This is a genomic window from Streptomyces sp. NPDC048671, from assembly GCF_055587045.1.
Genome location: NZ_JBVJHB010000028.1, coordinates 1 through 81,810 on the forward strand (window position 1 = coordinate 1; position 81,810 = coordinate 81,810).

78 protein-coding genes are annotated in these 81,810 nt (G+C 70.9%); 46 read left to right on the top strand and 32 right to left on the bottom strand.

The features are described from left to right. Window positions 1–147: 147 nt before the first annotated feature. Both ACZ6S6_RS36115 and ACZ6S6_RS36120 read right to left on the bottom strand, forming a co-directional pair. Window positions 148–1,935: an ABC transporter substrate-binding protein gene (locus ACZ6S6_RS36115; protein ID WP_362965207.1), complete on the bottom strand. Its 1,788-nt coding sequence runs from the start codon at window positions 1,933–1,935 to the stop codon at window positions 148–150. Window positions 1,936–2,006: 71 nt separating this feature from the next. Next, a complete protein-coding gene (locus ACZ6S6_RS36120; protein ID WP_362965204.1) occupies window positions 2,007–3,035 on the bottom strand; it encodes an ABC transporter permease in 1,029 nt (342 codons plus the stop codon). Window positions 3,036–3,542: 507 nt separating this feature from the next. Here ACZ6S6_RS36120 and ACZ6S6_RS36125 point away from each other — a divergent pair. The 6 genes from ACZ6S6_RS36125 (at window position 3,543) to ACZ6S6_RS36150 (ending at window position 11,036) form a co-directional block, all read left to right on the top strand. Beyond that, window positions 3,543–5,183 carry a peptide ABC transporter substrate-binding protein gene (locus tag ACZ6S6_RS36125; protein ID WP_469709275.1) on the top strand — a complete coding sequence of 547 codons (1,641 nt, stop codon included), beginning with the start codon at window positions 3,543–3,545 and terminating at the stop codon, window positions 5,181–5,183. Between the two features lie 329 nt (window positions 5,184–5,512). After that, window positions 5,513–6,436 (top strand): ABC transporter permease, encoded by a 924-nt coding sequence (locus ACZ6S6_RS36130; RefSeq protein ID WP_362965200.1) that lies wholly within the window; start codon window positions 5,513–5,515, stop codon window positions 6,434–6,436. After that, on the top strand, window positions 6,429–7,409 hold the full coding sequence (locus tag ACZ6S6_RS36135; protein ID WP_362965198.1) for an ABC transporter permease: 981 nt from the start codon (window positions 6,429–6,431) through the stop codon (window positions 7,407–7,409). The genes ACZ6S6_RS36130 and ACZ6S6_RS36135 overlap by 8 nt, the downstream gene beginning before the upstream one ends. Before the next feature lie 13 nt (window positions 7,410–7,422). Further along, window positions 7,423–8,400, top strand: coding sequence for an ABC transporter ATP-binding protein (locus ACZ6S6_RS36140; RefSeq protein ID WP_362965196.1), 978 nt, complete (start codon window positions 7,423–7,425; stop codon window positions 8,398–8,400). Next, window positions 8,390–9,709, top strand: coding sequence for an ABC transporter ATP-binding protein (locus ACZ6S6_RS36145; RefSeq protein WP_469709278.1), 1,320 nt, complete (start codon window positions 8,390–8,392; stop codon window positions 9,707–9,709). Before ACZ6S6_RS36140 ends, ACZ6S6_RS36145 begins: the two co-directional genes overlap by 11 nt. 196 nt (window positions 9,710–9,905) lie before the next feature. Continuing rightward, window positions 9,906–11,036: a hypothetical protein gene (locus tag ACZ6S6_RS36150; RefSeq protein ID WP_469709280.1), complete on the top strand. Its 1,131-nt coding sequence runs from the start codon at window positions 9,906–9,908 to the stop codon at window positions 11,034–11,036. Window positions 11,037–11,039: 3 nt separating this feature from the next. Here ACZ6S6_RS36150 and ACZ6S6_RS36155 read toward each other — a convergent pair whose 3' ends face one another. Further along, window positions 11,040–13,130 (bottom strand): S9 family peptidase, encoded by a 2,091-nt coding sequence (locus ACZ6S6_RS36155; RefSeq protein WP_469709339.1) that lies wholly within the window; start codon window positions 13,128–13,130, stop codon window positions 11,040–11,042. 209 nt (window positions 13,131–13,339) lie between these two features. Here ACZ6S6_RS36155 and ACZ6S6_RS36160 point away from each other — a divergent pair, with 209 nt between their 5' ends. The 8 genes from ACZ6S6_RS36160 to ACZ6S6_RS36195 all read left to right on the top strand — a co-directional run bounded on the left by ACZ6S6_RS36160 (window position 13,340) and on the right by ACZ6S6_RS36195 (window position 21,154). After that, window positions 13,340–13,534 (top strand): hypothetical protein, encoded by a 195-nt coding sequence (locus ACZ6S6_RS36160; protein ID WP_073736631.1) that lies wholly within the window; start codon window positions 13,340–13,342, stop codon window positions 13,532–13,534. An 84-nt stretch (window positions 13,535–13,618) separates the two neighbouring features. Then, window positions 13,619–14,518, top strand: a complete 900-nt coding sequence (mshB, locus tag ACZ6S6_RS36165; RefSeq protein WP_469709282.1) for an N-acetyl-1-D-myo-inositol-2-amino-2-deoxy-alpha-D-glucopyranoside deacetylase — start codon at window positions 13,619–13,621, stop codon at window positions 14,516–14,518. Then, the gene (locus ACZ6S6_RS36170; protein ID WP_362965186.1) at window positions 14,515–14,958 is read left to right on the top strand and encodes a DUF6113 family protein; all 444 of its coding nucleotides are present in this window, start codon (window positions 14,515–14,517) and stop codon (window positions 14,956–14,958) included. The genes mshB and ACZ6S6_RS36170 overlap by 4 nt, the downstream gene beginning before the upstream one ends. A gap of 176 nt (window positions 14,959–15,134) precedes the next feature. Continuing rightward, window positions 15,135–17,420, top strand: coding sequence for a peptidoglycan binding domain-containing protein (locus ACZ6S6_RS36175; RefSeq protein ID WP_469709284.1), 2,286 nt, complete (start codon window positions 15,135–15,137; stop codon window positions 17,418–17,420). Window positions 17,421–17,680: 260 nt separating this feature from the next. Then, entirely contained in the window at window positions 17,681–18,619 is a 939-nt protein-coding gene (locus tag ACZ6S6_RS36180) for an ABC transporter ATP-binding protein (RefSeq protein WP_362965182.1), read from the top strand. Continuing rightward, complete coding sequence (locus ACZ6S6_RS36185) at window positions 18,613–19,368, top strand: ABC transporter permease (protein ID WP_362965180.1); 756 nt, start codon at window positions 18,613–18,615, stop codon at window positions 19,366–19,368. Before ACZ6S6_RS36180 ends, ACZ6S6_RS36185 begins: the two co-directional genes overlap by 7 nt. Before the next feature lie 14 nt (window positions 19,369–19,382). Beyond that, a complete protein-coding gene (locus ACZ6S6_RS36190; RefSeq protein WP_362965213.1) occupies window positions 19,383–20,546 on the top strand; it encodes a sensor histidine kinase in 1,164 nt (387 codons plus the stop codon). After that, window positions 20,543–21,154: a response regulator transcription factor gene (locus ACZ6S6_RS36195; protein ID WP_362965178.1), complete on the top strand. Its 612-nt coding sequence runs from the start codon at window positions 20,543–20,545 to the stop codon at window positions 21,152–21,154. The genes ACZ6S6_RS36190 and ACZ6S6_RS36195 overlap by 4 nt, the downstream gene beginning before the upstream one ends. A 56-nt stretch (window positions 21,155–21,210) precedes the next feature. Here the strand turns inward: ACZ6S6_RS36195 and ACZ6S6_RS36200 are convergent, their stop codons facing one another. Continuing rightward, the gene (locus ACZ6S6_RS36200) at window positions 21,211–21,912 is read right to left on the bottom strand and encodes a response regulator transcription factor (RefSeq protein WP_362965176.1); all 702 of its coding nucleotides are present in this window, start codon (window positions 21,910–21,912) and stop codon (window positions 21,211–21,213) included. Continuing rightward, window positions 21,909–23,126 carry a sensor histidine kinase gene (locus ACZ6S6_RS36205; RefSeq protein ID WP_469709287.1) on the bottom strand — a complete coding sequence of 406 codons (1,218 nt, stop codon included), beginning with the start codon at window positions 23,124–23,126 and terminating at the stop codon, window positions 21,909–21,911. Before ACZ6S6_RS36205 ends, ACZ6S6_RS36200 begins: the two co-directional genes overlap by 4 nt. Window positions 23,127–23,259: 133 nt before the next feature. Between ACZ6S6_RS36205 and ACZ6S6_RS36210 the strand changes: the two genes are divergently transcribed. The 3 genes from ACZ6S6_RS36210 (at window position 23,260) to ACZ6S6_RS36220 (ending at window position 26,609) form a co-directional block, all read left to right on the top strand. Next, complete coding sequence (locus ACZ6S6_RS36210) at window positions 23,260–24,168, top strand: ABC transporter ATP-binding protein (protein WP_469709289.1); 909 nt, start codon at window positions 23,260–23,262, stop codon at window positions 24,166–24,168. After that, window positions 24,165–25,019: an ABC transporter permease gene (locus tag ACZ6S6_RS36215; RefSeq protein ID WP_469709290.1), complete on the top strand. Its 855-nt coding sequence runs from the start codon at window positions 24,165–24,167 to the stop codon at window positions 25,017–25,019. Before ACZ6S6_RS36210 ends, ACZ6S6_RS36215 begins: the two co-directional genes overlap by 4 nt. Window positions 25,020–25,232: 213 nt before the next feature. Continuing rightward, window positions 25,233–26,609: an alpha-amylase gene (locus tag ACZ6S6_RS36220; protein ID WP_469709292.1), complete on the top strand. Its 1,377-nt coding sequence runs from the start codon at window positions 25,233–25,235 to the stop codon at window positions 26,607–26,609. A 112-nt stretch (window positions 26,610–26,721) separates the two neighbouring features. Here ACZ6S6_RS36220 and ACZ6S6_RS36225 read toward each other — a convergent pair whose 3' ends face one another. Both ACZ6S6_RS36225 and ACZ6S6_RS36230 read right to left on the bottom strand, forming a co-directional pair. Further along, window positions 26,722–27,717, bottom strand: coding sequence for a L,D-transpeptidase (locus ACZ6S6_RS36225; RefSeq protein WP_469709341.1), 996 nt, complete (start codon window positions 27,715–27,717; stop codon window positions 26,722–26,724). A 171-nt stretch (window positions 27,718–27,888) separates the two neighbouring features. Beyond that, window positions 27,889–29,688: a coagulation factor 5/8 type domain-containing protein gene (locus ACZ6S6_RS36230; RefSeq protein WP_469709294.1), complete on the bottom strand. Its 1,800-nt coding sequence runs from the start codon at window positions 29,686–29,688 to the stop codon at window positions 27,889–27,891. Window positions 29,689–29,997: 309 nt separating this feature from the next. Here ACZ6S6_RS36230 and ACZ6S6_RS36235 point away from each other — a divergent pair, with 309 nt between their 5' ends. After that, window positions 29,998–30,672, top strand: coding sequence for a class I SAM-dependent DNA methyltransferase (locus tag ACZ6S6_RS36235; RefSeq protein ID WP_469709296.1), 675 nt, complete (start codon window positions 29,998–30,000; stop codon window positions 30,670–30,672). 134 nt (window positions 30,673–30,806) lie between these two features. On the opposite strand, the gene ACZ6S6_RS36240 is transcribed toward ACZ6S6_RS36235, so the two are convergent. Both ACZ6S6_RS36240 and ACZ6S6_RS36245 read right to left on the bottom strand, forming a co-directional pair. Next, the gene (locus ACZ6S6_RS36240; protein ID WP_362965163.1) at window positions 30,807–31,364 is read right to left on the bottom strand and encodes a TetR/AcrR family transcriptional regulator; all 558 of its coding nucleotides are present in this window, start codon (window positions 31,362–31,364) and stop codon (window positions 30,807–30,809) included. A 35-nt stretch (window positions 31,365–31,399) separates the two neighbouring features. Then, window positions 31,400–31,978: a sugar O-acetyltransferase gene (locus tag ACZ6S6_RS36245; protein WP_362965161.1), complete on the bottom strand. Its 579-nt coding sequence runs from the start codon at window positions 31,976–31,978 to the stop codon at window positions 31,400–31,402. 85 nt (window positions 31,979–32,063) lie between these two features. Here ACZ6S6_RS36245 and ACZ6S6_RS36250 point away from each other — a divergent pair, with 85 nt between their 5' ends. Beyond that, entirely contained in the window at window positions 32,064–33,266 is a 1,203-nt protein-coding gene (locus tag ACZ6S6_RS36250; RefSeq protein WP_469709298.1) for an MFS transporter, read from the top strand. Here ACZ6S6_RS36250 and thrS read toward each other — a convergent pair. From thrS to ACZ6S6_RS36265, 3 genes are all read right to left on the bottom strand, one after another. Then, entirely contained in the window at window positions 33,263–34,579 is a 1,317-nt protein-coding gene (thrS, locus tag ACZ6S6_RS36255) for a threonine--tRNA ligase (RefSeq protein WP_469709342.1), read from the bottom strand. The two genes, ACZ6S6_RS36250 and thrS, sit on opposite strands and share 4 nt — an antisense overlap. A gap of 143 nt (window positions 34,580–34,722) precedes the next feature. Continuing rightward, complete coding sequence (locus tag ACZ6S6_RS36260) at window positions 34,723–35,430, bottom strand: class F sortase (RefSeq protein ID WP_469709300.1); 708 nt, start codon at window positions 35,428–35,430, stop codon at window positions 34,723–34,725. A 147-nt stretch (window positions 35,431–35,577) separates the two neighbouring features. Then, window positions 35,578–36,363, bottom strand: coding sequence for a hypothetical protein (locus tag ACZ6S6_RS36265; RefSeq protein ID WP_469709302.1), 786 nt, complete (start codon window positions 36,361–36,363; stop codon window positions 35,578–35,580). Between the two features lie 406 nt (window positions 36,364–36,769). On the opposite strand from ACZ6S6_RS36265, the gene ACZ6S6_RS36270 reads away from it, so the two are divergent. Then, window positions 36,770–38,785 (top strand): GTP-binding protein, encoded by a 2,016-nt coding sequence (locus ACZ6S6_RS36270; protein ID WP_469709304.1) that lies wholly within the window; start codon window positions 36,770–36,772, stop codon window positions 38,783–38,785. A gap of 24 nt (window positions 38,786–38,809) precedes the next feature. Here ACZ6S6_RS36270 and ACZ6S6_RS36275 read toward each other — a convergent pair whose 3' ends face one another. Continuing rightward, window positions 38,810–39,649 (bottom strand): transglutaminase-like and tetratricopeptide repeat-containing protein, encoded by an 840-nt coding sequence (locus ACZ6S6_RS36275; RefSeq protein ID WP_469709305.1) that lies wholly within the window; start codon window positions 39,647–39,649, stop codon window positions 38,810–38,812. 4 nt (window positions 39,650–39,653) lie between these two features. Continuing rightward, window positions 39,654–40,655, bottom strand: a complete 1,002-nt coding sequence (locus ACZ6S6_RS36280) for a GNAT family N-acetyltransferase (RefSeq protein WP_362965148.1) — start codon at window positions 40,653–40,655, stop codon at window positions 39,654–39,656. A gap of 117 nt (window positions 40,656–40,772) precedes the next feature. Between ACZ6S6_RS36280 and fdxA the strand changes: the two genes are divergently transcribed. Both fdxA and dapC read left to right on the top strand, forming a co-directional pair. Then, on the top strand, window positions 40,773–41,093 hold the full coding sequence (gene fdxA / locus ACZ6S6_RS36285) for a ferredoxin (RefSeq protein ID WP_018956287.1): 321 nt from the start codon (window positions 40,773–40,775) through the stop codon (window positions 41,091–41,093). Window positions 41,094–41,235: 142 nt separating this feature from the next. Next, window positions 41,236–42,333, top strand: coding sequence for a succinyldiaminopimelate transaminase (gene dapC / locus ACZ6S6_RS36290; RefSeq protein WP_362965146.1), 1,098 nt, complete (start codon window positions 41,236–41,238; stop codon window positions 42,331–42,333). Between the two features lie 124 nt (window positions 42,334–42,457). Here the strand turns inward: dapC and ACZ6S6_RS36295 are convergent, their stop codons facing one another. Both ACZ6S6_RS36295 and ACZ6S6_RS36300 read right to left on the bottom strand, forming a co-directional pair. Beyond that, window positions 42,458–42,844: an ATP-binding protein gene (locus ACZ6S6_RS36295; protein WP_469709308.1), complete on the bottom strand. Its 387-nt coding sequence runs from the start codon at window positions 42,842–42,844 to the stop codon at window positions 42,458–42,460. A gap of 287 nt (window positions 42,845–43,131) precedes the next feature. After that, entirely contained in the window at window positions 43,132–44,076 is a 945-nt protein-coding gene (locus ACZ6S6_RS36300) for a VldE C-terminal domain-containing protein (RefSeq protein WP_469709310.1), read from the bottom strand. 35 nt (window positions 44,077–44,111) lie between these two features. Between ACZ6S6_RS36300 and dapE the strand changes: the two genes are divergently transcribed. Both dapE and ACZ6S6_RS36310 read left to right on the top strand, forming a co-directional pair. Next, a complete protein-coding gene (gene dapE, locus ACZ6S6_RS36305; RefSeq protein ID WP_469709311.1) occupies window positions 44,112–45,191 on the top strand; it encodes a succinyl-diaminopimelate desuccinylase in 1,080 nt (359 codons plus the stop codon). 96 nt (window positions 45,192–45,287) lie between these two features. After that, window positions 45,288–46,037 carry an LOG family protein gene (locus ACZ6S6_RS36310; RefSeq protein ID WP_362957570.1) on the top strand — a complete coding sequence of 250 codons (750 nt, stop codon included), beginning with the start codon at window positions 45,288–45,290 and terminating at the stop codon, window positions 46,035–46,037. A gap of 115 nt (window positions 46,038–46,152) precedes the next feature. Here ACZ6S6_RS36310 and folP read toward each other — a convergent pair whose 3' ends face one another. Continuing rightward, the gene (gene folP, locus ACZ6S6_RS36315) at window positions 46,153–47,025 is read right to left on the bottom strand and encodes a dihydropteroate synthase (RefSeq protein ID WP_362957567.1); all 873 of its coding nucleotides are present in this window, start codon (window positions 47,023–47,025) and stop codon (window positions 46,153–46,155) included. A gap of 122 nt (window positions 47,026–47,147) precedes the next feature. Here folP and ACZ6S6_RS36320 point away from each other — a divergent pair, with 122 nt between their 5' ends. Next, the gene (locus tag ACZ6S6_RS36320; RefSeq protein ID WP_362957564.1) at window positions 47,148–47,582 is read left to right on the top strand and encodes a hypothetical protein; all 435 of its coding nucleotides are present in this window, start codon (window positions 47,148–47,150) and stop codon (window positions 47,580–47,582) included. Next, a complete protein-coding gene (locus ACZ6S6_RS36325) occupies window positions 47,579–48,166 on the top strand; it encodes a DNA-3-methyladenine glycosylase I (protein ID WP_362957561.1) in 588 nt (195 codons plus the stop codon). The genes ACZ6S6_RS36320 and ACZ6S6_RS36325 overlap by 4 nt, the downstream gene beginning before the upstream one ends. 26 nt (window positions 48,167–48,192) lie before the next feature. Here ACZ6S6_RS36325 and chcB read toward each other — a convergent pair whose 3' ends face one another. Beyond that, window positions 48,193–48,996, bottom strand: coding sequence for a 2-cyclohexenylcarbonyl CoA isomerase (gene chcB / locus ACZ6S6_RS36330; protein WP_469709314.1), 804 nt, complete (start codon window positions 48,994–48,996; stop codon window positions 48,193–48,195). A gap of 314 nt (window positions 48,997–49,310) precedes the next feature. Between chcB and ACZ6S6_RS36335 the strand changes: the two genes are divergently transcribed. Then, complete coding sequence (locus tag ACZ6S6_RS36335; protein WP_003966491.1) at window positions 49,311–49,478, top strand: DUF3117 domain-containing protein; 168 nt, start codon at window positions 49,311–49,313, stop codon at window positions 49,476–49,478. Between the two features lie 141 nt (window positions 49,479–49,619). Here ACZ6S6_RS36335 and ACZ6S6_RS36340 read toward each other — a convergent pair whose 3' ends face one another. Next, complete coding sequence (locus tag ACZ6S6_RS36340; protein ID WP_123523731.1) at window positions 49,620–50,285, bottom strand: O-methyltransferase; 666 nt, start codon at window positions 50,283–50,285, stop codon at window positions 49,620–49,622. Between the two features lie 182 nt (window positions 50,286–50,467). Between ACZ6S6_RS36340 and sigE the strand changes: the two genes are divergently transcribed. From sigE to ACZ6S6_RS36365, 5 genes are all read left to right on the top strand, one after another. Further along, window positions 50,468–51,229, top strand: coding sequence for an RNA polymerase sigma factor SigE (gene sigE, locus ACZ6S6_RS36345; RefSeq protein ID WP_362957555.1), 762 nt, complete (start codon window positions 50,468–50,470; stop codon window positions 51,227–51,229). Next, on the top strand, window positions 51,226–52,209 hold the full coding sequence (locus ACZ6S6_RS36350; protein ID WP_469709316.1) for a zf-HC2 domain-containing protein: 984 nt from the start codon (window positions 51,226–51,228) through the stop codon (window positions 52,207–52,209). Before sigE ends, ACZ6S6_RS36350 begins: the two co-directional genes overlap by 4 nt. A 110-nt stretch (window positions 52,210–52,319) precedes the next feature. After that, window positions 52,320–54,071 (top strand): S1C family serine protease, encoded by a 1,752-nt coding sequence (locus ACZ6S6_RS36355; protein ID WP_469709318.1) that lies wholly within the window; start codon window positions 52,320–52,322, stop codon window positions 54,069–54,071. 99 nt (window positions 54,072–54,170) lie between these two features. Then, complete coding sequence (locus tag ACZ6S6_RS36360) at window positions 54,171–54,647, top strand: sec-independent translocase (protein WP_362957546.1); 477 nt, start codon at window positions 54,171–54,173, stop codon at window positions 54,645–54,647. Window positions 54,648–54,765: 118 nt separating this feature from the next. Beyond that, window positions 54,766–55,425 carry a hypothetical protein gene (locus ACZ6S6_RS36365; protein WP_362957543.1) on the top strand — a complete coding sequence of 220 codons (660 nt, stop codon included), beginning with the start codon at window positions 54,766–54,768 and terminating at the stop codon, window positions 55,423–55,425. A 51-nt stretch (window positions 55,426–55,476) separates the two neighbouring features. On the opposite strand, the gene ACZ6S6_RS36370 is transcribed toward ACZ6S6_RS36365, so the two are convergent. The 3 genes from ACZ6S6_RS36370 to ACZ6S6_RS36380 all read right to left on the bottom strand — a co-directional run bounded on the left by ACZ6S6_RS36370 (window position 55,477) and on the right by ACZ6S6_RS36380 (window position 58,493). After that, entirely contained in the window at window positions 55,477–56,610 is a 1,134-nt protein-coding gene (locus tag ACZ6S6_RS36370) for an Mrp/NBP35 family ATP-binding protein (protein ID WP_362957540.1), read from the bottom strand. A gap of 64 nt (window positions 56,611–56,674) precedes the next feature. Next, the gene (locus ACZ6S6_RS36375) at window positions 56,675–57,229 is read right to left on the bottom strand and encodes a DUF1003 domain-containing protein (RefSeq protein ID WP_362957537.1); all 555 of its coding nucleotides are present in this window, start codon (window positions 57,227–57,229) and stop codon (window positions 56,675–56,677) included. Beyond that, a complete protein-coding gene (locus ACZ6S6_RS36380) occupies window positions 57,219–58,493 on the bottom strand; it encodes a magnesium transporter MgtE N-terminal domain-containing protein (protein ID WP_362957534.1) in 1,275 nt (424 codons plus the stop codon). Before ACZ6S6_RS36380 ends, ACZ6S6_RS36375 begins: the two co-directional genes overlap by 11 nt. Window positions 58,494–58,697: 204 nt before the next feature. On the opposite strand from ACZ6S6_RS36380, the gene ACZ6S6_RS36385 reads away from it, so the two are divergent. After that, complete coding sequence (locus tag ACZ6S6_RS36385; protein WP_469709322.1) at window positions 58,698–59,468, top strand: hypothetical protein; 771 nt, start codon at window positions 58,698–58,700, stop codon at window positions 59,466–59,468. 58 nt (window positions 59,469–59,526) lie between these two features. Here the strand turns inward: ACZ6S6_RS36385 and ACZ6S6_RS36390 are convergent, their stop codons facing one another. Together ACZ6S6_RS36390 and ACZ6S6_RS36395 are read right to left on the bottom strand one after the other, a co-directional pair. Further along, the gene (locus tag ACZ6S6_RS36390) at window positions 59,527–60,045 is read right to left on the bottom strand and encodes a hypothetical protein (protein ID WP_469709323.1); all 519 of its coding nucleotides are present in this window, start codon (window positions 60,043–60,045) and stop codon (window positions 59,527–59,529) included. Window positions 60,046–60,094: 49 nt separating this feature from the next. After that, complete coding sequence (locus ACZ6S6_RS36395; RefSeq protein ID WP_362957526.1) at window positions 60,095–61,216, bottom strand: magnesium and cobalt transport protein CorA; 1,122 nt, start codon at window positions 61,214–61,216, stop codon at window positions 60,095–60,097. A 410-nt stretch (window positions 61,217–61,626) separates the two neighbouring features. Between ACZ6S6_RS36395 and ACZ6S6_RS36400 the strand changes: the two genes are divergently transcribed. Continuing rightward, window positions 61,627–62,211, top strand: a complete 585-nt coding sequence (locus ACZ6S6_RS36400; protein ID WP_362957523.1) for a suppressor of fused domain protein — start codon at window positions 61,627–61,629, stop codon at window positions 62,209–62,211. 22 nt (window positions 62,212–62,233) lie between these two features. Here the strand turns inward: ACZ6S6_RS36400 and ACZ6S6_RS36405 are convergent, their stop codons facing one another. After that, the gene (locus ACZ6S6_RS36405; protein ID WP_362957520.1) at window positions 62,234–63,466 is read right to left on the bottom strand and encodes an MFS transporter; all 1,233 of its coding nucleotides are present in this window, start codon (window positions 63,464–63,466) and stop codon (window positions 62,234–62,236) included. 156 nt (window positions 63,467–63,622) lie between these two features. Between ACZ6S6_RS36405 and ACZ6S6_RS36410 the strand changes: the two genes are divergently transcribed. From ACZ6S6_RS36410 to ACZ6S6_RS36420, 3 genes are all read left to right on the top strand, one after another. After that, window positions 63,623–64,267, top strand: a complete 645-nt coding sequence (locus ACZ6S6_RS36410) for a DUF6758 family protein (RefSeq protein WP_362957518.1) — start codon at window positions 63,623–63,625, stop codon at window positions 64,265–64,267. A 99-nt stretch (window positions 64,268–64,366) separates the two neighbouring features. Next, a complete protein-coding gene (locus ACZ6S6_RS36415) occupies window positions 64,367–65,233 on the top strand; it encodes a PHP domain-containing protein (protein WP_469709326.1) in 867 nt (288 codons plus the stop codon). Between the two features lie 176 nt (window positions 65,234–65,409). After that, on the top strand, window positions 65,410–66,015 hold the full coding sequence (locus ACZ6S6_RS36420; RefSeq protein ID WP_362957512.1) for a MarC family protein: 606 nt from the start codon (window positions 65,410–65,412) through the stop codon (window positions 66,013–66,015). Window positions 66,016–66,090: 75 nt separating this feature from the next. Here ACZ6S6_RS36420 and ACZ6S6_RS36425 read toward each other — a convergent pair whose 3' ends face one another. Beyond that, entirely contained in the window at window positions 66,091–66,243 is a 153-nt protein-coding gene (locus ACZ6S6_RS36425; protein ID WP_199884445.1) for a hypothetical protein, read from the bottom strand. 221 nt (window positions 66,244–66,464) lie between these two features. Here ACZ6S6_RS36425 and ACZ6S6_RS36430 point away from each other — a divergent pair, with 221 nt between their 5' ends. After that, window positions 66,465–67,352: an NYN domain-containing protein gene (locus ACZ6S6_RS36430; RefSeq protein WP_073736584.1), complete on the top strand. Its 888-nt coding sequence runs from the start codon at window positions 66,465–66,467 to the stop codon at window positions 67,350–67,352. Between the two features lie 34 nt (window positions 67,353–67,386). Here ACZ6S6_RS36430 and ACZ6S6_RS36435 read toward each other — a convergent pair whose 3' ends face one another. After that, window positions 67,387–68,232, bottom strand: a complete 846-nt coding sequence (locus ACZ6S6_RS36435) for an alpha/beta fold hydrolase (RefSeq protein WP_362957508.1) — start codon at window positions 68,230–68,232, stop codon at window positions 67,387–67,389. Window positions 68,233–68,377: 145 nt separating this feature from the next. Then, entirely contained in the window at window positions 68,378–70,303 is a 1,926-nt protein-coding gene (locus tag ACZ6S6_RS36440) for a DEAD/DEAH box helicase (RefSeq protein WP_469709329.1), read from the bottom strand. Window positions 70,304–70,754: 451 nt separating this feature from the next. On the opposite strand from ACZ6S6_RS36440, the gene ACZ6S6_RS36445 reads away from it, so the two are divergent. Continuing rightward, on the top strand, window positions 70,755–71,489 hold the full coding sequence (locus ACZ6S6_RS36445) for a ferritin-like fold-containing protein (RefSeq protein WP_362957502.1): 735 nt from the start codon (window positions 70,755–70,757) through the stop codon (window positions 71,487–71,489). Between the two features lie 30 nt (window positions 71,490–71,519). Here the strand turns inward: ACZ6S6_RS36445 and ACZ6S6_RS36450 are convergent, their stop codons facing one another. The 4 genes from ACZ6S6_RS36450 to ACZ6S6_RS36465 all read right to left on the bottom strand — a co-directional run bounded on the left by ACZ6S6_RS36450 (window position 71,520) and on the right by ACZ6S6_RS36465 (window position 73,403). Beyond that, on the bottom strand, window positions 71,520–71,789 hold the full coding sequence (locus ACZ6S6_RS36450; protein WP_362957499.1) for a hypothetical protein: 270 nt from the start codon (window positions 71,787–71,789) through the stop codon (window positions 71,520–71,522). Between the two features lie 227 nt (window positions 71,790–72,016). After that, entirely contained in the window at window positions 72,017–72,244 is a 228-nt protein-coding gene (locus ACZ6S6_RS36455; protein WP_362957497.1) for a DUF3107 domain-containing protein, read from the bottom strand. Window positions 72,245–72,376: 132 nt separating this feature from the next. Then, window positions 72,377–73,018: a TetR/AcrR family transcriptional regulator gene (locus ACZ6S6_RS36460; protein ID WP_123523710.1), complete on the bottom strand. Its 642-nt coding sequence runs from the start codon at window positions 73,016–73,018 to the stop codon at window positions 72,377–72,379. 169 nt (window positions 73,019–73,187) lie between these two features. Beyond that, window positions 73,188–73,403 (bottom strand): hypothetical protein, encoded by a 216-nt coding sequence (locus ACZ6S6_RS36465; RefSeq protein ID WP_362957494.1) that lies wholly within the window; start codon window positions 73,401–73,403, stop codon window positions 73,188–73,190. A gap of 109 nt (window positions 73,404–73,512) precedes the next feature. Here ACZ6S6_RS36465 and ACZ6S6_RS36470 point away from each other — a divergent pair, with 109 nt between their 5' ends. The 7 genes from ACZ6S6_RS36470 (at window position 73,513) to ACZ6S6_RS36500 (ending at window position 81,598) form a co-directional block, all read left to right on the top strand. Beyond that, the gene (locus ACZ6S6_RS36470; protein WP_362957491.1) at window positions 73,513–74,478 is read left to right on the top strand and encodes an alpha/beta fold hydrolase; all 966 of its coding nucleotides are present in this window, start codon (window positions 73,513–73,515) and stop codon (window positions 74,476–74,478) included. A gap of 8 nt (window positions 74,479–74,486) precedes the next feature. Next, window positions 74,487–75,803, top strand: coding sequence for a DUF3152 domain-containing protein (locus ACZ6S6_RS36475; RefSeq protein WP_362957488.1), 1,317 nt, complete (start codon window positions 74,487–74,489; stop codon window positions 75,801–75,803). A 156-nt stretch (window positions 75,804–75,959) separates the two neighbouring features. Continuing rightward, window positions 75,960–76,055: an Ms4533A family Cys-rich leader peptide gene (locus ACZ6S6_RS36480; protein WP_362957486.1), complete on the top strand. Its 96-nt coding sequence runs from the start codon at window positions 75,960–75,962 to the stop codon at window positions 76,053–76,055. Window positions 76,056–76,273: 218 nt separating this feature from the next. Beyond that, entirely contained in the window at window positions 76,274–78,001 is a 1,728-nt protein-coding gene (locus ACZ6S6_RS36485; RefSeq protein ID WP_469709333.1) for an ABC transporter substrate-binding protein, read from the top strand. Between the two features lie 2 nt (window positions 78,002–78,003). Then, window positions 78,004–78,987, top strand: coding sequence for an ABC transporter permease (locus ACZ6S6_RS36490; protein ID WP_362957480.1), 984 nt, complete (start codon window positions 78,004–78,006; stop codon window positions 78,985–78,987). After that, the gene (locus tag ACZ6S6_RS36495) at window positions 78,984–79,973 is read left to right on the top strand and encodes an ABC transporter permease (protein ID WP_469709335.1); all 990 of its coding nucleotides are present in this window, start codon (window positions 78,984–78,986) and stop codon (window positions 79,971–79,973) included. The genes ACZ6S6_RS36490 and ACZ6S6_RS36495 overlap by 4 nt, the downstream gene beginning before the upstream one ends. Further along, window positions 79,970–81,598, top strand: a complete 1,629-nt coding sequence (locus tag ACZ6S6_RS36500) for a dipeptide ABC transporter ATP-binding protein (protein WP_469709337.1) — start codon at window positions 79,970–79,972, stop codon at window positions 81,596–81,598. The genes ACZ6S6_RS36495 and ACZ6S6_RS36500 overlap by 4 nt, the downstream gene beginning before the upstream one ends. Window positions 81,599–81,810: the final 212 nt, after the last annotated feature.

Below are 81,810 nucleotides of genomic sequence, written 5' to 3' on the forward strand. Positions count from 1 at the left end.
CAGACCCTCACCGGGGCCGGCCCGGGGGCCCCCCCCCCCCCCCCCCCCCACCCCCCCCCCCCCCCGCCCCCCCCCCCCCCCCCCCCCCCCCGCGCCGGGGCCCCCCGGGGGGCGCCGCAGGGGCGCCCCGCCTCAGGAGTGTCGGCGTCAGGCCTTCACGAACAGCTTGTAGAAGACGGCCGAGGAGTACTGCGGGTGGAACATGGCCCCGCCGACCTTCTCGCCATACAGGTAGAAGCGGCGCTGGAACGTCTCGGGGATGATCGGCGCCTCCTCCGTCATGATCCGCTTGTCCAGGGCGGCCCAGGCCTTTCCGGCCTCGGCCGGGTCGGCGATGAGGACGTTCTTCTTGATCGCGGCGTCGACCCAGTCGACCTTCAGCTGCGAGATGTTGTTGGCGCCGTTGGCGACCGAGCCGCCGTCGAACAGCGGCTGGATCAGCGTGTAGCCGGTCGGCCAGTCCGGGGCCCAGCCGAACCACATCACGTCGAACCTGTTGTCGATCTGCTGGATCTGGTCGTAGTAGCTGGTGGAGTCCAGCGGCTTGATGACCGGGTTGAAGCCGGCCGCCTTGAGGGCGTTCTCGATGACGACCTTGGTCTTGTCGTAGTTGGCGCTCTGCGGGAACGCGTAGACGATCTTCTGACCGGTCTTGCCGGCCTCCTTCAGCAACTTCTTCGCCATCTCCGGGTCGCCCTGCGGCTTCTTCAGCTTGCCGTAGACGTCGTCCTTGGCGTAGCCCAGGATGTCGGGGCTGAGGATCGACGTCGCGTAGTCACCGGCCGAGGGACCGCCGTAGATCTTGCGGATCTGCTCCAGCGGCCAGGCGTGGATGAGTGCCTGGCGCACCTTCAGGTCGGTGATCCGCTTGGTGTTGATGGCGTAGTAGTAGACGCCGGTCAGCAGACCGTTGAAGGTGCGCTTCTTCAGCTCCGGGTCGGTGAGGACCTTCTGGATGCGCTCGGCGGGGACACCGCTGTACGCCATGACGGCGTACTTGTCGTCGCCGTCGTCGGCGATCAGACGGTCCGCGGCCTGGAGGGACTCCGGGCCGAACTCGTAGACGAAGCTGTCCGGGTAGGCGTTACGGATCGAGTCCGTGGCCGGGTCCCAGTGCGGGTTGCGTACCAGCGTCATCGACTTGTCGACGGAGTGCGCCTTGATGCGGTACGGACCGGACGAGACCGGGTCCTTGTCGTACTTCTCCTTGCTGTCGCCCTTGACCGGGACGGCACCGTAGGAGCTCATCGCCAGGGTGAAGTTGAAGTCCGGGCGGGACTCGGCGAGCTTGAAGGTGATGGTCTTCGCGGCCTTGTCGGTCACCACCGAGGCGAGGTGCTTGCCACCGAAGGGGCCCTTGTACTTCGACCGGAAGTCGGTCACGCCGGTCAGCGCCTGCTGGGCGTAGCCCGCGCCCTCGGTGGTGAAGCTGGCGAAGCCGCGCTCTATGCCGTGGCGCACGTCCTCGACGGTGAGCTCCTTGCCGTCCTCCCACTTGAGGCCGTCCTTCAGGGTGAAGGACCAGGTCTTGCCAGCGTCGCTCATGGTGCCCGCGTCGGTGGCCAGGTCACCGACCAGCTTCATCGAGCCGTCGGCGGCGATCTTGTAGCCGGTCAGGCAGCGGAGGAAGAGGTCACCGACGGCGGAGTTCCAGACGAAGTACATCCGCTGCGGGTCGAGGTGCGAGAAGTCGTCCGGGGCGATGCCGCGGATGGTGCCGCCCTTCTTCGCGCCCGGGACCTCGGCCGCGGGGCCGGTGGAGTCGGCCTTGGTGCCGACGACGACCGAGCCGGTGTACTTGTCGGCGCCACCGTGACCGCTGTCCTTGCCACCCTTGTCGGTGTCGGAGCTGCCGCTGCTGCAGGCGGAGAGGACCATCGAACCGCCGGCTGCGACCGACGTGGCGATGACGAAGTTTCTGCGGGAGAGGGACATGGCTTCCTGCTCTGGTCGAGGGAGAACGATCGATCCGGTGGGCCCCGTCGCCCGGCCGGAGGAAGTGCGGTTCAGCGCTTGGTCTTCGGATCCAGTGCGTCACGCACCGAGTCACCCAGCAGGTTGAAGGCGATCACGAAGATCACCATCGTGACGCCGGGGAAGAGCATGAACGTGATGTCGCTCTGGTAGACGTTCGATCCGCGCTGGATCATCACGCCCCAGTCGGGTGTCGGGTCGGTGAGACCCACGCCGAGGAAGGAGAGGCCGGCCTCCGCCGTGACGAACGCGGGCAGCGCGAGCGTGGCCTGGATAAGGATCGGCGTCCAGAGGTTGGGCAGCAGTTCCTTGAAGATGATTCGGGTCGGCGAGGCGCCGGTCACCCTGGCCGCCTCGACGAACTCGCGCTCGCGCAGGGCGAGGACCTCGCCGCGCAGCAGGCGGGCGATGGATGCCCAGCCGAAGGCGGTCATGATCGTGATGAGGCTGACGACGGTCAGCCAGACCGGGGTGGACTCCTCGGGAGAGACCAGGATCGAGAGCAGCACCGGCCAGAAGGCGATGAAGAAGAGCGTGGACGGGAAGGCCAGCAGGATGTCGATGACCCGGCCGACCAGGTAGTCCGTCTTCCCGCCGAGGTAGCCCGCGGTGATGCCGACGGCGATGCCGATCACGGCCACCAGAAGCGTGGTGGCCGTGGCGATGAGCAGGGAGTTGCGGATGCCGTAGAGCAGGAAGGTGAAGACGTCCCGGCCGAGGCCCGGCTCGATGCCGAACCAGAAGTCGCTGCTCATGCCGCCGTTGGGCAGTACGGGAGAGCCGAAGTCGTCCAGCAGGCTGGTGTCGTTCGATCCGTACGTCGTGTAGGGGTTCTTCCCGTACAGCTTGGCTATCAGGGGCGCGCAGATGGCCACCACAAAGAAGAAAATGACTACGTAAGCTGAAATAACACCGGTACGGTCACGCTTGAACCGTCGCCAGGCCATTTTGCCCGGGGACCGGCCGTCACTGCCCTTGGGCACCGAAGGTCCGGACGGCGCAGGTGTCTTCGCGTCCGCCACCTCAAGAGGGGCTGCTGCGTTCGAGGTTGGAATCGTCATGGTGCTCCTGGCCCGGAGGGTCGAAGGACTCCGCAGGGCACACCTACGGGCTACCCGGACTTTTTCAACGCAATTCATGCAGGGTCAATGAATGTCGGACCGACTTGAGCTGCTCTTTGGAAGCTTGACCTATACATGACCTAATCAAGGTCGTGTCTTTGCTTTCTATTTACTTGTTCCGGAGTCGATTCCATGGCGAATCGTCGGAAGTCCGCCAATGAGTCCGATATCCGGGCGGCCGTGTCTCGGAATTCGTGCATCCGGTCGGAGGGGTGTCAGGTTGATGCCCGTTCGTTGTGTTGCCGTTACCGCTCCGCCGCCCGTCAGGCCGCTTCTCCCCTCTCGGTTGATGTGTCATGCGCCTGACAAAAACGTCCGGTCGGGCGCCCCTCGCCCGCATCCGGGTTGCCCTCGGCGTGCCCGGATGGCGGGGGTAAATGTGCGTAAGGTCCGGTATGCCGTGATATTTGACATCAAGTAAGACGGAGCACTATGAGGAGGCACTCCATGCGCGGAGCCACACAGGTCAAGTGGGCCGCATGCGCGATCGCCGTCGCTCTGGCGGCGACCGCCTGCGGTGGAGGGGGCGACAGTGGCGGTGGCGGTGGCGGCGGCGGTGCCAATGGGGTGGTGAGTTCTTCGTGGGGTGACCCGCAGAACCCGCTGGAGCCGGCGAACACCAACGAGGTGCAGGGCGGCAAGGTCCTCGACATGGTCTTCCGGGGGCTCAAGCGCTACAACCCCAAGACCGGCGCGGCCGAGGACATGCTGGCGGAGAAGATCGACACCTCCGACTCCAAGACCTTCGCCGTCACCGTGAAGGACGGATGGACGTTCTCCAACGGTGAGAAGGTCACCGCCAAGTCCTTCGTGGACGCGTGGAACTACGGCGCGAGCCTCAAGAACAACCAGAAGAACGCCTACTTCTTCGGCCAGATCGACGGCTATGACAAGGTGCACCCGGATTCCGGTGCCCAGGCCGCCGGCGCGATGTCGGGGCTGAAGGTCACCGGCGCGCGGACGTTCACCGTCAAGCTCAGCCAGAAGTTCTCCCTGTGGCCCGACACGCTGGGCTACGCGGCGTTCGCCCCGCTGCCCCAGGCCTTCTTCAGCGACCACGCCGCCTGGCTGAAGAAGCCGGTCGGCAACGGCCCCTACACCATCAAGTCGTACACCAGGGGTTCACAGATGTCCCTGCGCAAGTGGGACAAGTACCCCGGTGACGACAAGGCGCAGAACGGTGGCATCGACCTCAAGGTCTACACCGACAACAACACCGCCTACACCGACCTGGTGGCCGGCAACCTCGACCTGGTGGACGACGTCCCCGCCTCGCAGCTGAAGAACGTCAAGGCGGACCTGGGGGACCGCTACATCAACACCCCGGCCGGCATCATCCAGACCCTGGCCTTCCCGTTCTACGACAAGGCGTGGGACAAGGCGGACAGCGACAAGGTCCGCAAGGGGCTGTCCATGGCCATCAACCGCAAGCAGATCACCGAGACGATCTTCAACAAGACGCGGACCCCCGCCACGGACTGGACCTCGCCGGTGCTGGGTGCGGCGGGCGGCTACCAGGCGGGCTTCTGCGGCAGCCTGTGCGAGTACAACCCCGCGGAGGCCAAGAAGCTGGTCTCGCAGGGCGGCGGCATCCCCGGCGGGCAGGTCAAGATCGGCTACAACGCCGACACGGGCAGCCACAAGGACTGGGTGGACGCGGTCTGCAACAGCATCAACAACGCGCTCGGCAACGACAAGGCCTGCGTGGGCAGTCCGACAGGAACGTTCGCCGACTTCCGGAACAAGATCACCCAGAAGAAGATGCCGGGCCCGTTCCGTGCCGGCTGGCAGATGGACTACCCGCTCATCCAGAACTTCCTGCAGCCGCTCTACTACACCAACGCCTCGTCCAACGACGGGAAGTGGACGGACAAGAAGTTCGACAGCCTGGTCAACCAGGCCAACGCCGAGTCGGACAAGGCCAAGGCGGTCAAGACCTTCAAGGAGGCCGAAGCCGTGGTCCGGGACAACATGGCGGCCATCCCCCTCTGGTACCAGAACGGCAGCGCCGGCTACTCCACGAAGGTCTCGAACGTCGCGCTGAACCCCTTCAGCGTGCCGGTCTACAGCGAGATCAAGGTCAAGTGACCCCGTAGCGAACGCCGCGGCCCGGCTCCCCGTGAGGGCGCCGGGCCGCGGCGTTCGCGTCCGGTTCCGCCGCTCGTCACACGTTTGGCCCCTTCCGGCGCACCGGTGTTCCCGTGAGGGTGCCCAGAAGATGCTATTACGTACGAAATGGGATGTTATTTGGTTCACGTCGGGACAGTGAGCGACCCGGCAACCGAGTCAACGGCCGCTCGGGGAGGCCGGTGGCAACAGGGAGGTGACTGCGCGATGCAGCCGTTCATGAGGTCCCGATCCGCCCCGGAGCGAGCACCGGCCGGAGTCCGCTGCCCGATCGATGTGCGGAGGGTGACATGGGGCGTTATGTGATCCGTCGTCTGCTCCAGATGATTCCGGTCTTCATCGGAGCCACGCTGCTGCTCTTCCTGATGGTGAACGTGATGGGGGACCCGATCGCGGGCCTCTGCGGCGACCGGCAGTGCGACCCGACGACGGCCGCCCAGCTGAAGAGGGAGTTCGGCCTCGACAAGCCCGTCTGGCAGCAATACCTGACCTACATGGGCAATGTGTTCACCGGCGACTTCGGTACCGCCTTCAACGGGCAGAAGGTCACCGAGCTGATGGCGACCGCCTATCCGGTCACCCTGCGGCTGACCGTCGTCGCGATCATCTTCGAGATCATCGTGGGCGTGACGCTCGGCGTCATCAGCGGACTCAGGAGGGGCCGGGTCGTCGACAACTCGGTCCTGGTGGCGACGCTCGTCGTGATCGCGATCCCCACCTTCGTCACGGGCTACGTACTCCAGTACCTGCTCGGCGTGAAGTGGTCCGTCATCTCCCCGACGGTGTCCTCGGACGCGCCGTTCGACGAACTCATCCTGCCCGGACTGGTGCTCGCCTCGGTCTCGCTGGCCTACGTCACCCGCCTCACCAGGACGTCGATCGCCGAGAACTCCCGCGCCGACTACGTGCGCACGGCCGTGGCGAAGGGGCTGCCCAGACGTCGCGTCATCGTGCGCCACCTGCTGCGCAATTCGCTGATCCCCGTCGTCACCTTCATCGGTACGGACATCGGCGCGCTGATGGGCGGTGCGATCGTCACCGAGCGGATCTTCAACATCCACGGCGTCGGATACCAGATCTACCAGGGCATCCTGCGGCAGAACACCCAGACCGTGGTCGGCTTCGCCACCATCCTGGTGCTGGTCTTCCTCATCGCCAACCTGGTCGTCGACCTCCTGTACTCCGTACTCGACCCGAGGATCCGTTATGCCTGAACCTCAGCCCGAGCACCAGGACGCCATCGCCGGGACCGGTGCCGGCGGAGCGGCGGACCTCGCCATGAGCGAGGGCACCACACTGGAGGGGACACCGGGCGGCCCGGACGGCGGCGGGCCCAGGGAACGGGCGGGAAGCCTGTGGGCCGACGCCTGGCGCGACCTGAGGCGCAACCCCGTCTTCATCGTCTCGTCCCTGATCATCGTCTTCCTGGTCCTCATCGCGATCTGGCCCTCGCTCATCGCGTCCGGCAACCCGCTCAAGTGCGATCTGGCCAAGGCACAGCAGGGCTCCCAGCCGGGCCACCCGATGGGATTCAACGCGCAGGGCTGCGACGTCTACACCCGGGTCGTCTACGGCGCCAGGGCGTCCGTCACCGTCGGCGTCTGCGCCACCCTGGGTGTCGCGCTGCTCGGCGGCCTGCTCGGCGGGCTCGCGGGCTTCTTCGGCGGCGGCTGGGACGCCGTCCTCTCCCGCGTCACCGACATCTTCTTCGCCATTCCCGTGGTGCTGGGCGGTCTGGTCCTACTGTCGGTGGTCACCAGCAACACCGTCTGGCCGGTCATCGGATTCATGGTGCTGCTCGGCTGGCCGCAGATCTCCAGGATCGCCCGCGGCGCGGTGATCACGGCGAAGCAGCACGACTACGTCCAGGCGGCACGCGCCCTCGGCGCGTCCAACTCCCGGATGCTGCTGAGGCATGTCGCACCCAACGCCGTGGCACCCGTCATCGTGGTCGCCACCATCGCGCTGGGTACGTACATCGCGCTGGAGGCGACGCTCTCCTACCTCGGTGTCGGACTGAAGCCCCCCACGGTCAGCTGGGGCATCGACATCTCGTCGGCCTCGCAGAACATCCGCAACGCCCCGCACATGCTCCTCTGGCCGGCCGGCGCGCTGGCGGTCACCGTGCTCGCGTTCATCATGCTCGGCGACGCGGTGCGCGACGCCCTCGACCCCAAGCTGCGCTGAGGAGTCCGCTGCCATGTTGCTCGAAGTGCGCGATCTGCACGTGGAGTTCCACACCCGGGACGGGGTCGCCAAAGCCGTCAACGGGGTCAACTACTCGGTGTCCGAGGGCGAGACGCTCGCCGTGCTCGGCGAGTCCGGCTCCGGCAAGTCGGTCACCGCACAGGCGATCATGGGCATCCTCGACATGCCGCCGGGAAAGATCAGCGGCGGCGAGATCCTCTTCAAGGACCGCGACCTGCTGAAGCTCAAGAGGGAGGAGCGCCGCAAGATCCGCGGCCAGGAGATGGCGATGATCTTCCAGGACGCGCTCTCCTCCCTCAACCCCGTGCTGACGGTGGGCGAGCAGCTCGGCGAGATGTTCGTGGTGCACCGGGGGGCGTCTCGCAAGGACGCGAAGGCCAAGGCCGTCGAGCTGATGGACCGGGTGCGCATCCCGGCCGCCAAGGAACGGGTCGGCAACTACCCGCACCAGTTCTCCGGCGGCATGCGCCAGCGCATCATGATCGCCATGGCGCTGGCCCTGGAGCCCTCGCTGATCATCGCGGACGAGCCCACCACCGCCCTCGACGTCACCGTCCAGGCCCAGGTGATGGACCTGCTCGCGGAGCTCCAGCGCGAACTGAACATGGGCCTGATCCTGATCACCCACGACCTCGGCGTCGTCGCCGACGTCGCGGACAAGATCGCCGTGATGTACGCGGGCCGGATCGTCGAGACCTCGCCGGTCCACGACATCTACCAGGCGCCCGCGCATCCGTACACGCAGGGCCTGCTCCGCTCGATCCCGCGCCTGGACCAGAAGGGCCGGGAGCTGTACGCGATCAAGGGGCTGCCGCCCAACCTGCTGCACATCCCGCCCGGCTGCGCCTTCAACCCGCGCTGCCCGATGGCCCAGGACATCTGCCGCGTCGACGTACCGCCGCTGTTCGACGTGGCCGAGAACCGTCAGAGCGCCTGCTACTTCTGGAAGGAGACGCTCGATGCACGCTGATCACTCGGGGCGCAGGGAAGCGCGCCAGGAGGGCGAGGTGGCACGCGCCCTGCTGGCCAAGTCACGGGAGACGAGCGCCCAGGCGGGCAGGGAACCGATCCTGGAGGTGCGCGACCTCGTCAAGCACTACCCGCTGACCCGGGGCATCGTGTTCAAGAAGCAGATCGGGGCCGTCAAGGCGGTCGACGGGGTCTCCTTCGACCTGTCGGCGGGCGAGACCCTCGGCATCGTGGGCGAGTCCGGCTGCGGGAAGTCGACCGTCGCCCGGCTGCTCGTGCACCTGGAGGAGCCGACGGCCGGAATGATCCGGTACAAGGGCGAGGACATCACCAAGCTGTCGGGCCGCGCCCTGAAGGCGGTGCGCCGCAACATCCAGATGGTGTTCCAGGACCCGTACACCTCCCTGAACCCGCGGATGACGGTGGGCGACATCATCGGGGAGCCGTACGAGATCCACCCCGAGGTGGCCCCGAAGGGCGACCGCCGGCGCAAGGTGCAGGACCTGCTCGATGTCGTCGGCCTCAACCCGGAGTACATCAACCGGTACCCGCACCAGTTCTCCGGCGGGCAGCGCCAGCGCATCGGCATCGCCCGCGGCCTCGCGCTCAACCCCGAGATCATCGTCGCCGACGAACCGGTCTCGGCCCTCGACGTCTCCGTCCAGGCGCAGGTCGTCAACCTGCTGGACCGGCTCCAGTCGGAGTTCAACCTGAGCTACGTCTTCATCGCGCACGACCTGTCGATCGTCCGGCACATCTCCGACCGGGTCGGCGTCATGTACCTGGGCCGGTTCGCGGAGATCGGCACCGACGAGGAGATCTACGAGCACCCCACGCACCCGTACACCCAGGCGCTGCTCTCCGCCGTGCCGGTGCCGGACCCGATGGCGCGCGAGTACCGCGAGCGGATCATCCTGCACGGCGACGTGCCCTCGCCCGCCAACCCGCCCTCCGGCTGCCGCTTCCGCACCCGCTGCTGGAAGGCACAGGAGCGGTGCGAGCTGGAGGTGCCGCTGCTGGCCGTCCCGGCGGTCTTCCGGCTGACGGACACCCCGGCCCGGCACGATTCGGCCTGCCACTTCGCGGAGGAGAAGCACCTGCTGCCGCCGGAGGGGGCGGGGACGGGGGAGGGCGGGCCCGGCCCGGACGTGGAGAAGGTGGACAAGGAGGCCCGCAGGCCGCCGTCGCAGCAGCAACAGCAGCCGGGCCAGGGTCAGCCGGGCCAGGGTCAGCCGGGCCAGGGGCACGGGACGCCGCCGGAGGGCGGCGACGAGGGGCCGCCGCCCGCCGGGAGCAGCCGGGCCGACTGACCCGGCGAACCGTTAACGCACGGGCAACCCGGCCGTCTCACGTCCGATATACGGACCCGTCAGCATGGACGACGTACGGCCGTGCGGGTGCCGTGGACCGGCCGGGGGGCGTCAAGTCCCCCGGCCGGTCGCCCGACAGGACCGCGCGGTCGCGGCCCCCTTGTCGGGAGCCCGGGGGCGGTGGAGTATCGCTCGGGTGATACTCACGCGGGGAGCAAGAGTCACCGGCGCCGTCCTCTGCGGTCTGCTCGCGGTGATCGTCGCGAGCTGGCTCGTACGGGACATCAGGGCCGCGGAGTTCGACCAGCTGTGGCGGTACTGGGCCGGGTTCCACGACGCCCGCCCGCACACGCTGCCCGCGACCACGGCCACGGATGCCGCCCTGCTCGTGGTGTACGCGGTCGCCGCGGTCGCCGCGCTCCGCTCCTCGGTCGCCGCCGCGGTGCTCGTCGCCACCGGAGTGGTCACCCTTGCCGTACGGCTGCCCGGACTCTGGAACATCGGCAGCCGCGCGATGGAGCCGTCCTTCTCGGACGAGTTGCGCACCCGGGCGCTGATCTGCGCCTTCGCGGGCCTCGCGGCGGGCATCGCGCTGCTCATCACCGCCGGGGCCGGGCGCCGTCCGCCGGCCGACTCCTACGAGCGGCTGCCCACCCGGCCCGGACCGGGCGCCTCGGTCACCGCGTTCCTGCTGCTGTGCGCGGCCGGGGCGGTGCTGATCGCCTGGGAGGTCCACCAGGTCGTGAAGTACCCGGAGGCCTTCCCCGACTGGTACGTGGGCGGCGACCGGATCGTCCACGGGGTGATCGGTCCGCCGCCGGGCTGGGGAACCGTGCTGACGGCCCTGCTCTGCCTGTTCGCGGGGGCGAGCGCACTCTTCCACGCCGTGCACTCAAGGCCGTTCGGTCTGGTGGCCGCCGCGCTGCTGCTGCCCGGCGGGGCGCTGGGCGTCGTCCGGATCGTGCGCTACGACCTGCTCGACCACTTCGGTTCGCTGCCGACCGAGACCCAGCTCATGCTGCTCAGCCGGCTCTTCGAGGCGTTCGTCGCCGTGGTGGTGCTGATCGCGCTGGCCCCCAGGGGCTTCGCCGACGTCCCCGGCCCGTACGGACCGGGGTACGGCTCCGGCTACGGCGGGCCGGGATACGGGCAGCCGGAGTACGGCACCCCGGGATACGGAACACCCGGGTACGGCCCCGAGGCGCACCCCGGACAGGACGCCGGCCCGTACCCGGGGCAGCAGCCGCCCGCCCCGGGATACGGATACCCGCAGGGCGGCGGCTTCGGACCGCCCCCGCCGCCCTCCCGGCCGCCGCCGGGCTGGTAGGTCCTACGCGGCAGGGCCCGCCAGGGACCGCTTCAGGAAGTCCACCTGGAGCAGCAGCAGGTTCTCCGCCACCTTCTCCTGCGGGGTCATGTGGGTCACCCCGCTCAGCGGCAGCACCTCGTGCGGCCGCCCCGCGGCGAGCAGCGCCGAGGACAGCCGCAGCGTGTGCGCGACCACCACGTTGTCGTCCGCGAGACCGTGCACGATCAGCATCGGCCGCTCCTGCTCGGCGGCGTGCGACAGTCCCTCGTCGGTGACCAGCGAGTTGTACGCGTACACCTCGGGCTGGGTCGCCGGGTCGCCCAGGTAGCGCTCCGTGTAATGGGTGTCGTAGAGCCGCTGATCGGTCACCGGGGCGCCCACGACCGCCGCGTGGAACACGTCGGGCCGCCGCAGCACGGCCATGCCCGCCAGATAGCCGCCGTACGACCAGCCGCGGATGGCCACCCGCTCCAGGTCCAGCGGGAACCGCTCGGCGAGCGCGTGCAGCGCCTCGACCTGGTCGTCGAGGGTGAGGGTCATGTTGTGCTTGACCGCCTTCTCCCAGCCGGGTGAACGGCCCGGGGTGCCCCGGCCGTCCGCGACGACCACGGCGAAACCCTGGTCCGCGAACCACTGCGAGGTGAGATGTGTGTTGTGGGTGGCGACCACCCGGCGGCCGTGCGGCCCGCCGTACGGATCCATCAGAACCGGAAGCGGACCATCCGATTCCTTGTATCCGGTGGGGAGCAGCACGGCGCACGGAATCCGCCGTGCGCCCCCTTCGGTGAACTGAGCCCGGACGGACAGCACCGGCTGCTCCGCGTGGTTCGCGACGGTGGCGATCCGCTTCCCGTCCCGGAGCACCTGAGCGGTCGCTCCCGGCCGGTCCGGGAAGGTGGAGAGCAGTACCGTCACCCCGCCCGCCCGGACCGCGGAATGCACGCCCGCGCCCTCCGAGACCCGCTCCACGCCCAGCTCGTTGACCCGGTAGACATGGCTCTCGCCGATCTCCGGCGCGGCCGCCCGCTCGCCCGCCGTCGCCGTCACCAGGATGTCCGATTCGCCGATGTCCAGGACCGACCGGATCTGCAACTGCGCCCCGGTCAGCGGCCGGTCGCCGGCCGCGAGGACCCGCGCCCCGCCCTCGTCCGCGATCCGTACGAGCCGCCCGTCCGGCGCCCACGCCGGCACCCCCGGGAACAGGTCCAGCCAGACCGGGTCCTCGTCGACGTGCACCGTCCGGGTCGTGCCGGTCTCCGGGTCCACCGCGAGATGGAGCTGGCTCCGCTGGTCACGGGCCTGCACGAGCAGCAGCGGTGCCCCGTCCGACGACCAGTGCACCCCCGCCAGATACGGGAACCGGGCCCGGTCCCACACCACTTCGGTGCGCTTTCCGGCCAGGTCCACCACGTAGAGCTGGACCACGGCGTTGGGCGTCCCGGCCGCCGGGTACGCGATCTCGGCGGGCTTGCGCTCCGGGTGCGCCGGGTCGGCGATCCACCACCGCTGCACCGGGCTGTCGTCGACCCGGGCGACGAGCAGCCGGTCCGACTCGGGCGACCACCAGAAGCCCCGCGAGCGCTGCATCTCCTCGGCCGCGATGAACTCCGCGAGGCCGTAGGACACCTGTGCGTCCTCGGGCTCCGCGAGCGCCCTGTCGTCCTCGCCGCCGGCGCCCACGACGCGCAGCGCCCCCTTGGACACGTATGCGATGTGTCGTCCGTTCGGGGAGGGGCGCGGATCGATCACCGGACCGGGCACGGGCAGCGCGCGCGCCCCTCCCGCCCGCAGGTCCGCGACGTACACCTTCCCGGAGAGCGCGAACGCGGCCAACTCGGCCGCCGCGTCCACCGCGTAGCCCACGACCCCGGAGGACCCCTCGCGGCTCCGCTCGCGCCGGGCCCGCTCCTGCACCGACAGCCGCTCCGCCGAGCCGCCCAGCAGCACCGCCGGATCGGCCACCACCCGCTCCCGCGGTGCGCCGTCGCCGTCCAGGTCCAGCACCCAGAGCCGGCCCGACCGGTCGGTGCCCGAGCCCGAGCGCAGGAAGATCACCCGCTCACCATCGGGTGACACGGTGAACGCGCGGGGTGCGCCCAGGGTGAAGCGCATCGTCCGGGCCAACTGGAGCGGAAAGGTGATCTCTGACGAAGTCATGTGCCGAACCTATCGGCCGCCCTCCGCCCGTGCGCCCCTCGTGCTGCTGTGCCCCGATCAATGCCTTGCCACAGATAGTTATGATCCGTAGCGCTCGGTGGGTATGAACCTGCTGGCTCCATGCGTGCTGCCCGTCCCGACCCCACTGATGGAGGTGAACCGCCGTGGCACTCTCGATTTCGGCGGTGGTGCTGCTGGCGATCGTCGTCTTCCTGCTGGTCCGGAAGTCCGGACTGAAGGGCGGACATGCGGTGGTCTGCATGCTGCTCGGTTTCTATCTCGCCAGCTCGTCCATCGCGCCCACGATCTCCGAGGTGACGACGAACGTGGCGGGCATGATCGGAGGGCTCAAATTCTGACAGCGACAACCGTCCGCGGTTCGTCGGCGCCCGGCGCGTGGGCGCCGTCGGCCATCGGGGCCGTCGGCTCGTAGGGTGGTCCCCATGACGGACCTTCCCGCCCGGCGTCTGCTCCTGGTGCACGCGCACCCCGACGACGAGTCGATCAACAACGGCGCCACCATGGCCAGATATGCGGCCGACGGTGCCCTGGTCACGCTGGTGACCTGCACGCTCGGCGAGGAGGGCGAGATCATCCCGCCCGAGCTCGCGCACCTCGCGGCCGACCGGGACGACTCCCTGGGGCCCTGGCGGCAGGGTGAACTCGCGGCGGCCATGAAGGCGCTGGGGGTCACCGACCACCGCTTCCTCGGCGGCCCCGGCCGGTTCCGCGACTCCGGAATGATGGGCGCCGAGCAGAACGACCGCCCCGGAGCCTTCTGGTCCGCCGACGTGGACGAGGCCGCCGGGTACCTCGTGGAGGTGATCCGCTCGGTCCGCCCCCAGGTCCTGGTCACCTACGACCCCGACGGGGGCTACGGGCACCCCGACCACATCCAGGCGCACCGGGTCGCCACACGGGCCGCCGAACTGGCCGCCGACCCCGACTGCCGCGCGGGCTCCGGCGCCCCGCACACGATCGCCAAGATCTACTGGAACCGGGTGCCGCGCACGGTCGCCGAGGAAACCTTCGCGCACCTGCGGGCCACCGCCCCCGACACCTTCCCGGGCATCGCCGCGATCGACGACGTACCGGGTGTGGTGAACGACACCCTGATCACCACGGAGATCGACGGCACCCGCCACGCGGAGGCCAAGGCCGCGGCGATGCGGGCGCACGCCACCCAGATCGCGCTGAGCGGCCCCTTCTTCGCCCTGTCCAACGATCTGGGCCAGCCCGTCCTCACCACCGAGTACTACGAGTTGGTGAGCGGCACCCCGGGCGCCGCGCCGGGGACGCGGGAACACGATCTCTTCGCCGGTGTGACGGGAGTGGACCAGTGAGCAGCAGGCAGCGGGCCGCCCGGACCAACGCACCTCCGAGGGACATTCCGGCCACCGGTCTCGCCGCTCCCCTCAACCCCCGCCGGATCGCCGCCCTGCTGGGCCTCGCGGTCCTCGGCGCGGTCGTCGGGATCGCCGGGACACTGGTCCAATCCGCCTGGTTCCCGGGCGGATTGCTGCTCACGCTGCTCGCGTCCGGCGGTCTCTTCTACGGCGGCCGCGTCCTCATGGGTACGCAGCCCGGCGCCCTGGCACCCGCCGCGGGGTGGCTGGTTTCGGTCATTGTTCTGCTGGGCGGACGCCCTGAGGGCGACTATGTCTTCGGTGATGAACTGGGCCTCGCCCTCTTCATGCTGGGCGGGATGGTCGTCGCTGTGATCTGTGCCACCATGTCGCGGGCACCCCGACCGGGTGCCGACAGCGTCCGGCCTGGCAAGTAATGTGCCACGTCCGATCCCGTAATGCCCCCTGTCCGTCCGGGGGGTGCGCAGTCGTTTCCCCCGGTCGCGGGGTGTCTGTCGGCCGCGGCCAGTAAGGTGGTTCGCGCGCCGAGCCGTCCCCTGCCCTGCGGCATGGGGGAGAGTACGGGCGGCGGAGCCAATCGGGAGAACCTGCTTTGAGTCGTGAAACTGACAGTTCGTCCTCCGGGCCCCAGAGCCGCGGGGGAGCCGCGTACCCCTCGGGTACGCCGCCGTACGGATCACGCCAGTATCCGTCGCTGCACCCTTCGCAGGATGCCCCGGAGGAGACCCCGGAGCCTGCGGATCCGCCCCAGCCCGAAGAGCCGAGGACGGAGACGACGCTGACGACGCGTATCCGGATCAACATCCCCGGCTCGCGTCCCATCCCGCCGGTTGTCATGCGTACGCCCATGAGCGACGCGGACGGCGGGCCCGGCAACGAGCGCACCGGGAGCATCCCGCGTCCTGGCCCCTCCGCGTCGTCCAACGGTGCGCAGGGGACGACCCCCGCCGCACCGGGGTCCGAGGGCAGGGACGGGTCCGCCCCCGCGGCGGAGCCCGCCGCCGAGAAGCCGGCCAGGGAGAAGAGCGGCAGCGACTGGTTCGCGCCGCGCAAGCCCCCGGCGGGCGGCTCGGCCGACGCCCCCGCGAACGGTTCGACGGGCAAGCCGTCGTCCGGCGGCGGTACGAACGGTGCGGGGTTCTCCGCGACCGGTCCGGGGGGTGGCACGAACGGTGCCGGTTTCTCCGCCACCGGTCCGGGGGGTGGCACGAATGGTGCGGGGTTCTCCGCGACCGGTCCGGGGGGTGGTACGAACGGTGCCGGTTTCTCCGCCACTGGCCCCGGCGGCCGGGTGGACGGTCCGGGAGCCGGCCGGGTCAATCCGCCCACCGGCCCGCGCACCGATCTGCCGTACTTCTCGGACGGCCCGCAGCGAGCGGGCGAGCCGGGCGAGCCCGGCTCCGACGAGTTCGGGGCGGACGGCCCCGGCGGGCCGCGCGCCACGCCGAACCTCGGTATCCGTCCGCCGGGCCCCTCCGGACCCACCACGGGACCGGCCGGCGGCACCTCCCCGCTCACCCCGAACCTCGACGGACCGGGCCCCTTCGGCTCGGGACCGGGCGGACCGCAGGCCTCCGGCGGCCCCGGTGGCGTACCGCCGCGGATGTCCGACGACACCGCGATCCTCACGCCGCAGTTTCCGGCCCCCGGCTCGGGCCCCGGCTCCGGCCCCGGCCCCGGCTCCGGCCCCGGCTCCGGCTCGGGGGACAACGTCTCCGGTGACACGCTGACCAGCGGCATCCCCGTGGTGCCGTCCGAGCGCCGCACCCCGGGGTCCCCGTCGCCGTTCCAGGGTCCCGATCTCACCCCGCGGATTCCGGACAACCCGATGGGCACCGGACCGGCCGGACCGGGAGGGTTCGCCGCCCAGGCGCCCGAGCCCGCCGCGCGCACCGCTCCGGAGCCCGCCTCGGCGAAGGCCCCGGCGAAGAAGGGCCGTTCGAAGCTGGTCCTGCTCTGCGTGGCCGCCGTCTGCCTGCTCGGGGTCGCGTACGGCGCCGGGCTGCTGATGAACCACTCCGACGTCCCCAAGGGCACCACCGTCCTCGGCGTCGACATCGGCGGCGGCACGAAGGAGGACGGGGTCGAGAAGCTGGACGCCGCTCTCGGCGAACGGGCCAAGGCCCCGCTCCAGCTGAGCGTGGACGGCAAGGAGACGAAGCTCGCACCGGACAAGGCCGGACTCGCCCTGGACAGCCAGGCGACCGTGCGCTCCGCGGCGGGCAGCGACTACAACCCGGTCTCCGTCATCGGCTCCCTCTTCGGCGGCAAGCGTGACATCGACCCGGTGATCCCCGTCGACACGGAGAAGCTCGGAGTCGCACTGACCGACCTGGCGGGTGCCTCGGGCTCGGCCGGCGACGGCATGATCAAGTTCGTACCGGGCAAGGCCGTCCCCGTACCGGGCAAGGCGGGCAAGGCGCTCGACGTCAACCGGTCGATGGGCTCGGTCCGGGACGCCTACCGCGCCCAGGTGGAGACGGGCAAGGCGGCCACCGTCGAACTGCCGGTCACCACCCGCGAGCCCACCATCGACCAGGCCGAGCTGGACCGGGCGATGAAGGCCTTCGCGGAGCCCGCGATGTCCGGCCTGATCACCATCAAGGCCGGACCCAAGGTGATCCAGTTCGGACCTGACAGGTCGCTGCCGAAGATCCTCTCGATGGTGGCGGTCGACGGCAAGCTCGTCGACCACTACGACAAGAAGGCCATCGACACCCTCTGCGAAGGCGTCTTCGACGGCATCATGATCACCAAGAGCGACGGTACGAAGCACCAGCTCAGCGCGGACGACGTGGCCATGGCCATGAAGAGCGCGCTGGTGGGCGGGACCCCCGACGAGCGGACCGTCACGATCGACCTCGGCGGCAACGGCTGACACCGCCCCGCACAGCACCGCCACGCACAGCACCACAAGCACCACCAAGCACAGCACCACCAAGCACAGCACAGCACGACAAAGGCACCGCCCCCGACCGGAACCCCGGCCCGGGGCGGTGCCGTCTCCGGCCGTCCCTGAGGTCCCCGGCACACGGCGCCGCCGCGGCGGCTGTCACACGTACGGCATGACATCTGTCATCCCGGATTCACGACCCGTGACCCTGCCGGGCGCGCACCCCGTTCCGCCAGGCTGGACCCATGACAACGACAGCTCCCGAAGTCACCGAGGCGAAGACCGCCGTGGTCAGCTTCGACCAGGTCAGCAAGGTGTACGGCGAGGTACGTGCCGTGGACGGGCTCACTCTCGACCTGCACCCTGGCGAGACCGTGGCGCTCCTCGGGCCCAACGGCGCGGGCAAGTCCTCCGCCCTCGACCTCCTCCTCGGCCTGCGCACGGCCGACTCCGGGACGGTCCGCCTCTTCGGTACGACCCCGCAGGCGGCCATCGCGGCCGGCCGCGTCGGCGCGATGCTGCAGACCGGCGGCCTGATGGAGGACGTCACGGTCGAGGAGCTGGTCGGGCTCGTCTGCGGTCTGCACCCCAGGCCCTACCCGGTGACCGAGGTGCTGGCGCGGGCCGGTATCGCGTCGATCGCCGGCCGCTTGGTCAACAAGCTCTCCGGCGGCCAGGAGCAGCGCGTACGGTTCGCGCTCGCCACCGCCGGGGCCAACGACCTGATCGTGCTCGACGAGCCGACCACCGGGATGGACGTCACCGCCCGGAAGGCCTTCTGGGCCACCATGCGCGAGCAGGCCGACCAGGGCCGGACCGTCCTGTTCGCCACCCACTACCTCGAAGAGGCCGACGCCATCGCCGACCGCGTGCTGGTCCTGCACAAGGGCCGGATCCTCGCCGACGGCACCGCGGCCGAGATCAAGGCCAGGGCAGGGGCCCGCCGGATCTCCTTCGAGCTGGAGGGCCCGCTCGACGAAGAGGCCCTGCGCGCCCTGCCGTTCCTCTCCACGCTCGACATCACCGGCCGCCGGGTCCGTATCCAGTCGCACAACGCCGACGCGACCGTGCACGCCGTCTACGGCCTCGGCCTCTACCCGCGCGAGCTCGAAGTCGCGGGACTCGGACTGGAGCAGGCCTTCGTCGCCATCACCGAGGCCGAGGAGGCCAGGACCGCATGCTGAATTTCTTCTCGTGGGCGCTCATCAGGCTCGAAGTGACCCGCACGCTGCGGAACAAGAAGTTCATGTTCTTCTCGATCATCTACCCGTCGGTGCTCTACGTGCTGATCTCCAGCACCCAGAACACCACCGACAAGGTGCCGCACACTGATCTGACCCTCCAGTCCTTCTTCATGGTCTCGATGGCTTCCTTCGGCGCGCTGACCGCCGTCCTGATGGGCAACAGCGAGCGCATCGCCAGGGAGCGCGAGAAGGGCTGGGTCCGTCAGCTCCGGCTGACCGCGCTGCCCAGCCGCGGCTACGTCCTGGCCAAGATCGCCAGTGCCGCGATCGTCACCCTGCCCTGCATCGTGGTCGTCTTCCTCGTCGCCGCGTCCGCCAAGCACGTACGGTTCGACCTCTGGCAGTGGCTGGCCCTGACCGGCCTCATCTGGGCCGGTTCGCTGGTCTTCGCCGCCCTCGGGGTCGCCCTCGGCTATGTCGCCAGCGGTGACGCGGTCCGCCCGATCACCATGATCATCTATTTTGTGCTCTCGATCCTCGGAGGCCTGTGGATGCCCACCTCGACCTTCCCGCAGTGGATCCAGAACATCTCCGAATGGCTGCCCACCCACGCGTACGCCGCACTCGGCCAGGCCGTCGAGATGGGCGGCGCGCCGCACGGCAAGGACATCGCCATCCTCTGCGTCTACTTCCTGCTCTTCGCGGGCGGTGCTGCCTGGCTCTACCGGAAGGACACCCTGAAGGCGTGAAGGAAGAAGACGAGATGTCCATGGGCATCGGGCGCCCGCCGGGGGACCGCAAGCAGGCGGGGATCAAGAGCCTCTGGATCGGCGTCTGGCTCGCTTTCATGAGCGCGCCGATCAAGGATCTGGTCGACGGTGACCACACTCCGTGGGCGACCGTGCTCGGCACTCTCGGGCTGGTGGTCTTCGTCGGCTGCTATCTGGTCCTTGTCTTCCGTCCCTCGCCGAAGATGCTCAACCCGGTACAGGTCCGGGTCGTGCTCGCCTTCCTCAGCGCCCTCGCCGTCACGCTGTCCCTGACGCTCGGCAGCCCGTGGCTGGTCCTGTTCGTGTACGTCTCGGTCTGCGCGGGGGCCGCGCTGCCCCTGCGGACCGCCCGTTGGCTGATCCCCGTCGCCGCTGCCGTGCTCGTCGTCATCGGCCTGGCCGGTGACCACTCCCGCGAGATCATCACGGCGCTGGTCTTCCCGGCGCTGCTCGGCGGATTCTCGATGACCGGCATCCGGCAGATGATCCTCACCACCATCCAGCTCCGCGAGGCCCGCGCCACCGTCGCCCAGCTCGCCGCCAACGAGGAACGGCTGCGGCTGGCCCGGGATCTGCACGATCTGCTCGGCCACTCCCTCTCCCTGATCACCCTCAAGAGCGAACTGGCCGGGCGGATGCTCCCCGACCACCCGGATCAGGCGGCCGCGCAGGTCGCCGACATCGAACGGGTCAGCCGGCAGGCCCTGGTGGACGTGCGCAGCGCCGTCACCGGCTACCGCCGGCCCACTCTCCCCGGCGAACTGGCCGGTGCCCGCACCGCGCTGGCCGCCGCCGGAATCACCGCCGACATCCCGGCCGAGCCGCCCGAGGACCTCCCCGAGAAGCAGGAGGAGGTGCTCGCCTGGGCGCTGCGGGAGGCCGTCACCAACGTCGTACGCCACAGCGGCGCCCCGAACTGCACGGTCACCCTCGCCCCGCGCCAGACCCTGGACGGGCGGGTCCTCGAACTCACCGTCGCCGACGACGGCCGCGGCGCCTCCGGCACGGCGCCCGGCAACGGTCTCACGGGCATCGCCGAGCGCCTCGCCACGGTCGACGGGACGCTGACCACCCGGGCCACCAACTCCCGTTCCGCGAAAGGCTTCACCATCGTCCTCAGCGTGCCGCTCGAATCCGGCCTAGGATCCGGGGAATGAGCATGATCAGACTCCTCCTCGCCGAGGATCAGTCCATGGTGCGCGAAGCCCTGGCGGCGCTCCTGGGCCTGGAACCCGACATCGAGGTCGTCGCGCAGGTCGCCCGCGGTGACGAGGTGCTGGCCGCGGCCAGGGAACACGAGGTCGACGTGGCCCTCCTGGACATCGAGATGCCCGGCATGACGGGCATCGACGCGGCGGCCGAGCTGCACCGCGAACTCCCGGACGTCAAGGTCGTCGTCGTCACCACCTTCGGCCGCCCCGGCTACCTCCGCCGTGCGATGGAGTCGGGCGCCGACGCGTTCCTGGTGAAGGACGCCCCGGCGTCCCAGCTCGCCGAAGCGGTACGCAGGGTGCTCACCGGCGAGCGCGTCATCGACCCGACCCTCGCGGCCGCCGCCCTCGCCGACGGGGCCAGCCCGCTGACCGACCGGGAGCGCGAGGTGCTGCGCGCGGCTGCGGACGGTTCTACCAACGCGGAGATCGCCGCGGCGCTGCACCTGTCCCAGGGCACGGTCCGCAACTACCTCTCGATGGCGATCCAGAAGATGGCGGCGCGCAATCGGGCGGAGGCGGTCCGGATGGCGCGGGAGAAGGGCTGGCTGTAGCGGGGGAGTTCCGGGGGTGCGGGGGCCGGGGCTCCGCACCCCCCGGCCCCCGCACCTCAATCGCCGGCGCGGCTTGGGCGGCCCGGGGACACCAGTCCCGCCTCGTACGCGATGATGACCAGCTGCACCCGGTCCCGCGCGTCGAGCTTCGCGAGCAGCCGGGTCAGGTAGGTCTTCGCGGTGGCGACGCTGATGAACAGCCGCTCCGCGATCTCCGCGTTGGACAGCCCGCAGCCGACCAGCACCAGCACCTCGCGCTCCCGTTCGGTGATCGCGGTGAGCGGCCGCTGTGGCGACGCGGAGGCGGGGCGGCCCGCGAACTCCTTGATCAGCCGCCGGGTGACGCTCGGCGCGATCAGGGCGTCCCCGGCCGCCACCACCCGGACCGCCGCCAGAATGTCGTCCAGCGCCATGTCCTTGACCAGGAACCCGGCCGCGCCGGCGCGCAGCGCCCCGTAGACGTAGTCGTCGTCGTCGAACGTCGTCAGGACCAGCACATGCGTGGTACCGGTCTCCGCGGTGATCTGCTCGGTGGCCTCGATGCCGTTCAGCCCCGGCATCCGGATGTCCATCACGACGACATCGGGGGCCAGTTGCCCGGTCAGCCGCACCGCCTCGTCGCCCGTCCCGGCCTCGCCCACCACCTCCAGGTCGGGGATGTCGGCGATGACCATGCGCAGCGCGGCCCGCACCAGCGGCTGGTCGTCGGCGAGCAGCACCCGGACCGGGGCCGGGGCCGTCCCGTCCAGGTCGCTCATGCCGCGTCCTCCCCGGGCACCGGCAGCCGGGCCGTCACCCGGAAGCCGCCCTCCGGGCGCGGGGCGGCGGTGAACTCGCCGTGCAGCAGGGCGACGCGCTCGCGCATACCGATCAGCCCGAACCCGGTGTCCGCGACCTTGCCGGGGCCCCGGCCGCGGTCCGCGACCTCGATGCCGAGCTCCTCGGTGCCGTACTCGACGGACACTCGGCAGGAGCCGGTGGCGGCGTGCCGGACCACGTTGGTCACCGACTCCTGGATGATGCGGAACGCCGACAGGTCGATGTCCGGCGGCAGCGGCCGCCGTTCGCCCCGCCACCGCACCTCGACCCGGACCCCGGCCGCGGTGGTGGCCCGCGCCAGCCGGTCGACGTCCGCGAGCCCCTCCGCTGGGTGCAGCGGCGCCGCCTCCCGCTCCACCCCCTCGGGCACCGGCCCGTCCTGCCGCAGCGCACCGAGCATCCGGCGCAGCCCCGACAGCGTCTCCCGGCCCGCGGTCTCCACCGCGCTCATCGCCTCGCGGGCGGCCTCCGGCTGGGTGTGCACGACCCGGGCCGCCGCACCCGCCTGGAGGGCGATGATGCCGACGCTGTGCGCGACCATGTCGTGCATCTCGCGGGCGATGCGCAGCCGTTCGGCGACGACCGCCTGTTCGGCGGCGCGCTCGGCCAGACTCTCGCCGTGCCGGCGGGTCTCGTACGCCGAGCCGCCCACCAGCCAGGCGACGACAGCGGTCAGGGCGACGACCAGCTCCGCCGACGTACCGACGCCCCACCCGGCCAGCAGTCGGACGGCCAGGAAGCCGGCGAGGACGCCGAGCGCCATCAGGAGGGCGGCGAGCCCGGTCCGGCGCGAGCGGGTGGCGGCGATGAAGTACAGCGCCACATCGGCGGCCAGGAACTGGGCGAGCGGAATCTCCCCCACGCTCAGCGAGAACGTGGCGAGCGTGGCGGCACCCAGCACCAGCGCCAGGCCGTTCAGCGGACGCCGCTCCAGCACCACGCAGCCGCCCGCCGCCAGAGCGGTGGCGAGCAGCTGGGTCAGCAGACCGTCCCACCGGTAGAGCAGCATCCCGGGCCGCACGGAGGGTTCGAACTCTCCGGGCAGCCGCACCCGCACGAGGAAGGTGAGCAGCACGCCCGCGTACCAGGCGACTCCCACCCACCAACCCGGCGGTACGCGCTTGAGCAGGGGAACGGAGGGTGAGTGGGACATGCGCCGATCGTAACCACCGCCCCCCGGCCCGGCATCGGACCACGGTTGTACACCCACGGTCGACACCTGGCCCCGGCAGATGTCAGCGGCGGTCCGATGACGAACGGGGGCGGCGGGCGGCACCGTTGGGACCGTGATCGAAGTCAACGGACTGACCAAGCGATACGGCGCTGCCACCGCCGTCAAAGACCTCACGTTCACCGTACGGCCGGGCGAGGTGACCGGCTTCCTCGGACCCAACGGCGCCGGCAAGACCACCACCCTGCGGATGCTCCTGGGCCTCGTCGAGCCCACTGCCGGAACGGCCACCCTCCAGGGCCGGCGGTTCCGCGAGCATCCGCGCGGACTGCGCCACGTCGGCGCCCTCCTCGACGCGGGCGACGTCCACGGCGGCCGCACCGCCCGCGCCCACCTCGCCCTGCTGGCCCGGAGCAACGGGATTCCGCGCGTCCGGGTGGACGAACTGCTCCAGGAGGTGGGCCTCGCCGGAGCCGCCCGCCGGCGCATCGGCGGCTTCTCGCTCGGGATGCGCCAGCGGCTCGGCATAGCCACCGCACTGCTCGGCGACCCGCCGGTGCTGCTCTTCGACGAACCGCTCAACGGCCTCGACCCGGAAGGCGTGCTCTGGGTCCGCGGGCTCTTCCGGCGGCTCGCCGCCGAGGGCCGCACGGTGTTCGTCTCCAGCCACCTGATGACCGAGATGGAGCACACCGCCGACCGGCTCGTCGTCATAGGCCGCGGCGAACTCATCGCCGCCGAGACCCTGTCCGCGTTCGCCGCCCGCGGCACCCGGCTGAGCGTGACCGTGGGCACGCCCGACACCGCCGCTCTCACTCCGTTGCTCACCGCCGAGGGCGCCTCGGTGGTCCCGGACGGCGACCGGCTCACAGTGACCGGCCTGACCGCCGCCCGGATCGGTGAACTCGCCTTCCGCCACCGGGTCCTGCTCCACGAACTCGCCACTTCCAGTGCCTCGTTGGAGGAGGCGTTCATGGAACTCACCGCAGACAGCGTCGAATACCTCGCAGGAGACCCCCGATGACCACGACGACGACCGCGCCCGCAGGCCGCGTGACACATGAGGAGACCCACGCCCGTTTCAGCGACCTGCTGGCAGCCGAGTGGCTCAAGACGTGGTCACTGCGCTCGACCCCCTGGCTGTACGTGATCACCGCGCTGGCCGTCATCGCGTTCAACGCCGGTACGGCGTACGACCACTACAAGTACTGGTACGAGTACGACGGACAGAGCCGCACCTCGTTCATCGCCAACGGCATTCCGCTCGTCGACGCCTTCACCGCGAACTCCGCCATGGTGCTGGTCCTGGCACTGGCCGCGATCGGCGCCGTGTCGGTCACCGGCGAGTACGGCACCGGCATGATCCGCACCACGTTCACCGCCGTCCCGGCCCGGCGCTCGGTGATGGCGGCCAAGGTGCTCGTCCTCGCCTCGGTCACCACCGTCTTCGGGGCGCTCGTCGCCGCCGCCTCGTTCGCCTCGACCCAGGCGATACTCGCCGGCCGGAACGCCTCGGTCTCCCTCGACCACCCGGACGCCCTGCGCGTCATAGCGGCCTCCGCGCTGCTCGCCCCGGTGGCCGCCCTCGCCGGTCTCGCGATCGGCACGGTGATCCGCCACACCGGGGGCTCCGTCGTCGGCTGCGTGGTGGTGCTGCTCCTGCTCCCCGTGGTCCTGAGCGAACGCCGTCATCTCACGGCGGTGCTCCTGCACACCCTGCCCTTCAGCGCGTGGGAGCGGCTCACGAGTACGGCGATGCAGCGCTCCCACGACCTCTTCCCGTGGACGATCGCCGGGGCCTGGACGGTCTACGCTCTCTGGGCGGTGGCGGCAGGCGCGGTGACGGTGTTCGCGGCGCACCGCCGGGACCACTGACGACGGGCGACCGAAGGGCCGGCCCGTTCCGCCCGACTCCCAACCCGCCCCCTCTGCAAACTATTTCAGAAACATGCTGGAAATTCTTGCGCAACCTCTTGACGTGTTCATCGCCGAAACGGCAGGCTCCGAACTCCCCCCACGGTGGCCAGGCGCGTGGCTGCCCACGCCGGGTACGGGCTCCGCCCGTACCCGCGACCGAAGGAGCCGCAGATGAGTTCCCGCGCCGCTCGCGCGACACTGGCCGGACTGCTCGCAGCCGCCGGTATCACCGCCCTCGCCCCCTGGACCTCCCAGGCGACCCCACCGGGCGACAAGACCGTCACCGCCACCCTGTTCGAGTGGAAGTACGACGCGGTGGCCCAGGCCTGTACGGACTCGCTCGGCCCGGCCGGCTACGGCTACGTCGAGGTCTCGCCCGCCTCCGAGCACATCCAGGGCGACCAGTGGTGGACCTCGTACCAGCCGGTCAGCTACAGGATCGCCGGACGCCTCGGTGACCGCGACGCCTTCGCGTCGATGGTGGAGAGCTGCCACTCGGCCGGTGTGAAGGTCGTCGCGGACGCCGTCATCAACCACATGTCGTCCGGTTCCGGCACCGGGACCGGCGGCACGGAGTACTCGAAGTACGACTACCCCGGGTACTTCCAGGACCAGGACTTCCACGCCTGCCGCAAGGACATCAGCGACTACGGCGACCGCGACGACGTCCAGACCTGCGAGCTGGTCGGCCTGGCCGACCTCGACACCGGCAGCGACGCGGTCCGTTCGACGATCGCCGGCTACCTCTCCGACCTGCGCACCATGGGTGTCGACGGCTTCCGCATCGACGCCGCCAAGCACATGGCTGCCGATGACATCGCCGCCATCAAGGGCAAGATGGCGGACCCCGGCTTCTGGGTCACCGAGGTCATCTACGGCGGCGGCGAGGCCGTGCAGCCCGCCGAGTACACGGACGTGGGCGACGTCGACGAGTTCCGCTACGGCGGCCACCTCAAGAGCGCGTTCCAGGGCGGCGGCGTCACCGGCCTGAAGAACATCGCGGACGGCAAGCTGGCGAGCGCGAACGCCCGTACGTTCGTGGACAACTGGGACACCGAGCGCAACGGCTCCACGCTGACGTACAAGGACGGCGCGGCCTACACCCTGGCCAACGTCTTCATGCTGGCCTCGCCCTACGGCTCCCCGAACGTCTTCTCCGGCTACGAGTGGTCGGACAAGGACGCCGGCCCGCCGAACGGCGGCGCGGCCGCCTGCGGCAGCGACGGCTGGACCTGTACCCACGCCCAGACGGCGGTCACCGGCATGGTCGGCTTCCACAACGCCACCGAGGGCGCCGAACTGACCGACTGGTGGGACAACGGTTCCACCGCCCTCGCCTTCGGCCGCGGCGACAAGGGCTTCGTGGCCATCAACAACGGCGACGACACCCTCCAGGAGACGTTCACCACCTCGCTCCCGGCCGGCACTTACTGCAACGTGGCCCAGGCCTCCCCGGACGCCTGCGACGGCAACACGGTGCAGGTCGGTGACGACGGCACCGTGACGGCTACCGTCCCGGCGAAGGGCGCGCTGGCCCTGCACGCCTGAGCCACGCGGACAACGGACAGCGTTCAACGGACAACGTTCAACGGACAGCGAACCGCCCGGCGGGCAGGGTCCGAGACCTTGCCGGCCGGGCGGAGTGTTCAGCGGACAGGCCTCAGAGGGCGGCCGTGGTCTGCTCGCCGCTCGCGCTTCCGGCCAGCCACTGCGACCACGACAGGTTGAAGGAGGCGTAGCCGTTGTCGGCCGACGCCTTGGCGCGCGGGGAGCCGGTGACCGTGATGGGGTCGCCCTGCTTGACCTGGCCGTAGAACCACTTCGCGTCGGAGAGCGAGAGGTGGACACAGCCGTGCGAGCCGAGAGCGCTGCCGCTGCCCGGGTTGGTGTCGCCGGTGGAGAAGTGGACGTAGGTGCCCGACTGGGTCAGGTGGATGTCCCAGGGCAGGGTCAGGTCGTAGTAGTTCGCATCGCCCTTGTTGCAGCTGATACCGACGCTGCAGGACGTCATGTGAACCTTCTCCTGCTTGTCGATCACCGCCATCGTGCCGTTCCAGGTCGGGTACTCGGCGCTGCCCGCGTTGATGGAGAGCGTCCGCACCGGGGCGCCGTTACGGGTGACCTTCATGGTGTGGGCGGTGACCGAGGCGTCGGCCCGGACGTCGTCCCCGATGGTGAAGGAGTGGGTGTAGGGGTGGGTGCCGTAGCGGCCGCTGCCGTTGGAGACGTACTTCAGATCGGCGTCGAGCCGCACCTTGGTGCCGGTCTTCCAGTACTCCTGCGGACGCCAGTCGACCCGCTTGTCGCCCATCCAGTGCCAGGCGCCAGCGGTGGGGACCGAGGCGGAGACCTTGAGGTGCTTCTCGATGTTCTTGTGGGCCGAGGCGGCGACCGGGTTGGTGAAGACCACGGAGATGGGCATGGCGACGCCGACGGTCGCCTTGTCCAGCGGCGCGATCGAGTCCAGCAGCATCGGCGGACCGGTGGGGTGCGTGGGTGACGGGTGCGCACTCGCCGACGCACCCGCGGACGCGCCGCCCTTCCCGCTGTCGTGGGCACTGTCCGACGTCGACGACTTGCCACCGCATGCGCTGGTGCCCGCCAGTACCGCACTCACCAGCAACGCGATCCCTATAACGCCCTTGCCCCGCCGCATGTCCTGCTCCACTCGCGTCACTACTTCAAGGATTCAACATTTATAGAGACATTGAGGCGGGGTGGAGCGGTTGCGGGTGGCGCGTAAAGCGCGTGCCAAGTTCGCGGTCCGGCGCACACGAAGGGCCGGGCCGCCTGTCGACGGTCCGGCCCTTCGCACCGCTTGCCTTCCCTACGGGAAGGAGACCACCTGGGACGGGACGGTGTCCGTCCCCGACGTGGGCGAGCCCGTGTCGTTGATGACGTGTTCGTACTGGCCCTGGCCGCCGAGGGAGACGACGAGCAGGTCGTGGAACTTCACTCCGGGCTTCACGGGTGCTTCGAAGCCGTGGTCCTGGCGGATCGTCGGGTCCACGTTGAAGTAGCAGTAGCTGCCAAGACCCCAGCCCTCGTGGGTGGTCACCGAGTCGTCGACCTTGTAGGCCGCGTACCCCTTGGTGTCACCGTTCTGGATGGCGGCCTGGTTGGGGGCGTCGTACGCCTTCTCGTTCTGGAAGAAGATCGTCTTGCCGTTCTCGCCCGACCAGCGCACGTCGTACTTGTTGAAGTGCTCGACGAACAGTCCGGTCGCCAGGACGTTGTCGCCGTTGACCTGGAGGCCGTAGTCGGAACGGTTGGTCTCCCAGCCGACGCCCTCGCCGTGGTCCGCGCGCCACAGCCAGGTGTGGTCGATGATCGTGTCGTTGCTGTTGATCACCATGCCGGTGGTGGCCTTGCCGGCCCCCGCACCGCCGACCCGCACGAACACGTCCTGCAGCGACGTCGGGTTGTCCGCGTGGCTCGCGGACGCGCCCTCAGGGCCGACCTCGATCAGCGAGTCGGAGTTGGCCGTACCGGCGTCGACGAGCAGGCCGGCGAGCTTCACGCCGTCCACGTCACCGACCTTGATCGCCGTGACCCCGTTGTCCGGGATGATCGTGGCGAGGCCCAGACCGAGCGCCACGGTGTTGGCGCGGTCGATGTTGATCGTCTGGTCGACGTGGTAGACACCGGGCGTGAACAGCAGGTGCAGACCCTGGTCCACTGCCGCGTTGATCGTCTCGGCGGTCGCGCCGGGCTTCACCACGTAGAACTGGTCCAGCGGGATCGACTCGCCCTTCGGCGTGCCGTTGGCCCACGAGACGCCGCGCGCGTTGGTGCGCTTCTCCGGGACGAACACCTTGTAGTCGTCGCCGTCCAGGTACAGGAACGGCTTCTCGCGGGAGACCGGGGTGTTCTCCAGGGTGGTGTACGGCGGCTCGGGGAAGCTCTGGGCGGGGGCGCCCTCGACGCCGGAGAACGTCATGTTCCAGACGCCGTTGCCCCAGCTGCCGACCGAGCTGTCGCGGGTGTACCACTGCTGCTGCGAGTACGGGCCGACCTGACCGTCGATCTTGCTGTCGGCGATGTACCCGCCGCTCGCCCAGCCGTAGCCGTCGGGGGCCAGGTTCAGCCCGCCCTTGACGTGCATCCGGCGGAACGGGGCGGCCTGCGAGACGGCCCAGCGGTCGGTGCCGTTCACCGGGTTGAGCGCCAGGTTCTCCGCCGAGCGCCAGAAGTTCTGCGTGGCGTTCCCGTCGAACCAGCCCGCGTCGACGGTCACATCACCGTTGAACGTGGTGTCGTCCGGGTTCAGCCCGAGACCGGCGATCGAGGTGTAGAAACCGATCTGCGCGTTGAGGTTGTTGTACGTGCCCGGCTTGAACATCAGCGCGTAGCGGCCGGTGCCGAACTGCGCCGACTCCTGCTGCTTGAACACCTCGTCGACCTTGGCCTGGATGTCAGGCATCGACGGATCGAACACCATGACGTTCGGGCCGAGGTCGCCGCCGCCCTCGATGGCCTGCGCGTCCGCGCCGAAGGCGCTCTGCGCGGTGGGGACGGCCATGAGAAGCGAAACGGCGAACGCGGCGAACCCGAACGTCCGGGTGCGGCGCCTGCGACGGGGTGCGGTGGGGGGTGTCGTGGGGGTGTCCGTGGGGGGAGCATGCATAGACGTACGTCTCCTGAGTCGTGGTACGGGTGACACGACGAGCTTCTCGGAGAGCGCTCTGAGAGCGCTCTCCGACGGGAGTTGATGGTTCCGGGGTCACCCGGGAAACGTCAAGAGGTGTGCACCAGGAGCCTCAGCCGATCCGGCTGTGCGCAACAATTAACGTCAGCGGAACGGCAATTGACCCATTCTGCGCTCAGTTCCGGGTGCCGTTGACTTTAGGAGTTGATGTTCGTCGGAGCGGCGGGCGTCCTGTGAGTCGGTCGAGGAGCCCTCGGGATCGGGACCGGTGCTCTAGGGTCGTGCGCCGTGACGAATCTTCCTCCGCTGACAGCGACCCGGGCCTACTACGACGCCGTGGCCGAGGAGTATGCCGGGCGGGTGACGGGTGCCTTCGCGCAGGATGTGTGGGGGCGCGCGATGCTCGGCGGGTTCGCGGAGGAGGTGCGGGCCGACGGTGGGCTGCCGGTTGCGGATCTCGGCTGCGGACCGGGGCATGTGACCGCACATCTGGACGGCCTCGGCGTCTCCGCGTTCGGCGTGGACCTGTCGCCCCGGATGGTGGACATCGCCCGCCGGACCTGTCCCGGGCTGCGGTTCGAGGTGGGCTCGATGGGCGCACTCGACCTCCCGGACGGTGAGCTGGGGGGAGTCGTCGCCTGGTGGTCGATCCTGCACACGCCTCCCGGCCGGCTGCCGGAGCTGTTCGCGGAGTTCCACCGGGTGCTGGCTCCGGGCGGCCGGCTGCTGCTGGGGTTCCACGCGGGGGAGGACCAGCCGTACACGGGGCCCGAGCGCGACGGCGGAGTGTCCTACGACATCCATCTGCTGTCGCCCGACCGGGTCGGCGAGCTGCTGGTCCGGGCCGGATTCGTGTCCACGGCGCGGATGCTGGGCGAGGGGACGAGGTGGCCGTGGGCGTGCCTGGCCGGCCGGCGGCCCGCCGCCGTCAGTGCCTCCCCCGCGGATTCCGCCGGATCCTGATCGGGGCCGCGGATCTGGCCGACGCGGATCCTGATCGGGGCCGCGGACCTGGCCTGCGCGGATCCTGATCGGGCCGCGGACCTGGCCGGCACCTTGGTCAGGTGGGGTGCCGGCCAGGAGTTTCGGGGTGCGGGTCAGGGGCCCCCGCTTCCGCCCTTCGTGATGCGGGCGATCGCCTCGACGGTCAGGGCGCGGTCATGCGGTTCGGTCTCCAGGGCGCGGTGGATGGACAGGCCCTCGATCAGCGCGTCGAGCTGCCGGGCCGTCGCCGGGTCGAAGTGCCATTCGAGTGCCCGGCGGCTCCGGCGCATCCACTCCCGGGTCAGTTCGCGGTAGGCGGGCTTCCGGGCCGCGAGGGTGTACAGCTCGTGGGTGAGGACCAGTTCGCGCTGGTTGCCGCTGGACAGGTGGTGGACGAGACCGGCCACCGCCTCCCGGGCCTCGTCGGGCGTGTTCGCGGCGCCGAGACGCTCCTCGAAGACGGCGACGATGCTGCTGGAGAAGCGGAAGAACGCCTCCCGCAGCAGCTCGTCCATGCCGCCGAAGTGATACGTCATCGATCCGAGCGGCACCCCGGCGCGGGCGGCGACCTTGCGGTGCGACGTCCCGGCGACCCCCTCCTCCGCGATCAGGTCGAGCGCGGCGGTGATGATGCGCTCCCGCCGCTCGGGGTCGTTCCTTCCGGTCGCCACGCTGCTTCCTTTTCTGAGGTCGGCTCTTCTGAGGGCTAGATCGAGCGGATCACCCGGGCCGGACTGCCCACGGCGACCACGTTGGCGGGGACGTCCTTCGTCACGACGGCTCCGGCGCCGATGACGCTGTTGTCCCCGATGGTCACACCGGCGAGCACGATCGCTCCGCCGCCGAGCCAGACATTGTCGCCGATCGTGATCGGCTTGGCCGCTTCCAGCTTGTCCCGGCGCGGCTCCGGCTCCACCGGGTGGGTCGGGGTGAGCAGCTGTACGTTCGGCCCGATCTGGCAGTCGCGGCCGATGGTGATCGGGGCCACGTCCAGGGCGGTGAGGTTGTAGTTGATGAACGTGTCCTCGCCGACCGTGATGTACGTGCCGTAGTCGACGAACAGCGGGGGCCGGATGTGCGCACCCGCGCCGACCCCGCCGAGGAGTTCGGCGACGACGGGCTGCGCGGCGTCGGCGTCCTCCGCGTACGCCGCGAGGTACCGGGCGGCGAGGCGCACGGCGCGCTGCTGGGCCTTTGCGATGTCCGGGTCGTCGGAGATGTAGAGGTCTCCGGCGAGCATCCGCTCGTGGTTGGTACGGGAGTCACCCGCGAAGTGGTCCGTCATGCGTACGATCGTACACTCTGGGCGTACGATCGTACGCTCCTGCCGTTCCCCCTTCTTCGACCCGTCTGCTGAGGCCCCCGCTGCCATGGATGCCGCTACCCGCCGCTGGCGCACCGCGCTGTTCCTCTTCATGCTCGCCGCCGGCACCGGAATGGCGTCCTGGGTGGCCCGCACCCCGGCTGTCCGGGACGGGCTCGACGTGTCCACCGGCTCGATGGGCCTCGTGCTGTTCGGGCTGTCCACCGGTTCGATGGCCGGCGTCACGGCCTCCGGCCCGCTCGTGCGCCGTTACGGGGGCCGGGTCGCGATCAGCGTCGGCGCGTCGCTGATCGTCGCCGGGCTGCTGGTCGTCGCGGCGGGCACGAGCCTGTCCCTGGCGGGCGGGGTGTTCTGCGGACTGGCCCTGTTCGGGGGCGGGATGGGGCTGGCCGAGGTCGCGTTCAACATCGAGGGCGCGGCCATCGAGAGCGTCATCGGCCGGCCCGTCCTGCCGGTGCTGCACGGCTGCTTCAGCCTCGGCACCGTGGTCGGGGCGCTGCTGGGGATGGGGCTGACCGCGGCCGCCTTCCCCGTCGGATGGCACCTGACGGTCGTCGCGGTGCTCATAACCGCCGCCGCGGTCCGGGCCGTCCGCGCGATCCCGCACGGCACGGGCAAGGAGGCGGCCGGTACCGCCGGACCGGGCGGGTGGCGGGGCCAGTTCACGGTGTGGCGGGACCGGCGGCTCGTCCTCATCGGGATGATCGTGCTGGCCATGGCCTTCGCGGAGGGGGCCGCCAACGACTGGCTGCCGCTGCTCATGGTGGACGGCTACGAGGTGAGCGCCACCGCCGGCTCGCTGATCTTCCTGGTCTTCGCCTCCTCGATGACGCTGGGCCGCTTCGCCGGCGGTCCCCTCCTGAAGCGCTTCGGTCCTGCCCAGGTCGTCCGGATCAGCGCGGTCATCGCCGCGCTGGGCCTGGCGGTGGTGATCGTCGCGCCGAGCCCGGTGATGGCGGGCGCCGCCACGGTGCTGTGGGGGCTGGGTGCCTCGCTCGGTTTCCCGGTCACCGTGTCCGCGGCGGGTGACCACCCGCACGACGCGGCGGCACGGGTCGGCGCGGTCTCCACCGCGGGCTATGTCGCCTTCCTCGTCGGCCCGCCCGCGCTCGGCTTCCTCGCCGACCACATCGGACTCCGGCTCACGATGACCGTCGTCCTCGCCCTGCTGATCGTTGCCTCGACCCTGGCCGGGGCGCTCGGGTCCGGCCACCGCGCCGGTACGGAGGCCGCACCCGTCACTCCCTAGACCGGGCCGGCGGCCTCGTCCCACAGCGCGGTGCTGTGCGCCGCGACCAGCGCGCCGATCCGGGCGAGCGCCTCCCCGGCCGGCTGCGGGTCGAGGCGCCGGCCGTCGCGCAGGCGCAGCGCGACGTGGTCCCCGGCGGCCTCCGCGGCGCCGAGCACCGCCTGGTACGGGACGAGGCGGGCCTCCCGGACGCGGGCGCCCAGGCTGCCGCGCTCCCGGCCGCTGACCTCGGCGCGCAGCCCGAGCGCGGCGCAACGGCGGGCGAGATCCTCGGCGTTCGGCAGTTCGGCGTCCGAGACCGGGAGGATCACGACCTGGGTGGGGGAGAGCCAGCCGGGGAACGCGCCGCCGTGCTGCTCGATGAGGTGGGCGACGGCCCTCTCCACGCTGCCGATGATGCTGCGGTGCACCATGACCGGCCGGTGTTTCGCCCCGTCCGCGCCGATGTAGTGCAGATCGAACTGTTCGGGCTGGTGGAAGTCGACCTGGACGGTGGACAGGGTCGACTCGCGGCCCGCCGGATCGGCGACCTGGACGTCGATCTTCGGACCGTAGAACGCGGCCTCGCCCTCGGCGCGTTCGTACGGCAGCCCGGACGCGTCCAGGACCCCGGTCAGCAGCGCGGTCGAGCGCTGCCACATCTCCGGCGCGGCGACGTACTTCCCGCCGGGCCCCGGCAGGGAGAGCCGGAAGCGGGCCGGGCGGATGCCGAGTGCTTCGTACGCCCGGCGGATCATGTCGAGCGCGGCCCGCGCCTCGTCGGCGACCTGGTCCAGGGTGCAGAAGATGTGCGCGTCGTTCAGCTGGATGGCCCGCACCCGGGTCAGCCCGCCGAGCACCCCGGAGAGCTCGGAGCGGTACATGCCGCCCAGCTCGGCCATCCGCAGCGGGAGTTCGCGGTAGCTGTGCGAGCGGGAGCGGTAGATCACCGCGTGGTGCGGGCACAGGCTCGGCCGCAGCACGACCTGCTCGCCGCCCAGGTCCATCGGCGGGAACATGTCGTCGCTGTAGTGCGACCAGTGCCCCGAGATCTCGTACAGCTCCCGCTTGCCGAGCACCGGCGAGTACACGTGCCGGTAGCCCGCCAGCCGCTCGGCGGTGCGGATGTACTCCTCCAGGGTGTGCCGCAGCGCCGCGCCGTCGGGCAGCCAGTACGGCAGCCCCGCACCGATCAGCGGGTCGGTGTCGAACAGCTCCAGCTCGCGGCCGAGCTTGCGGTGGTCGTGCATGGCGGTCTCCTCGTGGACGAGGGGCGAGTCACCGCAAGCAGAAGCCCCGGGGCACTCGCCCCGGGGCTTCGGACTGGTCAGCAGTCAGCGCGCCGGGACACTCTCCGGCGTCGTCGTCATGGCGGCACGCTTCATGCGGGGGACGCTAGCAGGGACCCCCGGCGCCCCGCGCGGGGTTTTCGCGCGGGGCGCCCGAGCGCGGCGGCCGGCCCTCCTGACAGCGGTCATCAGCCCTTCTTGGACGAGTCGAGGTGGGCGAACACGACCACGTTGTCCTCGTAGTCCTTGACGGTCTTGTTGTAGTTGCCGCCGCAGGTGATCAGGCGCAACTGGGCGTCCGAGGTGTCGGCGTACACCCGCTTGTCGGGGAACTTCGCCTTGCTGAACGTCTCGACGGTGTCGACCTTGAACGTGGCCACCGTGCCGTCCGTGCGCGTGATGTCGACCGAGGACCCGGGCCGCAGGAACCGCAGTTGCAGGAAGATCGCGGGACCGGTCGTCGTATCCACGTGGCCCGCCACGATCGCGGCCCCGCGCTCGCCGGGCGTCACACCGTCCTTGAACCAGCCGGCCAGGTTCTTGTCGTTCGGGGGAGGGGCGTCGAGCCGGCCCGAGCTGCCGATCGACAAGGGGGTGAACGGCGCGTCCACCGCGATGGCCGGGATCCGCAGCCGCGTCGGTACGGAGCGCGGCAGGGACGGTCCGGGGGCCGCCGACTCCGGGGCGGCGGAGGACGCGGAGGGGGCCGGCGCGGCGGGCGCGGCGGCCGAGGGTGGGGCGGGTGGTTTGTCGTCGGCCGGGGAGCCGATGGAGTTGTAGATGAGGAGCATGCCGAGCCCGGCGGCTGCGGCGGGCCAGAGCAGGGCGCGGCCGAGCGTGATGGTGTCGGAGGCAGTCCGGGAGGAGGGTGAACCGGGCGACTGCGGGGCGGCCATGGGAACGAGCCTTTCGTCTGCGCGGGACAGCGGTGGCGTGGCTGCGGTGCGGGTGCGGGGATGCGGGGGAAAACGAAGGCGCCGCGGCCGCCGTCCGGAGGGACGGCGGCCGCGACAGTGGTGCGACCGGCCGGCAGTGCGGTCGGGTCAGGCCATCGCGCCGCCCGTCGCCTGGCGGCGACGCAGCTTGTACGCGCCGACGCCGACGCCACCGAGCAGCAGCAGCGAACCGGCCGCCAGACCACTGCCGGTCATGGCCATCGCGCCACCACCGGTGTGCATGCCGCCGCTGGGCTTGTCCTTCTTCCAGCCCTCGTCGTCCGACTTCGCCGACTTGCCGCCCTCGTCACTGCCCGGCTGCCACTCCTTGGCGACCGTCGACGACAGGGCGCCGCCGCCGGCGTGCATGCCGCCGCGGGGCTTCTCCTTGTCCTCGTCCTTGTACTTGCCGCCCTCGTCGTTGCCGGGCTGCCACTCCTTGGCGACCGTCATCGACAGGGCGCCGCCGCCGGTGTGGACGCCGCCGCGGGGCTTCTCCTTGTCCTCGTCCTTGTACTTGCCGCCCTCGTCGTTGCCGGGCTGCCACTCCTTGGCGACCGTCATCGACAGCGCGCCGCCACCGGTGTGCATGCCGCCGCTGGGCTTGTCCTTCTTCCAGCCCTCGTCGTCCGACTTGCCGTGCTCGTCGCGGTCGCCCGCCACCGCCTTGGCCAGGGCGCCGCCGCCGGCGTGCATGCCGCCACGGGGCTTCTCGTTGTCGTGGTCCTTGTACTTGCCGCCCTCGTCGGACTTCCCGTGGTCCTCGCTCCTGGAGGACGAGCCGCTGTCGTGGCCCCCGTCGTCGGAGACGGCGATGGCGTAGGCGGAGGGAGCGGTGACCGTGAGGACCGCCGTGACGGCGGCCGAAGCGAACAGTGTGCGGGCAGAGCGCATCTGAACACATTTCCTTTCGTCGCGACTGCGAGGAGTGACGGAATGCCGACTCGAAGTGGCGCAGTGGCTACGTGATCCACCGTCAGTCGGAACGCCGGGGCGCGCCATCGGAGAGCGCCGCATTGGAGCTACGCCATGGGCTCATCGAGTGGCGGTGAACGGATAATCACCCGTTGGACGGCACGGCGCGCCGGGCCGAGGTTTGGACTTTTCCGGGCCGGCCGTCCACTGACGGATTCTCACCGCGCCGGAACCGGCACCGGGCCCCCGGTAAATCAGTTGCACCGCCGGCCGGCCCGCTGTTGTACTCGCCGCATCAGCCGACAGAACCAGGAGAGCTCCATGCGCCGATCTCACGTGTTCGTTCAGACGGGAATTCACACCGAAACTGAGAACATGGAGTTCTGTGCACACGCTGAATCTTGGCATTCTGGCGCATGTTGACGCCGGTAAGACGAGTCTGACGGAGCGGCTGCTCCACACCGCCGGAATCATTGACGAGCTCGGCCGCGTGGACGACGGGAACACACGGACCGATTCCCTCGCGCTCGAACGACGGCGCGGCATCACGATCAAGTCCGCGGTCGTCTCGTTCGATATCGACGACGTCACCGTCAACCTGATCGACACCCCCGGTCACCCCGACTTCATCGCCGAGGTGGAACGGGTGCTGAGCGTGCTCGACGGCGCCGTGCTGGTCATCTCCGCCGTGGAGGGAGTCCAGGCGCAGACCCGGGTCCTGATGCGGACGCTCCGGCGGCTGCGCATTCCGACGCTCGTCTTCGTGAACAAGGCCGACCGCGCCGGAGCCCGGTACGGGCAGGTGCTGCGGGACATCGCGGAGAAGCTCACGCCGGACGCCGTCGCGATGGGACCGGCCGTCACCGGCCTCGGCACCCGCGACGCGCACTGCCCGTCCTACGCGCCCGACGACCACCGGCTCACCGGCCGGCTGACGGAGCTGCTCACCGCGCACGACGACGCCCTGCTGGCCGCGTACGTCGAGGGCGGGGAGGCGATCGCGCCCACCCGCCTCCACACGGAGCTGGCGGCGCAGACCGGGCGGGCGGCCGTCCATCCGGTGTACTTCGGCTCGGCCGCGACGGGCGCCGGAATCGCCGCGCTGACCAGCGGCATCAAGGAACTGCTGCCCGCGGCGCAGGGCGATCCGGACGGGCCGGTGTCCGGCACCGTCTTCAAGGTCGAACGCGGCCCGGCGGGCGAGAGTCTCGCGTACGTCCGGATGTTCTCGGGGACCGTACGGACCCGCGACCGGCTGCCGTTCGGACAGGGGCCGGCCGCGGCGGGCGAGGGCAAGGTGACCGGGATCGACGTCTTCGCGCACGGTTCGGACATCCGCGGCGCATCGGCCGGGCCGGGGCGGATCGCGAAGCTCCGGGGGCTGCCGGGCATCCGGACCGGCGATGCGGTAGGTGTCGCGGGCAGAGCGGCGGAGCACCATTTCGCCCCGCCGACACTGGAATCCGTGGTGGTGCCCGCCCCGCCCGTCTCCAGGGGCGAACTGCATATCGCACTCGCGCGGCTCGCCGAACAGGATCCGCTGATCAATCTGCGCCAGGACGACATCCGTAAGGAAGTGTCCGTCTCGCTCTACGGAGAGGTGCAGAAGGAAGTCATCGAGGCGACCCTCGCGGAGGAATTCGGTATCGACGTCACCTTCCGCGAAACCACCACCATCTGCCTGGAACGGCCGTCGGGTATCGGTGCCGCATTCGAGATCATCGACAAGGACGACAATCCCTTTCTCGCGACGGTCGGCCTGCGCGTCGAACCGGCCCCGGCCGGCAGCGGGGTGGCCTACCGGCTGGGCGTGGAGCTCGGCTCCATGCCGTACTCCCTGATGAGGGCCGTCGAGGAGACCGTGCACGAAACGCTCGGACAGGGCCTGTACGGGTGGCAGGTGACCGACTGCACGGTCACCATGACGCACTCCGGCTACTGGCCGCGCCAGAGCCACGCGCACGGCACCTTCGACAAGTCCATGTCGAGCACGGCCGGGGACTTCCGCAATCTGACCCCGCTGGTCCTGATGGCCGCGCTCCAGCAGGCCGGCACCACGGTGTACGAGCCGATGCACCGCTTCCGGCTGGAACTCCCCGCCGACACGCTCGGCCCGCTCCTGCCGGTCCTCGCCCACCTGACGGCCGCCCCGGGCCCCCCGTCCGTGGACGGCGCGCGCTGCGTACTGGAGGGCGAGATCCCGGCGGCCAGGGTGCACGAACTGCAGCAGCGGCTCCCGTCGCTGACCGGGGGCGAAGGCGTACTGGAATCCGCGTTCGCCTCCCACCGGGCGGTCATCGGCAGCCTCCCGCGGCGGTCCCGCACCGACCGCGACCCGCTCAACCGGAAGGAGTACCTGCTGCGTACGGCACTGAGGGGGCCGGGCCCGTCCGGCGACTGAGGACGCGGTGGGCCCGGCACCCGCTCAGTTCAGCCGGGACCGGGCCGCCCGCGCACTGCGCCGGACCGCCTCCGCGGCCGCCGGCTCGACGTCCGCGACCACGTCCGCGTACTCCTCCATCTCCGCCGCCCCGCGCAGGAACTCCCCGCTCCGGACCAGCAGCTGGGCCCGTTCGTACCGCAGCCGGGCCGGGTGGGACGGCAGCAGGAGGGACAGCTCCACCGCCCACAGCGCCACGTCCGTCCGCTCCGGGCGGGCCGCCGCCCAGGCCCTGATGTTGTTCAGGATCCGCAGCACCGTCTCCAGCGGCTGCGCGGGCACCAGCATCGACGCGTCGATGGGTTCCCCGGTCGCGCCCGTCACCAGCAGCTCCGCGTCCTGGCCCGACAGCGGACGGCCACCGGCGAACGGATCGGCCAGCACCCGCTCCTCCGGATCACCGAAACCGACCACGAAATGGCCCGGCAGCGCCACCCCGTACACCGGGGCGCCCGCCCGCCGGGCCACCTCGATCCACACCACCGACAGCAGGATCGGCAGCCCGCGCCGGCGCCGCAGCACCTCGTGCAGCAGCGAGGACTCAAGGCGCTGGTAGTCCGGGGAGGAGCCCTCGAACCCGTACCGCTCACCGAGCAGTTCGGCCAGTGCGGAGGCCCAGGCCCGGCCGCCGCGCAGCCCGTACGGCAGCAGACCCGCGAGCCGGTCCAGCTCGATCTGCGCCGCGTCCGTCCCGTTCGCGTCCAGTGCCGGATCCGCCTCCGCGCCCAGCAGCAGGCAGAGCAGCGCCAGGTCCGGCCGCTCGGCCCGCGCCTCCTCGGCGAACCGGCGGCGGATCTCTTCCCTGTCGTGCCTCTCGGGGGCCACCGCGCTACGCCGGCCGGAAGTGGTGGTAGCGGTGGTGGGTGGAGAACCCCATCCCGTCGTACAGCGCACGGGCGCCCTCGTTCTCCGCCTCCACCTGGAGCCAGGACGCCGACGCGCCCTCGTCCATCGCCTGCCGGGCCAGCGCGGTCATCACGGTGGTGGCCAGGCCCCGGCGCCGGTGCTCCGGAGCCACCTCGACGGCCATGAAACCGGCCCACCGACCGTCCACCACGCACCGCCCGATCGCGGCGGGCGCGGCGTCCCCGGTTTCACCCGGCACGGTCGCGAACCATACCGATGGACCGCTGCCCAGCACCGCCGTCACCTCCGGGCCGGGGGTCTCGAAGCGCTGGTAGCGGGAGAGCCACGCCGGGTCCGCCGTACGGCTCAGCCGCACCCGCGACACCTCGGCCGCCAGGTCGCCGATCGGGGCCAGCGCCGCGATCCGCACCTCCGCCGTCACCTCGCGCCGCCACCCGCGCTCCTCCAGGGCCGCGCACAGCTCCTCCTGGGTGCCATCGGCGCCGGTCGCGGTCTGGACGTACGGCACCAGCCCCCGGTCCGCGTACCACTGCCGGACCCGCGCGAGCGCGGCGTCGAGCGGAACGCCCGGATCTCCGAGCGGCAGTACGGAGTTGGCGCGCCGGGTGAAACCGCCGGCGGCGCGCAGCCGCCAGTCGCCGAGCGGCTCGCTCTCCACCGGCTGCCAGGCACGCGCGCATACCGGGGCGAGCTCACCGAAAGAGGCCGCCGGACCGCGTCGGCGGGGCGGCGCGGACGGTACGACCTTGCCCGCCACCAGGGACGATTCCACGATGCGGACGGATTCACCGCTCCTCGGTGTGACGGACAGCACACCGGTGTCCCACGATGTGAGAACGCCAACCGTGTCAGTGAATTTCGGTCCCTGCGGACCCTCCTGGAGCAGGCGCCGGACCGAGACCCGTTTGCCCACGTCAGCAGGTGTGATCCGGATCTCCAGTCGTCCGCCGATGGTGAATTCCACAGCTCTGTCCGCCCCTCCTGTTCGGATCGTGCCCGGGAACGGAGATACTAGGTGCGGGCATCGACGACGCCGCGCTCCCGCGCGAGAGCCAACGCCCTACCGAGGAGGAACGACAGCGTGACCTACGTCATCGCGCAGCCTTGTGTCGACGTAAAGGACAAGGCCTGCATCGAAGAGTGCCCCGTCGACTGTATCTATGAGGGCCAGCGGTCCTTGTACATCCACCCGGACGAGTGCGTCGACTGTGGAGCCTGCGAACCGGTGTGCCCGGTCGAGGCGATCTTCTACGAGGACGACACCCCGGAGGAGTGGAAGGACTACTACAAGGCGAATGTCGAGTTCTTCGACGACCTCGGTTCGCCGGGTGGTGCTTCCAAGCTGGGTCTGATCGAGCGCGACCACGCGTTCATCGCGGCGCTGCCGCCGCAGAACCAGTAGCAGCGTCCAGCACGTGCGTCACCCCGGTCCCGTACGGCTCGTCACCGTGCGGGACCGAGGCATTTCCGCACTCCCGCCGCCGTGTCCCGCGCCCGAACCGCGTACAGGAAAGCCCGAACCCCGTACAAGAAAGCAGAGATCCGTGTCCGCAGCAGTCTCCTCCCGCCTCCCGGTCTTCCCCTGGGACAGGCTCGCGCCCTACAAGTCGACGGCCGGGAGCCACCCTGACGGCATCGTGGACCTGTCCGTCGGCACGCCCGTCGACCCGGTGCCCGAGCTGATCCAGCAGGCGCTCGTCGCCGCCTCGGACAGCCCCGGCTATCCGACGGTGTGGGGGACGGCCGCGCTGCGCGACGCGCTCACCGGCTGGGTGGAGCGGCGGCTCGGCGCGGTCTCGGTGGCGCACGAGAACGTGCTGCCCGTCGTCGGCTCCAAGGAGCTGGTGGCCTGGCTGCCGACCCAGCTCGGCCTCGGCGCGGGCGACAGGGTCGCCTACCCGCGGCTCGCCTACCCGACGTACGAGGTCGGCGCGCGGCTCTGCGGCGCCGAGCCGGTCGCGTACGACGACCCGACCGAGCTGGACCCGGCCGGGCTCAGGCTCCTCTGGCTCAACTCGCCGTCCAACCCGACCGGTGAGGTGCTGGCCAAGGACGAGCTGACCCGGATCGTCGCCTGGGCGCGCGAGCACGACGTGCTGGTCCTCAGTGACGAGTGCTACCTGGAGCTGGGCTGGGAGGCCGAACCGGTCTCGGTGCTCCACCCGGACGTCTGCGGCGGTACGTACGAGGGCGTCGTCGCCGTCCACTCGCTCTCCAAGCGCTCCAACCTCGCCGGGTACCGGGCCGCCTTCATCGCGGGCGACGCGGCCGTCCTGGCCGAACTGCTGCTGATCCGCAAGCACGGCGGGATGATGACGCCCGCACCGGTCCAGGCGGCGGCCGTCGCGGCGCTCGGCGACGACGCGCACGTGGCCGAGCAGCGCGCCCGGTACGCGGCCCGGCGGGCCGCCCTGCGCACGGCGCTGGAGGCCCACGGCTTCCGGATCGAGCACAGCGAGGCGAGCCTCTACCTGTGGGCGACCCGCGACGAGCCGTGCTGGGACACCGTGGCGTACCTGGCGGAGCTCGGCATTCTGGTGGCGCCGGGGGACTTCTACGGGCCGGCGGGCGACCGCTTCGTGCGCGTGGCGTTCACGGCCACCGACGAGCGGGTGGCGGCGGCGGTCAAGCGGCTGGGCTGAGACGCCGGCCGGGCGACCGGCGACCGCGACCGGCGGCCACGCGCCGGGCCGCACGGAAACGGCCGAGGGCCTCGGGAGTGCGCACTCCCGAGGCCCTCGCGCGTCTCTACGGCCGTGGTGCGGCTCAGCCGATCGGCAGACCGCCCAGGCTGTCGGTGGGCAGGCCGCCCTTGGTGGCGTCACCGAGGACACCGGTCGCCCCGCCGGTCGTCGCCTTGCCGACGGTCTTGGCGGCGGCGGGGGCGGCCTTGCCGGCCGTCTCGCCGAGGGTCTTCTTCGCCACCGGGAGCGTGGTCCCGACGACCTTGCCGCCGGCCTCGGTGCCCTGCTTGGACACGCCGTCGACCGTCTTGCCGAGACCGGCGCCGTCGACGGTGGTGAGGCCGCCGAGCTCCGGAGCCTGTGCGAGCTCCGCGGCACCCGCGGCGCCGGCCGCACCGACCACGGGGGCCGCAGTCGCCGCGATCAGCAGCGCGGTACGGACGATCCGACGGGTCAGGGGGAGGGACATGATGCTCCTTCGACGGGGTGGGAAATCTGGCTGTCCGTGGGCCGGACGCCATGACAACCGTCGTGGGGGCGGGGGAGGTTGCGGTGAACCAACGTAAAGAGTCGGCAATGCGTCAGATAATCCGCAACGGAGGAACCCGGACGGACATCGCATTTCCCAATGACACGATGAACCGTCACTTCCCTTTGTCCGCAAGGGAATCGGGCCACCCCGAAGGTGCCGCGCGAACCCCTGTGCGGAGACCGCCCGGAGAATGTCAGGACTCCCTGCACGGGGGACCGGCCGCACTAATGCACGAAGCGCATACGGACCTCTGTCGTGCCCGATTTCTTGCTTTCCGTCCGCCAGCCCGATCCGGCGCCCCACACCCGGCCCGCGTACGCGACCTCGTCGATGCCCAGCACCTCGGACTGCGCGACCGCCCAGTGCGCGAGCTCCCAGCCGTGCTGCGGAGCGCCGCCCTCGACGGAGACGCCGCCCGATCGCACCGGCACCGAGAGCGCGCCCTGAGCCGTCGCGCCCCCCGTCGGGGTCCGGCTCTCCGCCGCGTCCACGGCCGGCAGCGCGTCCTCGCCGAAGGAACGGGTCAGCGCGGCCCGGACCTTCGAGACATCGCCGGTCCCGGCAGTGGTCCGCGGCGGCGAACAGTTCAGCGCGGCCGGCGTCCGGCCGGTCAGCACGGCCGCCAGGAGCGCGGCGTCCGGCTCGTGCTTCGCGTACGCCTGCGGGAAACCGCTGCGCTGCACGCGCTGAGCGGCCACGGTCAGCGGCAGCCGCGAGTAGCCGGGCACCTCGGCGAGGTGCTGGTAGAACTTCCCGGCCGAGTACACCGGGTCCAGGATCTGCTTCCCGGTGCCCCAGCCCTGCGAGGGACGCTGCTGGAACAGTCCCAGGGAGTCCCGGTCGCCATGGTCGATATTGCGCAGCCCGGACTCCTGGAGAGCGGTCGCCAGCGCGATGGTCACCGCGCGCTCCGGCATCCCGCGCGTGGTGCCGACAGCCGAGATCGTCGCGGCGTTCGCGGCCTGCTCCGGAGTCAGCCGGTAGGCGCGCCCCTCACCGGACGAACCGTCCGCCGACCGCACGGAGCACTGATCGGAGCTCCTGCCGCCCGACAGGTACTGAACGGTCAGATATCCGCCCAGGGCCACGAGCACGGCGAAGGCGGCCGCGACGCGCAGGCGGCGGCTGCGGCCGGTGCGTCGGCGGGCAGCGGAATCGGTCCGGGGCACGGGGCCACCGTACGCGAGGCACTAGGCTCGTAGCCATGGCCGAAAGCACCCTTGACCTCACACTGGACGGACCCGCGCTCACCGCCCGGCTCGTCGACTTCCCTTCGGTCAGCGGGCAGGAGAAGGACCTCGCGGACGCCATCGAAACGGCGCTGCGGACCCTCCCGCACCTGACCGTCGACCGGTACGGCAACAACGTCGTCGCCAGGACGGACCTCGGCCGCGCCGAGCGCGTCGTACTCGCCGGTCACATCGACACCGTGCCGATCGCCGACAACGTCCCGTCCCGGCTCGACGCCGACGGCCTGCTGTGGGGCTGCGGGACCTCCGACATGAAGTCGGGCGTCGCCGTCCAGCTGAGGATCGCCGCGACGGTGCCCGAGCCCAACCGCGACCTCACCTTCGTCTTCTACGACAACGAAGAGGTCGCCGCGCACCTCAACGGCCTCGGACACATCGCCGAGGCCCACCCCGACTGGCTGGCGGCCGACTTCGCCGTCCTCCTGGAGGGCTCCAACGGTGAGGTCGAGGGCGGCTGCCAGGGCACGCTGCGCGTCCTGCTCCGTACGGAGGGGGAGCGGGCCCACTCCGCGCGCAGCTGGATGGGGTCCAACGCCGTCCACGGCGCCGCCCCGATCCTCGCCAGGCTCGCCGCGTACGAGCCGCGCAAGCCGGTGATCGACGGGCTCGAATTCCACGAGGGACTCAACGCCGTACGGATCGAGGGCGGCGTCGCCAACAACGTCATCCCCGACGCCTGCACCGTCGTCGTCAACTACCGCTACGCCCCCGACCTGGGCCCCGACGAGGCCCTGGCCCACGTCCACGAGGTCTTCGCCGGCTGCGGCGTCGCCGAATTCACCGTCGACGACCACTCCGGCGCGGCCATGCCCGGCCTCTCCCACCCGGCGGCCAAGGCGTTCATGGACGCGGTCGGCGGCACCGCCCGGCCCAAGTTCGGCTGGACGGACGTGTCGCGCTTCGGCTCGCTCGGCGTCCCCGCGGTGAACTACGGCCCCGGCGATCCGATCCTCGCCCACAAGCGAAACGAGCACGTGGCGGTCGAGCGGATCACCCACTGCGAGGAGCGGCTCCGCTCCTGGCTCACGTCCTGACCTCCGGCATTCCCCTGCCCGTAACCTCCGGCGATCTACGCTGGCCTGAGACAGGGCGCCGCAGGGCGGCCCTGACGTCGTCGGAGGGAGCAGGTCATGGGCAACCCCGAGGGAGCACGGATTCCCGAGGAACAGCGACTCGGCCCGGTGCTGCGCCGCAGGGAGCAGGTGCAGCCCGGCACCACCGATCAGCGGCTGCTGGACTCCGAGGGTGACTCGGAGTGGGTGCACACCGACCCGTGGCGGGTGATGCGCATCCAGTCGGAGTTCGTCGAGGGGTTCGGCGCACTGGCCGAGCTGCCGAGCGCCATCAGCGTCTTCGGCTCGGCCCGCACACCGGTCGACGCGCCGGAGTACGAGGCGGGCGTGCAGATCGGCAAGGCGCTGGTCGAGGCGGGCTTCGCGGTGATCACCGGGGGCGGCCCCGGAGCGATGGAGGCGGCGAACAAGGGGGCGCGGGAGGCGAAGGGGGTCTCGGTCGGCCTGGGCATCGAGCTGCCCTTCGAGTCCGGTCTCAACGAGCACGTCGACATCGGCGTCAACTTCCGTTACTTCTTCGTCCGCAAGACGATGTTCGTGAAGTACGCGCAGGGCTTCGTCGTGCTGCCCGGCGGGCTCGGGACGCTGGACGAGCTCTTCGAGGCGCTCACCCTCGTCCAGACGGGAAAGGTCACCCGCTTCCCGATCGTGCTGTTCGGCACGGCGTACTGGGGCGGCCTGATCGACTGGCTGCGGGACACGGTGATCGCGCAGGGCAAGGCGTCCGCGAAGGACCTGCTGCTGTTCCACGTCACGGACGACGTGGACGAGGCGGTGTCCCTGGTGACCAAGGAGGTCGGCCGCTGAACACCGGCCTCGCCGGCGTCTGAGGCGCGGGGCCGGGGCGGAGCCCCGGTCGCGCGAGGGGCGGGGAGGGGAACAGGCCCGCCGCGGGCGTCCCGCTCCCGGGCCCCCTTCCCGGCTACGCCAGCCCGCGCCGCGCCACCGCAGGCGCCCGGTGTCCGGCGATGGTCGCCACCATGTCCAGGACGTCCCGCGTCTCCGCCACCTCGTGCACCCGGTACACCCGCGCCCCCAGCCACGCGGACACGGCGGTCGTCGCCAGCGTGCCGGTCAGGCGCTCCTTCACCGGGCGGTCGAGCGTCTCGCCCACGAAGTCCTTGTTGGACAGCGAGACCAGCACCGGCCAGCCCGTCTCCGTCATCTCGCCGAGACGGCGCGTCGCCTCCAGCGAGTGGCGGGTGTTCTTACCGAAGTCGTGCCCCGGGTCGATCATGATGCCGTCTGGCCGGACCCCCAGACCCACGGCCCGCTCGGCCAGCCCCACGGTCACCCGCAGGATGTCGGCCATCACGTCCTCGTACCCGATCCGGTGCGGCCGGGTCCGCGGCTCGGCGCCGCCCGCGTGCGTGCACACCAGCCCCGCCCCGTACCGCGCGGCGACCTCCGCGAGCCTCGGGTCGACGCCGCCCCACGCGTCGTTCAGCACGTCGGCCCCGGCCTCGCAGACCGCCTCGCCGACGTCGTGGCGCCAGGTGTCGACGCTGATCACCACGTCCGGGTGACGCCGGCGCACCTCGGCGACGAAGCCGACGGTCCGGCGGGCCTCCTCCTGGGCGGTGACCTCTTCGCCGGGCCCCGCCTTCACCCCGCCGATGTCGATGATCGCGGCACCCTCAGCCACCGCCTGCTCGACGCGGGAGAGCGCCGGCTCGTCACGGAAGGTCGCGCCCTGGTCGTAGAAGGAGTCCGGGGTGCGGTTCACGATCGCCATGATCACCGGCTCGTGCGCACCGAACTCGCGCCGCCCCAGCCTGAGCGCACCGCTTCGCATCCCGTGTCTCTCCCTGTGAATCCCCTCGGCGGATCACCCGCCGGGTCCGACTGCGACCCTAGCTGTCAGCGCCGCATGGCACGATCGGACCCGGACGAAATTCCGCTCCAGGGGAGATGCGCGTGTTCTGGTTCTTGCTGCTCGCGATGGTGGTGGTGGTCGCCGCGGTCACCCTCGTGGTGATCGGCGGAGGGAGGAGCGCCATCCTTCAGGACGTGGCGCCCGAGCAGCTGACGGATCCGCTGCCCGCGACGCGCCCGGTCGGCCGTGCGGATGTCGAGGCGCTCCGGCTGCCGGTCACCGCCCGCGGTTACCGGATGACGGATGTCGACGAGGCGCTGGGCCGGCTCGGTGCCGAGCTCGCCGAGCGGGACGCGCGGATCGCGGAGCTGGAGTCGGCGCTCGCCGGTGCACAGGCCACCAGGGTGAGCCGCCCCGGCCTCCTCAAGGAGCCCCAGGACCGGCCTCAGGCGCCCTGGGAGACACCGTGGCAGGCGACACAGGAGCAGGAGTCACCGGGGAGCACGCCGCGGCCGGACGAGGAGGACGGGCGATGAGCGGGGGCGCCGAAGCCGCGGCGGACGGCGGTCTGCGCTGCCCGTGGGGCCTGTCCACCGAGGACTACCTCACCTATCACGACACGGAGTGGGGCCGCCCGGTCCACGGCGACGACGCCCTCTTCGAGCGGCTGTGCCTGGAGGCGTTCCAGTCCGGGCTGTCGTGGCTGACGATCCTGCGCCGCCGGGAGGGCTTCCGCGGGGCGTTCGCCGGGTTCAGCATCCCCGCTGTGGCGAAGTTCACCGATGCGGACAGGGAGCGGCTGCTCGCCGACGCGGGCATCATCCGCAACCGCGCGAAGATCGACGCCACCATGGCCAACGCCAAGGTGCTGGCCGGCTGGCGCAGCGGCGAGCTGGACGAGCTGATCTGGTCGTACGAGCCGGACCCGGCCACCCGGCCCGTCCCGCGCACCCTCGGGGACGTGCCGGCGGTCACCGCGGAGTCCACGGCGCTGTCCAAGGACCTCAAGAAGCGCGGACTCCGCTTCATCGGTCCCACCACCGCCTACGCCCTGATGCAGGCGTGCGGGCTGGTCGACGACCATCTCGCCGACTGCGTGGCACGCGGCACCGAGGCGTAGGGCCGGGGTGTCCGGGGCCGGGGCGGCTACCGCCCCAGGTACTTGGGCCGCTCCTTGTCGAGGAAGGCCTGCACCGCGATCGCGTGGTCCTGCGACGCGCCCGCCCGCGTCTGGAGTTCGTCCTCCTTCTCCAGCGCCTCCCCGAGGGTGCGGCCGGCCCCGTACGCGAGGGACTCCTTGAGCGCCGCGTAGGCCACCGTCGGGCCGTCCGCCAGCGTGCGGGCCACCGCTGTGGCCTCGGCGGCGAGCTCGGCGGCGGGTACCAGTTTGTTCACGATGCCCAGGTCGTGGGCGTCCGCCGCGGAGATCGAGCGCGGGAAGAGCAGCAGGTCCGCGGCGCGGCTCCGGCCGATCAGTTGGGGCAGCGTCCAGGAGACGCCCGAGTCGGCCGTGAGCGCGACCCCGGCGAACGAGGTGTTGAACGACGCGGTGTCGGCGGCCACCCGGTAGTCGCAGGCGAGGGCGAAACCGAACCCGGCGCCGGCCGCGACCCCGTTGACCCCGGCGACCACGGGCTTCGGCATCCCGGTGATGGCCCGCACGATGGGGTTGTAGTGCTCCTGCACGGTGCTCAGCGCGTTGCCGCCGTCCTGCTCACGGGCTTCCGCCAGCTTGGCGACGTGCTCCTTGAGGTCCTGGCCGACGCAGAAGGCACGCCCGCCGGCCGCGGTGAGCAGCACCGCCCGCACGGCGGGATCGGCGCCGGCCGACGTCAGGGCGTCACGCAGCGCCACCTTGGTCGCGGTATTCATCGCGTTCATCGCGTCGGGACGGTTGATCGTGATCGTCGCGAGCCCGTCGCTCACTTCGCAGAGCACGGCGTCGGCCATGTTGGGGTCCCCTTTTGCGCCTCGTCCAAAGTCTGTCGAGGCAAGCATGGCCGACTTCGGCGAAGGCGAACATGTGACCTGCGTCTAACAATTCCGCCCCGATGGAGGGGTAAAGGGGACGGAGTATCGCAGTCGGATCGCCGAATTGGGTGGTTTTGAGCGAGCGCGTTGCGCAAGCGATGCAGAGCGATGTTGGTCATCGGGGTCTCCGATGCGGGATAATGGCGTGGAAGCAATGTGTTCGATGCCGGTGAGGCAGCGCCTGTCATGGGGCCGCCGGTTGCGATGAGCTGGTTTCAGGAAGGGGAACGAGCATGGCGGCCATGAAGCCGCGGACGGGCGACGGCCCGCTCGAGGTGACAAAGGAGGGGCGGGGCATCGTCATGCGCGTTCCGCTCGAAGGCGGCGGTCGGCTTGTCGTGGAGCTGACTCCGGACGAGGCCGATGCGCTGGGCGATGCCCTCAAGAAGGTCGTCGGCTGACGCAGAGGCGCCCACACTTCGCTACTGCCCGGCACGGATTCCGTGCCGGGCAGTAGTGCGTTCGGTGACAAGTCCCGGTGGAAGCCCCGGTGACAGGGTTCGGTGACGAGCGGGGAAGCGCGTGACGGCCGGGCAGGCGGGTCAGCCGCGCCGTACCGCGCAGAGCAGACCGTCGCCCACCGGCAGCAGTGTCGCCATCAGCTCCTGGCTCTCGCGGACCGCGCGCAGCAGTTCGCGCAGGCGCAGCACCTCCGCGGGCTGGGGCGCGGAGTCGACCGTACGGCCGTCCGCGAAGACGCCCTCGAAGCACACCAGGCCGCCCGGACGCAGCAGACGCAACGATTCAGCGAGGCAGTCGAGGCTCTCCATCCGGTCGCCGTCGCAGAAAACGAGGTCGTATCCGCCGTCCGCCAGCCGGGGCAGTACGTCCAGGGCGCGGCCGGGGATGAAGCGGGCCCGGTTGGCGGCGAAGCCGGCCGCCCGGAAGGCCTCACGGGCGAACTGCTGGCGCTCGGGTTCCGGGTCGACCGTGGTCAGCACCCCGTCGGGCCGCATGCCGTGCAGCAGATAAATGCCGGACACGCCCGTACCCGTGCCGATTTCGGCGACCGCCTTGGCGTCCGTCGTGGCAGCGAGCAGGCGCAGCGCTGCGCCGGTGCCTGGTGACACCGAGCGGAGTCCCGCGTCCCTGGCCCGGTCCCGGGCCCAGCGCAGTGCTTCGTCCTCGGCGACAAAGGCGTCGGCGAACGCCCAGCTCGTCTGCCGGTTGGCTGTGATGGCCCTCTCCTGTCCCCGTAGTTGGCGCAACGGTGACTGTATCCGCTGCACCCGGGAACCCGCAGATGGGACCGGGCGTTATGAAGGGACAGGGGAAAGCCCGTGGAGCGGGCCCGCGGATCGGGCCCGGTGATCATGGGCAGGCGGTTCCCGGGGCTGTCCCCGGCCCCAGCAGGAAAAAGGCTTATCCGGAGCTAACGGGCGAGGTGGCTATGGTAGGGGCTCCACTGGACACCACCAGAGCCGACAGGGGAGGTGCGGCTGCGCCTGTGGATCGGGGAGGAGTGCTGTGGCGCTTTCTCAGGTCGGCGGGTGAGCCGAAATCCGTGACCAACACTGCTGACCGTTCTTCCAACGACTCCGCAACGACCGCGACCTTCGCCTCGGATGCGCACTCCCAGGCGTGGACGCCGCCCTCATGGGAAGAGATCGTCAGCACGCACAGCGGTCGTGTCTACCGCCTTGCCTACCGACTGACGGGAAACCAGCACGACGCCGAGGACCTCACTCAGGAGGTCTTCGTCCGGGTCTTCCGTTCGCTGTCGACGTATACGCCCGGCACCTTCGAGGGCTGGCTGCACCGCATCACGACCAACCTGTTCCTGGACATGGTGCGTCGTAAGCAGCGGATCCGCTTCGACTCCCTCGGCGACGACGCGGCCGAGCGCCTCCCGAGCCGTGAGCCGTCGCCGCAGCAGATTTTCAACGACACCCACTTCGACGCGGACGTCCAGCAGGCGCTGGACACCCTCGCGCCCGAATTCCGGGCCGCGGTCGTGCTCTGTGACATCGAGGGACTCTCGTACGAGGAGATCGCCGCGACACTCGGCGTGAAGCTCGGCACCGTACGCAGCCGTATCCACCGCGGGCGCTCGCACCTGCGCAAGGCGCTGCAGCACCGTTCGCCCGAGGCCCGTGCCGAGCAGCGCTCGCTGACCGGTGTCCTCGCGGCAGGGGAGGGCGGAGCGTCGTGAGTGGCACAGGTCCGACCTCCGCGGAACAACACCTGGGGGACCGGCTCGCCGCGCTTGTCGACGGTGAGCTCAAACACGATGCCCGTGACCGGGTGCTCGCCCACCTCGCGACCTGCGCCAAGTGCAAGGCCGAGGCTGCCGCCCAGCGGCGCCTGAAGAGTGTCTTCGCCCAGTCGGCCCCGCCCTCTCCCTCCGAGGGCTTCCTTGCCCGCTTGCAGGGCCTTCCCGGTGGACCGGGTGGTGACGACGACAGTCAGGGAAGACCGCTGGGCGGCTCAGGCCGTTTCGGTGAGGGGATCTTCCCCGTGATGCAGCCTCCCGGCAGCCGGGTGGATCCGCCCGCGGGCGGATCCCCGCTGGACGGTTTCGGCTACCTCCCGACCGTGCACGGTTCGGCCGCTGTCCTTCCGGCAGGACCGGCCCGGCCCGCGTTCCGGATTCACGAGGTCAGCCGCGAGGCCGACCGTTCGCCGTGGCGGGGCCGCAGATTCGCGTTCGCCGCTGCCAGCGCCGTCTCCCTGGCCGCCATCGCCCTGGGCGGTGCCCTCCCGACGGACGGGCCCGATTCCCCGGCCCGAGCCGACGGCTCGGGCCGCAGCGTGATACCGCTGGACGCCGACGCGCGTGCGGAGAGCGGCGCCGGCGTCAGCCGCCGAGGCGGTGGCCACGGCACGCTCGCAGCGGCCGGTACCGGCGACCGCCCGGTGTCCCTCGCGATGAACGCCGCGCCGTTGGCGTTCTCCTCGGCATCCCCCCTGCTCGGCACCGGCGGCCTCACGGGAAGCCGGTACGCGCTTCCCGTCCAGACCAATGTGTCCGTGCCTTCGCTGATACGTCCCGGCGGCACCAGCCCGCTGTTCGCCCAGGCCCTCGGCAGCGGACTTTCCACGGCCTCCCCTGAGCCGTCCCGGACCCCCACGTCGGCCGCCGGACTGCCGGTTCCCGCCAACCACGGACTGCCGCTCCTGCCTCGTCGCTGACACGGGTCCGCGCAGGGCATACGTAAACCTGGTTGAATTCCGACAGGATTCCGGGAGGGACGCCCCTTGCGGGGCGTGCAGAGGCCAGTTGTGGCAGTTGCGGGGAGAGCATGGACGACGGGAAGCCCACCGAGCCGAAGGCGAAGTGGTGGAGCCGGCCCACGGCGGGGCGCAGTACGAGCACAGCGCCTCAGGAGCCGTCGCCCGTCGAGGACACGGTGCCCGTGGTGGACCCGACCGGAGCGAGCGGCGGGGCGGAGCCGGAGCCGGAGGATTCCGTGGCGGCCGAGGCCGTGCCGCAGGCCCGGCAGCCGCTCCACGAGCCCGACCAGTACAGCACCCCGCCCTACGGCGGCCCCGGTCCCTGGGCACTCGCGCCCCCCGTGCAGCGGCCGGTCCCGACACCGGCGCACGGCACCCCCGTACCGCCGCCCTACGCGGGGACGAACGGCGCGGGCACGACGCCGGCCTCCGCGCCGCCCCCCGCCCCGCCGGCCGCCTTCCCGCCCCCGACCCCGCTGCCCCAGCAGCCGCAGGGCCAGCCGCAGCCCCACCAGCCGCAGCCCCAACAGCCCCAGCAGTCTCCGCTGCCCCAGCAGCCGCAGGGCCCGCCCCAGCCCCACCAGCCCCAGCCCCAGCCCCACCAGCCCCAGCCCCCGTCGCCGCAGTGGCTCCAGTACGACCCCTGGGGCGCGCCCCGGCAGCCCCTGATCACCAACCCCGGCCCTCCGCTCGGCCCCGGCGGCCGGCGGGGGAACCGGCGCGGGTCCGTCCTCGTCGGCGCGCTGCTCCTCGCCCTGGTGGCCGGCGGCATCGGCGGCGGGATCGGCGCGTACATAGAGCGCAACGGCGGCCTCACCCAGGTCGAACTGTCCCAGGACGAACGCAACGGCGGCGGCCGCGCCCCCGACAGCGTCGCCGGTATCGCGGCCAGCGCGCTGCCCAGCGTGGTCACCCTGCATGTCAGCGGCAGCACCGAATCCGGCACCGGCACCGGCTTCGTCCTCGACAACAAGGGACACATCCTCACCAACAACCACGTCGTCGCCCCGGCCGGTTCGTCCGGCGAGATCACCGTGACGTTCAGCGGCGGCGAGACGGCGAACGCCGAGGTCGTCGGCAAGGACAGCGGCTACGACCTGGCCGTGGTCAAGGTCAGCGGCGTCTCGGGACTCAAGCCGCTGCCCCTCGGCAACTCCGACAACGTGCAGGTCGGTGATCCGGTGGTGGCCATCGGGGCGCCGTTCGACCTGTCCAACACGGTCACCTCCGGCATCATCAGCGCCAAGGACCGGCCGATCACCGCGGGCGGCGAGAAGGGCGACGGCAGCGACATCAGTTACGTCGACGCGCTGCAGACGGACGCCCCGATCAACCCGGGCAACTCCGGCGGCCCGCTGCTCGACACCGACGCACATGTCATCGGGATCAACAGCGCCATCCGCGCCGCGGACAGCGGCTCGACCGCCGAGGGCGGCCAGGCCGGTTCCATAGGCCTCGGCTTCGCCATCCCGATCAACCAGGGCAAGCGCGTCGCCGAGGAGCTGATCAACACCGGGAAGGCCACTCACCCGGTGATCGGCGTCACGCTCGACATGAAGTACACCGGTGACGGAGCCAAGGTCGGGCAGAAGGGCGCCGACGGCAACTCCTCCGTCACGCCGGACGGTCCCGGCGCCAAGGCCGGGATCGAGCCCGGCGACATCATCACCGAGGTGGACGGCCGACGGGTGCACAGCGGCGAGGAACTGATAGTCAAGATCCGGGCGCACCGGCCGGGTGACCGGCTGGAGCTCAAGCTGACCCGCGGTGGTAAAGACCTGACCATGTCTTTGACGCTCGGCTCGGCGACAGGCACGTGACGGCCGGGGGAAGCTACCGCGCGAGCAGTTTCGGCGGGTACCGTGGGCCGGGTCGAGACCTCATCCGATCCGGTCGCGGAGAACACGAGGAGCCGCAAGGTGTTCAATGACATAGGTGCACTCGAGCTGGTGACGCTCGCGATCATCGGGGTGCTCGTCTTCGGTCCGGACAAGCTGCCCAAGGTGATCCAGGACGCCTCGCGCTTCATCCGCAAGATCCGTGAGTTCTCGGAGAGCGCCAAGGAGGACATCCGCACGGAGCTCGGCCCGGAGTTCAAGGACTTCGATTTCGAGGACCTCAACCCCAAGACGTTCGTCCGCAAGCAGCTCATGGACGGCAACGACGATCTGGGGCTGAAGGAGCTCCGGGAGAGCTTCGACCTGCGCAAGGAGGTCGCCGAGGTCACCGATGCGGTCAACGGCCGCGAGTCCGCGTCGGTGGAGGCGAAGAGCGGCGTGTCGGGCGGTTCCGCGGTCACCGCGGCGAACGGCTCGGCGGGCGCTCCCGACCTGCTCAAGAAGCGTGAACAGCCCGCGAAGGCCGATCACCCGCCGTTCGACGCAGACGCCACCTGACACCCGTCAATCCCGACTCGTCCGGACGGTATGGCTATTCTCCATCTGTCCGGTTGTGAGGACGCCCGAGGGGGGCGGGCCGCTCCGGACCCTACGGATCGAGGAGGCGGCCGGACAGATGGAGACAACGAGTCGGGTGGGCGCGGATGGTGCGCCGGAAACAGGCACTGCAGAGGGGGTGCCGACGGCCCGGCTCACGGTCGACGGCTATCTGCGGGCGCCGTTCCCCTGGTACGGACTTGACGAGGCCTTCACCGGGCCGCGCTGGTTGATGCAGGTGGGCACCGCCGCGGACGGCACGGTGCAGCACGGCTCCACCGGACATGGCGACGAGCCCTCGGTACGGAGTGACGCGGGCGAGGACAGACAGAGATTCGCGGTCGTCGTGACCGTGGCCAGCAGCCCCGTGCGGCGCAGCGGCGACGGCACGGGCGTCCTGGACGCGACGACGGTCTCCTCCGCGGCCTGGCTGGCCGGCTCAGGTCTGCTGGCCTACACCTGGCCCGCGCAGATGGACCACACACTGCGGGACGACTGGCTGGACCAGCAGACGGAGACGGCTTTCGAGCTGGCCGACGATCTGGACGGCCCCGCGTGGTCGGCGCTGTCGCTGCCGGTCGACGGTGTGCCGGTGGCCTTCCACTACCGCGAGTCCGAGTTCGGCTGGGTGCTGGCCGGGTCGGCGCACGGCGGGGTGCACATCGGGGCGTACGGGCGGGGGATGAGCGCGTACGGGCTGGGGTTCTCGGCAATCGGGGACATCAGGTCGTACGCGTAGCCGTGGGCGGGCAGGGGGCGCCGCCCCCGGCCCGCCGCGTTCCGTCCGCGGTCAGAACTTGTTGCGCGGGGTGATCCCCAGGGACATGCCGGACAGTCCGCGCTGACGGCCGCTCAGCTTGTCCGCGATGGAGCGCAGGGCCTTGCCCGCCGGGGAGTCGGGGTCGGACAGGACGACCGGCTTGCCCTCGTCGCCGCCCTCGCGCAGCCGCAGGTCGATCGGGATGGAGCCGAGCACCGGCACCTCCGCGCCGACCGTCCTGGTCAGCCCCTCGGCCACCCGGGCGCCGCCGCCCGAGCCGAACACGTCGACCATCTCGTCGCAGTGCGGGCACGGCATGCCCGACATGTTCTCGACGACGCCGACGATCTTCTGATGGGTCTGTACGGCGATCGAGCCGGCCCGCTCGGCCACCTCGGCCGCGGCCTGCTGCGGGGTCGTGACGACGAGGATCTCCGCGTTCGGCACCAGCTGGGCCACGGAGATCGCGATGTCACCGGTGCCCGGCGGCAGGTCGAGCAGCAGGACGTCCAGGTCGCCCCAGTACACATCGGCGAGGAACTGCTGAAGCGCGCGGTGCAGCATCGGCCCGCGCCACACCACGGGGGCGTTGCCCGGGGTGAACATGCCGATGGAGATGACCTTCACACCGTGCGCGGACGGCGGCATGATCATGTTCTCGACCTGGGTCGGCTTGCCGTCCGCGCCGAGCATCCGGGGCACGCTGTGCCCGTAGATGTCCGCGTCCACGACGCCGACCTTGAGGCCGTCGGCGGCCATGGCGGCCGCCAGGTTCACGGTCACCGACGACTTGCCGACGCCGCCCTTGCCGGAGGCGACCGCGTACACCCGGGTCAGCGAGCCGGGCTGGGCGAACGGCACCTCGCGCTCCGCCGTGCCGCCGCGCAGCGAGGCCGCCAGCTCCTTGCGCTGCTCGTCGCTCATCACATCGAGCGTGACCTCTACCCGTGACACTCCTTCGACGCGGGCCACCGCGTCGGTCACGTTCTTGGTGATCGTCTCGCGCATCGGACAGCCGGAAACGGTGAGATACACCGTGACAGCGACTACACCGTCAGGATCGATCTCGACCGATTTCACCATGCCCAGCTCGGTGATCGGGCGGTGGATCTCCGGGTCGTTCACTGTCGCCAGTGCCTCAAGCACCGCGTCTTCCGTAGCCATACACCCGATAGTACGGGTGCGCGCAACGCTCCCGGAAAGGGTGGTGGCGGGCGACGGGAGGGCGTCAGCGGTCTTCGTCACTCTCGGCCGGGGTCAGCGCCCGGCGGTCGTCCAGGTCTCTCACCAGGTCCTCCAGCTCGGAGCGGATCCAGTCGCGGGTGGCGACCTCCCCCAGGCCCATCCGCAGTGCCGCGATCTCCCTGGTCAGGTACTCGGTGTCGGCGATGGAGCGCTCGTTCTGCGCGCGGTCCTGCTCGTGGGTGACCCGGTCGCGGTCGTCCTGGCGGTTCTGCGCGAGCAGGATCAGCGGGGCCGCGTACGAGGCCTGGAGGGAGAGCATCAGGGTCAGGAAGATGAACGGGTACTCGTCGAACCGCAGCTTCTCCGGCGCGACGATGTTCCACACCACCCACACGATGATGATCAGCGTCATCCAGACGATGAACCGCCCGGTCCCCAGGAACCGCGCGATCCGCTCCGAGAACCGGCCGAACGCCTCGGGGTCGTAATCCGGCAGCAGCCGCCGCCCCGGGTCCTTCGGCTGGTCGAGCCGGGTCCTGGGGGTACGGGTCAGGGCCGTCGAGCCGTGCGACGCCCTGGAGCGGTCCTCACCGGCCACGGAGCACCCCCTCGCGGCCGTGGAAGTCGGTCTCCCGCCAGTCGTCGGGCAGCAGGTGGTCGAGCACGTCGTCGACGGTCACCGCACCGAGCAGCGAGCCGCTCTCGTCCACCACGGGCACCGAGACCAGGTTGTACGCCGCCAGATAGCTGGTCACCACCGACAGCGGGGTGCCCGGCGTCAGCGCCACCAGGTCGCTGTCGACGAGCGAGCTGACCAGGGTGAACGGCGGGTCCCGCAGCAGCCGCTGGAAATGCACCGTCCCCAGGTACTTACCCGTGGGGGTCTCGTCCGGCGGCCGGCACACGTACACCTGGGCGGCGAGCGCCGGGGACAGATCCGAGCGGCGGACCCGGGCGAGCGCGTCGGCCACCGTCGCGTCCGGGCGCAGGATGATCGGCTCGGTGGTCATGAGACCGCCCGCGGTCCGCTCCTCGTACGACATGAGGCGCCGCACATCAGCCGCGTCGTCCGGGCGCATCAGCGTCAGCAGCCGCTCCTTGTCCGCCTCGGGCAGCTCGGACAGCAGGTCGGCCGCGTCATCGGGGTCCATCGCCTCCAGGACGTCCGCCGCGCGCTCCTCCTGGAGCTTGCCGATGATCTCCACCTGGTCGTCCTCGGGGAGCTCCTCCAGGACGTCGGCGAGCCGGTCGTCGTCGAGCGCGGCGGCGACCTCCGCCCGCCGCTTCGGGGAGAGGTGGTGCAGGGCGTTGGCCACATCGGTGGGGCGCAGCTTCTCGAACGTGGCGACCAGCGACTCCGCGCCCTGCCCGTGCTCCTCCAGCGAGAAGCCGCTGACCGCCGACCACTCGACCGTCAGGGTCTCGCCCTTGCGGCGCAGCGCCCCGCCCCGGCCCTTGCGGACGTAGTACTTGTCGATCTCCCAGTCGCGGCGGGCCGGCAGCTGCTGGATCGCCACGTCGAGGATGGTGACCTCCTCGCCGGTCTCCACCAGGGTGACCCGCCGGTCCAGGAACTCGCCGAGCACCAGGCGTTCGGTGGGCCGCTGTTCGAAGCGCCGCATGTTGACCACGCCGGTGGTGATGACCTGTCCCGACTCGATGCCCGTCACCCGCGTCATCGGGAGGAAGATCCGGCGCCGGCTCACCACCTCGACGACGATGCCGAGCAGCCGGGGCGGCCGGCCGCCGATCCGGAGCATCGCGACCAGGTCACGGACGCGGCCCACCTGGTCGCCGTTCGGGTCGAAGACCGGCACACCGGAGAGGTGCGAGACGAAGACCCGGGGCGTTCCTGCTGCCATGCCTGCGCCTCCTCCTCCGCCGTCGGCTTACGCATCCGGTCTGTTCTGACAGTTATTGCACCGTTATGACGGGATCAGGCTAGCCCGTACCGCTGCGGGTCGCCCCGGAGAGCCATCGGCACGACTCTCTGCCGGAAGGCGTGGGCCGCACGGGTACGCTGCCGTCTGCCACCCCCCGCCACGCAGATGAGAGGCAGTGCGCCTGTGACCTCTTTTGTCCCGTCCGTCCGGGCCCGCCGCCGGACCGTCGCCCTCGCCGTCGTGCTCTGCGCGGGGCTGACCGCGGCGCTGACCGCGTGCGCGGGCGAGGATCCGGACGAGGGGACCAACGGCATCGGCAGACTGGACGCACCGGAGATCGAGAAGAAGGCGCGGACCGCGGCGGACTCCTCCGACATGGTCAGGCTGGCCGGCACCCTGGTCAGCAAGGGCGGCACGTACAAACTCGACATGCGGCTCAAGGACAAGGGCGGGGCGGGCTCCGTCACGTCCGGGAAGAGCACGTTCGAGCTGCTCCGGATCGGCGACGTGCTCTATCTCAAGGCGCGAGCCGGCTTCTGGAACCACGACACGAAGGGCGCCGGCAAGGCGAGCGACGCGGACGGGGCGGCGGCGGACAAGCTGGACGACAAGTACGTGAAGGTCCCCGAGGACGACCCCACGTACAAGCAGCTGCGCGGATTCACCGACAAGAAGGTGCTGCTCGGCGGGCTGCTCACGCTCCACGGTGAGGTCGGCAAGGGCGACCGCGACGAGGTCGCCGGAGTACGCACCATCCGGATCACGGGCGGCAAGGGCGAGGGCGGCGCGCTCGACGTGTCCCTGGAGGGCAAGCCGTATCCGCTGCGCTTCGCGCGGGGCGGCGGCGGGGGCACCGTCACGCTCGCGGACTGGGGCAAGGACTTCGCGTTGAAGGCCCCGGCCGAGGGCGACACGGTCGACTACGGGCAGCAGCTGCCCAAGTCCTCGTCGTAGGGCCGCCCAAGTCCTCGTCGTAGGAGCGGGACCGGCCCCGGAGGGTGGCCGGGACCGGCTACTGCTTCCTGAGCGAGCGCTTCAGCAGGCGCGGCAGCCCGGCCGGTACCGGCATCCGGGTGGTCGCGGTGGTGGGCAGCGGCGCCGCCGCCCCCGAGCCAGTCGGCAGGTCCGTACGGGAGTCGAGGGGCGTGAGCCGTACGATCCGGCACTCGCGCGCCCAGCGCCCGGTCATCCGCTCGGCGTCCGGTGCGTTCAGCCGCTTCCCCCTGAGCTCGGCGACCGCGGCCTCCCACTCCTCGGAGTGCGGCGCGAGCTGGGCCACCGAGGCCGTCCAGGCGACGAGCCGGCCGCCCTTGTCCTTGCTGCGGACGGTCACCTCGGCGGTGGCGCCGTCCGTGAGGCCGGCGGGGAGCGGCTGCTCACCGGGACCGTCCCCGACGAAGAGCGCCGCACCCTCGTGCCACACGTGCCACAGCGCCCGCGCGGGCCCGGTGCCGCGCACCCAGACCAGGCCCGACTTCTTGGTGGCCTCCTCGACGAGGGCCGTTGCGAGCAGCGTGTCAGCAGCAGTCATGCCGCAGAGCTTACGACCTGGTGCGCGACAGGGAGCGGGCTCGCGGCGGTCAGAGCCAGCCGTTGCGCTTGAGCATGCGGTGGATGGAGAAGCAGAGCACCCCGATGAAGCCCAGCACCATCGGATAGCCGTACGTCCAGCGCAGCTCCGGCATGTGTGTGAAGTTCATGCCGTAGACCCCGCAGATCATCGTCGGCACGGCGATGATCGCCGCCCAGGACGTGATCTTGCGCATGTCCTCGTTCTGCGCGACGGTCGCCTGCGCCAGATTGGCCTGGAGGATGGAGTTCAGGAGCTCGTCGAAGCCGACGACCTCTTCCTGCACCCGGACGAGGTGGTCCGCGACGTCCCGGAAGTACTTCTGGATGTCCGGGTCGATGAGCCGCATCGGCCGCTCGCTGAGCAGCTGCATCGGGCGCAGCAGCGGCGAGACGGCCCGCTTGAAATCCAGCACCTCGCGCTTCAGCTGGTAGATCCGGCCCGCGTCCGAACCGCGCGGGCCGCCTTTGTCCGGAGTGGAGAAGACCTCGATCTCCACCTCGTCGATGTCCTCCTGCACCGCGCCCGCCACCGCGATGTACCCGTCGACGACATGGTCGGCGATGGAGTGCAGGACGGCCGACGGCCCTTTGGCGAGCAGCTCGGGGTCGTCCTGGAGCCGGTGGCGCAGCGCGCGCAGCGAGCCGTGGCCGCCGTGCCGCACGGTGATGACGAAGTCCCGGCCGGTGAAGCACATCACCTCGCCGGTCTCCACGACCTCGCTGGTCGCGGTCAGCTCGGCGGGCTCGACGTAGTGAATGGTCTTGAAGACGGTGAACAGGGTGTCGTCGTACCGCTCCAGCTTCGGCCGCTGGTGGGCGTGCACGGCGTCCTCCACGGCCAGCGGGTGCAGCCCGAACTCCCGGGCGATACCGGCGAATTCCTGCTCGGTCGGCTCGTGGAGGCCGATCCAGGCGAAGCCGCCGTTCTCCCGTACCCGGAGCATCGCCTCGTGCGGCGTTCGGCAGGTGCCGTCCACTTCCGCGAGGCGGCGTCCGTCGCGGTAGACCGCGCAGTCCACGACCGCGCTTGAGGCGGACGGGTCACGGGTGGCGTCGTAACTGCTGTGCAGGGTGTTGGCCTTGCGCAGGGACGGGCGCACCACAGCGCGCAGGTCACGGATCATCGACATGGCTGGCTCCTTCACGGAGGGCCGTCGGCGAGGGCGTGGAACAGCCCGGAATGGGGACGTGGGCTCACGTCCGCAAAGCGGGCGGCACCGCGGCGGCGCGATGACGGCGTTCGCTACAGACAGGCAAAAAAGGAGTGCTCTTCCGTCGTGCGAAATGCCATGGGCCTTGGCCGGGAAGGCGTCAGATCACAGAAGAAAGGTGTCGAGCGGAAGAGCGGTTGGTACTGCACGGTCGACTTGGATCCACCGCAGCCCCACCTCCTCCGGTCGGTCCCCCATGGGGGATGACGTTTCGTCGGGACTTGAGAGCAACGCTTTGCGTGCCGTCCCGACCGGCGGGCCCAGGCTATCAGCCGGCACAGGGCCAATCTCTTACTTTGCCCGTTCCATACGCGTCCTATGCTCGCCGCATGGCAGAAATTCTTGCTCCGGTCGAGGCCCGTCTGCGGACGGCCCTGGGTGAACCGGACGCACGCGCGGCAGTGACGTTCCTCGGCACGGACCGGATCGAGGTGCTCAGGTTCATCGACGGCGACGTGGTCAGGTACGCCACGCTCGGCATGTCCGCGCAGCCGATGGCCGACCCGGCCGACTCCCTCGCCGACCCCGTGAAGGGGCCGCGGGCCGAGCTGGTCCTCTCGGTGCGGGCCGGCCTCGCCGACACCGACCAGGTGCTGCGCAAGCTCGCCGTGCTGGCCGCGTCGCCGCAGGTGGAGGGGGTGATCGTGGCCCCCGGCGCCTCGCTGGACCTCGGTGAACCGCTGTGGCCGGGGGCGCCGTTCAGCTCGGTGCTCGTCGCCGAGTCCGGCGGGCTGGTCGAGGATCTGGAGCTGGACGCGCCCATGGAGGCGGTGCGGTTCCTGCCGCTGCTGCCGATGACGCACAACGAGGCGGCCTGGAAGCGGGTCCGGGGCGCACAGGAGCTCCAGGAGCGGTGGCTGTCCCTGGGGACGGACCTGCGCGACCCGCTGCGCGCCTCGGTGGCCCTGGACTGACGCCGGTGAGGCCCCGGTTGCCTCAGTTGGCGAAGACCGTGACGCCGTCCTCGGTGGAGTGCTTCGGTTCCAGCTCCTGCGCCTCGTGCGTCAGCGCCGAGCGCCGTACCCGGATGACGATCGCGCCGATGACCGCGGCGAGGGCGGCGATCACGAACGGGATGTGGATGTTGCTCCACTCCTCGATCTTCGGGGCCAGGAAGGGCGCGGCGGCCGCGGCGAACCAGCGGACGAAGTTGTACCCGGCGCTGGCCACCGGGCGCGGCGCGTCGGACACCCCGAGTGCGAGCTCCGTGTAGACGGTGTTGTTCATGCCGATGAAGGCGCCGGAGACGATCGTGCAGACGATCGCCGCGGTGTGGTTTCCGTAGCCGAGGACCACCAGGTCGGCGGCGAGCAGCACCAGTGAGCCACCGACCACCTTGAGCGAGCCGAAGCGCTTCTGCAGTCTCGGCGCGACGAGCACCGAGAAGACCGCGAGCAGCAGGCCCCAGGCGAAGAAGACGGCGCCGGACTTGTACGGCGACATGTTCAGCACGAACGGCGTGAACGCCAGGATCGTGAAGAACGCGTAGTTGTAGAAGAACGCCGAGGTGGCGACGGAGGCGAGCCCGCCGTGGCCGAGCGCCTTGACCGGGTCGAGCAGTGACGTCTTCCGGGCCGGCCTGGGCTGTTCCTTGAGGAACGCCGTGATGCAGACGAAGCCGATCGCCATCAGCGCGGCCGTGCCGAAGAACGGGTAGCGCCAGCTGGCGTCACCGAGCAGTGCGCCGAGCAGCGGCCCGCAGGCCATGCCGAGGCCGAGCGCCGACTCGTACAGCAGGATCGCCGCCGAGCTGCCGCCCGCCGCCGCACCGACGATCACGGCGAGCGCGGTCGACACGAAGAGGGCGTTGCCCAGGCCCCAGCCGGCCCGGAAGCCGACGAGCTCCGCGACGGAGGACGAGGTGCCGGAGAGCGCGGCGAAGACCACGACGAGCGCCAGTCCGGCCAGCAGCGTCTTGCGCCCGCCGATGCGGCTGGAGACGAAACCGGTGACCAGCATCGCGACGGCGGTGATCAGGAAGTAGGAGGTGAAGAGCAGGGACACCTGGCTCGGCGTCGCCTCCAGGCCCTTGGCGATGGACGGCAGAATCGGGTCCACCAGGCCGATTCCCATGAACGCGACAACGGAGGCGCCCGCCGTGGCCCAGACGGCCTTCGGCTGGCGCAGGATGCTGACCGTTCCTTGATCGAACGGATCCTCTCCTGGCATGGGTCACTCACTCTCCACTAGGTCGTTGTGTTATGCACAGAATAAGTTAGAGGGGCTAATAAGTGCAAGCTACATCTAAATCCCCTGGTGGGAGCCGCGCTGCGGAAGGGTGATCGTCCTTGACGCGGCGACGGCCGGGGAGGACGGTTGGTTGGTATGAGGGGCGAACCCAGTTGCCCGAAGTGCGGAGGCCGGGTCAAGGCGCCCGGTTTCTTCGACGACACCTGGCAGTGCGACGTGCACGGCAGCGTGCACCCGATGCAGCCGGTCATCCCGCCCAGCGTCGAGGCGCTCGGTGTGGTGGTGCACCGCGCCCGGGTGCCGGTGTGGATGCCCTGGCCGCTCCCGGTGGGGTGGCTCTTCACCGGTGTGGCGTGCGCGGGCGACGACCGCGGCGGCGGCCGGGCCACCGCCGTCGCCTGCTCCGGACCGGGGCCGCTCGGCGGCATCGGTGAGCTGCTGCTCGTAGCCGAGGAGCTCGGCGTCGGACTCGGTGCGCGGTACGCCGGTGTGGACGGCCCCGACCCGGGCCCGTATCTGCGGGTGGACGGGCCGCCGGACGTCAAGGTGCTCGCCGCCGGGCGCCCGACCCCGCTCTGGCACGTGAAGGACGCCCCCGACGACCGGGCGGTCTTCGCCGGCGAGGCGTGCGGCCTGTGGCTCTGGGCGGTCGTCTGGCCCGAGCAGTCGGGACTCCTGATGTACGACGAGCTGGTGCTGACCGATCTGCGCGACGCCGAGGGGGAGGTCGACCTCGTCCCCTGCGGCGCGCTCACGCCCCGGCTGCTGGGCGGACGCTGAGGCGCTGCCGGGCGGCCTCCGGCCGGGTCCGGAATCCACCCGTCCGCCGGTTATCCTTGGGCGTTCCCCCATCCGTCCGCGAGCACTGGAGTCCGCGTCGTGCGCATCGACCTGCACACCCACTCCACCGCGTCGGACGGTACGGACACCCCCGCCGAGCTGGTCCGCAACGCCGCCGCCGCGGGTCTGGACGTCGTCGCCCTCACCGACCACGACACGGTCCGCGGGCACGCCGAGGCGATGGCGGCCCTGCCCGAGGACCTCACCCTGGTCACCGGCGCCGAGCTGTCCTGCCGGCTCGACGGCGTGGGCCTGCACATGCTGGCGTACCTCTTCGACCCCGACGAGCCCGAGCTGGCGCGCGAGCGCGAGCTGGTGCGTGACGACCGGGTGCCGCGCGCCAGGACCATGGTGCGCAAGCTCCAGGAGCTGGGCGTGCCCGTCGAGTGGGAGCGGGTCGCGCGGATCGCCGGGGACGGGTCGGTCGGGCGGCCGCACATCGCCACCGCGCTGGTCGAGCTCGGCGTCGTCGAGACCGTCTCCGACGCCTTCACCCCGCAGTGGCTCGCCGACGGCGGCCGCGCCCACGCCGAGAAGCACGAATTCGACCCGTTCGACGCGATCCGGCTGGTCAAGGCCGCCGGCGGCGTCACCGTCCTCGCCCACCCCGCCGCCGTCAAACGCGGCAACGTGGTCCCCGAGTCCGCGATCGCGGAGCTGACCGCCGCCGGGCTCGACGGCATCGAGACCGACCACATGGACCACGACGAACCGACCAGGGCCAGATTGCGCGGGCTCGCCCGCGAGCTGGGACTGCTGACCACCGGGTCGAGCGACTACCACGGCAGCCGCAAGACCGTACGGCTCGGCGAGAACGCCACCGACCCCGAGATCTACGGCGAGATCACCCGGCGCGCCACGGGAGCCTTCCCGGTGCCGGGAGCCGGCGGACCGCTCGTCCCGTAACGGCCCACGCGCCACACCTTCACCCGGCCGCGCCGCAGCGCGACGCCGTCCGTTCCACCCTCCGCGCCCCGGTCCGCCGCGGCTGCCGTCAGGACCCTCCGGCGGACGCCGGTCCGGCACCCCGTCCGGTGCGCTGCTCCCAGCCGAATTCCCGCTCTCTCCCCGCAAGGCTCACTGTGTTCGACGTAGCTGTCTTCGGATCCCTTTTTCTCACGCTTTTTGTGATTATGGATCCGCCCGGAATCACCCCGATCTTCCTGGCCCTCACCGCCGGCCGCCCCGCCAAGATGCAGCGCAGAATGGCACTCCAGGCGGTCTCCGTCGCCTTCGGCGTGATCGCCGTCTTCGGTCTGCTCGGCCAGCAGATCCTGGACTACCTGCATGTCTCCGTACCCGCGCTGATGATCGCGGGCGGACTGCTCCTGCTGCTGATCGCGCTGGACCTGCTGACCGGCAAGACCGACGAGCCGACGCAGACGAAGGACGTCAACGTGGCGCTCGTACCCCTGGGCATGCCACTGCTCGCCGGTCCCGGCGCGATCGTCTCGGTGATCCTCGCCGTGCAGCACGCCGACGGCGTGGGGAGCCAGGTCTCGGTCTGGACGGCGATCGTCGCCATGCACATCGTGCTCTGGCTGACCATGCGTTACTCGCTGCTGATCATCCGGGTCATCAAGGACGGCGGCGTCGTGCTCGTCACCAGGCTGGCCGGGATGATGCTCTCCGCCATCGCCGTGCAGCAGATCATCAACGGTGTCACCCAGGTCATCCAGAACGCCTGACCCGGCCCCGCGCACCACAGCGCCCCCGTACGGTCCATCCGTGCGGGGGCGCTTCGTCTTTATGTCCGTAAAGCGTTACGAAGCCGAGGTGTCGGCCGGGCGGATATAGATGCGCTGGCCCAATGCGGCGGCCTGCTGCACGATCCGGTTGACGGAGGCGGCGTCCACGACGGTGCTGTCCACGGCGGTACCGTCGACATCGTCGAGTCGCATGATCTCGAAGCGCATATGGCTTCCCTTCGTCTGATCCTCCTGCTGGAGAACTACTGGGAGGACGGGTGACCCGTCCGCAAGGATGAGGAGCGCCAGGCTGTACGTCTCGCGCCCCACGGGGTGTACAACGGCTTGCCTCCTGCAATCATTCCCTACGCTAAGGAAATTTTTTGGATGTCTAAGTACCAGCAGGTAACCGAGCATGCGCGGACGACGACATCCGCGACGAGGCCCGTATGAACGAGGCAGAGATCGGCGAGCGCCTGGACCGCACCAATGAACTGCTCCAGCGCGTGCTCGCCGAGGTGTCGAAGACCCCCTCGACCCACGCGATCTTCGTGGACGCGGGTTATGTGTACGCCGCGGCAGGACTCCTCGTCACCGGCACCGAGGACCGGCGCTCCTTCGACCTCGACTCGGAGGGGCTGATCGAGGCCTTCATCGACAAGGCCCGCACGATCTTCGCGGACAGCAGACTCCTGCGCGTGTACTGGTACGACGGGGCCAGGCGCCGGATCCACACCGTCGAGCAGCAGTCCATCGCGGAACTGCCCGACGTCAAGGTCAGACTCGGCAACCTCAACGCCAACAACCAGCAGAAGGGCGTCGATTCACTCATCCGCACCGACCTCGAATCCCTCGCCCGCCACCGCGCCATCAGTGACGCCGCACTCGTCGGCGGCGACGAGGACCTGGTCTCGGCCGTCGAGGCCGCACAGGGGTACGGGGCCCGCGTCCACCTGTGGGGCATCGAGGCCGGAGAGGGCCGCAACCAGGCCGAACCGCTGCTCTGGGAGGTCGACAGCCAGCGCACCTTCGACCTCGACTTCTGCCGCCCCTATGTGACCAGACGACCCGTCACCACCTACGAGGACGACTCCCCGGCACCCTCGCGCGACGACGTCCGCTTCGTCGGTACGCAGATCGCCGCGACCTGGCTCTCCGCCCGCGGCCGCGACTCCCTGGCCGATCTGCTCCCCGGACACCCGTATCTGCCGGGCTCCGTCGACCAGGACCTGCTGGTCGAGGCCGAACGCCTGCTCCAGCACTCGCTGCGCGGCCACGCCCATCTGCGGCGGGCGCTGCGCGACGGCTTCTGGCAGCACCTTCAGTCGCAGTACTGACCCTGCCGCCGCCGCCGCGGGGCGCCGGCGCCGCCTACAGGCTGTCCCAGAAGGAGACCAGCGCGGCCGCCGTCGGCTCCGGCCGGTCCGTGTTGGGGGAGTGCTCGGCGCCCTCGACCCGGGTCCGGTGGGCGCCCAGCCGGTTTGCCATCCCGTCGAGCAGGGGCACCGGCCAGGCGTCGTCGCGCTCGCCGGAGATCACATGGACCGGCAGCCCGGTGGCGGCGACCTCGGCCACCCGGTCGGGTTCGGTGGCCAGCCGGCGGCCGGTGGCGATCAGCTGGGCGGGCGTGTGGCGCATCCAGCGCCGCCGCAGGTCCTCGCCGCCCCTCTCGGCCTCCGCGGGCGGGTCGAAGGCGCGCATGGCCTCCCAGACCCGGTCCATGCTCATGGTCGCGAGCGCGTCACCCAGGATCTTCAGCCTGACCTGCTGGGCCTCGACGACCGCGGCCGGCCCGGAGGACATCAGGGTCAGCGACCGGAACGGTGCCGGATCGAGGATTGCCGCGGCGCGTGCGATCAGCCCGCCGAGCGAGTGCCCGAGCAGGTGGACAGCGCCGTCACCGAGACCGAGCGCGGCCGTCTGCGCGAGTGCGTCACGCGCCAACTCGTCCTGCGCGTAGTCCTCTTGACGGTCCGTCCCGGCGGTCTCGTACTGCCCGCGCCCGTCGACGGCGACGGCACGGTAGCCGGCGTCGGCGAGCGGTTCCAGCAGCGCGATGAAGTCCTCCTTGCTGCCGGTGAAGCCGGGCAGCAGGAGAGCGGTGCCGCGTCCGGCGGTACGCGGGGAGGCGTCCAGTACGGCGAAGTCCCCGCGCGAGGTGCGCAGCGTACGGGCACGGGCGCAAGGGGGCGGGGTGAAGGTGGGTGGCCGGCTCATGGGACGAGGTTACGACCTGTCCGGCGGCGCATGACCGTCTCCCTCTGCCGTGAAACGCCTGACGGGCCCGAGGGAATCCCTCGGGCCCGTCAGGCACTCGACGCCGGCCGGCCGGGGCGTGGCCCCGCCGCTGCCGGCGCCGGGCTCAGCTCTCGGTCTTGGCGACTGCCGCTCGCGGCGCCCGCCGCCTGCGCGGCTTGGCCTCGCCCTCGGCGACCGCGGCTTCCGCCACGGCCTCCGTCTTCGGCTTCGCGGCCGTACGGGTGCGACGACGCGGCCTGGTGTCCGTCTCGGGCTCGGCGATCGGCGCGATCTGGAAGTCGACCTCGTCCTCGGCCGGCTTGATCACCCGGGCGCGGCGGCGCGGCTTGGTCACCGTCTTCGCCTCGGGAGCGGGCTCGGCCACGGGGGCGGTCTGGAAGTCGACCTCCTCCGTCACCGGCTTCACGACCCGGGCGCGGCTGCGGCGCGGCTTCGCCGCGGTCACCGCCTCGGCCTCCACCTCGACCGCCACATCGGCCTTGACCGCCTTGGCGGCCCTGGTCCTGGTCTTCACCGCGGGCTCGGTGTCGATGACGACGACCGGGGCCTGCGCCACGTCCACCGCGGCCTCGGCCGCGACATCCGGGGCACCGACGCGGCCGCGCCGGCGCCGGCGCGGCGTACGCGGCTCCGAGGGGCCGTCGGCGGCCTCAGGGGCCTCGACGGCCTCCGCGGCCGGTGCGGGCACCGTGGCGGCGGCCTCTTCGGCGGCGGAGCCGCCCCGGGTGCGACGACGCTGACGCGGGGTGCGCGGGGGGCGCTCCTCGCGGACGGCGGGCGCCGCGGCGGGGGCGGACTTGCGGCCGCGGCCGCCCGTCTCGCCGAGGTCCTCGATCTCCTCGGCCCGCAGACCGGCGCGGGTGCGCTCGGTACGCGGCAGGACACCCTTGGTGCCGGCCGGGATGTCCAGCTCCTCGTACAGGTGCGGGGAGGTGGAGTACGTCTCGGGCGGGTCCGGGAACTTCAGGTCCAGCGCCTTGTTGATCAGCTGCCAGCGCGGGATGTCGTCCCAGTCGACCAGCGTGATCGCGATGCCCTTGGCACCCGCGCGGCCGGTCCGGCCGATCCGGTGCAGGTAGGTCTTCTCGTCCTCGGGCGACTGGTAGTTGATGACGTGGGTGACACCCTCGACATCGATACCGCGGGCCGCGACGTCCGTGCAGACGAGAACGTCCACCTTGCCGTTGCGGAAGGCGCGCAGCGCCTGCTCGCGGGCGCCCTGGCCGAGGTCGCCGTGGACCGCGCCGGAGGCGAAACCGCGCTTCTCCAGCTGCTCGGCGATGTCGGCCGCGGTCCGCTTGGTGCGGCAGAAGATCATCGCGAGTCCGCGGCCGTTGGCCTGGAGGATGCGCGAGACCATCTCGGGCTTGTCCATCGAGTGGGCGCGGTAGACGTACTGCGCCGTGTTCTTGACGGTCGTGCCCTCGTCGTCGGGCGAGGTGGCGTTGATGTGGGTCGGCTGCGACATGTAGCGACGCGCCAGACTGATGACCGCACCCGGCATGGTCGCCGAGAACAGCATGGTCTGCCGCTTGGCCGGCAGCATCGTGATGATGCGCTCGACGTCGGGCAGGAAGCCCAGGTCGAGCATCTCGTCGGCCTCGTCGAGGACGAGGACACGGATGTGCGAGAGGTCGAGCTTGCGCTGGCCCGCCAGGTCCAGGAGCCGGCCCGGGGTGCCGACGACCACGTCGACGCCCTTCTTGAGGGCCTCCACCTGGGGCTCGTACGCCCGGCCGCCGTAGATCGCGAGAACGCGGACGTTACGGACCTTGCCGGCGGTCAGCAGGTCGTTGGTGACCTGCTGGCAGAGCTCGCGGGTGGGGACGACGATCAGTGCCTGCGGCGCGTCGGTCAGCTTCTCGGGCGCGGCCCGGCCGGCCTCGACGTCCGCGAGGACGGTGACGCGCTCCAGCAGCGGCAGGCCGAAACCGAGCGTCTTGCCGGTGCCCGTCTTGGCCTGTCCGATGACATCGGAGCCGGAGAGCGCTACGGGGAGCGTCATCTCCTGGATGGGGAAGGGGGACATGATGCCGACGGACTCAAGGGCCTCGGCCGTCTCGGGAAGAATCCCGAGGTCTCGGAACGTAGTCAGGGTATTGCCTCTTCTGTGAAACGCGGTCCGAGGCGAACGAAGGGGGTCGTACCGTGCCGGGGTTGGTCATCCGGCCGTGGATGGGCCGGGTGGCGCGGGACCACTGCCGTCGCTCGAGCGCTCGTACCGCTGAGGGGGCCCCTCATCTGCGGTCGTACGTGCTGTACGCCTCGCGTGGAGGGCTGTCGGGTCGGAGCCGATCGGGCCACCGACCGGGCATCCTCATTCAATTTCGCGCCACGAGCAGTTGCAAAATGCTCAGTAAGCGCAATACCACTGTACCCCGGATTTGCGCATCTGTGTTGGGCGAATTCATCGGAACGGTATGAGGGCACTCGGCGGCCGGACCGTTCCGCCCCTCGGCGGGCGGGCTATTCTGCGCTTCATGGAGACGCCTGACAACGCCACGGAAACCGCCTCATCCACCAGAATCGCCGACCAGGACTGGGCCACCGCGTCCACGGAGCCGCAGTACCGGGCCGCTGTCGTGGACCTGCTGGGAGCACTCGCCTACGGGGAACTGGCGGCCTTCGAGAGGCTCGCCGAGGACGCGAAACTCGCGCCGACGCTGGGTGACAAGGCGGCGCTGGCGAGGATGGCGTCCGCGGAATTCCATCACTTCGAGCGGCTGACCGACCGGCTGACGGCGATCGAGGTGGAGCCGACCGGCGCGATGGAGCCGTTCGCCAAGGCGCTCGACGACTTCCACCGCCAGACCGCACCGTCGGACTGGCTGGAAGGCCTGGTCAAGGCCTATGTCGGTGACTCGATCGCCAGTGACTTCTACCGTGAGGTCGCGGCCCGGCTCGACTCGGACACCCGCTCCCTGGTGCTCGCCGTGCTCGACGACACGGGCCACGGCAACTTCGCCGTCGAGAAGGTGCGCGCCGCGATCGAGGCGGACCCCAGGCTCGGCGGCCGGCTCGCGCTGTGGGCGCGCCGGCTGATGGGCGAGGCGCTCTCGCAGGCGCAGCGGGTGGTGGCCGACCGCGACGCGCTGTCGACCATGCTGGTGGGCGGGGTGGGCGGCGGATTCGATCTGGCCGAGGTCGGCCGGATGTTCTCGCGGATCACCGAGGCGCACACCAAGCGGATGGCCACCCTGGGGCTTGCGGCGTAGGCCGGCCCCCGCGGGGCCGGGGTGGCGGCGTCAGGCCGCCGCCGACCGGCTCAGACGGCCGCTGCGCGGCCGGATGAGCAGGGACACCGTCACCGCGGAGATGAGCACCGCGCCGATCAGCGTCGCCGCCGCGTGGCCCGCGCCCAGCACCGAGTGCATCAGATACAGGCCGAAAAGGGCTCCCAGCGCTCCGGTGCCGAAGACGGCCCGGGGGGACGGGAGGCGGGGCGACAGGGAGCGCAGGGCCGCCCAGGAGAGGGCGAGTCCGAGCACGACGGAGCCCAGGGTTTCCAAGATCACAGACGATCACCTCGCAGGTACGGGGCGGTCAGTTCGGTCGTAGGCGGTACTACCCTCGGGCCGCGGAACGCAATCCTTCCGCGCACAGGCTTCGCTCAGCCGTCCCACAGGAACGGCCGCGGTGCGGGCGGGCCGGCCCGCGGCTCGTACCCCGGGCACGACGGAAAGCGGCCCGGCGGGGAATCCCCGCCGGGCCGCTTCCACGGTCACTGTGTCCGTGCGCGCCGCTACAGCGCGCCGAACCCCACCCGTCGTGCGCTGGGCTCGCCGATCTCCACGTAGGCGATCCGGTCGGCCGGCACCAGGACCTTGCGGCCCTTCTCGTCCGTGAGGCTGAGCAGCTGCGCCTTGCCGGCGAGAGCCTCGGAAACCGCGCTCTCGACCTCTTCGGCGGAAAGCCCGCTCTCCAGAACGATCTCCCGGGGCGTGTGCTGCACCCCGATCTTGACCTCCACGGCTATGTCCCTCCGACGGTCAGTCCCTGCGCGGTGAACCGCGCCGTACGCAGCACACATTAGCCCGCTGAGGGGACCGGCCACGGATCCGCGGGCAACGCCCGCAGCGAACACGGGCGCCGGCCGCCCCGCTCAGTGCTGATCGATGCCGTGCAGCGGGAAGCCCGCGATGCCCCGCCAGGCCAGCGAGGTGAGCAGCTGCACCGCCGTGTCGCGCGGGATGGCGGACCGGCTGGAGAGCCAGTAGCGGGCGACCACCTGGGACACCCCGCCCAGGCCGACCGCGAGCAGCATGGACTCGTCCTTGGACAGGCCCGTGTCACCGGCGATCACGTCGGAGATCGCCTCGGCGCACTGCAGCGAGACCCGGTCGACCCGCTCGCGCACGGCGGGCTCGTTGGTCAGGTCCGACTCGAAGACCAGCCGGAAGGCACCGCCCTCGTCCTCGACGTACGCGAAGTAGGCGTCCATCGTCGCGGCCACGCGCAGCTTGTTGTCGGTCGTCGACGCGAGCGCCGTGCGCACCGACTGGAGCAGCGACTCGCAGTGCTGGTCGAGCAGGGCCAGGTAGAGCTCCAGCTTGCCCGGGAAGTGCTGGTAGAGCACCGGCTTGCTGACCCCGGCCCGCTCCGCGATGTCGTCCATCGCGGCTGAGTGGTAGCCCTGTGCGACGAAGACCTCCTGGGCGGCGCCCAGGAGCTGATTGCGCCGGGCGCGACGCGGCAGGCGAGTGCCCCGCGGGCGCGCCGCCTCGGTCTGCTCGATGGCTGTCACGCCGCCTCCCAAAATTGTGATCCGACACAGCCGTTCCGTACTCGCTGCGCCATACCGCCATCGTACTTTCGGGTAACCCGGGTATGCGCGGCGCGGACGCAGAATTTCACGGACCGGACGGCTGCGGTAGCCACAGATTCTCTGAACCTGTGCCGTAGAGCGGGACGTATCAGCGGTAATCGTCCTCGTCGTGGGGGACGACGCGGGTCTGTTCCGCCGCGTCCGCCTCGTTCGCGCGGTTCCGGTCGAGCTCCGTCAGCGGATCGTCGCTCTCGGGGCGCAACTCCGCCTGCTGCTCGGCGGCGTCCGCCTCGGGTGTCTCCTGGTCGGGTTCGTCCGGCTGGACGTCCTCGAAGGTCTCCGGATCACCGGGGTCGACCGTCATGGTGGCTCCCTTCCTTGCTCCGAGCCTAGGAGCAAGGTCACGATGCCGCGACGCGGTGTGTGACGGCGAACACATGAATCGCGGTGTGATCGTCTCGTAACATTGCCGCATGTCTTCGACCGAGCTGCCGGGAGTCCGTGCCGCCGCCGCAGCGGTGGCCCCCACGGTGGGCGCCGTCAGGGTGGTGGAGGGCGAGAGACTCCGCTCCGTCACGCTGGCCGGACTCACGCTGTCCGTCCGTTCACGGCCGCCGGAGCGGAAGGGCCTGGCGCCCGCCCTCTATGTGCACGGGCTCGGCGGCTCCTCGCAGAACTGGTCGGCGCTGATGCCGCTCCTCCAGGACGTGCTGGACGGCGAGGCCGTCGATCTGCCCGGCTTCGGGGACTCCCCGCCGCCGGACGACGGGAACTACTCCGTCACCGGCCACGCCCGCGCGGTGATCCGCTTCCTGGACGCGGGGGAGCGCGGGCCCGTACACCTGTTCGGCAACTCCCTGGGCGGCGCGGTGGCGACCAGGGTCGCGGCGGTCCGCCCCGATCTGGTGCGCACGCTCACCCTGATCTCGCCCGCGCTCCCCGAGATCCGGGTGCAGTGGTCGGCCGCGCCGACCGCACTGCTCGCCGTTCCGGGGCTCGTATCCCTGTTCTCCCGGATGACCCGCGACTGGAGCGCGGAAGAACGCACCCGCGGAGTCATGGCACTCTGTTACGGCGATCCGGCACGCGTCTCCGAGACGGGCTTCCGTGCGGCGGTGGCCGAAATGGAGCGACGGCTGGAACTGCCGTACTTCTGGGACGCCATGGCGCGCTCGGCACGTGGCATCGTCGACGCGTACACACTGGGCGGCCAGCACGGACTGTGGCGTCAGGCCGAGCGTGTGCTCGCACCGACCCAACTCGTGTACGGCGGACGGGACCGGCTCGTCTCGTACCGGATGGCACGCAGGGCGTCCGCGGCCTTCCGTGACTCGCGGCTGCTGACACTGCCCGACGCCGGGCACGTGGCGATGATGGAGTACCCGGAGGCGGTCGCCCAGGCGTTCCGGGAACTGCTCGACGAATACGGCGGGAGCTGATCCGGGGCGTGGGACGACACAGTCGAAAAGGCGCTGCGCCCAAGGCGCCCGAGGCCGGGCCCGCCCCGGCGGACGCGGGCGTGGGCGCCGGGCGCGAGGGCGCCAGGCCCGCACCCGGCAGCGGCCGGCGCAGACGGCCGGGCGAGGTGCCGCCGGGCACCGACGGCCACACCCCGTTCCAGGGCGCGCCCCAGGTGCGCGGCGGCCACCCCGAACAGCGTGAACCCGGTGGCGGCTGGGGCACCGGGCCGACGGAGCCGCCCGGCGGACCCGGCCGTACCGGCGTCCAGGCGTCGGCGCCCCCGCAGGCACCGCGGAACGCGCGGGGGACCGGCACCAAGCCGCTGATACCGGGACCGCGAAAGGAGTTCGTCGAGGCCTTCGACGCCCCGGCAGGACGGCCGGCTCGCGGCCCGGCACCGGAGCCGGCCGCCCCCACCGATCCGTACGGCTCCGTCGGCGACGGGGACGATCGGCCGCCGGCCGGCGGCGACGGCGCGCCCAAGGACTCCAGGGGCGGCAGGGGCCGCACCTTCACCGGTATCGCGGCCGCCGCGGTGACCACCGTGCTCGCGGTGGTCGTGGCGGGCCAGGTCGCCCACGACAGCGGCCGCCGCACCGGCGGTGCCGCCCAGGCCGCGGGCGTCGACCGGAACGGCGCCGACGACACCTCCCGCTCGGACAGCAGGAAGACCCCCGCCCCCAAGGCGGCGGCCGAGCCCCTTTCGTACGAGCAGAAAATGGCCAAGGCCTATCCGCTGGCGCCGAAGCTCATGGGTTCGGGGAAATTCGAGGTCGTACCCGGCACGGCGAAGGCTCCGGGCAAGGGGCACAGGTACCGCTACCGGATCGATGTCGAGAAGGGGCTCGGGCTCGACTCCGCCCTCTTTGCCGAGGCGGTCCAGAAAACCCTTAATGATGAACGCAGTTGGGCACACGACGGCGAGATGACCTTCGAACGGATTTCCACCGGCGATCCGGATTTCGTGATCACGCTGGCCAGTCCGGGAACCACCGGCGTCTGGTGCGAGAAGTCGGGGCTGGACACGACGCAGGACAACGTCTCCTGCGACTCCGCCGCCACCGAGCGCGTGATGATCAACGCCTACCGCTGGGCCCAGGGGTCGTCCACCTTCGGCCCGGACAAGCTCTACTCCTACCGCCAGATGCTGATCAACCACGAGGTGGGCCACCGGCTGGGGCACAACCATGTGAGCTGCGGCACGCCGGGCAAGCTCGCTCCGGTGATGCAGCAGCAGACCAAGTCACTGAATATCAACGGCATCAAGTGTCTGGCCAACGCCTGGGTGTATCCGACCGGTTGAGGCCGGCCCGCGTCCGCGCGAGCGGCCGGGGGCCGGCGGCCGGGGCCCGGCGTCCCGGCCCGTGGGGACGGCTCAGCGGGACATCTGTCCGAATGGCGAGACCGTCGTCTCACATCGCGTTGACATCGGGCAGGCCGTCGGCCCATATTTCTCGGCATGTCACGCAGCCCCGTCACCTCCGATCGCGCCGCCATTGAGCTGGCGCTCATCGGTGTGACCGGGCACAGCGTCGCCGACATCGACTGTTGCTGACGCCTGCCCGAGTGCGCGTTGGCCCCCTCCTCCGAGCCTGATGGCCCGGACGGATCCTCCACGGCTGCCGCACCGGGCGTACTCCGTCCGCAGGCGCGGCAGTTCCAGTGTTCCGGTCCCTGTACCGACCGGTCGTGTGCACATGCCTCCCGTCGCCGCCTGCGCGGATTCGCTTCTGTTTCCCTCATTCAGGCAGTTCTCCGAGAGGTCACCTTCCGATGCGTCAACCGTCCGTCATATCGCGCCGCGCAGCAGCGGCCGCCGCAGTACTCGTCGTGGCCGCGGGCGCCGCGGCCTGCGGGCCCGAGGGCAGCAGCAAGGGCGGCGACGGCAGCTCCGGCGCGGCGGGCGCGCCCCGGAAGGGCGGCACGCTCACCGTCCTCAACAGCGCCCCGCAGGAGGACTTCGACCCCGCCCGGCTCTACACCTCCGGCGGCGGCAACGTCCCCTCGCTCGTCTTCCGTACGCTCACCACCCGCAACCGGGAGGACGGCGCGGCCGGCTCGAAGGTCGTCCCCGACCTGGCGACCGACCTGGGCACGCCCAGCAAGAACGCCACCGTCTGGACGTACACGCTCAAGGACAACCTCAAGTACGAGGACGGCAGCGCGATCACGAGCGCCGACATCAAGTACGGCATCGAGCGCTCCTTCGCCGCCGAACTGTCCGGCGGCGCGCCCTACCTGCGCGACTGGCTGATCGGCGGGGCCGGCTACCAGGGCCCGTACAAGGACAAGAAGGGCCTCGACTCGATCGAGACGCCCGACGCGAAGACGATCGTCTTCCACCTCAACAAGCCCGAGGGCGAGTTCCCCTTCCTGGCCACCCAGACCCAGACCACTCCCGTACCGAAGGCCAAGGACACCGGCACCAAGTACGAGGAGCACCCGCTCTCCTCCGGCCCGTACAAGGTCGTCAAGAACGAGGGCGACGGCGAGCGCCTCACCCTGGAGCGCAACACCTACTGGTCGGCCGCCACCGACGAGGAGCGCAAGGCCTACCCCGACCGGATCGACGTCCGCTCCGGGCTCGACTCCGCCGTCATCAACCAGCGGCTGTCCGCCTCGCAGGGCGCCGACGCCGCCGCAGTCACCACCGACACCAACCTCGGCCCGGCCGAGCTCGCCAAGGTCAGCGGCGACAAGAAGCTCGCGGCCCGGGTCGGCACCGGCCACTTCGGCTACACCAACTACATCGCCTTCAACCCGAAGGTGAAGCCGTTCGACGACCCGAAGGTGCGCCAGGCGATCTCGTACGCCGTCGACCGCAGCTCCGTCGTCAACGCCGCGGGCGGCTCCTCGCTCGCCGAGCCCGCCACCACCTTCCTGCCCGACCAGGGCTCGTTCGGCTACACGCCGTACGACGCCTTCCCGGCCGGGAAGACCGGCAACGCGGCCAAGGCGAAGGAGCTGCTGAAGGAGGCCGGTTACCCCGAGGGGCTGACCGTCACCCTGACGCACAACAACGAGAAGAACTTCGCGACAAGCCCGGAGATCGCCACCGCGCTCCAAGAGGCGCTGAAGAAGGCCGGGATCACCGTCAAGCTCCGGGGCCTGGAGTCCAACGCCTACTCGGACACCATCTACAACGTGAAGACCGAGCCCGGCTTCTTCCTCGGCGGCTGGGGCGCCGACTGGCCCTCCGGCGGACCCTTCTTCGCCCCGGTCTTCGACGGACGCCAGATCGTCAGGGCCGGCTACAACTTCAACTCCGCCCAGCTCGACGACCCCGCCGTCAACAAGGAGATCGACGAGATCAACAAGCTGACCGACCTGGGCGCCGCCGCCGAGCGCTGGGGCGCGCTCGACAAGAAGGTCGGCGAGCAGGCACTCACCGTGCCGCTGTTCCACCCGGTCTACAAGCGCCTTTACGGCGAGTCCGTCAAGAACATCGTGATCAGCGACTGGACCGGCGTGCTCGACATCTCGCAGGTCGCGGTCAAGTAGCGATGACCGAAGCACTGCTGGTCAAGGAGGCGGGGGCCGTCGCGGCCCCCGCCTCCGGGGCCCATCCGTTCTGGCGCCGGCTGCGCACCCGGCGCTCGGCCCTCGTCGCCGCCGTCGTCGTCGCCCTGCTGGTCCTGACCGCGCTCGCCGCACCGCTGCTCGCGGGCATCGAGGGCCAGAACCCCACCACGTACCACCCGGACCTCGTCGACTCCGCCACCGGCGGGGTGCCGCTCGGCTCCTTCGGCGGGATCAGCGCCGAGCACTGGCTCGGCGTCGAACCGCTCACCGGGCGCGACCTCTTCGCCCGCGTCGTGTACGGCGCCCGGGTCTCGCTCGGCGTCGCGCTCGGCGCGACCCTGCTCCAGGTCGTCATCGGCGTCCTCACCGGCCTCGCGGCCGGTCTCGGCAACCGCTTCGTCGACCAGGTGTTCAGCCGGATCACCGATGTCATGGTCGCCCTGCCGGTCATGGTGGCCGCCCTCGGCGCGCTCGCCGTCGTCCCGGCCGGATTCCCGCGCCCGGTGCTGATCGCGCTGCTCGTCGGCCTGGTCGGCTGGACCCACATCTCGAAGATCGTGCGCGCCAAGACGCTCGCGCTGAAATCGCTCGACCACGTCGCGGCCGCCCGGCTCAGCGGCTGGGGGTCCTGGCAGATCGCCCGGCGCGAGCTGCTGCCCGCGCTGGCGGCGCCCGTCATCACGTACGCCGTCCTGCTCTTCCCCGCCAACATCGTCGTCGAGGCCGCCCTGTCGTTCCTCGGCGTCGGCATCAAGCCGCCCACACCGTCCTGGGGACAGATGCTCAGCGACGCCGACACCTGGTACCAGGCCGCGCCCACCTATCTCCTGATCCCGGCCGGGCTGCTCTTCGTCACCGTGCTGGCCCTCACCGTCCTCGGCGAGGGCGTGCGCACCGCGCTCGACCCGCGCGCCGCCTCCCGGCTGCGGATCGGCACCGGCGCCAGGAAGGAGGCCGGAGCATGACGTGGTTCCTCCTGCGGCGCCTCGGCGGGGCGCTCTTCGTCCTGCTCGCCCTCAGTCTCGTCGTCTACGCCGCGTTCTACGTGGCACCGGGCAACGTCGCACAGATCGCGTGCGGCCCGCGCTGCTCGCCCGCGCAGGTCGCCCAGGTCAGCGAACAACTGCGGCTCGACGACCCGGTGTACGTGCAGTACGCGCACTTCCTCCAGAGCCTGGTCGCCGGCCGCGACTACTCCACCGGAACCGGAGTGGTGCACTGCCAGGCCCCCTGCCTCGGACTCTCGTACCAGAGCGGTCAGCAGGTCACCCAGCTGATCGTCGCCAAGCTGCCGGCCACCGCCTCGCTCGCCGTCGGCGCCTTCGTGCTGTGGATGGTGCTCGGGGTCGGCACCGGAGTGCTCTCGGTGTGGCGGCGCGGCCGCGCCACCGAGCGCGTCCTCACCGGGATCACCCTGGCCGGCATGGCCACACCGGTCTTCGTGATCGGCCTGCTGCTCATCATCATCTGCGTCACGGCGCTCCGGATCCTGCCGTTCCCGGACTACGTCCCCTTCACCGAGGACCCGGAGCAGTGGGCCTGGAACCTGCTGCTGCCCTGGATCTCCCTGGCCCTCGTCTCCGCGGCCCCGTACGCCCGGATGACCCGGGCCTCGATGCTGGAGACGCTCGCCGAGGACCATGTGCGCACCTTCAGGGCGTACGGGGTCAGCGAGCGGGTGATCGTCGCACGGCACGCGCTGCGCGGTGCGCTCGCGCCGGTGATCGCGCTCGGCGCACTGGACATCGGCTCGATGTTCGGCGGCGCCGTGCTCACCGAGTCCCTCTTCGGGATTCCGGGCGTCGGCCGCGAACTCGTCGCGGCCGTACGGAACGTGGACCTCCCGGTCGTCGTCGGTCTGGTGCTCGTCACCGGGTTCTTCGTCGTCCTCGCCAATGCCGTCGCGGACATCCTCCAGGCGATGGCCGACCGACGGGTGGTGCTGTCATGAGTCTCGTCGAGGTCACCGATCTCTCGATCTCGTTCGGCGACGTGCACGCGGTGCGCGGACTGTCGTTCTCGCTGGAGGCGGGCGGCGCGCTCGGCGTCGTCGGTGAGTCCGGCTCCGGCAAGAGCGCCTCCGCGTACGCCCTGCTCGGACTGCACCGGGGGACCGGCGCCAGGGTCGGCGGCTCGATCCGGGTCGCCGGTGTGGACGTCCACACCGCCGGCGACGCCGAACTGCGCGGGCTGCGCGGGGCGAAGGCCGCGATGGTCTTCCAGGACCCGCTGTCCTCGCTCGACCCGTACTACGCGGTCGGTGACCAGATCGCCCAGGTGTACCGCGTCCACAACCGGGTCTCCCGGCGGGCGGCGCGGACCAGGGCCGTCGAGGTGCTGGACCGGGTCGGCATCCCGGACGCGGTACGCCGCTCCCGCTCCCGGCCGCACGAGTTCTCCGGCGGGATGCGGCAACGGGCGCTGATCGCGATGGCGCTGGCCTGCGAGCCGGAGCTGCTGATCGCGGACGAGCCGACGACCGCGCTCGACGTCACCGTCCAGGCCCAGATCCTGGACCTGCTGCACGATCTGCGCCGCGAGACGGGCATGGGGCTGCTGCTGGTCACCCATGACGTGGGCGTGGCGGCGGAGTCCGTGGACGACGTGCTGGTGATGCGGTCCGGCCTCGCGGTGGAACGGGGGCCGGTGGCCCGGGTCCTCGGCGCCCCGCGCGAGCCCTACACCAAGGCGCTGCTGTCGGCGGTGCCGCGCATCGCTCCGGAGCGGGGCGGCCCGGACAGCCCGGCCGGGCGGGCGGTCCTCGACAAGCCGGAGATCCTCGACCAGGCAGAGGCTCTCGACCAGGCAGAGGTGCTCGTCGAGGCCGACGGTGTTCGGCAGGTGTTCGGCCGGGGGAAGTCCGCCCTGGCCGCCGTCGACGGGGTCTCCCTCACCGTCCGACACGGCGAGACGCTCGGCATCGTCGGGGAGAGCGGCAGCGGCAAGACCACCCTCGGGCGGATGCTCGTCGGCCTGCTGGAGCCCACCTCCGGCCGGCTCACCCGGGTCGACCGGGTGCAGATGGTCTTCCAGGACCCGGTCTCCTCGCTCAACCCGCGCCGCTCCGTGGGCGAGTCCGTCGCGGACCCGCTGAGGGCGCGCGGGCAGCGTGACGAGGGCGCGATCAGGGCGCGCGTCCGGGACCTGCTGGAGCGCGTCGGGCTCGACCCGGAGCAGTACGACCGCTATCCGCACGAGTTCAGCGGCGGACAGCGCCAACGCGTCGGGATCGCGCGGGCGCTGGCCGCCGAACCGAGGCTGATCGTCTGCGACGAGGCGGTCTCCGCCCTCGACGTGACGACCCAGGCCCAGGTGACCGCGCTGCTGGCCGGGCTCCAGCGGGAACTGGGACTCGCGCTGGTCTTCATCGCGCACGATCTCGCGGTCGTACGCCAGGTCAGCGACCAGGTGGCCGTCATGCGCCACGGCCGGATCGTCGAGGAGGGCCCGGTGGAGCAGGTGTACGGAGAGCCCCGTGACCCGTACACCAAGCAGCTCCTGGCGGCCGTGCCGGCGCTCGATCCGGCGCTCGCGGCGGTCCGCCGCGCGGCCCGCGCGGAGTCGGCCGCCGCCTGACCGTACGTGATCGAGGGCCTGACCGTATGTGATCGACCGCCTCTATAGCGCGACGGAACGCCATGGGGGCGGGAAAGTTACGACGGTTCACCCCTTTCGGTGGTGGGGGGGGGCACCCCCCCGCCCCCCCCCCCCCGATAACCAGAACGTGGGGCCCCCGGCGGTGGCCCCCACCACCCGGGGCGCCCCCCACCGACGTCCGGGGGGGTGGG

What these genes read in the sequence shown, in the direction of transcription:
- ACZ6S6_RS36115 (WP_362965207.1), bottom strand. Translation starts at nt 1,935, where the DNA reads ATGTCCCTCTCCCGCAGAAACTTCGTCATCGCCACGTCGGTCGCAGCC.
- ACZ6S6_RS36120 (WP_362965204.1), bottom strand. Translation starts at nt 3,035, where the DNA reads ATGACGATTCCAACCTCGAACGCAGCAGCCCCTCTTGAGGTGGCGGAC.
- ACZ6S6_RS36125 (WP_469709275.1), top strand. Translation starts at nt 3,543, where the DNA reads ATGCGCGGAGCCACACAGGTCAAGTGGGCCGCATGCGCGATCGCCGTC.
- ACZ6S6_RS36130 (WP_362965200.1), top strand. Translation starts at nt 5,513, where the DNA reads ATGGGGCGTTATGTGATCCGTCGTCTGCTCCAGATGATTCCGGTCTTC.
- ACZ6S6_RS36135 (WP_362965198.1), top strand. Translation starts at nt 6,429, where the DNA reads ATGCCTGAACCTCAGCCCGAGCACCAGGACGCCATCGCCGGGACCGGT.
- ACZ6S6_RS36140 (WP_362965196.1), top strand. Translation starts at nt 7,423, where the DNA reads ATGTTGCTCGAAGTGCGCGATCTGCACGTGGAGTTCCACACCCGGGAC.
- ACZ6S6_RS36145 (WP_469709278.1), top strand. Translation starts at nt 8,390, where the DNA reads ATGCACGCTGATCACTCGGGGCGCAGGGAAGCGCGCCAGGAGGGCGAG.
- ACZ6S6_RS36155 (WP_469709339.1), bottom strand. Translation starts at nt 13,130, where the DNA reads ATGCGCTTCACCCTGGGCGCACCCCGCGCGTTCACCGTGTCACCCGAT.
- mshB (WP_469709282.1), top strand. Translation starts at nt 13,619, where the DNA reads ATGACGGACCTTCCCGCCCGGCGTCTGCTCCTGGTGCACGCGCACCCC.
- ACZ6S6_RS36180 (WP_362965182.1), top strand. Translation starts at nt 17,681, where the DNA reads ATGACAACGACAGCTCCCGAAGTCACCGAGGCGAAGACCGCCGTGGTC.
- ACZ6S6_RS36185 (WP_362965180.1), top strand. Translation starts at nt 18,613, where the DNA reads ATGCTGAATTTCTTCTCGTGGGCGCTCATCAGGCTCGAAGTGACCCGC.
- ACZ6S6_RS36190 (WP_362965213.1), top strand. Translation starts at nt 19,383, where the DNA reads ATGTCCATGGGCATCGGGCGCCCGCCGGGGGACCGCAAGCAGGCGGGG.
- ACZ6S6_RS36195 (WP_362965178.1), top strand. Translation starts at nt 20,543, where the DNA reads ATGAGCATGATCAGACTCCTCCTCGCCGAGGATCAGTCCATGGTGCGC.
- ACZ6S6_RS36200 (WP_362965176.1), bottom strand. Translation starts at nt 21,912, where the DNA reads ATGAGCGACCTGGACGGGACGGCCCCGGCCCCGGTCCGGGTGCTGCTC.
- ACZ6S6_RS36205 (WP_469709287.1), bottom strand. Translation starts at nt 23,126, where the DNA reads ATGTCCCACTCACCCTCCGTTCCCCTGCTCAAGCGCGTACCGCCGGGT.
- ACZ6S6_RS36215 (WP_469709290.1), top strand. Translation starts at nt 24,165, where the DNA reads ATGACCACGACGACGACCGCGCCCGCAGGCCGCGTGACACATGAGGAG.
- ACZ6S6_RS36220 (WP_469709292.1), top strand. Translation starts at nt 25,233, where the DNA reads ATGAGTTCCCGCGCCGCTCGCGCGACACTGGCCGGACTGCTCGCAGCC.
- ACZ6S6_RS36225 (WP_469709341.1), bottom strand. Translation starts at nt 27,717, where the DNA reads ATGCGGCGGGGCAAGGGCGTTATAGGGATCGCGTTGCTGGTGAGTGCG.
- ACZ6S6_RS36230 (WP_469709294.1), bottom strand. Translation starts at nt 29,688, where the DNA reads ATGCATGCTCCCCCCACGGACACCCCCACGACACCCCCCACCGCACCC.
- ACZ6S6_RS36245 (WP_362965161.1), bottom strand. Translation starts at nt 31,978, where the DNA reads ATGACGGACCACTTCGCGGGTGACTCCCGTACCAACCACGAGCGGATG.
- ACZ6S6_RS36250 (WP_469709298.1), top strand. Translation starts at nt 32,064, where the DNA reads ATGGATGCCGCTACCCGCCGCTGGCGCACCGCGCTGTTCCTCTTCATG.
- ACZ6S6_RS36260 (WP_469709300.1), bottom strand. Translation starts at nt 35,430, where the DNA reads ATGGCCGCCCCGCAGTCGCCCGGTTCACCCTCCTCCCGGACTGCCTCC.
- ACZ6S6_RS36265 (WP_469709302.1), bottom strand. Translation starts at nt 36,363, where the DNA reads ATGCGCTCTGCCCGCACACTGTTCGCTTCGGCCGCCGTCACGGCGGTC.
- ACZ6S6_RS36295 (WP_469709308.1), bottom strand. Translation starts at nt 42,844, where the DNA reads ATGTCCCTCCCCCTGACCCGTCGGATCGTCCGTACCGCGCTGCTGATC.
- dapE (WP_469709311.1), top strand. Translation starts at nt 44,112, where the DNA reads ATGGCCGAAAGCACCCTTGACCTCACACTGGACGGACCCGCGCTCACC.
- ACZ6S6_RS36310 (WP_362957570.1), top strand. Translation starts at nt 45,288, where the DNA reads ATGGGCAACCCCGAGGGAGCACGGATTCCCGAGGAACAGCGACTCGGC.
- folP (WP_362957567.1), bottom strand. Translation starts at nt 47,025, where the DNA reads ATGCGAAGCGGTGCGCTCAGGCTGGGGCGGCGCGAGTTCGGTGCGCAC.
- ACZ6S6_RS36325 (WP_362957561.1), top strand. Translation starts at nt 47,579, where the DNA reads ATGAGCGGGGGCGCCGAAGCCGCGGCGGACGGCGGTCTGCGCTGCCCG.
- chcB (WP_469709314.1), bottom strand. Translation starts at nt 48,996, where the DNA reads ATGGCCGACGCCGTGCTCTGCGAAGTGAGCGACGGGCTCGCGACGATC.
- ACZ6S6_RS36335 (WP_003966491.1), top strand. Translation starts at nt 49,311, where the DNA reads ATGGCGGCCATGAAGCCGCGGACGGGCGACGGCCCGCTCGAGGTGACA.
- sigE (WP_362957555.1), top strand. Translation starts at nt 50,468, where the DNA reads ATGGTAGGGGCTCCACTGGACACCACCAGAGCCGACAGGGGAGGTGCG.
- ACZ6S6_RS36355 (WP_469709318.1), top strand. Translation starts at nt 52,320, where the DNA reads ATGGACGACGGGAAGCCCACCGAGCCGAAGGCGAAGTGGTGGAGCCGG.
- ACZ6S6_RS36365 (WP_362957543.1), top strand. Translation starts at nt 54,766, where the DNA reads ATGGAGACAACGAGTCGGGTGGGCGCGGATGGTGCGCCGGAAACAGGC.
- ACZ6S6_RS36370 (WP_362957540.1), bottom strand. Translation starts at nt 56,610, where the DNA reads ATGGCTACGGAAGACGCGGTGCTTGAGGCACTGGCGACAGTGAACGAC.
- ACZ6S6_RS36380 (WP_362957534.1), bottom strand. Translation starts at nt 58,493, where the DNA reads ATGGCAGCAGGAACGCCCCGGGTCTTCGTCTCGCACCTCTCCGGTGTG.
- ACZ6S6_RS36390 (WP_469709323.1), bottom strand. Translation starts at nt 60,045, where the DNA reads ATGACTGCTGCTGACACGCTGCTCGCAACGGCCCTCGTCGAGGAGGCC.
- ACZ6S6_RS36395 (WP_362957526.1), bottom strand. Translation starts at nt 61,216, where the DNA reads ATGTCGATGATCCGTGACCTGCGCGCTGTGGTGCGCCCGTCCCTGCGC.
- ACZ6S6_RS36400 (WP_362957523.1), top strand. Translation starts at nt 61,627, where the DNA reads ATGGCAGAAATTCTTGCTCCGGTCGAGGCCCGTCTGCGGACGGCCCTG.
- ACZ6S6_RS36405 (WP_362957520.1), bottom strand. Translation starts at nt 63,466, where the DNA reads ATGCCAGGAGAGGATCCGTTCGATCAAGGAACGGTCAGCATCCTGCGC.
- ACZ6S6_RS36410 (WP_362957518.1), top strand. Translation starts at nt 63,623, where the DNA reads ATGAGGGGCGAACCCAGTTGCCCGAAGTGCGGAGGCCGGGTCAAGGCG.
- ACZ6S6_RS36425 (WP_199884445.1), bottom strand. Translation starts at nt 66,243, where the DNA reads ATGCGCTTCGAGATCATGCGACTCGACGATGTCGACGGTACCGCCGTG.
- ACZ6S6_RS36430 (WP_073736584.1), top strand. Translation starts at nt 66,465, where the DNA reads ATGAACGAGGCAGAGATCGGCGAGCGCCTGGACCGCACCAATGAACTG.
- ACZ6S6_RS36435 (WP_362957508.1), bottom strand. Translation starts at nt 68,232, where the DNA reads ATGAGCCGGCCACCCACCTTCACCCCGCCCCCTTGCGCCCGTGCCCGT.
- ACZ6S6_RS36440 (WP_469709329.1), bottom strand. Translation starts at nt 70,303, where the DNA reads ATGTCCCCCTTCCCCATCCAGGAGATGACGCTCCCCGTAGCGCTCTCC.
- ACZ6S6_RS36445 (WP_362957502.1), top strand. Translation starts at nt 70,755, where the DNA reads ATGGAGACGCCTGACAACGCCACGGAAACCGCCTCATCCACCAGAATC.
- ACZ6S6_RS36465 (WP_362957494.1), bottom strand. Translation starts at nt 73,403, where the DNA reads ATGACGGTCGACCCCGGTGATCCGGAGACCTTCGAGGACGTCCAGCCG.
- ACZ6S6_RS36470 (WP_362957491.1), top strand. Translation starts at nt 73,513, where the DNA reads ATGTCTTCGACCGAGCTGCCGGGAGTCCGTGCCGCCGCCGCAGCGGTG.
- ACZ6S6_RS36480 (WP_362957486.1), top strand. Translation starts at nt 75,960, where the DNA reads ATGTCACGCAGCCCCGTCACCTCCGATCGCGCCGCCATTGAGCTGGCG.
- ACZ6S6_RS36485 (WP_469709333.1), top strand. Translation starts at nt 76,274, where the DNA reads ATGCGTCAACCGTCCGTCATATCGCGCCGCGCAGCAGCGGCCGCCGCA.
- ACZ6S6_RS36490 (WP_362957480.1), top strand. Translation starts at nt 78,004, where the DNA reads ATGACCGAAGCACTGCTGGTCAAGGAGGCGGGGGCCGTCGCGGCCCCC.
- ACZ6S6_RS36495 (WP_469709335.1), top strand. Translation starts at nt 78,984, where the DNA reads ATGACGTGGTTCCTCCTGCGGCGCCTCGGCGGGGCGCTCTTCGTCCTG.
- ACZ6S6_RS36500 (WP_469709337.1), top strand. Translation starts at nt 79,970, where the DNA reads ATGAGTCTCGTCGAGGTCACCGATCTCTCGATCTCGTTCGGCGACGTG.